Annotated in this window: 109 protein-coding genes, 1 tRNA gene, 5 pseudogenes and 2 riboswitches (1 of these 117 running past the window's edge); of the genes and pseudogenes, 54 read left to right on the forward strand and 61 right to left on the reverse strand. The window is 67.1% G+C overall.

The window, feature by feature from the left end; all coding sequences use genetic code 11:
• On the forward strand, window positions 1–179 hold the 3' end of the coding sequence (locus M9945_RS04920; protein ID WP_367943643.1) for a hemolysin family protein. Its footprint begins 922 nt before the window's first position; 179 of the gene's 1,101 nt are visible here — the last part of the coding sequence; its start codon lies off the left edge, out of view; it ends in the stop codon at window positions 177–179.
• Between the two features lie 112 nt (window positions 180–291).
• Complete coding sequence (locus M9945_RS04925; RefSeq protein ID WP_367929227.1) at window positions 292–738, forward strand: universal stress protein; 447 nt, start codon at window positions 292–294, stop codon at window positions 736–738.
• Between the two features lie 55 nt (window positions 739–793).
• Here M9945_RS04925 and M9945_RS04930 read toward each other — a convergent pair whose 3' ends face one another.
• Window positions 794–1,330 carry an SH3 domain-containing protein gene (locus M9945_RS04930; protein ID WP_367943644.1) on the reverse strand — a complete coding sequence of 179 codons (537 nt, stop codon included), beginning with the start codon at window positions 1,328–1,330 and terminating at the stop codon, window positions 794–796.
• A 183-nt stretch (window positions 1,331–1,513) separates the two neighbouring features.
• On the opposite strand from M9945_RS04930, the gene M9945_RS04935 reads away from it, so the two are divergent.
• The 10 genes and pseudogenes from M9945_RS04935 (at window position 1,514) to M9945_RS04980 (ending at window position 12,375) form a co-directional block, all read left to right on the forward strand.
• Complete coding sequence (locus tag M9945_RS04935) at window positions 1,514–2,515, forward strand: 2-hydroxyacid dehydrogenase (protein WP_367943645.1); 1,002 nt, start codon at window positions 1,514–1,516, stop codon at window positions 2,513–2,515.
• A 94-nt stretch (window positions 2,516–2,609) separates the two neighbouring features.
• Complete coding sequence (locus M9945_RS04940; RefSeq protein ID WP_367943646.1) at window positions 2,610–3,440, forward strand: universal stress protein; 831 nt, start codon at window positions 2,610–2,612, stop codon at window positions 3,438–3,440.
• Between the two features lie 164 nt (window positions 3,441–3,604).
• Window positions 3,605–4,285: a GntR family transcriptional regulator gene (locus M9945_RS04945; protein WP_367929224.1), complete on the forward strand. Its 681-nt coding sequence runs from the start codon at window positions 3,605–3,607 to the stop codon at window positions 4,283–4,285.
• 194 nt (window positions 4,286–4,479) lie between these two features.
• Window positions 4,480–5,220 carry an SDR family NAD(P)-dependent oxidoreductase gene (locus M9945_RS04950; RefSeq protein WP_367929223.1) on the forward strand — a complete coding sequence of 247 codons (741 nt, stop codon included), beginning with the start codon at window positions 4,480–4,482 and terminating at the stop codon, window positions 5,218–5,220.
• A gap of 30 nt (window positions 5,221–5,250) precedes the next feature.
• Window positions 5,251–6,465 (forward strand): L-2-hydroxyglutarate oxidase, encoded by a 1,215-nt coding sequence (gene lhgO, locus M9945_RS04955; RefSeq protein WP_367943647.1) that lies wholly within the window; start codon window positions 5,251–5,253, stop codon window positions 6,463–6,465.
• A 166-nt stretch (window positions 6,466–6,631) separates the two neighbouring features.
• Window positions 6,632–8,005: an aspartate aminotransferase family protein gene (locus M9945_RS04960; RefSeq protein WP_367943648.1), complete on the forward strand. Its 1,374-nt coding sequence runs from the start codon at window positions 6,632–6,634 to the stop codon at window positions 8,003–8,005.
• Window positions 8,006–8,145: 140 nt separating this feature from the next.
• Window positions 8,146–9,120: pseudogene (locus M9945_RS04965) on the forward strand (ABC transporter substrate-binding protein); the annotation flags it as partial.
• A gap of 219 nt (window positions 9,121–9,339) precedes the next feature.
• Window positions 9,340–10,407: an ABC transporter ATP-binding protein gene (locus M9945_RS04970; RefSeq protein ID WP_367943649.1), complete on the forward strand. Its 1,068-nt coding sequence runs from the start codon at window positions 9,340–9,342 to the stop codon at window positions 10,405–10,407.
• Entirely contained in the window at window positions 10,404–11,573 is a 1,170-nt protein-coding gene (locus M9945_RS04975) for an ABC transporter permease (RefSeq protein WP_367943650.1), read from the forward strand. Before M9945_RS04970 ends, M9945_RS04975 begins: the two co-directional genes overlap by 4 nt.
• Window positions 11,574–11,577: 4 nt before the next feature.
• A complete protein-coding gene (locus M9945_RS04980; protein ID WP_367943651.1) occupies window positions 11,578–12,375 on the forward strand; it encodes an ABC transporter permease in 798 nt (265 codons plus the stop codon).
• Between the two features lie 57 nt (window positions 12,376–12,432).
• Here the strand turns inward: M9945_RS04980 and M9945_RS04985 are convergent, their stop codons facing one another.
• Window positions 12,433–13,407, reverse strand: a complete 975-nt coding sequence (locus M9945_RS04985; RefSeq protein WP_367944765.1) for an ABC transporter substrate-binding protein — start codon at window positions 13,405–13,407, stop codon at window positions 12,433–12,435.
• A gap of 182 nt (window positions 13,408–13,589) precedes the next feature.
• Between M9945_RS04985 and M9945_RS04990 the strand changes: the two genes are divergently transcribed.
• The 6 genes from M9945_RS04990 (at window position 13,590) to M9945_RS05015 (ending at window position 19,016) form a co-directional block, all read left to right on the forward strand.
• Entirely contained in the window at window positions 13,590–14,273 is a 684-nt protein-coding gene (locus M9945_RS04990; RefSeq protein ID WP_367931520.1) for a TetR/AcrR family transcriptional regulator, read from the forward strand.
• A 257-nt stretch (window positions 14,274–14,530) separates the two neighbouring features.
• Entirely contained in the window at window positions 14,531–15,271 is a 741-nt protein-coding gene (locus M9945_RS04995) for an ABC transporter permease (protein ID WP_367944766.1), read from the forward strand.
• Window positions 15,268–16,335, forward strand: coding sequence for an NAD-dependent epimerase/dehydratase family protein (locus tag M9945_RS05000; protein WP_367943652.1), 1,068 nt, complete (start codon window positions 15,268–15,270; stop codon window positions 16,333–16,335). Before M9945_RS04995 ends, M9945_RS05000 begins: the two co-directional genes overlap by 4 nt.
• A complete protein-coding gene (locus M9945_RS05005) occupies window positions 16,322–17,137 on the forward strand; it encodes a GNAT family N-acetyltransferase (RefSeq protein ID WP_367943653.1) in 816 nt (271 codons plus the stop codon). Before M9945_RS05000 ends, M9945_RS05005 begins: the two co-directional genes overlap by 14 nt.
• Before the next feature lie 23 nt (window positions 17,138–17,160).
• Complete coding sequence (locus M9945_RS05010) at window positions 17,161–18,225, forward strand: dihydrodipicolinate synthase family protein (protein WP_367943654.1); 1,065 nt, start codon at window positions 17,161–17,163, stop codon at window positions 18,223–18,225.
• The gene (locus tag M9945_RS05015; RefSeq protein ID WP_367943655.1) at window positions 18,222–19,016 is read left to right on the forward strand and encodes an ABC transporter ATP-binding protein; all 795 of its coding nucleotides are present in this window, start codon (window positions 18,222–18,224) and stop codon (window positions 19,014–19,016) included. Before M9945_RS05010 ends, M9945_RS05015 begins: the two co-directional genes overlap by 4 nt.
• A gap of 151 nt (window positions 19,017–19,167) precedes the next feature.
• Here M9945_RS05015 and M9945_RS05020 read toward each other — a convergent pair whose 3' ends face one another.
• Window positions 19,168–20,325, reverse strand: a complete 1,158-nt coding sequence (locus M9945_RS05020) for an amidohydrolase (RefSeq protein ID WP_367943656.1) — start codon at window positions 20,323–20,325, stop codon at window positions 19,168–19,170.
• Between the two features lie 287 nt (window positions 20,326–20,612).
• Here M9945_RS05020 and M9945_RS05025 point away from each other — a divergent pair.
• Window positions 20,613–20,686 (forward strand) — tRNA-Gln (locus M9945_RS05025).
• 231 nt (window positions 20,687–20,917) lie between these two features.
• Here M9945_RS05025 and M9945_RS05030 read toward each other — a convergent pair.
• From M9945_RS05030 to M9945_RS05045, 4 genes are read right to left on the reverse strand one after another with little or no spacing between them, the layout of a single operon-like run.
• Complete coding sequence (locus M9945_RS05030; protein ID WP_367943657.1) at window positions 20,918–21,109, reverse strand: DUF551 domain-containing protein; 192 nt, start codon at window positions 21,107–21,109, stop codon at window positions 20,918–20,920.
• Window positions 21,106–21,252: a hypothetical protein gene (locus M9945_RS05035; RefSeq protein ID WP_367943658.1), complete on the reverse strand. Its 147-nt coding sequence runs from the start codon at window positions 21,250–21,252 to the stop codon at window positions 21,106–21,108. The genes M9945_RS05030 and M9945_RS05035 overlap by 4 nt, the downstream gene beginning before the upstream one ends.
• Window positions 21,249–21,476: a hypothetical protein gene (locus M9945_RS05040; RefSeq protein WP_367943659.1), complete on the reverse strand. Its 228-nt coding sequence runs from the start codon at window positions 21,474–21,476 to the stop codon at window positions 21,249–21,251. Before M9945_RS05040 ends, M9945_RS05035 begins: the two co-directional genes overlap by 4 nt.
• The gene (locus M9945_RS05045) at window positions 21,473–21,739 is read right to left on the reverse strand and encodes a hypothetical protein (RefSeq protein WP_367943660.1); all 267 of its coding nucleotides are present in this window, start codon (window positions 21,737–21,739) and stop codon (window positions 21,473–21,475) included. The genes M9945_RS05040 and M9945_RS05045 overlap by 4 nt, the downstream gene beginning before the upstream one ends.
• Window positions 21,740–21,905: 166 nt before the next feature.
• On the opposite strand from M9945_RS05045, the gene M9945_RS05050 reads away from it, so the two are divergent.
• The 3 genes from M9945_RS05050 (at window position 21,906) to M9945_RS05060 (ending at window position 22,809) form a co-directional block, all read left to right on the forward strand.
• Window positions 21,906–22,136, forward strand: coding sequence for a multiprotein-bridging factor 1 family protein (locus M9945_RS05050; RefSeq protein ID WP_367943661.1), 231 nt, complete (start codon window positions 21,906–21,908; stop codon window positions 22,134–22,136).
• Window positions 22,126–22,431, forward strand: coding sequence for a hypothetical protein (locus M9945_RS05055; RefSeq protein ID WP_367943662.1), 306 nt, complete (start codon window positions 22,126–22,128; stop codon window positions 22,429–22,431). Before M9945_RS05050 ends, M9945_RS05055 begins: the two co-directional genes overlap by 11 nt.
• A gap of 117 nt (window positions 22,432–22,548) precedes the next feature.
• Window positions 22,549–22,809 carry a hypothetical protein gene (locus tag M9945_RS05060; protein WP_367943663.1) on the forward strand — a complete coding sequence of 87 codons (261 nt, stop codon included), beginning with the start codon at window positions 22,549–22,551 and terminating at the stop codon, window positions 22,807–22,809.
• Here M9945_RS05060 and M9945_RS05065 read toward each other — a convergent pair.
• The 14 genes from M9945_RS05065 to M9945_RS05130 form a co-directional block, all read right to left on the reverse strand.
• The gene (locus M9945_RS05065) at window positions 22,802–24,841 is read right to left on the reverse strand and encodes a hypothetical protein (RefSeq protein ID WP_367943664.1); all 2,040 of its coding nucleotides are present in this window, start codon (window positions 24,839–24,841) and stop codon (window positions 22,802–22,804) included. The two genes, M9945_RS05060 and M9945_RS05065, sit on opposite strands and share 8 nt — an antisense overlap.
• 9 nt (window positions 24,842–24,850) lie before the next feature.
• On the reverse strand, window positions 24,851–26,449 hold the full coding sequence (locus tag M9945_RS05070) for a terminase large subunit (RefSeq protein WP_367943665.1): 1,599 nt from the start codon (window positions 26,447–26,449) through the stop codon (window positions 24,851–24,853).
• The gene (locus M9945_RS05075; RefSeq protein ID WP_367943666.1) at window positions 26,412–26,816 is read right to left on the reverse strand and encodes a phage terminase small subunit P27 family; all 405 of its coding nucleotides are present in this window, start codon (window positions 26,814–26,816) and stop codon (window positions 26,412–26,414) included. The genes M9945_RS05070 and M9945_RS05075 overlap by 38 nt, the downstream gene beginning before the upstream one ends.
• On the reverse strand, window positions 26,813–27,160 hold the full coding sequence (locus M9945_RS05080; protein ID WP_367943667.1) for a head-tail adaptor protein: 348 nt from the start codon (window positions 27,158–27,160) through the stop codon (window positions 26,813–26,815). The genes M9945_RS05075 and M9945_RS05080 overlap by 4 nt, the downstream gene beginning before the upstream one ends.
• On the reverse strand, window positions 27,157–27,525 hold the full coding sequence (locus M9945_RS05085; protein WP_367943668.1) for an HK97-gp10 family putative phage morphogenesis protein: 369 nt from the start codon (window positions 27,523–27,525) through the stop codon (window positions 27,157–27,159). The genes M9945_RS05080 and M9945_RS05085 overlap by 4 nt, the downstream gene beginning before the upstream one ends.
• Window positions 27,515–28,087, reverse strand: coding sequence for a phage head-tail connector protein (locus M9945_RS05090; RefSeq protein WP_367943669.1), 573 nt, complete (start codon window positions 28,085–28,087; stop codon window positions 27,515–27,517). Before M9945_RS05090 ends, M9945_RS05085 begins: the two co-directional genes overlap by 11 nt.
• Window positions 28,062–28,958, reverse strand: coding sequence for an AAA family ATPase (locus tag M9945_RS05095; protein ID WP_367943670.1), 897 nt, complete (start codon window positions 28,956–28,958; stop codon window positions 28,062–28,064). Before M9945_RS05095 ends, M9945_RS05090 begins: the two co-directional genes overlap by 26 nt.
• Window positions 28,945–29,373: a DUF3168 domain-containing protein gene (locus M9945_RS05100; protein ID WP_367943671.1), complete on the reverse strand. Its 429-nt coding sequence runs from the start codon at window positions 29,371–29,373 to the stop codon at window positions 28,945–28,947. The genes M9945_RS05095 and M9945_RS05100 overlap by 14 nt, the downstream gene beginning before the upstream one ends.
• A gap of 57 nt (window positions 29,374–29,430) precedes the next feature.
• Window positions 29,431–29,817 carry a hypothetical protein gene (locus M9945_RS05105; protein WP_367943672.1) on the reverse strand — a complete coding sequence of 129 codons (387 nt, stop codon included), beginning with the start codon at window positions 29,815–29,817 and terminating at the stop codon, window positions 29,431–29,433.
• A gap of 72 nt (window positions 29,818–29,889) precedes the next feature.
• Window positions 29,890–31,527 carry a phage major capsid protein gene (locus M9945_RS05110; protein WP_367943673.1) on the reverse strand — a complete coding sequence of 546 codons (1,638 nt, stop codon included), beginning with the start codon at window positions 31,525–31,527 and terminating at the stop codon, window positions 29,890–29,892.
• Window positions 31,527–31,691, reverse strand: coding sequence for a hypothetical protein (locus M9945_RS05115; RefSeq protein WP_367943674.1), 165 nt, complete (start codon window positions 31,689–31,691; stop codon window positions 31,527–31,529). Before M9945_RS05115 ends, M9945_RS05110 begins: the two co-directional genes overlap by 1 nt.
• Window positions 31,675–32,106 carry a hypothetical protein gene (locus M9945_RS05120; RefSeq protein WP_367943675.1) on the reverse strand — a complete coding sequence of 144 codons (432 nt, stop codon included), beginning with the start codon at window positions 32,104–32,106 and terminating at the stop codon, window positions 31,675–31,677. The genes M9945_RS05115 and M9945_RS05120 overlap by 17 nt, the downstream gene beginning before the upstream one ends.
• Window positions 32,087–33,268: a phage portal protein gene (locus tag M9945_RS05125; protein WP_367943676.1), complete on the reverse strand. Its 1,182-nt coding sequence runs from the start codon at window positions 33,266–33,268 to the stop codon at window positions 32,087–32,089. The genes M9945_RS05120 and M9945_RS05125 overlap by 20 nt, the downstream gene beginning before the upstream one ends.
• A 26-nt stretch (window positions 33,269–33,294) precedes the next feature.
• Window positions 33,295–33,840: a hypothetical protein gene (locus tag M9945_RS05130; RefSeq protein ID WP_367943677.1), complete on the reverse strand. Its 546-nt coding sequence runs from the start codon at window positions 33,838–33,840 to the stop codon at window positions 33,295–33,297.
• A gap of 314 nt (window positions 33,841–34,154) precedes the next feature.
• Between M9945_RS05130 and M9945_RS05135 the strand changes: the two genes are divergently transcribed.
• Window positions 34,155–34,571 (forward strand): hypothetical protein, encoded by a 417-nt coding sequence (locus M9945_RS05135; RefSeq protein ID WP_367943678.1) that lies wholly within the window; start codon window positions 34,155–34,157, stop codon window positions 34,569–34,571.
• A gap of 6 nt (window positions 34,572–34,577) precedes the next feature.
• Here M9945_RS05135 and M9945_RS05140 read toward each other — a convergent pair whose 3' ends face one another.
• The 5 genes from M9945_RS05140 to M9945_RS05160 form a co-directional block, all read right to left on the reverse strand.
• Window positions 34,578–35,222, reverse strand: coding sequence for a hypothetical protein (locus tag M9945_RS05140; protein WP_367943679.1), 645 nt, complete (start codon window positions 35,220–35,222; stop codon window positions 34,578–34,580).
• A gap of 98 nt (window positions 35,223–35,320) precedes the next feature.
• Complete coding sequence (locus M9945_RS05145) at window positions 35,321–36,712, reverse strand: hypothetical protein (RefSeq protein ID WP_367943680.1); 1,392 nt, start codon at window positions 36,710–36,712, stop codon at window positions 35,321–35,323.
• On the reverse strand, window positions 36,693–36,932 hold the full coding sequence (locus M9945_RS05150) for a hypothetical protein (RefSeq protein WP_367943681.1): 240 nt from the start codon (window positions 36,930–36,932) through the stop codon (window positions 36,693–36,695). The genes M9945_RS05145 and M9945_RS05150 overlap by 20 nt, the downstream gene beginning before the upstream one ends.
• Window positions 36,933–36,951: 19 nt before the next feature.
• Entirely contained in the window at window positions 36,952–37,920 is a 969-nt protein-coding gene (locus M9945_RS05155) for a hypothetical protein (protein WP_367943682.1), read from the reverse strand.
• Window positions 37,917–38,120 (reverse strand): helix-turn-helix transcriptional regulator, encoded by a 204-nt coding sequence (locus M9945_RS05160; RefSeq protein WP_367943683.1) that lies wholly within the window; start codon window positions 38,118–38,120, stop codon window positions 37,917–37,919. Before M9945_RS05160 ends, M9945_RS05155 begins: the two co-directional genes overlap by 4 nt.
• A 202-nt stretch (window positions 38,121–38,322) precedes the next feature.
• Here M9945_RS05160 and M9945_RS05165 point away from each other — a divergent pair, with 202 nt between their 5' ends.
• The 3 genes and pseudogenes from M9945_RS05165 to M9945_RS05175 all read left to right on the forward strand — a co-directional run.
• Window positions 38,323–39,510 carry a tyrosine-type recombinase/integrase gene (locus M9945_RS05165; protein WP_367943684.1) on the forward strand — a complete coding sequence of 396 codons (1,188 nt, stop codon included), beginning with the start codon at window positions 38,323–38,325 and terminating at the stop codon, window positions 39,508–39,510.
• Between the two features lie 251 nt (window positions 39,511–39,761).
• The gene (locus tag M9945_RS05170; protein ID WP_367943685.1) at window positions 39,762–41,615 is read left to right on the forward strand and encodes a hypothetical protein; all 1,854 of its coding nucleotides are present in this window, start codon (window positions 39,762–39,764) and stop codon (window positions 41,613–41,615) included.
• 89 nt (window positions 41,616–41,704) lie between these two features.
• Window positions 41,705–42,097 (forward strand): annotated as a pseudogene (locus M9945_RS05175) (transposase); the annotation flags it as partial.
• Between the two features lie 899 nt (window positions 42,098–42,996).
• Here M9945_RS05175 and M9945_RS05180 read toward each other — a convergent pair.
• From M9945_RS05180 to M9945_RS05220, 9 genes are all read right to left on the reverse strand, one after another.
• Window positions 42,997–43,320 (reverse strand): hypothetical protein, encoded by a 324-nt coding sequence (locus M9945_RS05180; RefSeq protein WP_367943686.1) that lies wholly within the window; start codon window positions 43,318–43,320, stop codon window positions 42,997–42,999.
• A 66-nt stretch (window positions 43,321–43,386) separates the two neighbouring features.
• Complete coding sequence (locus M9945_RS05185; protein ID WP_367943687.1) at window positions 43,387–43,776, reverse strand: CBS domain-containing protein; 390 nt, start codon at window positions 43,774–43,776, stop codon at window positions 43,387–43,389.
• Window positions 43,777–43,954: 178 nt separating this feature from the next.
• Window positions 43,955–44,938: an FAD:protein FMN transferase gene (locus M9945_RS05190; protein ID WP_367943688.1), complete on the reverse strand. Its 984-nt coding sequence runs from the start codon at window positions 44,936–44,938 to the stop codon at window positions 43,955–43,957.
• A gap of 5 nt (window positions 44,939–44,943) precedes the next feature.
• Window positions 44,944–46,164, reverse strand: a complete 1,221-nt coding sequence (gene nqrF / locus M9945_RS05195; RefSeq protein WP_367943689.1) for an NADH:ubiquinone reductase (Na(+)-transporting) subunit F — start codon at window positions 46,162–46,164, stop codon at window positions 44,944–44,946.
• A complete protein-coding gene (nqrE, locus tag M9945_RS05200; protein ID WP_367943690.1) occupies window positions 46,161–46,772 on the reverse strand; it encodes an NADH:ubiquinone reductase (Na(+)-transporting) subunit E in 612 nt (203 codons plus the stop codon). Before nqrE ends, nqrF begins: the two co-directional genes overlap by 4 nt.
• Complete coding sequence (locus M9945_RS05205) at window positions 46,769–47,422, reverse strand: NADH:ubiquinone reductase (Na(+)-transporting) subunit D (RefSeq protein ID WP_367943691.1); 654 nt, start codon at window positions 47,420–47,422, stop codon at window positions 46,769–46,771. Before M9945_RS05205 ends, nqrE begins: the two co-directional genes overlap by 4 nt.
• Window positions 47,422–48,225, reverse strand: a complete 804-nt coding sequence (gene nqrC, locus M9945_RS05210) for an NADH:ubiquinone reductase (Na(+)-transporting) subunit C (protein ID WP_367943692.1) — start codon at window positions 48,223–48,225, stop codon at window positions 47,422–47,424. Before nqrC ends, M9945_RS05205 begins: the two co-directional genes overlap by 1 nt.
• Window positions 48,218–48,982, reverse strand: coding sequence for an RnfABCDGE type electron transport complex subunit D (locus M9945_RS05215; protein ID WP_367943693.1), 765 nt, complete (start codon window positions 48,980–48,982; stop codon window positions 48,218–48,220). The genes nqrC and M9945_RS05215 overlap by 8 nt, the downstream gene beginning before the upstream one ends.
• Window positions 48,979–50,256 carry a Na(+)-translocating NADH-quinone reductase subunit A gene (locus M9945_RS05220; RefSeq protein ID WP_367944767.1) on the reverse strand — a complete coding sequence of 426 codons (1,278 nt, stop codon included), beginning with the start codon at window positions 50,254–50,256 and terminating at the stop codon, window positions 48,979–48,981. The genes M9945_RS05215 and M9945_RS05220 overlap by 4 nt, the downstream gene beginning before the upstream one ends.
• Before the next feature lie 108 nt (window positions 50,257–50,364).
• On the opposite strand from M9945_RS05220, the gene M9945_RS05225 reads away from it, so the two are divergent.
• Window positions 50,365–51,447 (forward strand): cytochrome C, encoded by a 1,083-nt coding sequence (locus M9945_RS05225; RefSeq protein WP_367943694.1) that lies wholly within the window; start codon window positions 50,365–50,367, stop codon window positions 51,445–51,447.
• Between the two features lie 42 nt (window positions 51,448–51,489).
• Here M9945_RS05225 and M9945_RS05230 read toward each other — a convergent pair whose 3' ends face one another.
• The 8 genes and pseudogenes from M9945_RS05230 to M9945_RS05265 form a co-directional block, all read right to left on the reverse strand.
• The gene (locus M9945_RS05230) at window positions 51,490–52,809 is read right to left on the reverse strand and encodes a heavy metal translocating P-type ATPase (protein ID WP_367944768.1); all 1,320 of its coding nucleotides are present in this window, start codon (window positions 52,807–52,809) and stop codon (window positions 51,490–51,492) included.
• A complete protein-coding gene (locus tag M9945_RS05235; protein WP_367943695.1) occupies window positions 52,701–52,982 on the reverse strand; it encodes a hypothetical protein in 282 nt (93 codons plus the stop codon). The genes M9945_RS05230 and M9945_RS05235 overlap by 109 nt, the downstream gene beginning before the upstream one ends.
• Before the next feature lie 307 nt (window positions 52,983–53,289).
• Window positions 53,290–54,638, reverse strand: a pseudogene (locus M9945_RS05240) (IS3 family transposase).
• Between the two features lie 68 nt (window positions 54,639–54,706).
• Window positions 54,707–55,615 carry a DNA cytosine methyltransferase gene (locus M9945_RS05245; RefSeq protein ID WP_367931654.1) on the reverse strand — a complete coding sequence of 303 codons (909 nt, stop codon included), beginning with the start codon at window positions 55,613–55,615 and terminating at the stop codon, window positions 54,707–54,709.
• 216 nt (window positions 55,616–55,831) lie between these two features.
• Window positions 55,832–56,026, reverse strand: coding sequence for an AAA family ATPase (locus tag M9945_RS05250; protein WP_367944769.1), 195 nt, complete (start codon window positions 56,024–56,026; stop codon window positions 55,832–55,834).
• A gap of 650 nt (window positions 56,027–56,676) precedes the next feature.
• A pseudogene (locus M9945_RS05255) lies at window positions 56,677–57,390 on the reverse strand (UvrD-helicase domain-containing protein); the annotation flags it as partial.
• Between the two features lie 16 nt (window positions 57,391–57,406).
• Window positions 57,407–58,567 (reverse strand): CaiB/BaiF CoA transferase family protein, encoded by a 1,161-nt coding sequence (locus M9945_RS05260; RefSeq protein WP_367943696.1) that lies wholly within the window; start codon window positions 58,565–58,567, stop codon window positions 57,407–57,409.
• 38 nt (window positions 58,568–58,605) lie between these two features.
• Window positions 58,606–59,697 carry a CoA transferase gene (locus M9945_RS05265; RefSeq protein ID WP_367931655.1) on the reverse strand — a complete coding sequence of 364 codons (1,092 nt, stop codon included), beginning with the start codon at window positions 59,695–59,697 and terminating at the stop codon, window positions 58,606–58,608.
• Between M9945_RS05265 and M9945_RS05270 the strand changes: the two are divergent.
• From M9945_RS05270 to M9945_RS05290, 5 genes and pseudogenes are all read left to right on the forward strand, one after another.
• Window positions 59,652–60,851: pseudogene (locus M9945_RS05270) on the forward strand (AMP-binding protein); the annotation flags it as partial. The gene M9945_RS05265 and the pseudogene M9945_RS05270 sit on opposite strands and share 46 nt — an antisense overlap.
• Window positions 60,848–61,243 (forward strand): rhodanese-like domain-containing protein, encoded by a 396-nt coding sequence (locus M9945_RS05275; protein ID WP_367943697.1) that lies wholly within the window; start codon window positions 60,848–60,850, stop codon window positions 61,241–61,243. The pseudogene M9945_RS05270 and the gene M9945_RS05275, both read left to right, overlap by 4 nt.
• A 25-nt stretch (window positions 61,244–61,268) precedes the next feature.
• A complete protein-coding gene (locus tag M9945_RS05280) occupies window positions 61,269–61,613 on the forward strand; it encodes a carboxymuconolactone decarboxylase family protein (RefSeq protein WP_367943698.1) in 345 nt (114 codons plus the stop codon).
• A 73-nt stretch (window positions 61,614–61,686) separates the two neighbouring features.
• Complete coding sequence (gene sseA, locus M9945_RS05285) at window positions 61,687–62,529, forward strand: 3-mercaptopyruvate sulfurtransferase (protein WP_367943699.1); 843 nt, start codon at window positions 61,687–61,689, stop codon at window positions 62,527–62,529.
• Window positions 62,530–62,695: 166 nt separating this feature from the next.
• Window positions 62,696–63,856 carry a GGDEF domain-containing protein gene (locus M9945_RS05290; protein WP_367943700.1) on the forward strand — a complete coding sequence of 387 codons (1,161 nt, stop codon included), beginning with the start codon at window positions 62,696–62,698 and terminating at the stop codon, window positions 63,854–63,856.
• Window positions 63,857–63,883: 27 nt separating this feature from the next.
• Here M9945_RS05290 and M9945_RS05295 read toward each other — a convergent pair whose 3' ends face one another.
• Together M9945_RS05295 and M9945_RS05300 are read right to left on the reverse strand one after the other, a co-directional pair.
• On the reverse strand, window positions 63,884–64,090 hold the full coding sequence (locus M9945_RS05295; RefSeq protein ID WP_367943701.1) for a molybdopterin-binding protein: 207 nt from the start codon (window positions 64,088–64,090) through the stop codon (window positions 63,884–63,886).
• Window positions 64,091–64,184: 94 nt separating this feature from the next.
• Window positions 64,185–65,498 (reverse strand): cobyrinate a,c-diamide synthase, encoded by a 1,314-nt coding sequence (locus M9945_RS05300; protein WP_367943702.1) that lies wholly within the window; start codon window positions 65,496–65,498, stop codon window positions 64,185–64,187.
• A 187-nt stretch (window positions 65,499–65,685) separates the two neighbouring features.
• Between M9945_RS05300 and cobO the strand changes: the two genes are divergently transcribed.
• On the forward strand, window positions 65,686–66,300 hold the full coding sequence (gene cobO / locus M9945_RS05305) for a cob(I)yrinic acid a,c-diamide adenosyltransferase (RefSeq protein ID WP_367943703.1): 615 nt from the start codon (window positions 65,686–65,688) through the stop codon (window positions 66,298–66,300).
• Entirely contained in the window at window positions 66,300–67,763 is a 1,464-nt protein-coding gene (locus M9945_RS05310) for a cobyric acid synthase (RefSeq protein ID WP_367943704.1), read from the forward strand. Before cobO ends, M9945_RS05310 begins: the two co-directional genes overlap by 1 nt.
• Here M9945_RS05310 and cbiB read toward each other — a convergent pair.
• The gene (gene cbiB / locus M9945_RS05315; protein WP_367943705.1) at window positions 67,747–68,715 is read right to left on the reverse strand and encodes an adenosylcobinamide-phosphate synthase CbiB; all 969 of its coding nucleotides are present in this window, start codon (window positions 68,713–68,715) and stop codon (window positions 67,747–67,749) included. The two genes, M9945_RS05310 and cbiB, sit on opposite strands and share 17 nt — an antisense overlap.
• A gap of 198 nt (window positions 68,716–68,913) precedes the next feature.
• A riboswitch (cobalamin riboswitch) is annotated at window positions 68,914–69,126 on the forward strand.
• Between the two features lie 182 nt (window positions 69,127–69,308).
• Here cbiB and M9945_RS05320 point away from each other — a divergent pair.
• The 6 genes from M9945_RS05320 (at window position 69,309) to M9945_RS05345 (ending at window position 76,465) form a co-directional block, all read left to right on the forward strand.
• Entirely contained in the window at window positions 69,309–71,204 is a 1,896-nt protein-coding gene (locus tag M9945_RS05320; RefSeq protein ID WP_367943706.1) for a TonB-dependent receptor plug domain-containing protein, read from the forward strand.
• Window positions 71,204–72,064, forward strand: a complete 861-nt coding sequence (locus tag M9945_RS05325; protein WP_367943707.1) for an ABC transporter substrate-binding protein — start codon at window positions 71,204–71,206, stop codon at window positions 72,062–72,064. Before M9945_RS05320 ends, M9945_RS05325 begins: the two co-directional genes overlap by 1 nt.
• Window positions 72,061–73,062 (forward strand): FecCD family ABC transporter permease, encoded by a 1,002-nt coding sequence (locus M9945_RS05330; RefSeq protein ID WP_367943708.1) that lies wholly within the window; start codon window positions 72,061–72,063, stop codon window positions 73,060–73,062. The genes M9945_RS05325 and M9945_RS05330 overlap by 4 nt, the downstream gene beginning before the upstream one ends.
• Window positions 73,059–73,841 (forward strand): ABC transporter ATP-binding protein, encoded by a 783-nt coding sequence (locus M9945_RS05335; protein WP_367930249.1) that lies wholly within the window; start codon window positions 73,059–73,061, stop codon window positions 73,839–73,841. The genes M9945_RS05330 and M9945_RS05335 overlap by 4 nt, the downstream gene beginning before the upstream one ends.
• A gap of 46 nt (window positions 73,842–73,887) precedes the next feature.
• Window positions 73,888–74,955: an Ldh family oxidoreductase gene (locus tag M9945_RS05340; RefSeq protein WP_367943709.1), complete on the forward strand. Its 1,068-nt coding sequence runs from the start codon at window positions 73,888–73,890 to the stop codon at window positions 74,953–74,955.
• Window positions 74,956–75,067: 112 nt separating this feature from the next.
• On the forward strand, window positions 75,068–76,465 hold the full coding sequence (locus M9945_RS05345; RefSeq protein ID WP_367943710.1) for an MATE family efflux transporter: 1,398 nt from the start codon (window positions 75,068–75,070) through the stop codon (window positions 76,463–76,465).
• Window positions 76,466–76,469: 4 nt separating this feature from the next.
• Here M9945_RS05345 and M9945_RS05350 read toward each other — a convergent pair whose 3' ends face one another.
• On the reverse strand, window positions 76,470–77,486 hold the full coding sequence (locus tag M9945_RS05350) for a GlxA family transcriptional regulator (RefSeq protein WP_367943711.1): 1,017 nt from the start codon (window positions 77,484–77,486) through the stop codon (window positions 76,470–76,472).
• Between the two features lie 193 nt (window positions 77,487–77,679).
• Here M9945_RS05350 and M9945_RS05355 point away from each other — a divergent pair, with 193 nt between their 5' ends.
• The 6 genes from M9945_RS05355 to M9945_RS05380 all read left to right on the forward strand — a co-directional run bounded on the left by M9945_RS05355 (window position 77,680) and on the right by M9945_RS05380 (window position 85,442).
• Window positions 77,680–78,933 (forward strand): sarcosine oxidase subunit beta family protein, encoded by a 1,254-nt coding sequence (locus M9945_RS05355; protein WP_367943712.1) that lies wholly within the window; start codon window positions 77,680–77,682, stop codon window positions 78,931–78,933.
• A gap of 12 nt (window positions 78,934–78,945) precedes the next feature.
• Complete coding sequence (locus M9945_RS05360) at window positions 78,946–79,248, forward strand: sarcosine oxidase subunit delta (protein WP_367930254.1); 303 nt, start codon at window positions 78,946–78,948, stop codon at window positions 79,246–79,248.
• The gene (locus M9945_RS05365; protein WP_367943713.1) at window positions 79,245–82,235 is read left to right on the forward strand and encodes a sarcosine oxidase subunit alpha; all 2,991 of its coding nucleotides are present in this window, start codon (window positions 79,245–79,247) and stop codon (window positions 82,233–82,235) included. Before M9945_RS05360 ends, M9945_RS05365 begins: the two co-directional genes overlap by 4 nt.
• Window positions 82,236–82,248: 13 nt before the next feature.
• Window positions 82,249–82,806, forward strand: a complete 558-nt coding sequence (gene soxG / locus M9945_RS05370; protein ID WP_367943714.1) for a sarcosine oxidase subunit gamma family protein — start codon at window positions 82,249–82,251, stop codon at window positions 82,804–82,806.
• Window positions 82,807–82,826: 20 nt separating this feature from the next.
• Complete coding sequence (gene glyA, locus M9945_RS05375; RefSeq protein ID WP_367943715.1) at window positions 82,827–84,095, forward strand: serine hydroxymethyltransferase; 1,269 nt, start codon at window positions 82,827–82,829, stop codon at window positions 84,093–84,095.
• Between the two features lie 93 nt (window positions 84,096–84,188).
• Window positions 84,189–85,442 carry a threonine ammonia-lyase gene (locus tag M9945_RS05380; protein ID WP_367943716.1) on the forward strand — a complete coding sequence of 418 codons (1,254 nt, stop codon included), beginning with the start codon at window positions 84,189–84,191 and terminating at the stop codon, window positions 85,440–85,442.
• On the opposite strand, the gene M9945_RS05385 is transcribed toward M9945_RS05380, so the two are convergent.
• A complete protein-coding gene (locus M9945_RS05385) occupies window positions 85,439–87,253 on the reverse strand; it encodes an AsmA-like C-terminal region-containing protein (RefSeq protein WP_367943717.1) in 1,815 nt (604 codons plus the stop codon). The genes M9945_RS05380 and M9945_RS05385 overlap by 4 nt on opposite strands.
• Window positions 87,254–87,460: 207 nt before the next feature.
• Between M9945_RS05385 and M9945_RS05390 the strand changes: the two genes are divergently transcribed.
• The 3 genes from M9945_RS05390 to M9945_RS05400 all read left to right on the forward strand — a co-directional run bounded on the left by M9945_RS05390 (window position 87,461) and on the right by M9945_RS05400 (window position 92,387).
• Window positions 87,461–89,419 (forward strand): acetoacetate--CoA ligase, encoded by a 1,959-nt coding sequence (locus M9945_RS05390; RefSeq protein WP_367943718.1) that lies wholly within the window; start codon window positions 87,461–87,463, stop codon window positions 89,417–89,419.
• 395 nt (window positions 89,420–89,814) lie between these two features.
• The gene (locus tag M9945_RS05395; RefSeq protein WP_367943719.1) at window positions 89,815–90,801 is read left to right on the forward strand and encodes an iron ABC transporter substrate-binding protein; all 987 of its coding nucleotides are present in this window, start codon (window positions 89,815–89,817) and stop codon (window positions 90,799–90,801) included.
• Between the two features lie 17 nt (window positions 90,802–90,818).
• Complete coding sequence (locus tag M9945_RS05400; protein ID WP_367943720.1) at window positions 90,819–92,387, forward strand: ABC transporter permease; 1,569 nt, start codon at window positions 90,819–90,821, stop codon at window positions 92,385–92,387.
• Window positions 92,388–92,393: 6 nt separating this feature from the next.
• On the opposite strand, the gene M9945_RS05405 is transcribed toward M9945_RS05400, so the two are convergent.
• Window positions 92,394–95,819 carry a histidine kinase dimerization/phospho-acceptor domain-containing protein gene (locus tag M9945_RS05405; RefSeq protein ID WP_367943721.1) on the reverse strand — a complete coding sequence of 1,142 codons (3,426 nt, stop codon included), beginning with the start codon at window positions 95,817–95,819 and terminating at the stop codon, window positions 92,394–92,396.
• 267 nt (window positions 95,820–96,086) lie between these two features.
• Between M9945_RS05405 and M9945_RS05410 the strand changes: the two genes are divergently transcribed.
• Window positions 96,087–96,530 (forward strand): phasin, encoded by a 444-nt coding sequence (locus M9945_RS05410; RefSeq protein WP_367930264.1) that lies wholly within the window; start codon window positions 96,087–96,089, stop codon window positions 96,528–96,530.
• A 155-nt stretch (window positions 96,531–96,685) separates the two neighbouring features.
• Here the strand turns inward: M9945_RS05410 and M9945_RS05415 are convergent, their stop codons facing one another.
• A complete protein-coding gene (locus M9945_RS05415; RefSeq protein ID WP_367943722.1) occupies window positions 96,686–97,153 on the reverse strand; it encodes an Lrp/AsnC family transcriptional regulator in 468 nt (155 codons plus the stop codon).
• Window positions 97,154–97,287: 134 nt separating this feature from the next.
• Here M9945_RS05415 and M9945_RS05420 point away from each other — a divergent pair, with 134 nt between their 5' ends.
• Both M9945_RS05420 and M9945_RS05425 read left to right on the forward strand, forming a co-directional pair.
• A complete protein-coding gene (locus tag M9945_RS05420) occupies window positions 97,288–99,690 on the forward strand; it encodes a transketolase (RefSeq protein WP_367943723.1) in 2,403 nt (800 codons plus the stop codon).
• A gap of 225 nt (window positions 99,691–99,915) precedes the next feature.
• Window positions 99,916–100,788: a D-alanyl-D-alanine carboxypeptidase family protein gene (locus M9945_RS05425; protein WP_367943724.1), complete on the forward strand. Its 873-nt coding sequence runs from the start codon at window positions 99,916–99,918 to the stop codon at window positions 100,786–100,788.
• A 10-nt stretch (window positions 100,789–100,798) separates the two neighbouring features.
• Here the strand turns inward: M9945_RS05425 and M9945_RS05430 are convergent, their stop codons facing one another.
• From M9945_RS05430 to M9945_RS05455, 6 genes are all read right to left on the reverse strand, one after another.
• On the reverse strand, window positions 100,799–101,179 hold the full coding sequence (locus M9945_RS05430; protein ID WP_367930268.1) for a cytochrome c family protein: 381 nt from the start codon (window positions 101,177–101,179) through the stop codon (window positions 100,799–100,801).
• A gap of 73 nt (window positions 101,180–101,252) precedes the next feature.
• Window positions 101,253–101,618 (reverse strand): hypothetical protein, encoded by a 366-nt coding sequence (locus M9945_RS05435; protein WP_367943725.1) that lies wholly within the window; start codon window positions 101,616–101,618, stop codon window positions 101,253–101,255.
• 104 nt (window positions 101,619–101,722) lie between these two features.
• Window positions 101,723–101,974 carry a hypothetical protein gene (locus tag M9945_RS05440; RefSeq protein WP_367943726.1) on the reverse strand — a complete coding sequence of 84 codons (252 nt, stop codon included), beginning with the start codon at window positions 101,972–101,974 and terminating at the stop codon, window positions 101,723–101,725.
• A gap of 165 nt (window positions 101,975–102,139) precedes the next feature.
• A riboswitch (cobalamin riboswitch) is annotated at window positions 102,140–102,340 on the reverse strand.
• 50 nt (window positions 102,341–102,390) lie between these two features.
• The gene (locus M9945_RS05445; protein ID WP_367943727.1) at window positions 102,391–102,945 is read right to left on the reverse strand and encodes a sugar transferase; all 555 of its coding nucleotides are present in this window, start codon (window positions 102,943–102,945) and stop codon (window positions 102,391–102,393) included.
• Between the two features lie 96 nt (window positions 102,946–103,041).
• On the reverse strand, window positions 103,042–104,973 hold the full coding sequence (locus tag M9945_RS05450; RefSeq protein WP_367943728.1) for a polysaccharide biosynthesis protein: 1,932 nt from the start codon (window positions 104,971–104,973) through the stop codon (window positions 103,042–103,044).
• 168 nt (window positions 104,974–105,141) lie between these two features.
• The gene (locus tag M9945_RS05455; protein WP_367943729.1) at window positions 105,142–106,464 is read right to left on the reverse strand and encodes an NAD(P)/FAD-dependent oxidoreductase; all 1,323 of its coding nucleotides are present in this window, start codon (window positions 106,462–106,464) and stop codon (window positions 105,142–105,144) included.
• A gap of 120 nt (window positions 106,465–106,584) precedes the next feature.
• On the opposite strand from M9945_RS05455, the gene M9945_RS05460 reads away from it, so the two are divergent.
• Complete coding sequence (locus tag M9945_RS05460; protein WP_367943730.1) at window positions 106,585–107,487, forward strand: LysR family transcriptional regulator; 903 nt, start codon at window positions 106,585–106,587, stop codon at window positions 107,485–107,487.
• Between the two features lie 9 nt (window positions 107,488–107,496).
• On the opposite strand, the gene M9945_RS05465 is transcribed toward M9945_RS05460, so the two are convergent.
• Genes M9945_RS05465 through M9945_RS05480 form a run of 4 tightly spaced genes read right to left on the reverse strand, consistent with a single transcriptional unit; the run spans window position 107,497 to window position 109,804 of the window.
• Complete coding sequence (locus M9945_RS05465) at window positions 107,497–108,249, reverse strand: SDR family NAD(P)-dependent oxidoreductase (RefSeq protein WP_367943731.1); 753 nt, start codon at window positions 108,247–108,249, stop codon at window positions 107,497–107,499.
• A 37-nt stretch (window positions 108,250–108,286) separates the two neighbouring features.
• A complete protein-coding gene (locus M9945_RS05470; protein ID WP_367943732.1) occupies window positions 108,287–109,120 on the reverse strand; it encodes a universal stress protein in 834 nt (277 codons plus the stop codon).
• A 31-nt stretch (window positions 109,121–109,151) separates the two neighbouring features.
• Complete coding sequence (locus M9945_RS05475; RefSeq protein WP_367943733.1) at window positions 109,152–109,493, reverse strand: cytochrome c; 342 nt, start codon at window positions 109,491–109,493, stop codon at window positions 109,152–109,154.
• 29 nt (window positions 109,494–109,522) lie between these two features.
• Window positions 109,523–109,804: a phasin family protein gene (locus tag M9945_RS05480; RefSeq protein WP_367943734.1), complete on the reverse strand. Its 282-nt coding sequence runs from the start codon at window positions 109,802–109,804 to the stop codon at window positions 109,523–109,525.
• Window positions 109,805–110,075: 271 nt separating this feature from the next.
• Here M9945_RS05480 and M9945_RS05485 point away from each other — a divergent pair, with 271 nt between their 5' ends.
• Entirely contained in the window at window positions 110,076–110,465 is a 390-nt protein-coding gene (locus tag M9945_RS05485) for a hypothetical protein (protein ID WP_367930279.1), read from the forward strand.
• A 6-nt stretch (window positions 110,466–110,471) separates the two neighbouring features.
• Here M9945_RS05485 and M9945_RS05490 read toward each other — a convergent pair whose 3' ends face one another.
• Window positions 110,472–110,825 (reverse strand): DUF423 domain-containing protein, encoded by a 354-nt coding sequence (locus M9945_RS05490; RefSeq protein ID WP_367943735.1) that lies wholly within the window; start codon window positions 110,823–110,825, stop codon window positions 110,472–110,474.
• Window positions 110,826–111,041: the final 216 nt, after the last annotated feature.

Here is a 111,041-nt window from a genome sequence, read left to right on the forward strand (position 1 = left end):
TGCGCGGCGAGGTGGTGCGCGCCATTCCCGGCTTCGAGTTCCATGTGCTCGACGCCGATCCGCGCCGGGTCAAGCGCGTGCGCATCGTCGAGGACAAGGGCCCCGAGCGCCGCCGCCGCCCGGTGCGTGAAGGGCAGGCCGAGGCCGTCGAGCGGTCCGCCGGCGACGAGGCGGCCTGATCGTCCGTCTCTCATCCCGCCCGCGAGGGTTTGTCCTAGCGCAAACCGCGGCGCTTGATTTCGTGCTGATATGCTGGATGAATGATGGTGCGCTAGCCGGGAGAGACCGCAAATGTACAAGCATATCCTGATTGCCACGGACGGCTCGGAGCTCGCCGCCAAGGGCGTCAAGCACGGCATGGCTCTTGCCGGTCCTCTCGGTGCCAAGGTGACGGTGCTGACCGTGACCGAGCCTCTTCAGGCCCGCGCCGCCCAGGCGGCCGTCGCCGCCGGCGTGCGCGACCCCGCCGCCCGCTACGACCAGGCCATCGACGAGACGATGAAGGAACGCTTCGCCGCCATCGAAAGCGAGGCGGCGGCCCACGGCGTCAAGGTCGAGCTGGTCCACGAGATCGACGAATACCCGGCCGAGGCCATCGTGCGCTCGGCCAAGCTGCTCGGCTGCGACCTCATCGTCATGTCCTCGCACGGCCGGCGCGGCGCACGGCGGCTCATCCTCGGCAGCCAGACCTCGGAAGTGGTGACGCACACGACCATCCCGGTCCTCGTCATCCGCTGAACAGACAAAGGGGCCGGCATGCCGGCCCCTTTGCTTTCTCCGCCGTGGTGGCGGATCAGTCCTTGTAGGTCTCGCCCGGATAGGCGCCCCAGATCTGCGTCTGGCTCAGCCAGCCCTTGTGGCCGGAGAACTCCATCTCGCACCACTGGCCGTTGCAGCTCCTGATCGTGCCGACGGCGCCCGGCTCCAGCCGCGCGACGATGCGCGAGGTGGTGTCCGGCCCGTCGCGCAGCAGGAGCTCGCTGTCCTTGTGGCGCTGCCATGGCGCGGCGATCGCGGTGCGCCGGCCCGACAGCAGCGACTGGTTGATCCAGCCTTCCGCGCCCTCGGCGTCGCGCACGCGCCGCCAGTTGTCGTATTCCTGGATGATCTCCATCGGCACGCCGGCCTTCATGTAAAGCCATTCGACGGGATAGTTGAGCCCGGGCCCGATGCGCAGGTTGACCTTGCTCGACTTCAGGCTGACGAAGCGCGGCAGCGGCAGGCCGCTCGGGCCGACCGCGGCCGACTGTGCGAGCGAAGGAGAAGCCGTCGGCGCGAGCATGGCCAGCGCGACCCCGAACACGGCGGCAATGGCTGTGCGAGATGACATCTTTCCCAATTCCGTGCGGTCCGTTCATCTGTCGTCCGGGGGCGTTTCCCACGGACCTTTTCCTTTGTCATCGGCAGGGCGGCTTGATACAGAAGGATCGAAGCCCGACCCGGCCGACGCGGTTTCCAAGTGTCGCCGTTCTTGGTTAAAGAGGTCTCAACAGGACCCGGATTCGAGGAAACAATGGCCGGCAGGAAGAAGCCGCTCGTCGTCATCACCCGCAAGCTGCCGGATGCGATCGAGACCCGCATGCGGGAGCTTTTCGATGCGCGGCTCAATGTCGAGGACCGGCCGCTGACCCAGCCCGAGCTGGTGGCGGCGATGCGCGAGGCCGACGTCCTCGTCCCCACCGTCACCGACCGCATCGACGAGGCGGTGATCGCTCAGGCCGGGCCGAACCTCAAGCTGATCGCCAATTTCGGCAACGGCGTCGACAAGATCGACATCGCCGCCGCCACGGCTAGGGGCATCGTCGTCACCAACACGCCGAACGTGCTGACCGAGGACACGGCCGACATGACCATGGCGCTGATGCTCGCCGTGCCGCGCCGGCTGACGGAAGGCGCGGCGCTTCTCAGCGGCGGCGAGAAATGGGCCGGCTGGTCGCCGACATGGATGCTCGGCCGCCGCATCTGGGGCAAGCGCCTCGGCATCGTCGGCATGGGCCGCATCGGCACGGCGGTGGCCCGCCGGGCCAAGGCGTTCGGCCTGTCGATCCACTATCACAACCGCCGCCGCGTCGCGCCCGCCACCGAGGACGAGCTGGAGGCGACCTGGTGGGAGAGCCTCGACCAGATGCTCGCCCGCATGGACATCATCTCGGTCAACTGCCCGTCGACGCCGGCCACCTTCCACCTTCTGTCGGCGCGCCGGCTGGCGCTGCTCCAGCCCACCGCCTATCTCGTCAACACCGCCCGGGGCGACATCATCGACGAGGACGCGCTGGTGAAGATGCTGGAGGGCGGCAAGCTCGCCGGGGCCGGCCTCGACGTGTTCGAGCACGAGCCGGCGGTGAGCCCGAAGCTGCTCAAGCTGGCGGCGAAGGGCAAGGTCGTCATCCTGCCGCATATGGGATCGGCCACCATCGAGGGCCGCATCGACATGGGCGAGAAGGTCATCATCAACATCCGCACCTTCTTCGACGGGCACCGTCCCCCCGACCGGGTCCTTCCGCTGCGCGCCTGAGAAAATCCCGTCCGTTTGATCGCGATCAGGGACCGGACACCCGCGCTTGTGCAAGGATCGCGGCCGGCACACCGATCATGAAGCGAGGCTGAGCATGTACAAGGATATCCTCCTGATCCTTCCGTCCCGGACCGACGAGGCCGGGCGGGAATTCCTCGTCCGCGGCATCGAGGTCGCGCGGCTGATGGAAGCGCATGTCAGCGGCCTCGTCGTCGAGCGCTCGGTACCGCTGCCGGTCTCCATCCGCCGCCCCTACACCACCGGGATGGAGGAGGAGCTGATGCGGCGGCAGCAGGAATCGCACGGCACGGCCAATGCCGAGCTCGCCGCCTTCGAGGCAGAGGCGAAGCGCGCCGGCCTGCCGCACGAGGGCCGCCTGATGACCGTCTCGGAAGGCAACTACGACGCCGTCGTCGAGCGTGCCCGGCTGCGCAGCCTGGTGGTCGCGCCGTTCATCGATGACGACGAGGGACATGCCGATCTGGTGCAGGCCCTGATCTTCGGCGCGGGGCGGCCGGCTCTGGTGCTGCCCGCCGGCGGGGAAAAGGCGTTCCGCCCGCAAAAGGTGGTCGTCGCCTGGGACAACGAGCGCGCCGCCACCCGCGCCGTCGGCGACGCGATGCCGCTCCTGCGCCACGCCAAGGAGGTGCGCATCGTCACCGTCCTTTCCGACAAGCAGGCGACGGCCGGCGCGACCGGGCCCGAGCTCGTCGCCCATCTGGCGCGTTGCGGCGCGCACGCGACGCTGTGCGAGGTCGAGCGCGGCCGGCGCTCCGTCGGCGAGGCGCTGGCCGAGGAGGCGGAAGGCGCCGATCTCCTCGTCATGGGCGCGTTCGGCCATTCGCGCATCCGCGACTTCTTCCTCGGCGGCGCCACCCGCCACATGCTCGCCGGCCTGAACGTGCCGACCCTGCTCTCGCACTGACCCGCCGCGGCCTTCGCGAAAGCTTCGTTGACGTCCGGATTGCGCGCGGCGCGGCCGGGCGCGATTTCCTGTTCTAATCGGCGTCGCCGCCGCCACGGCGGTGGACGCGGCGGAAGTTCAGGTTATAGGATGCATCAAATGCCGGTGAGCGAACAAAGCAGCCCTTGAAACACGATCTCGACCCCATCGACCATGAGAGCCTGAGCAACACGGTCTACGCCACCTTGTGCGACGCCCTGATCCAGGGCCGGTTCCAGCCGGGCGACCGGCTGAAGATCCGCGATCTCGCCGGGCAGCTCGGCACCAGCGTCACGCCGATCCGCGATGCGATCCTCAGGCTGGCGCATGACGAGGCGATCGTTTTCCGCTCGGCGCGCGACATCCGTATCCCCGACGTCAGCGAGGACCGCTATCTCGAGATCCGCTCGATCCGCATCCGGCTGGAGGCGCTGGCCGCCGAGACGGCGGCGCAACTCGCGACACGGGCCGACATCGACGCGCTCGAAACCATCCTGAGGGACAACGAGGAAGCCCTGAAGGACGGCGACCGGCTGGCCGGGACGCGGTTCAACCAGGCGTTCCACCTCGCTTTGCCCAAGATCGCGCGGCTGCCGGTCCTCGACGGCATCCTCCATCGCATTTGGCTGCAGATGGGCCCGCTGATCGCCGATTCCTATCTGCAGGGCGGGCGGGCGATGGTCGACTACCACTACCCGGTGATCGACGCGCTCCGGCGGCACGATTCCGCCGCCGCGGCCAAGGCCATCGTCGACGACATCGTCCTCGGCGGCAAGGCGATCATGGATCGTGTCGAGCAGGCAAGAGCAATTCCAAGAAAAGTGTGAAGCACTTTTCCGTCCGGAATTGCGCTGGGATGAGGAGTTGGACGCGCGATTCCGCCTGAGCGGGGAACCCGTTTCCGGCGCAGTCGCTTATCCAATCCGAGTAAAGGCGACGAGGCATAGGCAGGCGCAGAACCCGCTTGCCAAGCCGTGGCGATGCATTAATGATGCATCATGCATCAATTGAGAGCGCGATCATGTCCAGCGAACGGCCCTACATGCTTCTGACCGGCGCCAGCCGCGGCATCGGCCATGCCACCGTCAAGCTCTTCCAGGAGCACGGCTGGCGCATCCTCACCGTCTCGCGCCAGCCCTTCTCCGAGGAATGCCGGTGGCCCTCGGCGCGAGAGAGCCATATCCAGGCCGACCTTGCCGACCTGTCGCAGATCGACGGCCTCGCCGCCGAGGTGCGCGGCCGCCTGCCGGACGGCAAGCTGCACGCGCTGGTCAACAATGCCGGGATTTCCCCCAAGGGGGAGGGTGGCAGCCGCCTCGGCGTCGCTGCCACCGACGCCGCCGTGTGGACACAGGTGCTGAACGTCAACCTGATCTCGACGGCGCTGATCGCGCGGGCGCTCCTGCCGGAGCTGGAGGCGGCGCGCGGCTCGATCGTCAACGTCACCTCCATCGCCGGCTCGCGCGTCCACCCCTTTGCCGGGGTCGCCTATGCCGCCTCCAAGGCGGCGCTGGCCTCGCTGACGCGGGAGATGGCGCACGAGTTCGGCCGGCGCGGCATCCGCGCCAACGCCATCGCGCCCGGCGAGATCGAGACGTCGATCCTGTCGCCCGGCACCGACGAGCTGGTGACGGCGGAAGTGCCGATGCAGCGCCTCGGCGACCCGCGCGAGGTGGCCGAGACCATCCACTTCCTCTGCTCCTCCCGCTCCTCCTACATCAACGGCGCCGAGATCCACATCAATGGCGGCCAGCACGTCTAAGGCGCGGCCGGAAACGGGCGCGGGGCGATCATGACTGACAACCGCTACGATTATTGCGTCGTCGGCAGCGGCATCGTCGGGCTCGCCACGGCGGCCGAGCTGCTGCGGCGCGAGCCGGGCGCACGGCTCCTCGTCCTCGACAAGGAGGCGCGGCCCGCCGTCCACCAGACAGGCCACAACAGCGGCGTCATCCATGCCGGAATCTACTACCAGCCCGGGTCGCTGAAGGCGCGCCTGTGCCGCGAGGGCGCGGAGGCGACGAAGGCGTTCTGCACCCGCCATGGCATCGCCTTCGAGGAATGCGGCAAGCTCCTCGTCGCCACTGACGATCTCGAAATGGAGCGGATGGAGGCGCTGGCCGGGCGCGCGGCGCAGAACGGCATCGCCTTCGAGCGGCTCGATCGCACCCGGCTGGGCGAAGCCGAGCCCGCCGTCACCGGGCTCGGCGCGCTGCTCGTGCCGTCGACCGGCATCGTCGACTACCGCGCGATCTGCGCCGCCATGGCCGGGGAGATCGCGGAAGGCGGCGGCAGGATTGCCTTCGGCATGCCGGTCTCGGCGATCCGCGAGGACGAGGCCGACGTCACCGTCGTCGCCGGCGGCGAGACGTTCCGCGCCGGCCGCCTCGTCGTCTGCGCCGGCCTGCAATCCGACCGTCTGGCGCGGCTCGCCGGCCTCGACATCGACTTCCGCATCGTCCCGTTCCGCGGCGAGTACTACACGCTGCCGGCGGCCAAGGCGGACATCGTCCGTCACTTGATCTATCCGATCCCGGACCCCGACCTGCCTTTCCTCGGCGTCCACCTGACGCGGATGATCGCCGGCTCCGTCACCGTCGGGCCGAACGCGGTGCTCGGCTTCGCCCGCGAAGGCTATCCCAAGGGCAGCGTCGACTGGCGCGACGTCGCCGCGATGGCGGCGTTTCCCGGCTTCTGGCGGGTGATCGCGGGTAACCTACGCTCCGGCATCGACGAGTTCCGCGGCTCGCTCTTCAAGCGGCATTATCTGGAGAAATGCCGCAAATACTGCCCGTCGCTGACGCTGGCCGACCTGACGAAGCCCGGCGCGGGCATCCGCGCCCAGGCAGTGCGGCGCGACGGCGCGCTGATCCACGATTTCCTGTTCGTCTCGTCGGAGCGGATGCTGCATGTCTGCAACGCGCCGTCGCCGGCCGCGACCTCGGCCATCCCCATCGGCAGCATGATCGTCGACCGCCTGCACGGCGTCGAAGGCGCGGCCATATGAGCCGCCCGCCGCCGACTGTCGAACACCCGCCCGGGCCGGGAGGCCGGCGCCCGTAAGACGGCGCAAGGGATCGCGGCAAGTCGCGCGACCGTGCCGCCGAAAAGCATTGACGTTGCCCCGTCATGATGCATCATACAGCAAGGACGAAAGTCCGAAGGAGAAGTGAATGACCGTCGCCCCGAACTCAGTCGAAGCCAGAGACATCGCCTATCATTTTCACGCCTATACCAATGCGAAGAGGCATAGGGAGGTGGGGCCGCTGGTCATCGACCGGGGCGAGGGCATTCATGTCTACGACGTTGCCGGCAACCGCTATATCGAGGCCATGGCCGGCCTGTGGAGCGTCGCGGTCGGCTTCAACGAGAAGCGGCTGATGGACGCCGCCACCCGGCAGATGCAGCGGCTTCCCTTCTACCACAACTTCACCCACAAGTCGCACGGCCCGCTGATCGACCTCGCCGAGAAGCTGGTGACGATGATGCCCGTGCCGATGAGCAAGGCCTTCTTCACCAATTCGGGGTCGGAGGCCAACGACACCGCGATGAAGATGATCTGGTATCGCGCCAACGCGATGGGCGAGCCGCAGCGCAAGAAGATCATCTCGCGCGAGCGCGCCTATCACGGCGTCACCATCGCCTCGGGCAGCCTGACCGGGCTTCCCGCCAACCACCGCTCCTTCGACCTGCCGATCGCCGGCATCCTGCGCACGGGAAGCCCGCACCACTGGCGCGACGCGCTGCCGGGCGAGAGCGAGGAGGCGTTCGCGACGCGCCGGGCCGAGGAGCTGGAGGAGCTCATCCTCGCCGAGGGGCCGGAGACCATCGCCGCCTTCTTCGGCGAGCCGGTGATGGGCGCCGGCGGCGTCGTCGTGCCGCCCGCGACCTATTGGGAGAAAATCCAGGCGGTGCTGCGCAAATACGACATCCTCCTCGTCGCCGACGAGGTCATCTGCGGCTTCGGCCGCACGGGGGCGATGTTCGGCTGCGAGACCTACGGCATCCGGCCCGACATCATGGTCATGTCGAAGGCGCTGTCCTCGTCCTACCTGCCGATCTCGGCACTGGTCGCAAACGACAGGGTGCTCGACCCGATCGTTGAGGAGACCGACCGCATCGGCACCTTCGGCCACGGCTTCACCGCCGGCGGCCACCCGGTCGCCGCCGCCGTGGCGCTGGAATCGATCCGCGTCATCGAGGAGGACGGGCTGGTCGGGCGCGCCGCGCGTTCCGGCGCGCGCCTGCTCGCGGGGCTTCGGGCCATGTCCGGCCACCGTCTCGTCGGCGAGGTGCGCGGCGTCGGCCTGATCGCCGCTGTCGAGCTGGTGACGGACAAGGAAGCGAAGACCGGGCTCGGCCAGCCGGGCCAGCTCGGCGGGCTCGTCGCCGGTCATCTCCAGCAGCTCGGCGTCATCACCCGCAACATGGGGGACTCGATCGCGTTCTGCCCCCCGCTTGTCATCAGCGAGAATGAGGTGGATGAATTGCTGGGAGCCTTCGGCAAGGCGCTAGACCGGACGGAGGCCGATCTGTCCGCCGCCTGATCGCGTTCACCGGCCGGCCGGGCAGGACCCGGCCGGCCTTCAACCAAGAAAAGGGGAAGAAGATGAAAACATGGAAGAAACTCAGCCTGTCGTCCGCGCTGGCGCTTGCGCTCGGCGTCACCTTCGCCGCGCCCGGCATGGCGCGCGATCTCACCATCGTCTCGTGGGGCGGCAGCTATCAGGACGCGCAGCGCAAGATCTATTTCGAGCCCTTCGCCCAAAAGATCGGCAAGACGGTGCTCGACGAGGCGTGGGACGGCGGCATCGGTGTCCTCCAGTCCAAGGTCAAGGCCGGCCAGCCCAACTGGGACGCGGTGCAGGTCGAGGCCGAGGAACTGGCGCTCGGCTGCGCCGACGGCCTGTTCGAGAAGATCGACTGGGACAAGGTCGGCAACAAGGACGGCTTCCTGCCGGCCGCGGTCGATGATTGCGGCGTCGGCACCATCGTCTGGTCGACCGCCATCGCCTATGACGGCGACAAGATCGCCGACGGTCCGAAATCCTGGGCCGATTTCTGGGACGTCGAGAAGTTCCCCGGCAAGCGCGCCCTGCGCAAGGGGCCGAAATACACGCTCGAATTCGCCCTGATGGCCGACGGCGTCGACAAGGACGAGGTCTACGACGTGCTGTCGACGCCGGAAGGCCAGGAGCGGGCTTTCAACAAGCTGGCCGAGCTGCGGCCGCATGTGGTGTGGTGGGAATCGGGCGCGCAGCCGCTGCAGCTTCTCGCCTCCGGCGAGGTGGCGATGACCTCGGCCTATAACGGCCGCATCACCGGCATCAACCGCAGCGAGGGCAGGAACTTCCAAGTCGTCTGGCCGGGCAGCATCTATTCGATCGATAGCTGGGTCATTCTCAAGGACGCCGAGAACAAGGACGCCGCGCTCGATTTCATCGCCTTCGCCAGCCTGCCGGAGCATCAGTCGAAGCTGCCGGAATACGTCGCCTACGGCCTGCCGGTCCTCGCCGCTGCCGGCATGGTGCCGGCGGAATACGCCAAGGACCTGCCGACCAATCCGGACAACCTGCCCGAGGCGATCTCGCTCGATACGGATTTCTGGATCGACAACGCCGAAACGCTCACCCAGCGCTTCAACGCCTGGCTTGCCAACTAGGCTTGCCAATCAATCGGGGGCGGGCGACAATTCGCTGAACCCGTGGCGCGGCGCCGTCGCCCGACGACGCCGCGCCGGACGGGGCCTTTGGAGCGACAAGGCCGCGCGCATCGTTCCCGGCGGGAGGCGTCGAGGGACGGCCCGATCGGGCCGAGGGGGAACCCGCCGCGCGTCTTCACGCCTTGCTCGTGGCCATACTCAACAACGGTGGGGTGTGCCGTGACCGAGTTCATACGGTTTGACCGCATTACCAAATATTTCGGCCATCTGTGCGTGGTCGAGGATCTCGATCTCGGCATCGGCAAGGGCGAGTTCGTCAGCCTGCTCGGGCCGTCCGGCTCCGGCAAGACGACGCTGCTGATGATGCTGGCCGGCTTCGAGAAGCCGACCTCCGGCAGCCTGCTGCTCGACGGCGTCGAGATCAACGAGGTGCCGACCCACAGGCGCGACATGGGCGTGGTCTTCCAGAGCTATGCGCTGTTCCCGCACATGACCGTCGGCCAGAACGTCGCCTTTCCGCTCGAGATGCGCGGGACGCCCAGGGCCGAGATCGCGACGCGCGTCGCCCGCGCGCTCGACATGGTCCAGCTTTCGGCGTTGCGCGACCGCTGGCCGGCGCAGCTTTCCGGCGGCCAGCAGCAGCGCGTGGCGCTGGCGCGCGCCCTCGTGTTCGAGCCGCGCGTGGTGCTGATGGACGAGCCGCTCGGCGCGCTCGACAAGCAATTGCGCGAGCAGATGCAGCTCGACATCCGCGCCCTGCACCACCGGCTCGGCCTCACCATCGTCTTCGTCACCCACGACCAGTCGGAAGCCCTGACGATGTCGGACCGCATCGCGGTCTTCAACAAGGGCAGGATCGAGCAGATCGGCACCCCGCGCGAGGTCTATGACGAGCCGGCGACGCGCTTCGTCGCCGAGTTCATCGGCGAGACCAACCTGATGGAAGGAACGGTCGAGGCGGTCGACGGCGGCGAGGCGCGGATCAGGCTGCCCTCGGGCGGCCGCATCGTCTCCGCCGTCGGCGGCGGCGTTTCCGTCGGCGGCAACGTCCTCGTCTCGGTCCGGCCGGAGCGCATCGACCTGACGGAGGAGCGCAACGAGGCCGGCAACTGCCTCGAGGCCGAGGTCGCCGACTGCGTCTATCAGGGCGATCACCTGCGCGTGCAGTTGCAGGCCGGCAGCCAGACGCTGATCGCCAAGCTCGGCCGCCGCGCCGGCGAGCATCCGGCCGGCCGCCGGCTCCACGCCGCCTTCTCTCCCCGCGACTGCACGGTGATCGCGTCATGACGCTGTCGCGCCCGGGCCGTTCGCTGCTGCTGCTCGCACCGCTCTTCCTGTTCCTCGTCGTGTTCTTCGTCTGGCCGCTCTTCACCATGATGTCGCAGTCGGTGACGGACAGCGCCGTGCTGCGCCTCCTGCCGCGCAGCGCCGAGACCATCGGCGCGTGGGACCGGCAGTCTGCCCCGAGCGCCGCGATGGAGGAGGCGCTGGTCGCGGACCTCGCCGAAGTCGACGACGAGCAGGCGCTCGGCGACATGGTGCGCCGGCTGAACAGCGCCCAGCCGGGCTTCCGCACGCTGATGACGAAGACGATGAGCGCGGTTCGCGCCGGGGCGCTGCCGCCCGAAGGCCTCGCCGGGGTCGACGCGCGCTGGCAGCGGCCCGAATTCTGGGTCGCCATCGCCGGGGCGCTGTCGCCCTATACCGACCGCAACCTTCTCGCCGCGCTCGATCTCGGCCGCGACACCGGCGGCTCCATCGTGCAGCTTCCGGCGGACCAGTCGGTCAACCGCGTCATCATGCTGCGCACCTTCGCCATCTCCGGCCTCGTCACGCTCGCCTGCGTCGCCATCGGCTTTCCCTATGCGCTGGTCATGGCCTCGACCTCGGGCTGGCGGCGCGACCTCCTGCTCGCCGCCGTGCTGCTGCCGCTGTGGACGTCGCTGCTGGTGCGCACCGCCGCCTGGTTCATCCTGCTTCAGGAGCAGGGGCTCATCAACGACCTCCTGCAATCGCTCGGCCTGACCGCGGGACCGATCCAGCTCATCTTCAACCGCACCGGCGTCATCATCGCGATGACCCACGTGCTGCTCCCCTTCATGGTGCTGCCGATCTACAGCACGCTGATCACCATCCCGCGCAACCTGATGCCGGCCGCCGCCTCGCTCGGCGCGCACCCCCTGCGCGCCTTCGTGCGGGTGCTCCTGCCGCTCAGCCTGCGCGGCGTCGCCTCCGGCTGCCTGCTCGTCTTCATCTCGGCCATCGGCTACTACATCACGCCGGCGCTGATCGGCGGGCCGGGCGACCAGATGATCAGCTCGATCATCGCCTTCTATGCGCTGGGCTCGGCCAACTGGGGCATGGCCGGCGCGCTCGGCGTCGTCCTGCTCGTCGCCACGCTTCTCCTCTACAGCGTCTATGCCAGGCTTTCGGCCGAGCGGGCGGAGAGGTGAGGCGATGGCGCTGAAACTCTCAAGAACCCTGTTTGCATTGCTGACGGTGCTGTTCCTCGTCGCGCCGCTGCTCGCCATCCTGCCGCTGGCCTTCACCTCGAGCGTGATCCTGACCTATCCGGTGCCGTCCTGGTCGCTGCGCTGGTTCGAGGAGCTGTTCACCGCCGACGCCTGGCGGCGGGCGATCGTCAACAGCCTGATCGTCGGCACGGGAACGACGGTGCTGGCGACCGTTCTCGGCACGGCGGCGTCTCTCGGGCTGCGCGGCCGCGGCCTGCCGCTGCTCGGTGCGGTGCGGACGCTGTTCCTGCTGCCGATGGTGGTCCCGGCGGTCGTGCTCGGCGTCGGCATGCAGGTCTTCCTCGTCCGGGTCGGGCTCGCCAGCTCCTATGCCGGCGTCATCATCGCCCACACGGTCGTCGCCATCCCCTTCGTCGTCGTCAGCGTGTCGAGCGCGCTCGCCGGCATCGACACCCGCGTCGAGCTCGCCGCGCAGAGCCTCGGCGCCTCGCCGGCGACGGTGTTCCGCCGGGTGACGCTGCCGCTCGCCATGCCGGGCGTGCTCTCCGGCGCGGTGCTTGCCTTCGCCACCTCGCTCGACGAGGTGGTGCTGACGCTGTTCGTCGCCGGCCCCAACCAGCGCACGCTTGCGCGGCAGATGTTCTCGACCATCCGCGAGAACATCAGCCCCGCCATCGCCGCCGCCGCCTTCATCTTCATCGTCGCGACGATCGCCGTCGGCCTGCTCGTCGCCCTCTACCGCCTCTGGCGCGCCCGCAGGGTGAAGGCCGAAGCGGGATAGAAAAAGCCGGCCCTCGCGGAGAGGGCCGGCCCGTGGTGAAAGCGTGGTCGCCGGTCGTCAGCGCGCCGGCATCTTGATCGCTTCGTCGAGGAATTCGTTGGTGTAGACGGTCTTGACGTCGAAGGGCTGCTCCAGGTCGAAATAGGTCTCGACCGTCTTGTAGTCGGCGTCCATCCGCTCGGGATCGAACGCGCCGAGCGCCACCGTGGTCGTGGTTGGGTCGGTCATCAGCTCGATGATGCGGTTCCACTGGTCGACCTGGTTGTCGTGGTCGAGGCCCGACACCTCCGACATCAGCGCCTCGAGGCACGGCTCGACATCCGCGACGCAGGCGGCGAAAGCGCGCTGCGTGACCGAGGCGAACTGGGCGACCAGCTCCTTGTTGTCGTTCAGGAACGCGCCGTTGATGATGATCGAGTTGCCATAGGGGTTGATGCCGATGTCGCGCCAGGCGACGAAGCCGAGGTCGTCGCCGAACTCGCGCACCTTGAGGTCGTGCTCGTTGTAGAAGTCGCTGGTGATGTCGATCGCGCCGCTCTTCAGCGAGGTGAGCTTGGCCTGCGGCGAGACGTTGACGAAGTTGACCGAGTCCGGCGCGATGCCGACGGTCTCGGCGAATAGCGGCCACATCACGCGCGAGGCGTCGGCCGGCGGGTTGCCGATGGAGCGGCCCGGGAAGTCCTTCGGGCCCGTAATGCCGCTCTTCTTCAGCCAGTAGAAGCCCTGCGGCGAGTTGGCGTAGACCGTCATGATGGCGACGGCGTCGCCGCCCTGGCCCTTGGTGAGCAGCACCGTCGCCATGTCGGCGACGCCGATCTGCGAGAAGCCGGCGCCGACGCGCTGGGCGGCCGCGCCCGAGCCGCGCCCGGCCTCGATGGTCAGGTTGATGCCTGCCTCTTCGTACCAGCCTTGGCTTTTGGCGTAGAAATAGGGCGAGTGGTCGGCGGTCGGCACCCAGTTCAACACCATGTTGACGTCGGCGGCCTGCGCGCCGGACGAAAGAAACGCCGCTGCCAGCGCGGCGGACAGCATGAAGGATCTGCGAAGCGTCATCTTGGTTTCCCCGATTTTTTTGTCGAAAGGCGCGGTGTCGGTTGGGCGTGCCGCACTTTCCGAAGGCTCGCGGGTTGCCCTGTGGCAAACTATAGGCACGGATGCTAGAGTAGATCAATAACCAATCAACCAGTTGGTTACAAATAGGACGGAGGCGAAAGATGGACGAGACACAAGCCCCGACGCAGGAGCCCGCAGAGGCCTCCTCACGCGACGCCAGGCCCACCCCCCAGCGCCGCGATCCGGCCGCGACATGGAGGGCGCTGCTCGACGCGGCGGTGGCCGAGTTCGCCGAATTCGGCTTCGAGGGCGGCCGCGTCGACCGCATCGCCCGCCAGGCCGGCGTCAACAAGCAGCTCGTCTATCATTATTTCGGCAGCAAGGCCGACCTCTACCGCACCGCGCTCGAGGAGGTGTACCGCCATATCCGCGAGCGCGAGCAGGAGCTGCACCTTTCCGATGTCGACCCCGAGGAGGCGATGCGGCGGCTGGTCGGCTTTTCCTTCGACTACCTGTCCGAGCACCCCGAGTTCATCGCCCTCGTCAACGACGAGAACCGGATGGGCGCGCGCCACCTGAAGACATCCGAGAAGGTGACAGAGATGCACTCGCCGCTGGTGCGCCTCGTCGAGGAGACGCTGGCGCGCGGCGTCAAGGCCGGCGTGTTCAACGACCGCTTCGGTCCGGTGAACCTTTACCTGTCGGTCGCGGCGCTGTCCTTCTTTTATCTCTCCAACCACAGCACGCTGTCGGTGATCTTCGACCGGGACATGGTCTCGCCCGCACAGGCGGCGCGGCGGCGCGAGCACGTCATATCCTTCGTCCTGTCCGCGCTGCGGCCCTGAATGCAGTCATGAATAAGTAATCAACTAGTTGGTTGACTAATGCCGGAAGGCCGATTAGAGCATTTTGCAGGCGGACGGAATCGTCCGGCGTCGCATAAATGCGGCCAGGAAAAGAAGCTGGAGCAGCGGAAGCAGCGTTCGTCAGAACGCCCGCTGCTCCAGCGTCCCGGCATCGAGAGGGAACGGGCATGGTCGCAGCAACCGGGATTTCGACAGGCAGCGAGCTGGAGCGGCTGGAGCGCCGGCGCACGCGGCAGATGCGGTTCATCGCCGTCGCCGCCCACGTCGCGGCGTTCGTGCTGTGGGAGATCCTCGTGCGCTCGCTGGAGGTGCCGAAGTTCATCCTCCCCGCGCCGAGCGAGATCCTCGCCACCCTCGGCTCGCGGCGCTACGACTGGATCGGCAACAGCTGGGTGACGGGCGTCGAGATCGTCGGCGGCTATCTCCTCGCCACCGTCCTCGGCGTCGCCACCGCGCTCTTGTTCTCGTGGTCGCGCGTGCTGGTCATGGTGCTGTTCCCGCTTCTGGTGACGCTGAACATGATCCCCAAGGTGGCGCTCGGGCCGCTGGTGATCGTCTGGTTCAGCTACGGCATCTCGACCAACATCCTCATCACCTTCTCGCTGTGCTACTTCCCGATCCTGCTGACCACCGTGCGCGGCCTGCGCGAGGTCGAGCCGGACCTGCTCGATCTGGTGAAATCGCTGCGCGGCTCGCGCTGGCAGATGTTCCTCTACATCCAGCTTCCGGGCGCGCTGCCCTACATCTTCTCCGGCATGAAGGTCGCGGCGATCCTCGCCGTGGCCGGCGCGGTGGTCGGCGAGTTCATCGCCTCCGACCGCGGGCTCGGCTACCTGATGATCCAGGTGCAGGCCGCGCTCGACACGCCCGCCATGTTCATGGCCGTGATCCTGATCACGCTCATCGGCATCGCCCTCTACCTCGCGGTGCTGCTGCTCGAGCACATGATCGTTCCAAGAGATGCGAGGATGTCGTGAACGAAAGACCTGAATTCACCGGCGTCGACCTGCTCGACGGGGCGCGCCTGCCCGCAAGGTTCGATGGCCCCGAGGAACTGGACACCTTCATCGCCCGCCCGTCGCGCGCGCTGATCGACGACCTTGCCGAGGTCGACGGCGACATCATGATCCTCGGCGCCAGCGGCAAGATGGGGCCGACGCTGGCGCGGCTGGCGCGCAACGCCGCCCCCGGCCGGCGCGTGCTCGCGGTCGCCCGCTTCGGCGACCCGGCCTCGCGCGAGGAGCTCGACCGCCACGGCGTCGAGACGATCGCCTGCGACCTCCTCGACCGCGCCCAGCTCGAGGCGCTGCCGAAGGCGAAGAACGTCATCTTCATGGCCGGCCGCAAGTTCGGCTCGGGCGGCAGCCAGCCGCTGACATGGGCGACCAACACCTATATGCCGGCCGTCGTCGCCGAAGTGTTCCGCGCCTCGCGCATCGTCGCCTTCTCCACGGGCTGCGTCTATGCCTTCACCCCGGTCGACGGCATGGGCTCGGACGAGGGCGCGCCGCTCGACCCGCCCGGCGAGTACGCCCAGTCCTGCATCGGCCGCGAGCGACTGATCGAGCATTTCTCGCAGGTCCACGGCACGCCGGGCCGGCTGTTCAGGCTGAACTACGCCATCGACCTGCGCTACGGCGTCCTGCACGACGTCGCGGTCAAGGTGCGCGACGGTCTGCCGGTCGACGTCTCGATGGGCCATGTCAACGTCATCTGGCAGGGCGACGCCAACGCCATCGCCCTGCGCTGCCTGAAGCAGGCGACGGTGCCGACCAGCCCGATCAACGTCACCGGGCCGGAGGTCATCTCCGTGCGCTGGCTGGCCGAAACCTTCGGCGCGATGCTGGGCAAGGCGCCGGTCATCACCGGCAGCGAGGCGCCGAGTGCCTGGCTCTCCAACGCCAGGGCATCCAACGGCCTGTTCGGCTACCCGCTGGTGCCGCTCGACAAGATGATGACATGGACCGCCGACTGGGTGGCGCGCAGCCTGCCGTCGCACAACAAGCCGACGCATTTCGAGGCGCGCGATGGCACCTATTGACGGCCCCGTCATCCTGTCGCCGGCCGATGTCGCCCAGGCGATGGAGCTGTCGGCGGAAGCGGGCTGGAACCAGCTTCCCGCCGACTGGCGCCTCTTCATGGCCCACGGCAAGGTCTTCGGCCTGTTCGACGGCATGGTCCTCGTCGCCACCGCCGCGATCATGCCCTATGGCGACGACTTCGCCTGGATCGGCATGGTGCTGACCCGCAAGGACTGGCGCGGGCGTGGACACGGCACGGCGCTGCTGAAGACCTGCATCGCCGAACTCGAGGCTCTCGGCCGCACCGCGCTTCTCGACGCCACCCCGGCCGGCGAGCCGCTCTATCGCAGCCTCGGCTTCGAGGACGGCGAGCGGTTCACCCGCTGGCAGGGCGTGGGGGGAGGGGCCTCTGCCGCGTCCGCCACGCCCGATCCGGCGGCGCTCACGGCGGCGAACGCGGCCTTCGGCGCGGATCGCACGCCGCTTCTGATCGATTTCTCCGCCCGCTGCCCAGCTGCGCGGCGCAGCGCGCCGCAGGGCGCGGCCCATGCTTTCGGCCGGGACGGACGTATCGCGACGCAGATCGGCCCGGTCGTCGGCGCGGATGAGGCCGCGGTCGCCGAGCTGGTCGAGGGCGTCGTCGCCGCGCTGGACGGCCCGGTGTTCCTCGATGTCGCGGACAGCCGCCCGCTGCTGGTCGAGCGGCTGCGCGCCCTCGGCTTCGCCCGGCAGCGCCCGTTCCTGCGCATGAGGAAGGGGCCGCGTCCCGCGCCGGGGCGCGCGAACGAGACGGCGGTGATCGCAGGCCCGGAATTCGGGTAGGACGTATACAGGAAGCGAGAGACATGGGCCTTCATCACACCGACCTGCCACCCGAGATCCTCGCCACCCTGCGGCGCGGCGCGGTCATCCCCGCCCATCCGCTGGCGCTCGACGCGCAGCGCCGCTTCGACGCGCGCCGCCAGCGGGCGCTGACGCGCTATTATGTCGATTCAGGCTCCGGCGGCCTCGCGGTCGGCGTCCACACTACGCAGTTCGCCATCCGTGACACCGGCCTCTACGAACCCGTCCTGCGCGCCGCCGCGGAGGACGCCGCCGCATGGACGGCGCGGCCGCTCGTCCTTGTCGCCGGTGTCGCCGGCAGGACGGCGCAGGCGCTCGACGAGGCGCGCATCGCCCGCGGCCTCGGCTATCACGCCGTCCTCGTCAGCATGGGCGCGATGCGCGGTGCCTCCGGTGACGAGCTGATCGCGCATTGCGAGGCCGTGGCAAGGGAAATGCCGATCATCGGCTTCTACATGCAGACCGCCGTCGGCGGCATCGCCCTCGACGCCGCGTTCTGGGAGCGGTTCGCGTCCATCGACAACGCGGTGGCGATCAAGGTCGCGCCCTTCAACCGCTATCGCACGCTGGACGTGATGCGCGGCGTCGCCGCCGCCGGCGCGGAGGAGCGCATCACGCTCTACACCGGCAATGACGACCACATCGTCGCCGACCTCGTCACACCCTTCGACATCCCGCGCGGCGACGAGATCGTGCGCCTGCGCTTTCGCGGCGGCCTGCTCGGTCACTGGTCGGTGTGGACCTCGAAGGCGGTCGAGCTGCTCGGGCGCATCCACGCCGCGGTCGACGCCGGCGGCCCTGTCCCCGCCGATCTCCTCGGGCTCGACGCGCGCGTCACCGACTGCAACGCCGCCTTCTTCGACGTCGCCAACGATTTCCACGGCTGCATCGCCGGCTGCCACGAGGTGCTGCGCCGGCAGGGCCTGCTCGACGGCATCTGGTGCCTCGACCCGGCCGAGGGGCTTTCGACCGGCCAGGCGCGGGAGATCGACCGGGTCTGTGCGGCCCATCCCGACCTGTCGGACGACGGCTTCGTCGCCGCGAACCGCGAAAGGTGGCTGTCATGACGGCAAGCGCGCAGGAAATGCGGGACGACGCGTCTCCCCTGATCCGCATGCGCAACGTGCGCAAGGTCTACCGCACCGGCGGCGCCGAAGCGGTCGCGGTGTCCGATGTCACGCTCGACATCCACGAGGGCGACCTGCTTTCGATCGTCGGCCCCTCCGGCTGCGGCAAGACCACGGTCTTGAAGATACTCGCCGGACTGCACGGCGCCGACGGCGGCACGGTCAGCATCGGCGACGGCCATGGCTCGTTCGTCGAAGGGCGCGATGTCGGCATGGTGTTCCAGCAGCCGCTGCTGCTCAAATGGCGCACCATCGCCGAGAACGTCATCCTGCCGGCGCAGATCCTCGGCCTGCCGCTCAAGGCCGCGCGCGAGCGCGCCCGCGATCTGCTGGAAATGGTCGGTCTCGGCAAGGCGGGCGACAAGTATCCGTTCGAGCTGTCGGGCGGCATGCAGCAGCGCGCCGCCATCGCCCGCGCGCTGATCCACGATCCCAAGCTGGTGCTGATGGACGAGCCGTTCGGCGCGCTCGACGCCATCACGCGCGAGAAGATGAACCTCGAAATGCTGCGCATCTGGCAGGAGAGCCGCAAGACCTTCGTCTTCGTCACCCACGGCATCCAGGAGGCGGTGTTCCTCGGCTCGCATTGCGCGGTGCTGACCGCCGGCCCCGCGCGCATGGCCGACTATTTCAGCATCGACCTGCCGCACCCGCGCAGCCTCGACATCAAGACCGGCAACGCCTTCGGCGATTACGTCAAGCGCATCTATCGCCAGCTCGATATGGGCTAAGCACTGCCGGGAGCTTCCGCCGCGAGGTGGAAATGGCGCGGCCGGTTCTGTCTCCAGGGGTGGAGGCAGCGCCGGCCGCGCCGCATTCAGGACGCCTTGCTTTTACGCAATCCCGAACGGAAAAGCGCTTCACACTTTTCCGGGAATTGCTTCAGCCCCGCCCGATGGCCATGCCGATCGTCTCGTTCCATAGCCCGATCCCGCTGGCGAGGATCGCGTCGTTGAAGTCGAAGCGGGGCGAGTGCAGGCCGGGATTCTCGCCGTCCTTGCCCGCGCCGAGCCACAGATAGGCGCCCGGCCGCGCCTCCAGCATGAAGGCGAAATCCTCCGCCGCCATGCTCGGCTCGGCGTCGACCACCGCAAGGCCGGACCGCGCCGCCGCCGCGCGCAGGAAGCCGGCCGCCTGCGGCGCGTTGATCGTCGCCGGGTAGCGCCGCTCGTAGCGCACATGCGCCTTGCAGCCGAAGGCTTCGCACACGCGCGCCGCCGTCAGGCCGAGCCGCTCCTCGATCAGGTCGCCGACTTCCGGCTCGAACCAGCGCGTGGTGCCGCGCAGCGCGACGCTCTCGGGGATGACGTTGTAGGCGTCGCCGCCGTGGATCTGCGTCACGGACAGCACGGCCGCCTTCAGCGGCGAGACGTTGCGCGCCGCGACCGCCTGAAGGGCGCTGACGAGCTGGCCGGCGCACAGCACCGGGTCCGCTCCTTCATGCGGCATCGCGCCATGCGCCCCGCGGCCGACCACCTCGATCTCGAAGGTCGCGAAGGCCGCCATCATCGCGCCGTCGCGCGCCACCGCCTCGCCGGGACGGAGCCCCGGCCAGTTGTGCAGCCCGTAGACGGCCTCGGCCGGAAAGTCGCGGAACAGGCCGTCGGCCACCATCTCGCGCGCGCCGCCCTCGACCTCCTCCGCCGGCTGGAAGACGAAATGGACGGTGCCGTCGAGATCGTCGCGCCGGCTGGCGAGCCCTGCGGCGGCGAGCAGCATGGCGACGTGGCCGTCATGGCCGCAGGCATGCATGATTCCGGGATTGACCGAGGCGTGGGCCGCGCCGGTCTGTTCGTGGATCGGCAGCGCGTCCATGTCGGCGCGCAAAGCCAGCGACCGCGACGACGAGCCCCTGGCGAGCGTGCCGACCACGCCCGTCCTGCCATGGCCGCGCCGGACCTCAAGCCCCCATTCAGCGAGCATCCGCGCGACGAAATCGCCGGTGCGGTGCTCCTGAAACGCCATCTCGGGATGGCGGTGCAGGTCGAGGCGCCATTGCCGGGCCTGCTCGACGAGGTCGTGGGAAAGCGTTTCGTCCATGGTTTCCTGCCTGTGGGTCGTGCCGGGAGGGCCTCGCCCCGCAAGCGCCGGGCGAGGCGGGGGCGAGCCGCTCCCGATGAAGCAGATATGCACCCCTGCCGCAATCCCCGCCGGTCCCTGCGCCCGCCGCGCCACCCCGGCTAACCGGGCGCAAACGGCCGCTTTAAGCGAAACCAGCCTCTTGATCGACGGTCCAGATGTGTTACAAGGCAGCCCGAAATCGAGCGGCACCGCCTCGGCACCCGGAAGACGCCTTCCCGACGACGCGCCCGCCTCGATCCCGGTTTTGGGGAATAGGTTAACGGTAGACCCGCGGACTCTGACTCCGTTAGTCCTGGTTCGAATCCAGGTTCCCCAGCCAAACAAAATCAAGCACTTAGCTCCCAAAACCACGATAATCCTTGTCGCAAGTCGCGAAATTTGTCGCAACGCAAGCCATTGATTTGTAACGAATCGTAATCTGCGGAGGCAACGAAACGCGACAAGGATGCGACAAGAGGGCGGGCCGGTGGTGCTCAATCCGGACACGATGTCCAGAATGACGGCCCTACTCGCCGGGCGCGGATGGTGAAGCCGCGGTGCCCGGCGGATTTCAGGTGGTGGGCGCTTCCGGCAGCGGCATCCAGTGGGTCGGGTGAATGGATGGGAGGCAGTCGCTATCCAGCCAGCCGTCGATCTGGAACCCGCATAGCGGGTCTCTCTCTCCGATGCAGATGCCCCTCATGTCTTCATAGAGAAGAATACGCACCTCCCACGGCGCAGTCTCGATAGGCTGCCACTTCATGCCGCGTCCTCCTTCATCATCGCGACGATCAGGTCGTCATAGAGCGCGGCCAGCTTCTCGCGTATCTCGCGCACCCTCGGGCTGGCCGAGCGCATCCTGCGACGGTTCTCCGCGCGGGCGGCGTAGACTTCGCGGAGGGTCATGGCTCGGCCCTCCCAACACTCGACCTGCCATTGTCTTCCAGCCAGCGGACAAACTCGCCAACCTTATCGCACAGCATTTCCGATGTGTGGGCCAGCCGGGAAATGTCATCGGGGTCTTTCGGGTCATGCTCACACGCATGATGCAGGGCGAGGTTCTTAAAGCGCCGAAGCTCGATCGTCTGGTTTTCCAACTCCATCGGGTCAAAGGTCACGGTTCTGGTCATGCTGCGATCTCCCGCTTCAGAAATTCCTGCGCCTGATAGGCGTGGAAAATTTCATAGGCCCGCCGCATCGTCTCCCGCGCATGCCCGATGGCATAGCTGGCCGTGTTGGCGCTTTCGGCATCCGCGGCCCGATGCGTGAAGCTGTTGCAAAACTCCTCGATGAAGTCGTGCGCCAGTAGCATGGCGTTCATGGCGGTGTTGACGCGATCCTCGACGGCCAGGATCGAGATGTCGGTGGTCGGCGGTGGTGTATGCGCGTTCATGCTGGGCTACTCCTGTTGTCAGCTATTAAAATTCAACACAACGATATTCGTTGCACGATAAATGTCAACGAAAAAAGTTGTATTTAACGAAATAGTCTGCGAAAAGAATTCTGGGCCAACCACCCACACGGCTACCAACCGTGCACCTCACAGAGGAGATGACCCTATGACGCCAGCGCAATGCCGCGCCGCCCGCGGCCTTCTGGAATGGACTCAAAGTCAACTTGCTGCCGCCGCACGGGTTGGCCTCTCGACAGTCCGTTCCTTTGAGAAGGGCGTGCATACACCCGTCACACACAATCTCACCGCCATCCGCACCGCACTCGAATCTGCCGGCGTCGAATTCATCAACGACGAGCGCGGCGACGGCGTAGTGAGGTTGCGGGATGGCCGATGAGCCGAAAGCACTCCCCTTCCGCGCCCTCGACGCCCTGCCGCTGTTCGCCGGCGACAGGGAGATCGCGGTTGCGGTGGTGGGTAAGGCGCGCGCAGGCCATTGGGAGCGCCACACGCTACCGCTGCTTGAAACGAAGGGCTTCCCGATAGTCGATGCCCTTCATCGGGGGCGCGCTGTGCCGCTGGTCAGGCGGTTCTATGAGTCGTATTTTGGTTTGACTGCCGGCTTTGCGATGGCCGAGCCGGACGGGGAGGAAAAGCCATGGCAGCCAAAAAGAGCAAGGCGAGCGGGTTGAAGCACGTATCGGCTACCGCCCGCCACCCGTGACGGCAAGGCAACCGGCGTCCGTCTAAAGCCCATTGACTCCCCTCCCGCCCGCGCCATGATGCTGGCGGGGAATATGGGAGGGAAGATGATGAAGCTAGACGATATCCGAATTTTCGATATCACCTATATCTCTGAGGATGGTGTGTTCACCGGCACGGTCCGGCTAGACTTTTTCGGACCAGGTCTTCTTGAACATGACAGTATCGCCCCAGCGCACCGCGTGGATATCCAGATCCGGACGCGAATGGACAAGACGTCAACATTTGACGAGGTCGAAGCCGAACTACGAGCAAACGCGGTCCAACTTCTAAAGGCGTCGGCTGACGCCCTAGATACCCCTACCTGATATTCTTCTGGGGCATCTGCCGCACTGTAGAAATAACAGTAGCCGGAAGATCTCGCTGCAACTTCGTGACCTGCTGTTCCACGCGGGCCAACGCGGCGGAGTCGGCCCCCGGCGCGTTGATGTGGATCGGAACCGAGACCGTGACGTTGCCCCCACCGCCACCCACCGCGGACAGCTTCGGCATAACCGGCGCGCTGATCTGCGCGGGTGCCGCCAAGCCTTTCCGCATGGCCTCCACGGCAGCAACACCACCAGCCTTGCGCACGTCATCCTGCGACCAAACAACCTCGCCAGCATGGACAATACCCGCCGGCTTGTTCTTCGGGCCGGGGCCGGTGTAGCCGCCGGAGGAAAAGCCACTGGTGAAGAACGCACCCGCCGTAGTGTTCGGCACAAAGCCACCGCCGCCGAACAGGCCACCACCGAACAGCCCCGCCAGCGGCCCACTTCCCAGCAAGGCCGCTTGTGCAGCGGCAAGCGCGAGTTGCACCGCCAGTCGCTTGACGGCTTCCTCGGCCTTCATCGAGCCGTCCACGATGGACATGAGCGCATCGCCGCCCATCTGGAACATCCCCACGATAGCCTGTGTGCGGGCCTGCTGGGCGGCTTCGTTGGCCTTCAGAGATTCCGTCTCGCGCTCGATCTCGGCCACCAGGGCCTTGATCTGTTCGCGCTCCTCGGCCGTTGCCGCAGCACCAGCGCGGCGCAGGGTTTCATTCGTGCGCTTCTCAAGATCGGTAAGGCCGATCTGTTCGCGCTCGAACTGAAGGTCCGCAATCAATGCCTTGACGGCCTCGGCTTCGCGTAGGGCGGCCTCGGCCGCAGCATTGCGTCCGCCCGTCCGCCCGCCGCTGGTGTCGATAGCTTCGCCTTCCGGGATGGGAGCGAGTGCGGCGGGCTTGCGGCTCTCCAGAATCTTGAGGATGCGGGTTTCCTCGTCGGCGATCTGCCTAAGCCGATTATTCCATTCGCCAAGCTCGCGCTCCCATGTGTACCCGCCCGAGGCGTCGGGAACCATGTTGCGCTGCATTTCGCGGATGTCGGCAATCTGCCGCTCAACGTCCATCCGCTCCAGCCCCAGAGAACGCATCCGCCCGTCGAGCGACTGGCTGCCCTGATTTTCCAGATCGCGCATGGAGTCGATGACGCTGCGAATATCGCCAGCCAGGCGCGCGGCACGCTCGGCGACGCCAACCATGACGGGCGCAAGGTTGACCAGAGCTTGCTTGAATTGCAGGTCTATGATGCGCGTGGCCGTGTCGAACTCGGCAGACAATTCTTGCGCGCGCGCGATCATGTGGCGCTCGACCACGATGCCGAGACTGCGGGCCTTCGCTGAAAACTCGTCCAGTCCCTTGGAGCCGTTGGCCAGCACGTTGACCATGGCCGCGCCATCGGTATCGAACATCTTGAAGGCGAGCCGCAACTTGTCGGCAGGATCTTTCACCTTCGTCATGCGGTCGGCGACTTCGCCGAGCAGCTTGTCGCTGGCTTTCAGGTTGCCATCGGCATCGCGGACGGAAATGCCCAATTCCTTGAACGCGCCAACCGCAGCGCCCGTACCCTGCGCCGCCTCCGATGACCGACGGATGAACCTGCGCAGCGCAACATCGAAGTTGGTAACAGACATGCCGCCCTGTTCGGCGGCATACCGCAGTTCCTGCAATCGCTCGACATCAATGCCGAGTCGCTGGGCAACGTCGCCGGTCTGTGAAAATTCCCGCATCGCGGCCTTTGCGGTGCCCAACGCGCCGGCCACCGACAGGATCGGTGCCAGGGCCGCGGTAGCCGCAACGGCGAGCGGGCTGAAGAATTTCTTCCCGGCGGATTCAACGCCCTTGAACGCCGAACCCATGTTCTTCGTGGCGTTCGTCATGTCGCGCTGCATCTTCTGCGCAGCGCGAGCACTGGACCGCTGCATGTTGTTCGCGGAACCCTGGACGATCTTTTCGACCTTCGCCCAGTCCTTCCGAAGCCGGCCGACTTCGGTTTCCATCTGGATGACGACGCGCGCCATATCCTTGTTTGACATTATGAACTCCTAATGAAGCACCAGCGAACCGGGCTCGTAGTCATCAAAGATGGAACCGGCCTCTACGGCGGCGTCGGCACGTCCTGCGGCCATGACGGCAGCGATCGCTCCATCCACCTTTCGGGCGCGGTCGCGCCCCTTCTGGAAGCGCTGGTTGCCCATGTCGTCGGCGCGCAGATGGGCGTTGGCGAAGTGATTGCGAAGAACGGGGTGCCCGCCATGAATCAGGCGGCCCTCCAGCACAAGGCGCTCAACTGCCTTAATGGCCGGCCCCATGTGCCCGAACGACTGACCGTGCTCGAAGATCGGCAGGCCGTCCTCTTCAAGGCGCTTGCGGATGCCGAACGCGCCGAAACGGTCGATGGCAATCTCGCGCACGTCATGCGCCTCGCACAACTCGCGAATTTTCGCCTCGATGACGTCAAGGTCGATACTGCGCCCCGGCGTGGTCAGGAGGTGCCCGTCGTCGCGCCATTCTAGCCACGGCTGGCCATCCTGCTCCTGTCGCTGGGCAAGCGTGTCCTCGGCAGCGTAGATATAGGGCACCACGATCAGCCTGCCGTCCTGACGCGGGAAAGCCGCGACGATGGCTGACAGGTCTTCCGTGAAGCCGAGGTCGACGCCAAGAAAGCAGGGTGCTTCCCTCAATGCGGCAGAATCGAAGTCGCGCGCGCCCTCGTCGTAGACGGCCATGTCGAGCCACGGCGACTCGTTCTGCTCCAGCCAGACGCCGAGGTGCAGGCGGCGGAAGGCGTCCCGTTGGCTGGGGCGATGCGCTGCCTCGCGGGCATAGTTCCGCATCGACTCCAGATCGGGATAGCCGAACTCAAGGCCGGGATTAACTTCGTGCCAAATCGCCTCGTCCTGCCAATCGTCCTCCGGCGCGGCCTCGAAGATCACCGGCAGGAAGGTCGGGTCTATCGACGGATCGGCGGCAACGTCCTTGGCGTAGGCGTAGAAGTCATACGCCGGTGTGTCGCGCCCTGCGCCGGCCGTAGTGGCGATCAGCAAGAGCGTGTTGCGCAGCTTGTTCTGCCCCGACCGGATGGCGTCCATGAGGTCGGTGGTGCGGAATTCGTGATATTCGTCGACCACGGTCAGGAGCGGCGATAGCCCATGAGCATTGCTGGCGTCCGCCGACATCGCCTCATAGATCACGTCGTCGTCGCGAAAGTGGCAGCGCTTCAACGTGTTCTGAATCGTGATGCGCTTCTTCAGCCACGGCGTCGAGCGGATGATGCCCGCCATCTCGCGGTGAATCAGGGCCGATTGTTTCTGGCTGTTCGCGGCGCTGTAGATATTGCCGGAGGGAACGCGCTCCGGCCCGGCGAGGTGAAGCAGTTCCGCGCCAGCGCCCAGTGAAGTTTTGTGAGAGCCGCGACCAGCCTGGAGCCAGACAGTGCGATACTGTCGGGTGCCGTCCTCGCGGGTGGTGCCGTATATCTTGCGGATCAGCCGCTCTTTCCAACGATCCAGTTCAAACTTACCGCTCTGCGTTTTCGGGTGGTTCATCCATCGAAGGAAATCCACCGCGCGCTGGCCGTAGCCATGCGGGTCCGGCAATGGACTGTCATCGAACAGCCATTCCGGGCGGCGCGTCTTCGTCATCGACAAATCTTTCGTTCTTGTTGCGGCTGGCAGGCGTGATGCCGAACTCAGTCGCGAGGCGCGCCTGTAGGGCGATAGCCTCCTTCTGAATCGTGGTGGCCGGATTGCGCTTCAGTTCGCCGGAACCGGACACGACGAGCAGGCCGTGCCTGTCGATCTCCGCCTGCGCCTCGTCGATGCGGGCCGTGGCCGAGCAATAGGACTTGAACAGCGGCAGCTCGTGCGCGGCGATCTTCTCCGCGCGCACCAGCGGGGGCAGTTCCGATTTCCATACCTGCTGCGCCAGCGCCGTCAGGTCGGCGGGCGGCTTCGGTACACGCTTCAGCGCCCCGGCCGTGGCCTTCACGGCAGCCTTGCGCCCCTTCATGGCGTGCCCTCCACCACCATCAGGTTGAGCATGCTATGCCACTGGTCCGGGTTCGCGACTGCCTTGATGTTGAAGAGGCGTTTCGGGGTCTTGCCGTCCTCGCCCATGCCGGCCCGCACGTCATAGCAGCGCCATGCCGGCGTTATCTGCCGGGTGCGGGTGCTGCTGCGGATGACCATGGTGAACGGCTGCACGCCGGCGATGCGGCTGGCAATAACCGTCTCCGAGCCGATACCGGGGCGAAGCTCGGCCGGCTCCTCGAACTTCGTCACCCACGCCGACTCCGAACCGCCCCACCCGTCGTCCACCCATTCGGATTCCTGAAACCCGATGCGTTCTCTCATTTCCCGATCCCTGCTTCCTTGATGGCGGCTTTAGCGGCGCGTTTGACGCGCCCGTTGAACCGCTTCTTGTTGAGGCGGTAGGCTGGAAAGAAGAACGGCTGCGGGTCCATCTTGCGCGTGCCGAACTCGACGTATGGCGCGGCCTCGTCAGTGGCTTCGACCTTCCAGCCGTTCGTCACCTTCTCCTTGCCGATGGATTCCTTGAGCGCCCCGGTGTTCTCCGGAACCAGCGCCTTCGCCGTGCCGACCATTTCGGTGGCGTTCTTCTCGACGGCCTTGTCGATCTTTTCGGAGACCATGCCGGTGGCGTTGCGGAAGGCGCGGCCAAGGCCCTTCACGCCCTTGACGCGAATCCTAACCGACATAAGCCACCTGCCATGCGGAAATAGCATCATCGAAGCCGAAGGGAACTTCCGTGGCGGTGTTCCCGTCGGGAACTTTGCCGCGGGTGCTGTACCAGAAGAACACCAGGCCCAGGATGACCTGTTTCAGCGATGCCGGCACGGCATCGTAACCGGCCTCGAACACAATATCGACAGCGCCGGGGAAATCCCAAGTATCCGGCCAGTCTCCTGTCGACACGATGACGCCCGTGCCACCGACGCCGCTGGTCTTGTAATCGGCAGGATCGAGCGTCTGCTGATCGCCGTGGCGGTCGAAATACGTTATGCTCTCGACGCTGCGGAACGGCGGCAGTGGCAGTTTCACTGCGCCGGCCGGGAAGCAATCCAGCATCAAGCGCCACGTCTGCACGCCCAGCGCGCGCCCCAGAACGCCGCCTGCACCGTCCAGCTTGTCCGTCGCGGCGGCAATCAACTGTGTGATGAGCGCGTCGTCGTCGTCGTGCCAGACGTGCAAAAACGCCTTCGCGTCCGTGAGGCTGACCACCGGATCGGGCGCTTCAACCAAAGAAAGGTTTGTCAACATCTGAAATTCCCAATTCGGGTAAAAGTTTTGTCGGTAGGGGGGGCGCGGTCGGCCGTGGCGGCTCGAAAGCTCGCGACTCCCCCCTCGCTCTGCGGAACCACTCGCGGCAGCGCTCCACCATCCGCTCGCGGTGGCCGATGCGCCGGTGATCGGCGTTGATGCGCGCGATACAGGTCTCTTCGTCGGCGTCCATGACGTGAACCGTGCCGCCAAGCTGGCGTCGCCACCATTGCTGCTCGGCAGGCTCGGGCGCGGACACGATGAACCACGCGCGCGGTGCGTCGGACGTGGCCAGGCTGCGCAGGATGGTGTTGCGCTCCTCAAGCGCGGGGCCTGTTGTAGCCGCTGGGGCGCTGTATATGCGGGTGCCGGCAAGCCGGGCCTTTATCTCGTCGAGGTCGATCACCACGTCCTCGCTGCCCGCCTGCTGCCGCACCCAATAGGATTTCCCGCTGCCCGGTGCCCCGCATACGATGGTCAGCGGTATGGCGCTGGGGCGCAGGTCCGCGGGCCATGTGCGGGCGCGCGCTTCGGCGGACATGAATGACTGGTCGCGGGCCGTGCGCTGGCTGTGGTGTCGCTTGCAGAAGCCGCGCAGGTTCGACCAGCGCAGCCGCAGGTCGGGGCGATCTGCTATCGACTGGATATGGTCAACCTCTGTCGCCACGGCCTGACAGTCGGGATGCGAGCACATGGGATGCGCATCGAGGTACTGTCGGCGAACGGCGCGCCAGTCTGCGGCATAGCCACGCTCGCCCGCGTTGGGGCGGGTGGCGTCGATCTTGGCCTTGCGGACGCGCTCAGTGCATTGGCAGCGCTTACCGGCGGGGACGACGCGACGGCATCGGGCGCATAGCTTAGCCCGTGACATCGGCATCAGCCTCAAGCGTGATGGCCATATGATTGGTGCCGTCCGGATCGCGCAGGAAGCGCGTCTGGCGATGATAGATGTCAGCCGAGCCGCCGGTGAATTCGACATGGCGCATGTCGAGCACGCGCCGCACCGCCGAGGCGATATTGCCGGCTTCCTCGCGATGATAAGCGTCGCCAGTGCCCCATGACCAGACGTCGACCTGAAACGTGACGGACACAAGGTCGAGGCATTCGGCGCGCTCTTCCGTATTCGTGTCGTGCTGGCCAAGCGAGATGTATGGCGACGGCACGTCGGGCTCGCCGTCCCTATGGGGCGGGCGGTCGAATATCTTGGTGCCGACCATGCCGGCAAGCACGCTGTCGGCTTTCAGGGCGGCGACAACGGCCTTCAGAATGGAATTTGCGGGGTCCATGCGGCCTCCTGAAAAGGGGTCCGCCCAATGATGGGCAGACCCCGGATAAGGCTATGGTCAGGCCACCGGCGAAACGGCCGCATGGCCGAGGATGGCAACCGCGCCAAGCGCGATGCTGGTGCCGCCGGCCTTGGTCACCGCGACACGGACGTATCGCTTGCTGCCGACGTAGCCGAGCTTCACGACGCTGTTCGCATCAATGACTGCGGGCGCGGTGCCATGCTGGTCATCGGCAGCGACGTCGGTGAAGTCGCCCGATGTCGTGGTGTCCGACTCCTGCAACTTGATGGAGAACTCGCCGTCGCCAGCGACCGCACCGGCATTGACCACGATCAGCGCCGAATTGAAGCCCTGCATGTCGATAGCGTCGCCATCGGCGGCAGCGGTCTTCACGGCGGGCACAATGGCCTGCACGGCCTTGAAGTTAGAGAAAGTATCTTTCACGATATGTTCCTTCTGGAAAGAGAAGGGCGGTCCATCGGGCCGCCCTGAATTTCGTCACAAGTTGTGATGAAATTACGCCGCGGCGACCTTCATCCACTTGATGGCGCGGCTGTCGCCGAGACCGCCACCGACGCGGGCGTAGGTGTCCAGGAGGATGATGCCCTTCTGGGTCACGGCATCGCGCTCGATGCGGATGCCCTGCCGGTCGACCACGACGTACCCCTGACGGAAGTCGCCGAAGGCAATCGGGAACTTGTCGGAGCCGATATCGTCCATATTGTTGTCGATATGGACGGGGTAGCCGAGCAGGTAGCCGCTTTCCGCCGACTCGCCGAGGTTGCCGTGATCCGACCACATGAACCTTTTATTGCTGTCCTGGATCTCGCGGATGCGGATCAGTGTGGCGTTGTTCATGACGAACGCGGCATTGGCCCGGAAGCGCGGATGCAGCGTGAGCACCAGCTTGACCAGCGCCTTCGCCCAATTGTCGTCGGTCGGCGCGCTGGCATGGCCGGCGGGGATATACTGCATCTCGCCCCACGCGCGGGTGGCGTCGCCCGTAGCGACAATCGGATAGGTGGCGACGCCGCGAGGCTTGCCGCCGATACCGTCGCCGCGAAGGAAGGCTTCACCTTCCGACAGGGCGAAGTCGTTGGCCACCCAGGTATTGAACCAGCCGGCGACGTCGAACGACGCATCCTCGAACAGGTGGCGAGTGCCAGCCGGTGCGGCGTACATCTCCATCACGTTGTAGGAATGTTTGATGAGCTGCGGGCGAGCCGTGTCCTGCGGACGTTCGGTCGTTTCGCCAACCCATTGCGCGCCCCGGTTGCCGGTCGAATAGAACCGTTCATAGGCGTTGCTGTTGATCGTCACCACGTCGGCAAGACCGCGCAACGGCGAGACATCGGCAAGCAGGTTGCGGATGGTGGTGTCGACCGTGGGCAGGATGAAGTACCCGCCTTCGGGGTCGCTGGACGACGTGGCCGCGCGAACTTCGGAGAAGTCGCCGGTGCGGATCAGCGTCGAGAGGGCGCGCAGTTCGGTTTCCGCGTCGGCGGCCGATACCGGGCGGGGCGGCACGGTGCCGCGCTGGGCGATCACCTCGGCCTCGTCAAGAGCGGTGGTCAGGTTGCGCACCTCATCCTGAAGGGCGCGGAACTGCTCGGCGGTGATGGCCTCGACGGCCGGGGCGGGAGCAGGAGTCTGGATAGGTTCGGGCATGTTGGTTCCTTGCGAACGGACTTGCGTAATGCGGGCACGGGGTGCCGCTGGTGTCGGGGTGAGCGAGATTTCGTGAAGCTCTACGGATCTGACGATCCATGCCCCTCCGGGGCCGGGTTCGGCGTCGAGGTACTGGAAGCCGATGGAAAGCCCGGTGGTTGTACCGGCCTTGGCGTGCTCGTAAGCCTGCCTGCCGGTGGTGGTCGAAAGAGCGAACCTGCCGCGGACATAGAGTCCTTCGGATCGCTCCTCGATGATTTCCCATGCACCGCAAGGCTGGCCGTGAAGCCAGAGCATGGCGGGCATGGTGCCATTGGTGCGGTGCTGCACCAGCGACGCGGTGAACGCGCCGGGCTGGACCAGATCGCCATAAGCGTCCAGTTCGTTCCAGCGCGACGCGATGCCCTCGATGATGCCGGTTTCATCGGACGTGAATCGGCATTCAAGGTCGAGGTGTCTAACCTCGATCAGGTTTGGTTCTGGCATTAAGTGGCCTTCATTGCGTGGGGATTTGCTTCAAGGAAGCGGCGATCGATGGCGATGCGCCGCTCCTCCGTTGCGATGCGGGCGCGGAGCACGGCCGCGTCGTAACGGGCCTTGTCCTCGGAAAGCTGGTCCAGCAGCCTGTCCAGGTCACGCGGCTGCGTCATCCGCTTCCTCATCCTCATCGAAGTGAGCTGCCGACTCCGGCAAGCCGTGGAGGGCGGCGGCGAGGATGCCCTGTGCGAGCACCGCGTATTTCATCGGGCCGTTCTTAGCCATGGTTTCGGAGACGAACGTCTTCTTGGGCGGGCGCAGGGCCTCAAGTTGGAAGCGCATGCGCACCATCTCGGCAGCGCCGTGATCGACCGGGATTTCCCGCCCCAGACCTTTCGGCGCGGCATACTCCAGAACCTCACGGATTTCCGCGGTGGTGGCATATCCATGAATGATCTTGGAAAGGCGAACCTGCGCCGCCTCCTTAATCATCGACTCGAAGAACTGGAGCAGTTCCCGCGGAATCGCGAAGGTCAGGTCGCGCCCGCCGAACTTGGCGGTGACGCAATCAGTTTTCTTTTCGGTCATTGTCATCCTCTATGGGATTGATGGGCGGCGCTTCGGCCGCCGGGGTTTGTCCGGCCTGAAGGACCAGATCGTCGCCACCTTCATGCGGCGGGAGGTTGTCGAGCCGGCGAACTTCGTTGGGCGTCATCCACGACGAGCCGCACGCCTGCCGATAGGCATTGAACCGGGCGGCGAGGTTCGCCCGCACAAGAGCATCAACCTGAAACTCGATGAAGTGACTGCCCTGTTCTTCCGGCGTGAGCAGGCAGCGGGCGTATGCCGCCTGCCAGACGTCCAGCCACGGGGTCAGGGTCATTTCGAGGAAGACCGTGGTCAGCTCCTCGACATTCCTCCAGACGGCCCGGTCTGTCACGCCATTCAGAACCTCCGGGATCTTGAAGGCCCGGTTGATTTCAGCCGCGACATGCTTGCGCAGTTGCAGGAAATCGTTCTCGACCATCGTGCGCGTGATGGCCTGCCACGTCATCGTGTCGTCAAGAATGGCCGTGCGCCCCACTGCCCCGTCGCCGTGCGCAGCCTCCCATTCGGCGTGAATGACCTTGCGGCGCTCCGGCGGTGTCTTGCCCGGAACGGTCAAGATGCCGGACGGTCGCGCCCCGGAAGAGAAGGCGCGGCCTTCATATCGCTGCATCACCAGGTCCAGCGATATGGCCTCGCGGGCCAGGTCGATCAGCTTCAACGGATCGTCGATGGCCGAGCCGGGCGTCTGAAGATGCAGCACGTCCCGCCACTTCAGAACGATCGGTGCACCGGCCTTCTGGCTGACGTGGTATTCCGGCTCGGACTTGTCGTTGAGCCTTACCGTCACGCCGGACGGGTCGAGCCGGTGCAGTTCCTTCGGCCTGCCGCGCGCACGAATGACGCGGGCGAATGCCTGCCCATGCAACAAGGCGTCGACCATGAGGCGGGTGCGGAACTCCGTGCCACTGGTCCACGGGTTCGGAGCCTTCAGCAGCGCCGCAACCTCGTGGCCGGTATCCCGCTCGCGGGAACCCTCCGCGCCGCGCTTATATAGATGCGGCGGCAGGCTGCCGACGATCTCCGACAAGGTGCGAACGCAGCCCAGAACGGTCGGCGAGCGCAGGGCGGTGGACGGCGTGACCGCGATGCCGGCGGCCGTCTCCGGGGCGAACAGGCCGGCGGGCAGGTCGCTGGCCTTCATGGCCCGCTTCTGGAATGGCCACCACTTCATTTCGACACATGCCTGATTGCCCGGCCCAGCCTGAACAGAAGCGTGCCGGGGATCGATCTGGACTCGGTGATCTCCTCGACGTTCTCCGGCGCGTAGGGCACGCCATCGCGTGTGAACGCGACTTCCAGCGGGGTGTCGGTGCAAGTGTACCGAACAACCATCCGCGGCTCCGGCTGGGACGTGAAGGCGATAGTCGACTTAAAGGCGAGCAGCAGGTCTTCCGGGACGTCCGTCAGGTCGAGTTTGTCGACCTTGGCGACGGACTCCAGCATGCCGGTGACGTAGCCCAGCGCCTGCGCGCCGTCGTTCTCAAGCTCGCAGAACTCGACTGCAGCATGTGCGGCATGATGAACCGGCAGGCCGGACATGAGGGCGAACAGCGTCAGCACGACATGGCCAATGTCGCATTCAGGGGCATTCCGCCCGCCTTGGCCGACAGGTGCCAGCCCGATTTCCTGAAGGCGGCGCGCGTGCATATAGACACGCCCACGCGCCAGTCCCGTGGAAGCCGAGATGGCGTCCACCAGTTCCGATAGCGTCATCGCTTCGGCTCCTTTGATCTATGGTGCGAAGAGCAACAGGTGTTTAAAAAAAGCGGGGGCCTGCACCGCCCGGTGCCAGACGCGGCTGGACGGTGCAGGCTCGATCAACCGCCAAGCATCGCGCAGGGCGGGATGGGGTGCCTGCCCGTACATCCGGGGTCAGGCGTCCGCCGAAGCGGATAGGTGCGGGCGATGGTTCCCCATGCCCGCGGCTGATGCCGCCGCTACGCTGGACATCAGCAAATGGTGCCGGCTGCCGTGAGGGGCGGCGGCCGGCTGCGCCGCGAGGAGGTAACGGCGCAATATTTTCTTGGATGGCGGGGATTTTCGCGCGCTATTTCAGCACGAAAAACCGGACCCCCTGCCGATTGAAAATCGGCACCATTGATTTCATTGAGTTTTTCGGCTGTGGCGGAGGATATTTATTTCCTCCCCCTCCTACTATTACTCCACGCGAAAAGGCGGAAAGCGCACTAACGAGCAGCGCCTCCTACTTAAATAGGGTCACGGATATGAGGAATCTCCCGCATCTAGACGACGAGCAGTTTGGACGGTGGTTGGTGAAATCCAACTTGGATAACACCAACGGTAAATCTGTTCACCCCGGCGAGCAGCAAGCAGCCATGTGGGCAGCACCCGACCCCTTCACTGTACTGTATGCGAAAACTCGAAAAATTGACCTAAGCGGCAAATTTACCCTCTCAACCTCTAGAGAGTTGAATGCGCGTTAGCGACGGTCAAGCTACTTTCCTTTGCTCGATCAAATAGTTATCATTTGCTTGCTTGGTTTTCCTGCCTGCGCCGCTTCGAGCGCCGCCCCGCGCCTTCTTGACCATGGCCAGCAGGTCCGCCGATGCTGCGGTGGCGAGCGCGTAAACCTTCCCCTCCGATCTGGCCATGGCGGCATCGACGGCGCAGCGGAGCACGATCCTGCCGGCCTCCGCCAGCCGCTTCACGGCGATGTCGAGGTGGTCAGGCGCAAGTTCCTTCATCTCCGCGCCCGCCCGCGCCCGTTGCAGGACACCGTTCAGGTGCGCAGCGATCTGCGGCGGCGTCGACGAGCGAACCGCCACGCCCTTGCTGATGGCTTCCGCCTGCTCATCGGTGATGCGGCCAGCCTTGGCCTCCTCCATGTATGGCAGGCGCTGGGTTGCATTGACGTTCGCAACCGGGCCAAGCCCCTCGACGGGGCGCGGCTTCATCGGCACGGGCCGCCACGGCGTCACCTTCTGGTGGCGGAGCGGCCCGCCGTTCAGGCTGTTGGCAATGTCCTTCCGGCCCCGGATGCGACGCCCCAGAAATGGCTTCTCGTCGTCCGTGAAGTTCCATAGCGGCGTGCGACTGGTCAGGCGGTCTACGGGGTTCTTCGGTTTCCCGTTCATGCGCAGAAGCCGCAGGTCATACCACGGCCCGTCCGGCTTCTCGACGATGACCGGCTCGTCAAGCGGCGGGCCGCCATTATGGCCGATGGGCGGGACCGTCATGCCGCCTCCTCATCGTCATCGTCTTCGGTGGCGAGGGCGGCGGCAAAGCTTTGGGGGTGGAACTCAAGCGGATGTGCCGCGACGACTGCCTTGAAGAACCCACCGGGTGGGCGCTTCGGCTCCGAAGGCGCGGGCTGCCAATCGTCCACATACCGGATGCCGTCAGGGGTGTTGTCGTTATCGGCAACCGGCGCATATTCCCACGAGCCGAACTTGCTTCGTAGCGTGCGGGTGAATGTGAGTCCTACAATCTCGTCGGCATCTTCTGGCACATCCATCCCGAGGCGCTCAAAGAACGCCGCCAGGCTTTTTTGACCGTCTTCCTGCCGATCCGGGTCGGGCGACTCGACAACAAAACTTTCGCCCAGGTCTTCGTTCCCGTCCTCTTCGCGCCGGAAGATAAGGTCGAGCCACCGGACGCCTTCACGATCTTCGTCATCGCTAATGCTGGCACTGATGACGGTCAGTGTCTCGCGCCGCTCGACGAACGGCTCGCCGCCGGCAGGCTTCGGCTTCGCAGGCGGGGTGTCGGCATGGTCAGCCCGTTTTCCATCGCGCTTGCCCTTCGGATCCTCGTCGTACCGCTCTTCTTCGATCCATCGGCGAAGGCGCATCCGGTCGATACTCCCCGCAGCCTGCCGCCACGCCTGCGCCGCATCTACCATCCGGGCGTGCAGGTCGGCGTCGGGCGCTAGCTTGTCGTATGCCTGCCGTGCGGCGGCCTTGTCCTTCTTCACTCCATAGGCGGCGTAAAGTTCATCGAATCCCTCCTTTGCCGCCGCACCGCCCGCAAGGGCGGGTGCAGGCGGGGCAAAGTCATATTCCTCCCCCCCTGTCTTCGGCTCAGTGGCCGAGTCAGGTGGGAGGGTCTTTGGCCCGGTAGCGTGGGCCGGTTCGGCCTCAACTGGCCCATTGGCGCGGGCCACTAGTGGCCCATTGGCGTGGGCCGGTTCAACTGGCCCGGTAGCGTGGGCCGGTTCGGGGAATTTGCCTTGCGCGGCCAGTTCGAGAACGTTCATGACGGGCACATATCGGCTTGCGCCTTTGCCCTTACCGCGGCCCTGGAATGATCGAACTACCCAGCCCGTCTCCATCAGCGCGAGGATGGCGCGCTGCACCGCATTACGGGAAGGGACAACCGCCCCCGCCGGTGCGCGCTGCTTCATCACCTTCGCCACATGACGCTGCGACAGCAGGGCGTCGCCATAACCATCATGATACCAGCCCACCATGAACCTGTAGACGACGCGCGCCGTCTCATAGAGACGGTCGTCCATGTCTATCAGTTGGGCCATACGGAACTGCGCGACCGGGCTGGGGAAGGTCTCGACGCCATGCGTCCAGTAGCGGCGGCTCTCGCCGACTGTTTCAGGCTGCGCGACGGTCATAATGGTGCATCTCTCCCGTTGCGAGCGCCACCAGCGCCGCGGAGGTTTCAGGTGTAAAGGTGACGACGGCTCCGCCGAACGCGGACGGCGCGAAGACGCGGTAGCCGTTAGCGGTGCGCTTCAGCGCCAGGTTAAACAAACGCATCCCGTCCAGCTGGACATCGAAGCGTGCAAGGGTGTTCCCGCCGGATCGCTCCGGGCGGATTGAAATGATATGCAAGGTGTATCTCCCGTTAGTACTAAGCGGCGAGGCCCTTGGCGGGCTCCTGATTATTGGTGCCCGTTACGTGACCGCGCTCCGCCAAGGTTCGCGCGTGCGAGCGCCACTTGGGCTCTCTGACGCCCTGTTCCGGCAATCCGTTGTATGTGCATGATGAAGAGAAGTAGTCGTTGAGCCTGCCAAAAGCCTCGTGCTGAATCATCATCAGGATGTCGAGGAAACCGATATCCTCCGTCACAAAGGAATTGTGTGCCTCGATACGGTGCCGGTAGGCGGGATGATCCTCGTCTGTTCCCAGTCGCTGTAGCCACGTCTCGGCGACCCCGTAATATTCGCCCAGGAGCATCTCCTCTGCGCGCTCCAATCCTGATTGATATTCGTCGGCATTACGTAATGCCGCAAGCTCATCCGCCAGCCGCTCCTTGTCGGCCTCCGCGAACATGGCGCGGTTAGACTGATCGTGCGCGGCCCGCGACATTGATGCAGCCAGACCTTCTTGCGCCCTTCGTTGCGCTTCCTTCTCCGCAATCGTTTCTTCGGCCTTGGCGAGTTGACGCTTGAGCGCCTCGATCTCCTTGGCCTGTCGGGCAATGATTGCGCGCAGGTCTTCCTCCTGCCCCGCCCTGATTGGTGGAGGTAATTCGCTGACATTATTCTCGGCATTACGTAATGCCGGCGCGGCCCGCTTCCGTTCCCGATGTGCCGCCACGCGCTCCCGGTTCTTCTCTCTGTGCTCCGCAAGAGTGATGCGACCCTGGCCTATTGCGATAAGGTCATCAGCGCGCCGACGTCTGATCGCGCAATGCGCGTGGAGGAAAGCAGGCCACGCCATTTCCTTTGTCTGCTCCAGTCGCCTCTTGGCCTCGGCAAGCTGGATGCCTGCCGCGATGTAATGCTGCTCGGCTTTGTCGAGCGCCTTGTCACCAGCCTCGACGCGAGCTTTGATCTCCGCGCCCAGCGTCTCGATGGGGACAAGGGCGGTGCTCACGCCGCAGCCCTCTCCTGCTCGGCAATCCAGTTAGCCAGCGTCGATTTCCGAGCGCAGATGGTTTCCCCCAGCTTGAAATGGGGCAGCCCATTCTTTGACGCCAGATGGTAGATGGTCCGCCTCGGAAACCCGAGGAACCGCGCTATAGCATCAGCACCGCGCAGGATGTCCCCGGCGATATTGTCGTTGGCGTGCTGCAAAATTTTTCTCCACTCGCTTGACTTTTCGCTTGACACCGACTCGCGGCGCCTGTTAAAAGTTTGACATGCGCTTCATAATTTTCGCGAAGCGTGTGTCAAATGCATATAGTGCCATTTTGCGCTCTTTTGTCAAGCGATTTCTTTCGCTCGCGCACATTTCCACTTGTTGCATTGAATCCGTTAGTCCCTTATCGCTACCGTTATGGCGATCAGACAACGCAACTGGATTCACAACGGCAAGCCCGGCAGCGCCTGGGTGGTTGACTACCGCGACCAGCACGGCAAACGGCATATCAAGACATTCAAGCTGAAGAAGGATGCCCTCGCCTTCGACGCGCAAACGCATGTCGAGGTGTCGGGGCGCATCCATGTGGCCGATGCCGACACGATCACGGTTGCGGCCGCTGGCAAGCACTGGATCTCCGCCTGCGAAGATGACGGGCTGGAACGATCGACCATCGCTCAATACCAGCAGCACCTGCGCCTTCACATCGAACCATTCATCGGCACGAAGCGGCTGACAGAAATTTCGGTGCCGGCGGTGCGCGCGTTCCTCGACACGCTCAAGGCGAAGGGTCGTTCCCCTGCAATGATCCGCGCTGTCCGCGTCAGTCTGGGATCGCTCCTGTCCGACGCGCAGGAGCGCGGGCTGGTCGTGCGCAACGCAGTGAAGGACATCGGTCGCAGGAAGGCGTCGAAGCAAGTAGCGGCTCGCCATGTCGAGCAGGTCCAGGTCGGCGTCGATATCCCCACCCGCGATGAAGTAAAGGCAATCCTCGCCCATGCCACGGGCAAGCCGCGCATCTTCATTATGACCGCGGTTCTTACGGGCATGCGGGCATCGGAGCTTCGCGGGCTGCGCTGGACCGACCTCGATCTCGACAAGGGCGAAGTGACGATCCGCCAGCGGGCCGACGCCTATCAGGAGATAGGTTCGCCGAAGTCGGCCAAGGGTCGCCGCACGATTCCCCTGCCCGGCGATCTCGTCACCGCCCTCAAGGCATGGAAGGACGATTGCCCCAAAGGCGATCTCGACCTTGTCTTCCCGACCGGCACAGGCGGCATCGAATATCACGCTAACATCGTCAAGCGATGGTTCCATCCGCCACAGATCGCAGCAGGCGTGTCCACGAAGACGGATAAGGTCGATAAGCGCGGCGGGCCGATCTTGGCCCCGAAGTATCCGGGCCTTCATGCCCTCCGCCACTTCTATGCAAGCTGGTGCATCAACCGGCCGGAAGATGGCGGGCTCGGTCTGCCGCCCAAGGTGGTGCAGGATCGCATGGGACATAGCTCTATACAGGTCACGCTCGACGTGTATTCGCACCTGTTCCCCAAGGGCGATGACGGCAGCCAGATGGATCGGGCGGCGAGTGCTTTGCTTGGCTGACCGCGACAAGACGGCGACAAATCGGGAATAGCCAAGCGAAATCAAAGTGCAATCAAACACTCTGACTCCGTTAGTCCTGGTTCGAATCCAGGTTCCCCAGCCAATTGTTCTCCAGAATCGCCGGAAATGCTGGATTTTCAAGCCTTTCAAAGGCCAGCATATCGCTCCGAATCCGTCTCCCACAAGTGGTGCCCATAACTGATGCCCACAGGTGATGCCCATTCGCCTCGGGCCAAGCGGGAGCACGGCGAATGGGACTGCGTCGACACCAGGTCGAAAACCTCATCCGAAGAGGTCCGAACTTTTATTGGCGGGCGCGAATCCCCGTCGGTTTTGAGGCAGCTGGAAAGAACACCCGCCTTTCACTGAGCCTTAGGTTATCGGACCGCAAGATCGCCAGCGTCGTGGCACGGCGGCTTAACGCCCTGCTTGTGGAGATCGAACTGTTGCCGGGGGCGAGGATGGCGACGAGGGAACAGCTGGCAAAGATATTCGCGCTCGAAAGCGAGGCCGTACGCGCCGAGATAGACAACCTCGATCGCGGCGCCAAACGGCTTGGGTCGCTGCGCGATCCCGAACAACGAGATGCAGATCGACACGTCGGATATGCATATCGTCTGCTCGAAGCCTATGGTCCAACTGGCACGCTGAATTTTGAACCTGGGTCAGACGTCCGTGAGGCACTGATCGAGGCAGGGGCGAGCGAGGACGACATCCCTGCGATCGCCGAGACATTTCGATCCGAAAGCGAAGGCGTGCGCGCTGACCTGCGCGGACAATCGCGCGGCCGTTTTCTGAGAGACGTTCTTCACCGGATGGCACAGGTCGGGCTGGACGACACAGGTTTGAACCGCGATGCCGCGTCCGAGGAAATCTTCCGCGCACGCGCCGACGCCCTTCTCGCCTCTGCCGAAGATTCTAGAAAGCCGAACCTGAACAAGCTATCGCGCCCGCCAGCCCCCTCGCCCATCGAAGCACCTCCGGTCCCGCCCCCACCGAAGCCACAGATCTTGTGGACGGTCGACGCGCCTGTTCAACCTACCCCGTTCGCCGAACGGCCACCCGCGAACCCGGCGCCTCCCGCTCAAGCAAATGTAGATGCCTCCACTGCCGCTCACGACGCGGCGGTTCCAGGCAGAACTGACCTTCCTCTTTCGAGGTTTGACGAGGAAGTCGACAAGATGATCGCCAACAAGGGAAAGGAGTGGACCGCCGAAACCGCCGCTGACGCGCGTGTCCTTGTCAACCTATTCCGCGGCATCCTTGAAGAGCACGGCGTCATGCATTCCGGCCAGATAACACAGACGCACGTGGCCGCGCTAAGACAGCACTTCAATCAAGTGATCCCATCTTGGGGCAGAAGTCCACGCCTACGTACCCTGTCGACGCAAGCCATGCGCGAAGAATCAGCCCGGATCGTTGCGGAGGAAAAGGCGAAGGGTAAGCCCGGTAAAATTGGTTTGGCGGCTACAACCATCCGGCGCCATCTTGGGAACCTTACTCATTTCCAGACACATCTCAAAGCGTCCAACTACACGATTGCAGACTGGACGCTAAAAAGTCTGCGCCCGCGAAAACCAAAACGAGGCGACGTTCGCCACCAACAGGTCAAGCCAGGCCCTGACCAGGTTCGCCCGCTCTTCGATTTACCGATTTTCACCGGACAGTTGAGCGCGGACAAACCCGAGACACCGGGGGAGCTGGTGTTTCACTCGGCAAACTACTTCCTGCCGATGCTATTCACCTACCTTGGATCGCGACGAAACGAGTTCGCCAGTCTGATGGTAAACGATATCGTCTTGGAAGGCGGGCGGTGGGCGATCAACATCAAACCGAACAAGTACCGCACGGTCAAAAACACCCAGTCAGAGCGCATGCTGCCCGTCCCGACAGAACTACTGCGCCTGAACTTCCTCGACTACGTCACTCGCCTCAAGGAATTAGGCCACGAACTGCTGTTCCCGGAGCTATATTCGCCCTTCCGGAAAACACAGGACCTTGGCGATCGCTTCTACAAGGACTTCGTCCCCATTGCGAAGAAGTGCATGCCAGATGAGCTATGGCAGCGTCCCATCCACGCACTTAGAGGTGGTGCCGGTTTCTGAGACAGGGGCATAAGGTGGATCGCCCGATGGAAAGGACGATCCAGCATGAAGACACGCAGACGGTTTACGGCCGAGTTCAAGGCCAAGGTTGGCGGCTGTCGAACACGATGGATACCGACTTCTGCGTCGCCGCTCTGGAAGAGGCGATCGCCCGCCATGGCAGGCCCGACATCTTCAACACCGATCAGGGGAGCCAGTTCACCAGCTTCGCCTTCACCACGACGTTGAAGGATGCCGGCATCCGCATCTCCATGGACGGGCGCGGCCGGTGGATGGACAACGTCTTCATCGAGCGGCTGTGGCGCAGCCTCAAATACGAGTGCGTCTTCCTCAACGCCTTCGAGACAGGCGGTGAGGCCCGGGCTGGCATCGGTTCATGGATCGACTATTACAACCGGCGACGCCCCCACTCGACCTTCGACGGCAGGACACCCGACGAGGTCTATGCTACGGCAGAAATGATGGAGAAATTGGCGGCGTAAAAACCAACCCGATCCACCTTAGCCAAGCCGCCAAACTGTCTCACCAAGCGGGTCCACCTCACTTCGACACGGCTTCGCAGACACCCTGAAACAGGAAGGCGTATCCGAGGGTGTCATCGAGGACCTCTCCGGGCGCCTAGGCAACACCGAGACGGCAACGAGATACACCAATCCCGCAGGTCTTCCGCTCCTGCAGAATATACTCCTGAAATATCCGACGATCACCGATCATCTCGAGCCTCGTCCGATCCGTTTGCTGCCATGGGTTGAGCAGAAGTTGCCGCCACCGTGGGCTGGTCGCAAGAGCGGTGACCGCTTTGGTGACAAACGCGGGCGCCGCCCGAAGAAAGGCAAAAGGGTGACACTGCCAGGGGGAAACATGCCATGAAAAGTGACAGTTAGGGGGCCGAAAGAGAAACGCCGTAGAACACTACTGTTCAGGGGCCGTATCCGGATGGTCTGCTTTTGGCGAGCGTTGGTCAGTTAGCGGCCCTTCATGCGGCAGGTAAGCGGGCAAAATTCGCCTCGTCTGCTCACGACCTCATTGCCGCCATACGGCGTGCGTCCATCGCCGCCCGAAACCTGCCATTCTTCCGCCCTCCATCGAGGGCAGAGCCGGAGGCCATGTTCGGCCGGCACTGTGGGAGCCGTGGCGTAGGGCTCTGGTTCGCCCGCATTCGACAGAGCACCTAACTGCTGCCTGCCAGGAGCCGCTTTGCCCTAGTGCGCACTGCTGCCGAAGAGGATGAGCTGAGACGTTGAGCCTGGTCTCTTGCCCTCAGCATAAGATCAGGGTCGCCAGCAGACAGCTTGAACATCGCTGAAAGAGCATCCGCCACCACGATGCGGCTTTGATGGTGTAGACTATTATCCGCAATCTCGAACGCGCGCCGTCGTTCTCACGGTGTCAGCCGCAGACGGGGCAGCATCTGCAGAAGGTGCCATCTGATTTCTTGCTGTGGGTTCTCGGCTATCTCGCCGAGCAAGCAATGTTTGTGGCGCACCAGAATTTCCGGGTTCGCGCGGCTTGCCTTCTCGAGAGCGTCAGCCGCACGCATACCAACGAGCGGATCGATGTCTCGAATAAGGCGAAGTAACGGGTCGATCGATGAGGGTGAAACCTTGATCCTCGACAGGACCACATCGACCTTGCCGATGGAGCGCCGGTCTCCGCCCGTGAGAAGATCTCGCAATTCCCTCTCGTCCATGCTGGAAACCACCATGCCGACCTATCGCTCTGCTCCAAGGTGCCTGCAGCCGGTCTGGAGCCGACTGAGAATGTCGTCCCGTCATCCGAGTTCCAGGAGTCTCCCCAGCACATCCTCGCGCCGCAGCATCCCGACCAACTGCCCGCCTTCAAGCACCGGGAGAGCCCTGTGAGGCTCTGCGAGGAACATCTCGGCGGCGCTGACGATGTCGGCATCGGCCTCGATCGTCTTGACCGGGCTGCTCATCTGCTCGCCCACCGTCCCTCGCCATTGCTGATAGTAGCTTGCCTGAACGGCGGGCCGAAAGCAGTCCTTCTGTGTCAGGATTCCGACCAGAAGGCCTGCCTCGTCCAGCACCGGCGCGGCTTCTTGCCCATTCGCATGAAGCAGGCCGGCCGCGTGGCGGATCGGCATGGCCGCGTCCAGCGAGAGAAAGTCTGTCCGCATGATGCTGCCGATCACCCCGCTCATCGCGCGGCATCCTCTGCGTTCCGTCTCGGACAACCGACGCAACGGGCATCGTCAGGCAGGCAGGACATGCCGCTGCAGGAGTTCCGGAGCGGCTGCCCACGCAGCATTGCTCCAACTGCGAGGGCGGCGGTCACGAGCAGGACGAGAGCAGATGCGAAGATCAGTTCCATGTCGAACCTCAGGCCAGATGCTGGTCGAAACGCCCGACCGAGACCCGGCTCAGCCTTTCGCCCTCCCGCAGCAAAAACAATGCGTCGATCCCGTTACGTTCCGCGACGGCCGGACCGTCGGCTCCGGCCGCCATCAGCGCGGTCGCCCAGGCATCGGCCACCATCCCGCTAGCCGCGATCACCGAGACCGAAGCGGTGGCGGCATCGACGGGCGCGGCTTTCAGCGGATCGATGACGTGGCTGAAGCGTCGGTTGCCGATAGCATAGGCGTTGAGCCTGTCTCCGGACGTGGCGATCGACATATCTGCAAGTGCCACAATCTCGGCTGCGCCCGCCGTGAACGGCCGCGGATCCTCGACGGCAACCTGCCAGCCGCGACCATCGGGATGGAGACCACGTGTCGATATCTCGCCCCCAAGATCCAGGACGAAGTCCTTCTCGCCCAGGCGGGAGATGGCATGGACAATCTGGTCCAAGGCATAGCCCTTGGCGACTCCGCAGAGATCTGCGGTAAGGGAAGGATGTGACTTGGCAAGCGCGTCCTCCGAAACGGAGAATGCCGCCTCCGCCGGCGGCGGCGCGGCCTGGATCGGCCCGAAGCCATAGCGCGCGACCAGCGGGCCTACTGCCACGTCAAACGCGCCGCCGCTCTGATGATGCACGGCCTGCCCACTATTCATCACGCGGGCGATCTCGTCGCCGACCTGCATCCACCCGGTGTCCTGGTGTCGGTTGAAATCGCTGATCACGCTGTCGGCGCGCCAGGGAGACATCAGTCGGTCGACATGCTCGACGATGTCCGAGACGACCCCCGCGAGAAGTTCCGCGTCGGCTCCCAACCGGATTGTAAGATTCCAGCGCGTGCCGAAGGCGGGACCGCCGATCCTGGTCACTGGCCTGACCGATCTGGCAATCGTCGGCGTAGGAAACAGCACGGATGCGGCTGCCGCGCCGACGAGTAACTGGCGTCGAGTGGGACGGCGATGGCTCATGTCCTTCAGATCCCGAAATCGTCGTTGAAGATGGAGTGCGGCTCCACGCCGAGATCGTCAAGCGTCGACAGCACCGCTGAAATCATCACTGGTGGACCGCAGAGATAGTATTCGCAGTCCTCGGGCGCCGGATGGTCGCGCATCGTCCTGGCGAGAACCTCATGGACGAAGCCGGTCTCGCCTCGCCATCGGTCGCCGGGAGCAGGGTCCGAGAGTGCGACTGTCCAGCTAAAGTTCTCATGCCCGGACGCCAGCTTCTCGAATTCCTCGGCATAGAAGAGGTCGGCAAGGGAGCGCGCGCCGTAGAAATAGGAGATGCGCCGGCTGGTGCCGAGCGCCAGCTGCTCATGGATCATGGCGCGCAGCGGCGCCATGCCGACGCCGCCGCCGACGAAGACCATCTCCCGTTCAGTCGGCTGGACATGAAACTCGCCGAAGGGTCCGGAAACCTCGATCTCGTCACCAGGCTTCAGCCCGAAGAGATAGGACGACACGATCCCCGGGGGGATGTCTCCTTCGCGGCCGGCGGGAGGGACGGCCAGCCTGATATTGTGCACCAGCAGGCCGTGGTCTTCCGGACGATTGGCGATCGAGTAGGCGCGGCTGGTACGCTCCGTTACGAGCGAGCGAAGTTGCGACCAGCCGGAAATGCGCCAGGCCGTCTCGTGCGCGGGATCGATCTCCAGGCGCGAGAAATCGAGCTCGTAGGGCGGCGCCGTCAGCAGCATGAAGCCGCCGGCACGGAAGGAAAGGTCTCGCCCCTCCGGAAGCTTCAGCACCAGTTCACGGATGAGCGGCGCGAGCATGCGATTGCTGACGACCGAGGCGGTGAAGGTCTCGGCCGACATGATTTCGGGCGGCACGGCGACATCGACGGATCCGCGCAGTGCGATCTGGCAGGCGAGTCTCACATTGTTGCGGCGTTCCTGCGCTGAAAGCAGCCCCAGTTCGGTGGAACGCAACTGCCCTGCGCCCTCCCCGGTGGCCGTGACGCGGCACTGCCCGCACGTGCCGCTGCCTCCGCAGGCGGCCGGAATGGGGATGTCGGCACCGTGCAGGACCTCCAGCAGCTTCGCGCCTCGCTTGGCCTCGATCGTCTGGGTGTCGTTCACCCGCACGCGAAGCGCCGTGTCGGGGATCAGGCGAGACCGCGCTGCCAGCAGCCCCAGCGAAAGCCCCAGGATCAGTACGACGATTAGGCCGCTTCCGAGGAGAACCTCGATCATGGCTGCGCCATCTGCGCGAAAGTGGAAAAGCCAAGCGACAGCATGCCCGTGAGGATGAAGGCGATGCCCAGTCCCTGCAGCCCGTCCGGCATGTCGGCATAGGCTAGCCGCCGTCGGATGGCCGACAGCATGATAACCGCGATCGCGAACCCCGTGCCGCCGCCGAGGCCGAAGACGGTGCTTTCGGCCAGGCTGTAGTTCCTTTCGGCCATGAAAAGGCTGCCGCCGAGGATGGCGCAGTGAACCGCCAGCAGCGAAAGGAACACGCCGAAGGTGGCGAACAGCGCGGGGAAGCTGCGGTCGAGCACCATTTCCACGAGTTGCACCGCGGCTGCGACCACGCCGATGAAGGTGAGAAGCCGCAGATAGCGCAGATCGAGATCCGGCAGGCCAGCCCATGCCCAGGCGCCGGGTGCAAGCACATACTGGAAGATCAGGTGGTTGAGCGGCACGGTAACGCCCATCACCGCAACGACTGCCAATCCGAGCCCGATTGCGGTGCCGGGTCTGCGCGACAGCGCGAGGAAGGTGCAAAGGCCAAGAAACAGCGTCAGCGGCATGTTCTCGACAAAGGCCGAGCGAATGAAAAGAGCGCCCAGCTCGCTCATCCCGGCACCTCCTCGGCGGGCGCAAGTTCGTGCTCTGGCGTTTCCACCTGTTCGGGCATCATGCTGCGGATGAGCCAGACGAGACCGCCAAGCAGGAAGAAGGCGCTGGGCGCCAGAAGCATGAGGGGCAAGGGCTCGAACCAGCCGCCCCGGTCGACCGTCGGGAGGATGCTGTAGCCCAGCAAGGTCCCGTGGCCGAACAGTTCCCGGACGCTGCCGATGATCACCAGGATGAGGGAGTAGCCCAGCCCGTTGCCCAGCGCGTCGGTCATCGATGGCAGGACGCGGTTGTGGAGGGCGAAGGACTCGGTGCGGCCGAGCACGACGCAGTTGGTGGCGATGAGGCTCACATAGACCGACAGCCGCTGGCTCATCTCGAAGAAGAAGGCCTGAAGGACCTGGTCCACGACGATCACCAGCGAGGCCACGATGATGATCTGCACGATCAGCCGGATCGATGAGGGAAGGTGTCTGCGGATGGTGCTGATGATCCCGGAAGCAGCCACCACCACCGCGGTGAGGCAGAGGGACATGGTGACCGCAGCCGCGAGCGTTGTGGTGACCGCCAGGGCCGAACAAATGCCGAGGATCTGCAGCGTCACCGGGTTCTGGCGCAGGATCGGATCGGTGAAGGTGCTCCACAGCTTCATCAGAAGTCCCCCCGCCGTATCGCATCGAGAACCGGGCCGTAGCCCAGCGGACCGAGCCAGAACTGGAGCATTCTGGTGATCGCGTTGTTGGTGCGTGTCGCACCCGTGATGGCATCGACCTCGAACTCGGTAGTGGCCGCACCGCGTGCGACGGCCAGGCGCGGCGTTCCCGTCTCGTCGGCAATCGGCTTGCCCGCAAACTGCTGGCGCCAGGCGGGCTCATCGATGCGGGCGCCCAGGCCAGGCGTTTCGGCATGGGACATGATCGCCAGTGCGGCGACCGTGTTCATGTCGTCGCCTATGGCGATCATCGCCTCGATCGGCCCACCGTAGCCAGTGCCGCTGATCGGCAGGATGACGAGTTCCACTTCCTCCTCCGCACCCCGCAGCAAGTAGATCTGCTTGAGATCGGCACGGTTGCCGAGCCCGGCGATATCCTCCTGTGGCGAAAGTTCGGTCCAGTTCGCCGAGTCGCCCAAGGCATCCGCGAGGTTCTCCGGTGTCACCTCCGTGGCTGCCTCTCCACGGGGCAGATCGACGACGACGGTGGAGAGGGCGGCATCGTTTGAACCCGCGAGGATCTCCGCGAGGCCGGGGATCTCCGCGAGCAAGGCTTCGAGCCTTGCCTGCTGCTCCATCGCGCGGTTCTGCGCCTGGATCGGCCGCAGGATCACGGTGGCTCCCGTCACCATCGCCGCGCAGACGATCGAGGCCAGAAAGGCGACCGCGATCGTCTTCGTGCGGCTCTCGTTCGGCAGCGCCAGGATGTTCCGCCAAAGCCTGATCGGGTTCCAGTCAGCCATGGCGGAACCTCCTGCGGGCGCGCCAGAGGGCGACCGCCAACTCGTCGAGGAGAGGCATTGACAGCAAAACCAGCAACGCTGCGGAGACTCCCATCTGTGTCGTCGGTGCCGGCCAGACCGACGCGAACAGGGCAACGAGCAGACCGAAAAGGGCGCCAGCCAGCCAGCGTCCAAGAGGCGAGGAGGCGCAGGTGGCAGGATCACACAGGATGAAGACCAGGACGACGGCGACCGCACTTCCAAGAAGGTCCAGCGTGAACCCCCCGGCGGCCACAAGCACGATGACCGCGCCTGCGAGCGCCCGCCATGGCAGCACGCCGAATGCAAGCAGCAGGCCCGCAGCCGGGATCGTGGCCCATCCGATCTGCACCGGCAGATGCGGCCACGTGCCCGTGGGAAAGGCGAAGCCGAAGAAGGTGATGGCGACGACCGCCGGGCTGAGAACGCTCCGCCCCCAGCCGCCGAAGACGAGTTCGCCGAACACGAAGCCGAAGGCGATACCGATAACGAACTGCAGCGGCCCGACCTGCGGAGCGAGCATCGCGATCAGGAGCGCGGAGACGAGACCTGCCAGGCTCGGCGGCTGCGCACGAATGACGGTGAACAGGGCCTGGCACAGTCCCCCCACGATAAGCACGAAGATCAGCCTGAGCGCGCCTGCGTTTACCTCTGCCAGCAACCAGGTGACGGCAAGCGGCAGCGCTGCCGCGACCCAGACCATTGCCACCGTCTCGCGGTTCCATATGCCGCGGATCATGTCATCGCCTCGATCCTGTCGAGACAGGCACGCAGGAGATCGGTGAAACGCGGCGAGGCGGCGGTGACATAATCGACCAGGGCCAGATCCTCCTCCAGCATTGCCAGCGCCCCCAGTTCCGCGGCGGCCTCGTCATCGCCTATCGCCAGGGCCCGCAGAAGCGCCATGCCCGGCATCGGCCCGCCAAGCGCGTGTTCCACCGCGGATGTTGGGATGATCGGCTCCGGACGTGAAGCCCGGCGCAGGGCGCCTTCCAGCCAGTGTGGTTGCGGATGGGCATCGTGGCGTTCGAGGACGGTCACCTGTCGGTCACGCCAGCCGAGCCAGCGCGCCTCCCGTCCCTCCAGCACCGAACCGGACAGGATGGAGCGGGGACCGGGTGACATATACGCGTAGCATAGTTCCCGAAGGTCCGCCCCCGGCTGACAGCGCACGAGCCGCGTCTCGCGCAATCCCGGGCCGGCAACCGACACGAGCCGGGTCGGCGCCAAGGAGCCCTCCGAAAGCAGGTAGCCAATGTCGGCGACATCCTCTGCCGTTATCTCCCAGATATTCAGGTCTTGTCCGGAACGGACTTCTCGACGGATAAAGGAGCCTGCGAGTCCGGCAGGATGCAGCGGCCCGGCCCTCGCGATCGTGACCCGATCGCTCTCTTCCACGATGGCTGGGCCCTCGTCCTGGTAGAACCGTATCGGGCCGTCGAACAGGGCTGCCAGCGCCTGCAGGCCGAGCTTCAGGTGATCCAATGCCTCGCCTTCGACTGCGAGGCGTGGGTCCGGCGCGAGCGGCCTCGTGTCCACCGCAATCACCATGATCATGGCAGGAATGGCATCCCCGGCCGGAACCCTGCCGAACGGACGTGACCGGAGTCGCATCCACAGGCCGGAGGACTGAAGCAGCTCGCGCAAGGCGTTGCTGCCGCTCTTGCTGTCGCATTCCGCGCGCGCTGCATGGATGTCGAACTGGTGCGGCTTCACCTTCTCGTCATGATGGATCAGCAGGTTGGCCTGCCGCCGCCCGCTGCCCAGCTCGAGTTGCGCGACGCGGCCGCTCATGGGTGCGGTGACGACCCATTCCGGGTGCCTTCGATCCTTCAGGATCGGCGATCCGAGCCCGACACTGTCGCCCGGCTGCACCAACGCCTCCATGCGCATGTCGATGAGCGGGTCGAGGTTCAGGCCCGCTTCGGCGGTGATTACCGTCTCCACAGCCTGCGGCCAGGGCTGCGGTGTCGGCACAGGCAGTTTGAGCCCTCTATCCAGCAGACGCAGAATGGAACGCCTCCCTCAACTGATTGCGGTGGCTAATCGGACACTGCTCAGCTTGACAATGCGGTTTGCATTAAAGAGCATTCCACCGTTCAAGCCAAGCGGGGATAGCCGATGCGGATACGACATGTTCTGCTGCTAACAGCTCTGCCGCTGGGGTTCCTCATCGCGGCCTCTGCGATCGGCCAGACGCCGGAGCGAATGCCGAACATAGAGGAAATCACGCAGTGGGCGCGTTCGGGGCACGCCAACGCCCATTCCGAATCCTTCGCGCATTGGAACGACGCAGGAGAGATCCCTCCAGTGTGCGCAACCTGCCATTCGGGCGCTGGGTTCCGTTCGCTCTACGGCTTCGACGGGAGTGAACCGGGTCTGCCGCAGACCCCGGTTCCCGTCGGCGGCGTCGTCGATTGCGATACGTGCCATCATACGGGGCTGCGCAGCCTGACTGAGATCCAGCTGCCTTCCGGAGGACTTCACCCGGTGACGGGTTACGAAGGCGCCTGCATGACGTGCCATCAGGGACGCGCTTCCACGGCGACCATCGAGAGGGCGGTCGGAGCCTCTCCGGACGACGAGGTCAATCCTGAACTCGGCTTCGTCAATCCGCATTATGCAATTGCCGCAGCAACGCTGCTCGGCGGCGACGGCGTGCTCGGCTATCACTACCCCGGCAAACAGTACGAGCCGCGCTTCTTCCATGCGCGGCCCGTGGCGACCTGCATCTCCTGCCATGAGCCGCATAATCTCACCGTCGCGGAGCAAACCTGCCTCGGCTGCCATGAGACCGGTGACCCCAAGGCAATCCGCATCTCCCGGCAAAGCTTCGACGGCAGCGGCGATCTTTCGAAAGGAATTCACGCAGACATCGTGGCAAACAGGCAGCGGCTGTTCAGGCTCATCCAGGACTACGCCCGCGAGATGGCCGGAACTCCTTTGGTCTATGACGGCGGACGGCACCCGTACTTCTTCGCCGATCACAATGCCGACGGCCGGGCCGACCAGCGTGAGGGCGCGCCGGTCGCCTATGCGAGCTGGACACCCAGACTGCTGAAGGCGGCGTACAACTGGAAGTTCGTCGGGGCGGATGCGGGAATCCATGTCCACAACCCGCACTATGCGCTACAACTCCTCTACGATTCCGCAGAAGACATCTCGAAGGCGCTGGGCAACGACCTGACGGGCATGGCACGCTGAACAGGACCTTGGGACACGGACAACGGTTCGAGGACCCGTCTGCTACCGCCCTTGGCGCGGTACTTGTCTGCGGTACGCTTGCCGCGGGAGAGGCATCCCTGTGCTGGCCGGGGCGGGCCGTTTTTCCGACGGCAGCTTCCTTTCTCCGCGGCGGATCGGGTCCCTGAGCAGGCGCAGCCCATTGAGCACCACCAAGACGGTTCCCCCTTCGTGACCGATCACGGCAAGGGGGAGAGGAAGCTCGAAGAACAGGCCACCTGTCACGAGGATCACCATGGCCCCCATGGCGAAAGCGAGGTTCTGACGGATGACCCGCGAGGTGCGCCGCGCCAGACGATGCGCCTCCGCAAGCCGCCCCATGTCCTCTGACAAAAGAGCCACGTCCGCGGCCTGGAGTGCAACGTCCGATCCCGCCGCTCCCATGGCGATCCCGACATCGGCGCGCGCCAAGGCTGCGGCGTCGTTGACGCCGTCGCCGACGAAGGCGACCTTGCCCATGGAAGCCAGTTCGCCTGTCACCCGGACCTTGTCCTGCGGCAGCATGTCGGCATGGATCTCCTCGGGCTTCAGGCCGAGTTCCTTTCCTATGCGCAAGGCTACCGGACGTCGGTCGCCCGTCATCATGACGATCTGCCTGACGCCTCCGTCACGCAGGGCTGCCAGCGCCGGACCGGACGTTGTGCGGGCCTGGTCCGCGATGGTCACAGCTCCCATGACCTGTGAATCCCGCCCGACATAGATGACCGTCTGCGTGTCGGCGGCGAGCGCTTTTAGCATCGGATCGTCGATGGATGCGCCCATCTGTGCGGCGAGGCGCGGATTGCCTGCCCACACCTGGCTCTCCCCATCCCTGCCGACCACGCCGGCGCTCGGGCGGGTAGTTGCCTCCTTCACATGGACAGGCTTGATGCCGCGGCCGGCGGCCTCCTCGCGGATAGCCGCCGCGCTGTGATGTTCCGACTGCGCTTCGATTCCCGCGAGCAGGGACAGGAAACTCCATTCGTCACCGTCAAGCGCGACAACCCCGGTGACCGATGCCCTCCCGGACGTCAACGTTCCTGTCTTGTCGAAGGCGAATGTGTCGACTGCAGCGAGGGTTTCGAGAGCGGCCCCGCCCTTGAACAGCACTCCGCCGCGAGCGGCCGCCGACAGCGCCGACAGGATTGCGGCCGGCACCGAAATGACGATTGCGCACGGGCTTGCCGCAACCAGCAAGGTCGCAGAGCGGTATAGGGCCTCCTCCCAGTCGCGCCCTAGCCAGTAGGGCGGTCTTCTGTTCGGCAGAAAGGCGGTCTCGGCGCATTGCGATGCAAACGAGATGGCGGTGCTCGACTGGCAGCGACATAGGTTCTCTTCATGAATGTCGCGCGATTCGATGCGGCGGTTTTCGGGTGCTCTGGATCGAACACTGGTTGCAGATCAAGATCGACCAGAAAGGGAACCATCTGTTCGCTATCGAACAGCGTGGGGAACTTGGTTTCGAGGATCAGCGTTGCGTCGCGGGCTTCGCCCTTGATCGCATGAATCGTGGACAACCTCTAGCGAACTGCCATTTGGACTGACAAAGACATTTCCCTGTTGATTTCCACCAGGAACTGACCCGGGATTAGCGGATATTTCCATCGAGAAGTGACCCATGTTTGAACCTTACCCCGCGTGTTTTCAGCGGGGGCTATGGAGTGATCGACATGGCGTTATTGAGCGTGATCCGACGCTGGCATTTTCGAGAACATTTATCGATCCGGGAGATTTGCCGCAGGAGCGGATTTGTCCGTCGTCAGGGTTTTTGGGACAACAGGCGGCGTGAGCTAACGGAGGCTCTGGTCCATCAGGTTTGTCACATTAGGCCGCTGCATCTCGATGAAGCAAGCGGCGCTGTTTGATGGTTTTGCGTTTGATCCTTTCCCTTTCCAGCGTGATGATATCGCCGCGCCCGAAGTAGACGTCGGCAGGGGTGAGATTGTCGAGGCTCTCGTGGTAGCGGCGGTGGTTGTAGTGATCGACGAACGCCGCGACCTGCTGCTCGAGATCACCCGGCAGGAAGTAGTTTTCGAGCAGGATGCGGTTCTTCAACGTCTGGTGCCATCGCTCGATCTTGCCTTGGGTCTGAGGATGGCAGGGCGCTCCCGCGCGTATGTTCCATGCCCTTGTCGGATAGCCATGCGGCCAGGTCGGAAGAGACGTAAGAGGGGCCGTTGTCGGACAACAGCCGCGGCCGCTGCACCACCCGGCGCTGTCGCAGCCAGAAGCCTGCAGCGCGATGGTCAGCGTGTCGGTGACGTCCTCGGCCTTCATCGTGGTGCAGCCCAGGCGATGATGGGGCGAGAGAAGTCGTCGAGCACGGTCGACAGGTAGAACCACCCCCCAGCCGATCACCTTCAAGTAGGTAAAGTCGGTCTGCCAGAGCTGGTTGGGCGCCGTCGTCTTGTCGTGGAACTCATCGGCGGCCTTGATGACGATGAAGGCGGGGCTGGTGATCAGGTCGTGGGCCTTGAGCAGGCGATAGACTGGAGGATCCTGAGACGAAGTAGCCCCTCGTGTCGGTGAAGGTGACCGCCAGTTCCCGTGGCGACAGCTCCGGCTCGTTCAACGCCAGCTCAATGATCTGATCGCGTTTCTCCTCGGGGATGCGGTTCCAGACCCGTTCGCCGGGGCCTGCGATCCTCCAGCGCATCGACACCGCCGGCCAGAAACGGTCATACCAGCGATTGAAGGTCGAGCGCGGAATACCGAGTTTTTGCAGCGTGCGCCGCGCCGACAGATGCGACTGCTCGACGGAGCCGAATGATCTCCAGCTTCTCGGATGCGGGGTATCTCATTCGCTAATGTCGCCTCCATCCGCAATCATGCTTTTTTTAAGAATCCGCAGTTCCAGCGCCTGCTCGGCGACGACCTCCTTGAGATCGCGCGCCTCCTTGCGCAGAACCTTCACCTCGTCGCTGGCGGCGGCGCGCGCCGTATCCCCGGCAAGCCGCCGCTTGCCGGCTTCCAGGAATTCCTTCGACCAGGTGTAATAAAGGCTTCCGCGATCCCCTGCGCCGGCACAGCGCCGCGATCGACTCTTCGCCGCGCAAGCCCTCCAGCACGATGCGGATCTTCTCCTCGGCCGAATATTGCTTGCGGGTTGCGCGGCGGATGTCTTTGATGACCTGCTCTGCCGGCGCTTTCCCGGTTCCGGATTTCTGTCTCATCTTCGCTCCTTTGAAAGGCTACGATGAACCAGAAATCCTCCGTTCTCAGTTAAGCCGATTTGGTCCCATCAGTGCTGACGCCGGACAGCCTCATGAAGGCGACCATAAAGCGTGGCGTAATCGGTTAGGCGCACGCGTCGGAACCGATCCGGCAGAAGTTCCGGTGGGATATCCTTCCAGCAGCCGCCCTGCGGGACATTCGCGACGCGTCTCCGATTGATCTCGGAGAGATTACTCGCGTGATGGTTAGGCGCCAACCCCGATCCGTCGCGGACGAAGGTCTGGAAAGGTGTCGGGTCGCCGGCGATTGAAAGCCTCGCTACGGCATTGGTGTCCACATCTTCCGTAAGGTCACCAATCGCCTCCCGCACCGTCACATATTCCCGCAGATCCTCCGTGGCGATGGGTGCGTGGGTGTGCCTGGGAAACGTGGCGGGAATTTCATCAACTGTCGCGACCAGGATAAAGCGATTGCGGAGCTGCGGTAGGCCATAGTCAGCCATGTTCACGACATCCGCGAAGACGTGATATCCTCGATCCTCGAAAAGCTTAAACAGCTCCTTGACGATGACGAGGTTGCGACCGTAGACAACGCCTGGAACGTTCTCCATCACGACACGACGCGGCTTTCGTCCGGCTGCCGTGAAGCCGTCCAGCAACCTGATGAAATGGACAAACAGGGCGTTGCGCGCATCTTCCAGGTGGAAAACGCCCATCGTGCTCACAGCCTGACATGTCGGTCCCGCGAAGAACCAGTCGATCTTTTCGATGCTAGCTCGCTCAACGACATTGGCGGCGGTAACGAGGGAGACGTCGCAGCAATCGACCACGGCTTTCGGATGAGCTTTCCTGAAGGTGCGTGCGGCATTCGCGTCGATATCGAGCGCCCACCTGATCTCAAGATCGGGGATAGCTGCTGCGGCCCCGGCCGACATTCCGCCACATCCGGAATAAAGGTCAATTGCTGTAGGTCGCATGATTCCCCCACTTTCACCGTAGGTAGTCTAAAGTAGTAACTCGCGTGGGTCGAGAAGTGCACTGTGGCATGTCCTACTGGTGCTCGCCTTCTTCGGCACGTGACAGACAGCTGAGTAAGCGCTAGCGCGCCGGATACGTTATGATCACCGGCCTCGACCTTCGCTTCAGGCGAACGCTGATCTTGGGGCGCATAGCCGCGTTTGGCGTGCACCAGCTCAAATGTCAGCTATTGGGTGAAGGCCAAGTTTGCCTGGATTGTTGGCGGCGCCGACGACGATGACGCCCGTCGAATTCGACGTGCCGTCCAGAAGCTCCAGCAGTCGATTGACGACACTGTTCCAATAATCCTCGTGGGATCGGTTATCCGAGGAACGTTTCGAGATGCCGTCAAATTCGTCGATGAAGAGAATAGACGGCGCATTAGCGGCAGCCTCAACTCGACAGGGGGGCGGGTCTGGCCTAGGCGCTTTCTCAGCCTCTGCATATCAACAGCGCCGTCCTTGCGGCCGGCAACGCGCATGAGGTGTTGCCAGGCTTCAGCTGGACCATAATGCGGCGCAGCCTTGTTCTCGATGCGCGCCGCCCAGAGATCCAGAAAGCGTCGTTCGGCACTAAACGGGTCAACAAAATCCGCGAAACAGATCGCCAGCCATGCTGGCAGCGTTACCCCATATCCTGACAGGCGCAGCCGATGTGGAAGGTCACAGAATTGCGATGCCATCAGGACTTCAGCACGAGTTCGGAAGAGCAAGAGGTCATCGCTCGTGAAGTCCGCAACTTTCATTTGCGTCCACTTCAGCCCTTGCTGGTCCGCCAGCGCCCGGATTCTCTCCGCTGTCTGGCCGTGCAACCCGTCGCGGTGTTTTTGCTTGTCGAGCACATCACTCCGTAACTCGGAGAAGATCTTGCGAAGCCCGGGGGAGGACGTGCGATAAATCTCCTTGAGGACAAAATTGGTGAAGCCGAGTGCCTTAACGCCTCGCAAGCGGTCGAGGAGCGGCTTGCCAGGTTTTGAGGCTCCCCCCTTGCGGCGTCCGATGCTGTCGTCGGAGAAGCCATAGATCGCCTGGGCCTCGTCGGCGAACACCGTGACTCCGCAGTCCGAAGGCAGCCGATTCACCAGAGCTTCGATCAAATCCGCTCGCTGCCCAACGAGGTCCTGCGCCTCGTCAATGACGACGTGCTCGATCTGCGCCAGTTCGTCTGCCACGTCCTCATCAGACTTCAACAGCTCGATGACGCGGGTAATGTTCTCTTCGTAGGAACCGGTCAGCCTCGCATTCGGGTCGTGCCCGGAGTGGATGGACCACGCATGCGAGTCGATGGTCGCTATCCGGATGGCAAAGGCTGCATCGCCAACGTAGGAATGCAGCCGTGCACGGATTTCCGCCACCGCTGTCCGCGTGAAGCTGATCATCCAGGTATTGCTGGCCTCGATATCCTCTTCGTTGATCAGGTGCGCGAGGCGCGCGCAGGCGACGGCTGTCTTTCCGGTTCCGGGCCCCGCCTCAACGACCAGCCGGGCATCCGTGAGCGCGGGATGCGCGGCATGGCGCACGATCGTGTAGGTGAAGACCGTGCCCGTGCCCGATACGGGCCGCCAGTCGAACCGGGAGCTGCGGCAATGGGGGCAGTTCGGCATCGGCGGGTGGCGGAAGCGGGCGCATTCGGCGCAGCGCTGGATGCGCAGTTCGCGCCCGTCGATGAAATCCCAGTACGCCTGATCGTCCGGCGTGGGCGTGGGCAGGGGCGTACCTTCGGGCAGATAGCTCATCGCCGGGATCCGTCCGTCACGAGCCTGCCGGTGCCGGCCAGGAGCCGTCGGCGAAGTCGGCGGTGTGCGCGCCGGGCTGCGCGCCGGGGCGCAGCTCTCCGGGCGTCCGCTCGAAACGCCACGGCACGCCGGCAACGTCGATCGCGCCCCAGTCCTTCGTCTGGAAGGTCGTGAGCATCTCGTTCTCGAGATAGTGCACGTTGTGGCGGAACTCGTCGTAGCCGGTGAACAGCGCCGCCGGCACGCCGGAGCGGCGCAGGAGGTCGAGCCAGTACTGCGCGGGGTGGGTGATGAACGCGGCATCGAGGATCTCGATCAGCGCGGCCCGGTTGCGGATGCGGTCCGGATTGCGGGCGAAGCGGGCATCGTCGGCGAGTTCGGGCCGGCCGATCGCGTTGCAGAGCGCTCGCCATTCGCGCCGCGAGCTGGCGGTGACCGCAAGCGGAATGTCCTGGGTCCGGAACGCCTGGTCGGGCACGAGATAGGTCACGGCGCTGCCCATCGGGGTCGGGGTCGAGCCCGACAGGTGCTCGGCGATCCGCACGCGCTGCAACGTCAGCGAGGCTTCGATCATCGTCACCTCGACCAGCTTGCCCTTGCCGGTCTTGCTGCGCTGGAGCAGGGCGGCGAGCACGCCTTCGACGATGCACATCGCCGTCGTGCAGTCGAAATGCCCGTACCAGCGCCAGCGCTGCAGCTTGCCTCCCGGCACGCCGTTGACGGAGCAGGAGCCGGTGAACGGCTGAAGGTGGGGATCGGTCGCGCCGACGCCGACCATCGGTCCCTCCCGGCCGAAGCCGGAGGCGGAGGCATAGACGAGCCGGGGGTTGAGGGCCGAGAGCTCGGCATAGCCGACACCGATCCGGTCGGCGACACCCGGCCGGAAGTTTTCGATGAAGACGTCCGCCTGCCCGGCAAGGCGCTGGGCGGTCGCGCGTTCCTCGGGCTGCTTCAGGTCGAGGACGATCGCGCGCTTGTTGAAGTTCATCGACACGTAGGTCGTGCTGAGGCCTTTCTTGCGCGGCGTGATGTTGCGGATGAAGTCTCCCTGCGGAGATTCGAGTTTCACCACGTCGGCGCCGAGCTGCCCGAGCAGGGTGCCGGCCCAGGGTCCGACGGCGCCCATGCTCGCGTCGAGCACGCGCAGTCCGGCCAACGGTCCTTTCAACTTGCTCATCTGTCGGGGCTCCAGATCGAAAGAGATCGACGCGTCGTTCATGGCCGGTCCAGTTCGGCGAGAATTGCCGATCGGTGCTCGTCGAGGCGGGGCGCGCGGATATACGCGTCGCGCCGGGTTTCGCCTTCGAAGCGGAACGGAATGCCGATCTGGCGCGAGACGGCGTCGGGGCCGTCCTCGACATCGACGAGCGGCTGCAGCAGCCTGACCTGCTCGTTGTCGAGGACCTCGGCGTAGTTCTGGAACTTGACCGATATGCCGCCGAGATCGTTGATCAGCTTGCTGATCTCGGCGCAGGTCATGCGGGCGAAGACCTCGCGGTACGGCCCGCCATGGGTGAAACGCCGATCGCCGAGATAGATGGTCGAACGCCAGTCCTCGTATTCGGGGTCGTCCACCAGATGGCCGAGGCCGATCGCCTCGCAGAACCTGGCCCAGGCGGCGCGCTGCCCGTGCCGGAAGTCGAAGGTGACCTGGCCATCGCTGGCGTCCCAGCCGGTGTCCGCCGGCCAGCGCGGGCCGTTCAGATGAAACCCCGTCCAGTCGTCGGTGCCGCCACTCTGGGCCGCGAAAAGGATCGTCTTCATCGACAGGATGCTGCCGAGGGCGCTCACCTCGAAATACTGGCCCTTGCCGCTGGCTTCCCGCTCGATCAGCGCGGCGACGACGCCCTGGAAGGCGTGCATCGCCGTCGCCTGGCCGACGATCTCGAAGCCGACGCGGCAGGGCGTGCCGCCACGGTCGCCGACATAGCGGGTAAAGCCCGACATGGCCTGCACGGTGAGCTCGGAGCCCGGCAGGCCGGCGAAACGTCCGCGGCTCCCCATGTCGTTGATCTCGCACACGACAAGCCGCGGGTGTTCCTGTGCCGTCCGCTGCCAGTCGATGGCGCTCGGAGCGGCCGGGTCCTCGTGGACGAACAGCACGTCCGCGCCCGCCAGAAGCCGGTCGAGCGTCGCGCGATCGCCGCCGCTCGTCAGGTCGAGCGCTATGCTGCGCTTGCCGCGATTCATGTGGTGGAATATCGCGGCGTCGTCGCTGCCCGGGATCGGCAGTCCCCATTCGCGCGCGCGGTCGCCATCGGACGTCGGGAACGACCGGACAGCCGAAAGGCGTGGTGCGCGACACAGGCGGCCATGTCGTCGCCCTCAACTGGTCGATGAAGGCGGTCTACGGGATCGGGCCGGGCGAGGTCTTCTGGGCCGCGTCCGACATCGGCTGGGTGGTCGGCCATTCCTACATCGTCTACGCGCCGCTGTTCGCCGGCTGCGCCACGGTCCTCTACGAGGGCAAGCCGGTGGGAACGCCGGATGCCGGCGCGTTCTGGCGGGTGATCGACAGCCACGACGTCAGGGTGCTGTTCGCCGCGCCGACGGCCCTGCGCGCGATCATCCGCGACGATCCGGACGGCCTGCATCTGCAGCGCCACGATCTCAGCCGTTTCCGCTTCCTGTTCCTGGCCGGCGAGCGTTCGGACCCGCACTCGGTCGCCTGGGCGGAGGACAAGCTCCAGGTGCCGGTCATCGACCATTGGTGGCAGACCGAGACGGGATGGGCGATCACCGCCAACCCGGCCGGGCTCGGGCTGCTGCCCGTCAAGCGCGGCTCGCCCGGCGTTCCCATGCCGGGATATGCGATCGACATCCTGTCGGACGAGGGCGAGGTCCTGCCCGCCGGCACGCTCGGCAACGTCGCGATCCGCATGCCGCTGCCGCCGAGCTGCCTGCCGACGCTCTGGAACGCCGAGGCCCGCATGCGCTCGGCCTATCTGGATCGCTTCCCCGGCTACTACAACACGGCGGACGCCGGCATCCTCGACGAGGACGGCTACGTCTACATCATGGCCCGCACGGACGATGTCATCAACGTCGCCGGCCACCGCCTGTCCACCGGCGCGCTGGAGGAGGTCATCGCCAGCCACCCCGCCGTCGCTGAATGCGCAGTGGTGGGGGTCGAGGACCCGCTGAAGGGCCAGGTGCCGTGGGGCTTCGTCGTGCGCAAGGCGAACGCCGGGGCCTCCGATGCCATCGAGGGCGAGATCGTTGCGCTGGTGCGCGAGCGCATCGGCCCCGTGGCGGCGTTGAAGACGGTTCTCGTCGTCGACCGGCTGCCCAAGACCCGGTCCGGCAAGATCCTGCGCGGCACCATGCAGAAGATCGCGGACGGCGCGGAATGGAAGATGCCCGCCGCGATCGAGGACCCGGCCGCGCTGGACGCTGTCACCGACACGATCGCCGCCCACAGGGCGCGCGTCACCCGAACGAATGGGAAGGAGCAGGCATGAAGAAGGGTTACAAGCAGATGCTGGAAGAGGCGCGCGCCAGGATTCGCACGCTGCCGGTCGACGAGGCGCTCGGGTTGCAGGGCAGGGACGATGTCGTCTTCGTCGATCTGCGCGATCCGCGCGAGGTCGAGCGGGAAGGGCGCATTCCCGGCGCCTTCCATTGCACCCGCGGCATGCTCGAATTCTGGATCGACCCCGAGAGCCCCTATCACAAGCCCGTCTTCGCCGAGGATAAGCAGTTCGTCTTCTACTGCGCGTCGGGATGGCGTTCCGCGCTTGCGACGCAGACCGCGCTCGAGATGGGGCTGGAACGCGCCGCGCATATCGAAGGCGGCTTCACGGCCTGGCGCGACACCGGCGGCCCGACCGAAACCCCGCAACGCAAGAAATGAACGACCAACCCGAAAGGACTTGAAAATGCTGAAATGGAAGGAATACCGCGCCAACGTCAAGAAGCGCGTCGGCGATCTCGGCAAGGCCGCGCCGGAGGTCGTCAAGGGCTACAGCGCGCTGGCCACCTCCGGCGACAAGGCCGTGCATCTCGACGGCAAGACCCGCGAGCTGATCGCCCTCGCGGTCGCCGTGACGACACGCTGCGACGGCTGCATCGCCAGCCATGTCGAGGCCGCCGTCAAGTTCGGTGCCACCAAGGAAGAGATATCGGAGGCTCTCGGCGTCGCGATCGCCCTCAATGCCGGGGCGGCGCTCGTCTATTCCGCCCGTGTCATCGACTGCTTCGACGAGATGAGCGCGGGGGCCTGACCGGCCTCAGGCAACGCATGGCTCCGGCCGCTCCCGTGGCCGGAGCCTTCCCGCCTTCCATGAGGAACGCTCGATGATGAATCCCCTGATCGCGTCGGAAGAACTGGCCGCGCTGCTGCGGCGGGGCGGGGTCGTCGTGCTGGATGCGACCTTCACCATGCCCGGCGCCGCGCCGGATGCCGCCGCCCTCTATGCGCAGCGCCACATCCCGGGCGCCATCCGTTTCGACGTTGACGCGGTCGCGGACCGTTCGTCGGACCTGCCGCACATGTTGCCCTCCGCGGAGGAGTTCGCCGAAGCGGTCGGCGCGATGGGCATCTCGAACGACAGCCATGTCGTCATCTACGACACGCCCGGCCTCATGTCGGCCGGCCGCGCCTGGTGGATGTTCCGCACCATGGGGCACGAGAAGGTTCAGGTCCTCGACGGCGGCCTGCGCCACTGGCAGGCGCAGGGGCGCGAGGTGACGAGCGTGGTCCCTGATCCCGAGCCGGCGCGGTACCGCGCGCGCCTCGACGCAGCCGCGGTCCGCAACAAGGCGCAACTGCTGGCCAACCTTGCCAGCGCCGCCGAGCAGGTTATCGATGCCCGTTCGGCCGACCGCTTCCATGCGCGCGTGCCCGAGCCGCGCCCCGAATTGCGGGCCGGGCACATTCCCGGCAGCCTCAACCTGCCGTTCGACCGGCTCACCGATCCCGCCACCGGGCGCCTGCGGCCGGCCGACGAGATCCGCGCGCTCTTCGCCGGGGCGGGCCTGCGCGATGATCGCCCTGTCGTCACCTCCTGCGGATCGGGCGTCACCGCCGGCGTTCTGTTCCTCGCGCTCGCTTTGATCGGCCGCACCGACGTCGCGCTCTATGACGGTTCGTGGACCGAATGGGGCCGGCCGGGCGATACGCCGGTGGAGACCGCCTGACCGTGCCGGCCGCCGATTCCGCGGCGCCGGCCTCTCCACGGAAAGAAGCCTTGGACAACAAGGCCTGAAGCCGGGACGGTTAAAATTGTCGCGGTTTCGGCAACACATCGGCAATACCCGATATCTACCTACATGGGGCAACTGCTTGCCTTCATGCGGGGACGAGATGAACAGCAAACTATTCATCAGTTTGGTGAACCCGATCATGGTGGGCGTGTTCACCTGCATGTTCGCCTGCATATGGCTGAGGATACGCAAGCCGTATCTCGGCTACGTCACCGCGGCTTGCGGCATCGCCACGGTGATGTTCCTCGTCCAGAGCTTCTGGCCCTTCGAGGACGCGCAGACCAACGTCGTCGTTATCAACGTCTCCCTGCTGGCAGTGATCGTCCTGCTGTCCGGCGCCGCGCTTGTGCGTGCGGGGCAGGCGTTGCCGATCGCCGCTTTTCTCGCGATCTCGGTCTGCTTCCTGACGGCCGTGGCCTGGTTCGTTTACGTCCAGCCTTCGCTGCCGGCGCGGCTTCATATCGCGAACATGGCGATGGTGGCGATCATGGCGCTCACCCTTCGCGGCCAGCTCCGTGCGCGGACATCGCACGCCGACACCATCCTCATCGGGGTTTCCTCGATGTGCGCGTTCTATTTCGTCTGGCGTTCGGTGTCGTTCTTCCTCTTCGAGGCCGAGAGCCTTCAGTTCGGCACGTTCACGATCGACCTTTTCTGGACGATGAACCTCCTGATGACCCTGGTCATGGCGGTCGTTCTGGCTATCGGCTACATCGTCGTGCTTGCCCACGACCTTTACGACCAGATCAGGAAGGAAGCCCACACCGACCAGCTGTCCGGCATCCTGAACCGGCGCGGCTTCGAGAGCGCCGCGCTGTCGTGGCTCGAGGAGAACCGGGAGGCGCCGGCAACCCTCGTCATCGCCGACATCGACCATTTCAAGACGATCAACGACACCTGGGGCCACGCCGCCGGAGACCAGGCGATTTCGCGGTTCGGGCAGCTTCTGGCGCAGCATGCCGGCGAGGGATATGTCGTCGGCCGGATCGGGGGCGAGGAATTTGCCGTGCTCATACCGCGCGGATCGGCGCAGGAAGCCCGCGTCTACGTGGAGACGATCCGCCGGGTTCTGTGCAGGCAGCCCATCCCCGGAATGCCGGAGGACTTCCGTTTCACGGTGAGCTTCGGCCTTCGCTCACGATCGTCGGTGGAAAGCCTTTCTGACATGCTGCGCGGGGCGGACCGGGCCCTGTATTCCGCCAAGGCGGACGGGCGGGATACGGTTTCGGTCGAGCTGGGCGCGGTGAAGGCGGCGGGCTAGGCCGGCGGTCCGGCCCCGTAACCGGCTTCAGTCGATGGCGACCATGACGTCGGAGGCCTTGACGACGGCGTAGGCCTGCTTGCTGACGGCAAGGCCCAGCTCCTCGACCGTCGCGTTGGTGATCGACGCGGTGACGACCGATCCGCCGATGTCGATCTTCACATGCGCGGTGGTCGCGCCTTTCGTCACCTCGACGATGGTGCCCTTCAGCATGTTCCTGGCGCTGAGCTTCATCTTCGCGTGCTCCCGATTGCCGCTCGCGATACCGTAGAGCGGCGCGGCAGGCGGTACAGCTCGGGGCCGGATGACGTGCTGGCTCTCGCCGTCCTCAGCCCCGCGCGATGGCGTGGAAGAAGGCGCCCGTGACATGGCCGCGCCTCGCGCCGGCAGGGCCGAGGGGCCGGCCTTCGCCGTCGAAGAGGTCGGCGAGGGGCGCGTCGCCGCTGCTTTCGACCAGCCGGGAATAATGGAACTCGTGGCCGTTTATCGTCGCGCCGGCGCGGCCGAGCGGGCAGTCCGCGGCGAGCCGCGCCTGCCGGTAGCCGAGATTGATGCGCCGCGCGGCGAAGCTCGTCGTGTGGCCGAGCAGGCCCGCCATGCGGTGGGCGACGCCGGCGCCGTCGACCAGCGCCTCACCCAGCGCCATGAAGCCGCCGCACTCGCCATGGACCGGGCTGGTGCGCGCGAAGGCGGCGAGCCGGTCGCGGAAATTGGCTGCCGCGGCCAGCCGGCCGGCGTGAAGCTCGGGATAGCCGCCCGGCAGCCAGCATATGTCGCAGGACGGGTCCGGCCCCTCGTCGGCGAGCGGCGAGAACGGCACGATCTCGGCCCCTTCGTCGCGCCAGTGCTCCAGCATGTGCGGGTAGACGAAGGAGAAGGCCGCGTCGCGGGCGAGCGCGATGCGCCGGCCGGGCGGCGGCAGGGCGCTCGCGGCGCTGCCGGCGGCGGGGGCGAGCGGCGCGGCCATCGCCTTGACGGCCGCGAGGTCGAGCGCGTTTTCGACCGCGTCGGCCAGCCGCTCGATGAAGGCGTCGAGGGCAGCGTGCTCGCCGGCCTGCACCAGCCCCAGATGCCGCTCCGGCAGGGTGAGCCCGGGGTCGCGCCGCAGCGCGCCGAGGACGGGAATGCCGATCCGCTCGATGGCATCGCGCGCCAGCGCCTCGTGGCGCGCGCTGCCCGCCTTGTTGAGCACCACGCCGCCGATCCTGACGCCGGCGTCGTGGGCGGCGAGGCCGCGCACGATGGCCGCCGCGGTCTGCGAATGGCCGGAGACGTCGTGGACGAGCAGCACCGGCAGGCGAAGGCGGCGGGCAAGGTCGGCCGCCGCGCCGGTCCTTCCCTTCGCCGCCGGTATGCCGTCGAACAGGCCCATGGCGCTTTCGACGATCACGAGGTCGGCCTCTGCCGCCTGCCGGCCGGCGAGCCTGTCGATGAAAGCAGGGTCCATCGCCCAGCTGTCGAGGTTGACGCCGGCATGCCCCGTCGCGGCCCGGTGATAGCCGGGGTCGATATAGTCCGGCCCCGATTTCGCGCCGCGCACGGCGAGCCCGGTGCGGGCGAAGGCGCGCATCAGGCCGATGGCGATCGAGGTCTTTCCCGCGCCCGAACGGTCCGCCGCGACGATGAAGCCGCGCGCGGTCATCGCCGGGTGCTCGCAGGGCAGGGGAAAAGGCGCGGTGGCAAGCGTGTCTTTCCGGCTGGGGCGTTTCCGGGCATTTAGGTGGGCGGTTCCGGCGCTGTCAACGTGACGCTGCGGCGCTTGCGAGCGCATCGCTTTGGTCTATTGTCGGCGCGTTTTTGGCCCCGGCAACAAGCGAGGATGGCTCGACATGAAGGACGTCACGCCCGAAGCGGCCGGGCGCCACAAGGCGAAGATGGTGCGGCGCAAGCAAGTCCAGGACGCCGAGGTGGCGCAGAAGACCATCGAGAAGGGGCTGCTGATCGTCAACACCGGGCCAGGCAAGGGCAAGTCGACGGCGGCCTTCGGGCTGGCGCTGCGCATGCTCGGCCACGGAAGGCGCGTCGGAATCGTCCAGTTCATCAAGGGCGCGCGCCACACCGGCGAGAAGGCCGCGCTCGAAGCCTTCGGCGACCTTGTCGAGTGGCATTCGATGGGCGAGGGCTTCACCTGGGAGACGCAGGATCTGGCGCGCGACATCGCCGCCGCCGGCCGTGCCTGGGACAAGGCGCTCGCCATGATGGCCGATCCCGCCTTCGGGCTGGTCGTCCTCGACGAGCTGAACATCGCCCTCCGCTACGACTATCTCGACCTCGACGCCGTGGTGGCGGCGCTGGCGGCGCGGCGCGAGGACCTGCACGTGGTGGTGACGGGCCGCAACGCGAAGCCGGCCTTGGTCGAGGCCGCCGACCTCGTCACCGAGATGGGGCTGGTCAAGCACCATTTCGCCGCCGGGGTGAAGGCGCAGGCCGGCGTCGAGTTCTGATGGCCGCCCGGGCGCTGATGTTCCAGGGCACCGGCTCGGACGTGGGCAAGTCGCTCATCGTCGCCGGGCTCGCCCGCGCGCTCACCCTGCGCGGGCTCAAGGTGCTGCCCTTCAAGCCGCAGAACATGTCGAACAACGCCGCCGTGACCGCCGAGGGCGGCGAGATCGGCCGCGCCCAGGCGCTTCAGGCGCTGGCCGCGCGCGTGCCGCCCAGCGTCCACATGAACCCCGTGCTGCTCAAGCCGCAGAGCGACGTCGGCGCGCAGATCGTGGTGCAGGGCAGGGTGTTCGCCAACGCCGACGCCGCCCGCTACCAGCACGTCAAGCAGCAGCTCATGGCCCATGTGCTCGACGGCTTCGGCAGGCTGCGCGCCGAGGCCGACATCGTGCTGGTCGAGGGCGCCGGCAGCCCGGCCGAGATCAACCTGCGCGCCGGCGACATCGCCAATATGGGCTTCGCCCGCGCCGCCGGCGTGCCGGTGGTGCTGATCGGCGACATCGACCGCGGCGGCGTCATCGCCAGCCTCGTCGGCACCCGCGCCGTCATCGACCCCGCCGACGCGGCGATGATCGTCGGCTTCGTCGTCAACCGCTTCCGCGGCGATCCGGCGCTGTTCGAGGGCGGCATGGTGGAGATCGCCCGCCGCACCGGCTGGCCGGCCTTCGGCCTCGTGCCGCACTTCCCCGACGCGCGCAAGCTGCCGGCAGAGGACGCGCTCGGCCTCACGCGCAAGGACGGCGCGCGCGCGTCCGGCGGGCGCGTGCGCATCGCGGTTCCCATCCTGCCGCACGTGTCGAATTTCGACGACCTCGACCCGCTGGACGCGGAGCCGGATGTCGAGCTGGTGCGCGTCTGGCCGGGCTCCGCCCTCCCGGGCGACGCGGATCTGGTACTGCTGCTCGGCTCGAAGGCGACGCTGTCCGATCTCGCCGTCCTGCGCGCGGCCGGGTTCGACATCGACATCGCCGCCCATCTGCGGCGCGGCGGCCATGTGCTCGGCCTGTGCGGCGGCTACCAGATGCTCGGCCGCACGGTCGCCGATCCTAACGGCATCGAGGGCGAGGCGAGCGCCGCCGACGGCCTCGGCCTGCTCGACGTGACAACCGTGCTGTCTGGCGAGAAGACGTTGCGCGCGGTGGGCGGCCACAGCGCCGATGGCGTGCCGCTCTGCGGCTACGAGATGCATATGGGCGTGACGGAGGGGCCGGACAGCGCCCGGCCTTTCGCGGTCCTCGACGGCGGCAGGCCGGAAGGCGCGACCGCGCCGGACGGCAGGGTGGCGGGAACCTATCTCCATGGCCTGTTCACCGACGACGCCCAGCGCGCGGCGTGGCTGGCGCGGCTGGGCGGGCAGGCGGCCGGCCTCGACTACGAGCGGCAGGTCGAGGACACGCTCGACGCGTTCGCCGCCCATCTGGAAGCGCATCTGGCGCTCGACGAGATGCTCAGCCTCGCCAGATGAGAAGCAGCGCCGCGCCGCCGAGAAGCGCGATCAGCAGCGCGTCGGCCGCGCGGTAGAGCGCGAGCGCGCGGCGGATGTCGGCCGGCGTCGCCTCGCGCCGCCCGCCTTCGCCCATGTAGCCGTCCTCGACCATGACGCCGCCATAGGCGCGCGGCCCGGCGAGGGCCAAGCCCAGCGCCCCGGCCATCGCCGCTTCCGGCCAGCCGGCATTGGGCGAGCGGTGGCGGCGCGCGTCGCGCCGCACGGCGCGCCACGCGTCCCCGGCCGAGGCGCCGCGCACCAGCGGGCAGGCGGCGACCACGAGCAGCGCGGTCAGCCGCGAGGCCGGCAAGTTGACGAGGTCGTCGAGCCGGGCGGCGGCCCAGCCGAACGCCTCGTGACGCGGCGTGCGATGGCCGATCATGCTGTCGGCGGTGTTGATCGCCTTGTAGGCGGCGCAACCCGGCAGGCCGCCGGCCGCTAGCCAGAAGGCCGGGGCGACGACGCCGTCGGAAAAATTCTCCGCCAGGCTCTCGATCGCCGCGCGGCACACCGCCGCCTCGTCGAGTGCCTGCGGGTCGCGGCCGACGATCCGCGACACGGCGACGCGCCCCGCGTCCAGCCCGTGCGCTTCGAGCGCCGACGCCACTGCGCCGACATGCGCGCCGAGGCTTCGCTGGGCGAACAGCGACGAGGCGATGAGTGCCGTGGCGGCAAGCCCGACGCCGCCGCCGAGCGCGGTCTGGACGCCCCATGCCGGAATGCCTGCGGCAAGGACGAGGACTGCCACCGTGAGGACGCCGCCGGCCCTGCGTCGCGCGGCGGGGAAGGCGGGATCGTTCAGCCTGCCGTCGAGGAAGGCGATCAGCCGGCCGATCCAGGTGACGGGATGGCCGATGGCGCGGAACAGGCGGTCGGGATAGCCGATCGCGGCTTCGGCAAGGAGCGCGAGGCAGGCGAGCAGGACGAACATCGGCGCGAACTCTTCTGCGAATCGGTGGTCGGTCGGGCGGCGGCGGCGAAGTCTACGCGCTTTCCTGCCGCGCCGATGCGGGGGCAGGGGAGCGTGCCGGCTCCGGCATCCGCCTGGGTGCACGGTTTCGCCCGCCGCTTTCCACAGGAACGGGCTTGCGGCGGAAAGAACCCGCCCGCCGGAGAGCAGGCGGAATTGACATTTTATGTGGTAAATGGTTTCCGTGTTTTCGGAAACGGTTCCGTTCACGGATGAAAAGGGAACACGGTTGGCCGCAAGGCCGAAGCCGGACTGCCCCCGCAACTGTAACCGCCGAGCTTTCTTCCATGACGCCACTGGCCCGAGGCCGGGAAGGCGGAGGAAAGCGACGACGCGGAAGTCAGGAGACCTGCCTTTTCCAGTCACCCATGCCGGGCCACGGGGTGTTGGCCAGGCGCGGTCGTCCGTCGCGGTGACACGGAAAGTCGTGTTGCCGCGCGCCGGAACGGCCTGAGGGTGGAGCCTTTCTCTCCAGCCTGTCGTCCTACCAGCCAGCGGCTGATGTCGAATTGCGGCGTGCCCTGATCGGGCCCGCCCGATGCAGGGGGATCAGGATGATCAGAACCATAGTCGCAGCGGGCGCATGCGCGCTCGTCCTGCCTGTCGTGGCGCAGGCCCAGGGTCTGCCCGACGCCGGCGGCGTCACCGTTCTCGACACGATCACGGTGACGACGCCGCTGCGCCGTGCCTCGTCGCTCGAGCGCACCACCTCGTCGGTGACGGTCATCGCGCGCGAGGAGATCGAGCGTTCCGCCGCCGTCGATCTCGCCTCGCTGCTGAAGACCCATGTCGGCGTGTCGGTCAGCCTGAACGGCGGCATCGGCGCGTCGGGCGGCACCGGCATGCGCGGCGCCAAGCCCTCGCAGACCCTCATCCTGGTGAACGGCGTGCGCATCAGCTCGGCCACCAACGGCTCGGTGTCGCTGTTCAACATCCCGCTCGAATCGATCGAGCGCGTCGAGATCGCGCGGGGGCCGCATTCGGCGCAGTACGGCGCCGACGCCATCGGCGGCATCATCAACATCATCACCGACCGCGGCGGGGCCTGCGCCAACGGCGCGGAGGCGTGCACCACGGTAACGGCCGGGGTCATGCATCCGTGGGGCGGCAGGCTGGCGCTCGACACGGCCGGGCGCAGCGCGGGCGGCTGGGACTATTCGTTCGGCGGCAGTCTGTTCGGCACGCGCGGCTACGAGTTCACCACGCCCCTGCTGCGAAGCCACGAGCCCGACGACGACGGCTTCGCGCGGGGTTCTTTCCACTATTCGCTGTCGAAGGACTACGACTGGGGCCGCATCTATTCCAGCGGCCTCGTCGCGCGCGCCCGCACCCAATACGACCACAACAGCCTCGCCCAGCCCAACGAGACCGAGACCGACACGCTGACCGGCAAGATCGGCGTCAGGCTGGATCACACGGACGACTGGAAGACGACGCTGGAGGTGACGGGCGGCGTCGACAACACTACCAACTTCCGCAAGGGTACGAATGTCGAGGCCGTGTTCGATTCCGCCCGCTTCGGCGTGCTGGCGCTCACGGAAGCCTCCTTCGCGACCGACATGGTCGACCATGTGCTCAATGTCGGCGTCGAGGCCTATCGCGAGCAGATCGACCCGACGGGCAACTACGCGCTGAAGCGGCGCGACCTCGTCGCCGCCTTCGGCCAGTACTCGCTCGAATATGGCGACCTCGTCGTCGATTCGGGGCTGCGCTTCGACTACAACGAGCAGTTCGGCGAGGCGACGACCTGGAATGTCGGCGCAAGCTACGCGCTGCTGCCGGAGCTGACCGTGCGCGCCTCCTACGCCACGGGCTTCCGCGCGCCGAGCTTCAACGACCTCTATTATTCCACCCCCGGCATCGGCGAGGGCAATCCCGATCTCCGGCCCGAGCGCTCCCGGTCGCTGGAGGCCGGCCTGAACTGGCGCCCGACCGCGCAAACCAGCCTCGACGTCAGCGTCTACCGCAACCGGATCAAGGACCAGATCGAGTGGAACCGGGAGAACTACCCGGCCTTGCCGATGTTCCCGGACAACATCGCCCGCGTCACGGTCACGGGCCTCGAGGCATCGCTCGACCATCGTTTCGGCGCGCGCTGGGGCGCGCGGGCGACGCTCGACCTGCGCCGGCCCATCAACGAGGAGACGGGCCGCTATGTCGACTATCAGGACCGCTTTCGCGCGTCCCTCGAGGTCGATTTCCAGGCGACGGAAAAGCTCTGGCTGAAGGCCGGCGTCTTCCATGTCGGCAAGCGGTCCGCAACGGTCAGCAACGCGCCGATGACCATGCCGGCCTACACCACGGTCGACGTCACCGGCATCTATCGCCTCGACGCGCAGTCCGAGCTCAAGCTGTCGGTCGAAAACCTGTTCGACAAGCGATATGAGCGCATCTACTACTACAACGCCATGGGCAGGACCATCAATCTGAGCTTCTCGCGGACCTTCTAATGAAGCGCACTCATCCGATACGCGCGGGACGGCTGCCCGCCCTCTTCGCGGCGTGCCTGTGGCTCGCCATGCCCGTGCCGGCGCAAGCCGCGCCGGCACGCGTCGTCTCGATCAACGTCTGCACCGACCAGCTCGCCATGCTGATCGCCGGCGAGGGCCAGCTCCACGCCGTCTCGGCGCTGGCGCGCGATCCCAACTCCTCGACGATGACGACGCAAGCGCAAGCCTACGCGGTCAACCACGCGCTGGCCGAGGAGATATTCCTGATGAAGCCGGACCTCGTCCTCGCCGGCACCTTCTCCTCGCGCGCCACCGTCGGCCTGCTGCGCACGCTCGGGATAACGGTCGAGGAATTCGCGCCGGCCCGCTCGTTCGACGACGTGCGCGAGAACATCCTGCGGGTGGGCGCGCTGCTCGACCGGCAGGGGCGCGCGGCCGCGCTGGTGGCCGAGCTCGATGCCGGCCTCGCCGCGCTCGCCGCCGAGCCGCCCTCCGGCCGCAAGATCGCGCTCTACGACGCCAACAGCTACACCACCGGAAAGGGCACGCTCGCCAATGAGATCTTCCACGCGGCCGGCCTCGTCAACGTCGCCGAGGAGATGGGCATCACCGGCAGCGGCCGGGTGCCGCTGGAGATGCTGATCGTGGCGCGGCCGGACATGGTGGCGACGAGCTTCCGCGACTACGGCGCGCCGGCGCTGGCGCAGGAGAACTTCGTCCACCCTGCCTTCGCCGCGCTGGAGGCGCAGAGCCAGCCGGTCGCGGTGCCGGTGCCCAACATGATCTGCGGCGCGCCGTTCACGCTCGAAGCCGCCTTCGTGCTGCAACGGGCAGCGGCGCAAGGTGGGGAGCGGCCATGAGCGAGACGGCGCGCTACCGCCTGCTGATCGTGGCGCTCGCCGCGCTCACGTTTCTCCTGTTCCTCCTGTCGCTGACCGTCGGCCCGGCGGCGATCGCCTTCGGCGACAGCATCGCGGCGCTGTTTGGAGGAGAGGCGGGCGAGATCGGCCTCATCATGCGCGAGATCAGGCTGCCGCGCGCCCTGCTCGGGCTGATGATCGGCGCGACGCTCGGCCTGTCGGGCGCGGTGCTGCAGGGCTATCTGCGCAACCCGCTGGCCGAGCCGGGCCTGCTCGGCATCAGCGCCATGGCCTCGCTCGGCGCGGTGCTGGCCATCTATACCGGCCTCGCCGCCGCCTTCATGCTGGCGCTGCCCCTGTCGGCGCTGGCGGGGGCCGTGCTCGCGGTCGTCGTCATCCAGGCGCTGGCGGGCGGGCGCGGCAATTCGCTGATCATCATCCTCGCCGGCATCGCGGTGTCGAGCTTCGCCGGGGCGATGACCTCGCTGGCGTTGAACCTCTCGCCCAACCCGTTCGCGGCGCTGGAGATCATGTTCTGGATGCTCGGCTCGCTCACCGACCGCTCGATGACGCATGTGTGGCTGGCCGGCCCGTTCATCCTCGTCGGCTGGGCCATGCTCGCCTCGCTCGGCCGTGCGCTCGACGCGCTGACGCTCGGCCCCGAAACCGCGGCCAGCATGGGGGTGGACATGCGCCGGGTGCAGTTCCTCGCCGTGTTCGGCACGGCCGCCTGCGTCGGCGCGGGAACGGCGGTGTCGGGGGCCATCGGCTTCGTCGGGCTGGTCGTGCCGCACATCCTGCGCCCTCTGGTCGGGGCGCGCCCGTCGCGGCTGCTGCTCGCCAGCGCGCTCGGCGGCGCCTGCGTCGTGCTCGCGGCCGACATTCTGGTGCGCCTCATCGCGCCGTCGCGCGACCTGAAGCTCGGCGTGCTGACGGCCATCGTCGGCGCGCCGTTCTTCCTGTGGCTGGTGTTCCGCGCCCGACGGAGGCTGGCATGACCCTGCTTTCGATCTCCGGCCTTTCGGTCCGGCTCGGCGGCAAGCCGGTGCTGGACGGCCTCGACGTGTCGGTGGCGGCCGGCGAGTTCGTCGGCCTGATCGGCCCGAACGGCGCGGGCAAGTCGACGCTGCTGCGCACGGTGCTCGGATTCCTGCCCCATGCCGGCACGGTGCTGGTCGGCGGGACGGACACCACGGCGCTGCGGGCGCGCGAGCGGGCGAGGCGCGTCGCCTACCTCGCGCAGGAGCGCGAGATCGCCTGGGCGGTGCCGGTGGAGACGGTGGTGGCGCTCGGGCGCGCCCCGCACCGGCCGGGCTTCGCCGCGCCCGGCGCGCGCGACCGCGAGATCGTCGAGGAGGCGATGCGGCGCATGGACGTCGCCGCCTTCCGCGGCCGCATCGCCACCGAGCTTTCCGGCGGCGAGAAGGCGCGGGTGCTGACGGCGCGGGCGCTGGCGCAGGACACGCCGCTGCTGCTCGCCGACGAGCCGACCGCCGGCCTCGACCCCGCGCACCAGATCGGGCTGATGCGGCTGTTCGGCGAGCTGGCCGCCTCGGGGCGCGGCGTCGTCGCCTCGCTGCACGATCTCGGCCTTGCCGCGCGCTGGTGCTCGCGCCTCGTGCTCATCGCGCAGGGGCGCATCGTCGCCGACGGGCCACCCGCCGCCGTGCTGACCCCGCAGCGCCTGCGCGACGTCTACGGCGTCAGCGCCTTCTTCACCGAGGTCGACGGCGCGCCGGTCGTCCATCCGCTCGACCTTGCCGGAGGGCAGGGGTAGCGCCAAGGGGTAGCGGACGTCGCGCGGGAGGGCTATCACCCGCGCGATGAAGACACGACGAGGCATGACGATGACGGCGCGCGACGACCGGGACGAGATCATCCTGTCCTGGCAGGAGCTGTTCGACCTCGCCTGCGGCTTCCTGACCGCGCACGGGCTTTCGCAGGCTCAGGCGCATGCGCTTGCCGGCGCGCTGTGCAAGGCCGAGCGCGATGGCTGCCGCTCGCACGGGCTCCAGCGCCTGCCGGGAACGGTGGAGACGATGGCGCATCCCGCCTTCAACCGCGATGCCGATCCTGTTCCGCAGGCGTTGACGCCGGCCGTCACCCGGCTCGATGCCGACTACGGCTTCTCCATCCTCGCGGCGGAGCGCGGATTGCCGCTGCTGGTCACCGGCGCGCGCCGGCTCGGCGTCGCCGTGCTCGCGGTCAACAACGGCTTTCATTCGACGGCGCTGTGGCCGCTGGTCGAGGAGATCGCCGCCCACGGCCTCGCCGGCCTCTCCATGAATCCGACCCATGACTGGGTGGCCCCGGCCGGAGGAACCGCCGGCGCGCTCGGCACCAATCCCATCGCCTTCTCGTGGCCGCGCCGGGGCCGTCCGCCCTATGTCTTCGACTTCGCCACCAGCGCCGCCGCGCGCGCCGACATCGCGCTCCATCGTCAGGAAGGGCGCGCGCTGCCGCCGGGCTGGGGCCTCGACGCGGAGGGCCGCCCGAGCACCGACCCCGCCGCGGTGCTCGCCGGTGCGATGCTGCCCTTCGGCGGCCACAAGGGCTCGGCGCTGGCGACGATGATCGAGCTGCTCGCCGGCCCCTTCATCGCCGACCGCACCAGCCGGCAATCGGCGACGTTCGACGGCGGGGCGAAGGCCGCGCCCTGTCATGGCGAGCTGATCATCGCCTTCGATCCCGCCCTCGTCGGCACGGCCCTCGGCAAGGACGAGGCCGCGCAGGACGCCGCCGAGGACCTCTTTTCCCGCATCGAGCGGCAGGGCGCGCGGCTGCCCGGCGCGCGCCGCCACGCCGCGCGGGCCCTCTCCGAAAGCCGGGGCATCGCCATCCCGAGGCCGCTCCACGAGAAAATCCTGTCGATGATGCCACCGGCCGGGTAGCGATGCGGCACCGGGCCGGAAGGCTCGCCTTCGGCGGCGATCCGTGGCAGAGCCTTCCCGCGGCGGGTCCCGCTGAACCCATCCACCCGGATCAATCCAGTCTGGTGAGAACGTGAACGGATCGAATCGATCTTCCGAGGTCATGGCGGCGAGCGAGGTCGCCTCGCCCTGGACGACCCATTTCAGGGAGACGGTCCTTCTCGGCCTGCCGCTGATCGCCGCGCAGCTGGCACAGATGGCGCTCAACGTCACCAACACGGTGGTCCTCGGCCGTGTCGGGCCGGAGGAACTGGCCGCGTCCGTGCTCGGCTGGCAGTTCTTCTTCGTCCTGTGGATGTTCGGCTCGGGCTTCGGCTTCGCGGTCATGCCGCTGGTCGCCAACGCCATCGGCTCGAACGACCCGCGCGGCGGGCGGCGCTTCGTGCGCATGGGCCTGTGGATCAGCTTCGCCTACGGGCTCCTGATGATGGTGCCGCTGTGGAACGCCGAGGCGATCTTTCGCGCCCTCGGGCAGGACCCGCGCATTTCGGCGCTGGCCGCCGCCTATATCGGCACGCTGAAATGGTCGCTGTTCCCGCAGCTCGCCATCATCGTCCTGCGCTCCTTCCTCGGCGCGCTCGGCCGGCCGGGCATCGTGGTGATCGCCCTGGTCGTCGGCGTCGCGATCAATGCCGGGCTCAACGTCGTGCTGGTGTTCGGCGGCGCGGGTCTGCCGGCGCTGGGCATGCAAGGCTCGGGGCTGGCGACCCTCATCGCAACCTGCTGCGTCGCGCTGTTCCTCGTCGTCCATATCTCGCGCCATCGCGTGCTGCGCCGGCAGGAAATCTTCGTCCGCTTCTTCAGGCCCGACATGCCGGCCATCGCCGAGGTCTTCCGGCTGGGCTGGCCGATGGGCACGACGGTCGTCGCCGAGGTCGCGCTGTTCACCGCAACCTCCTTCATGATGGGCGTGATCGGCCCGATGGAGCTCGCCGCCCACGGCATCGCCCTGCAACTGAGCGGCGTCGCCTTCATGATCCCGCTCGGCCTTTCGGCCGCGACCACGATCCGGGTCGGCCATGCCTACGGCGCCGGCAACCATTCCGACGTGTCGCGGGCGGCGATGACCTCGCTCGGCCTCGGCCTCGCCATCGCCTGCCTCTCCGCTGCGGTGTTCCTCACCGTGCCGCGCGCGCTGATCGCGCTTTATCTCGACATGGAGGCCGGGGCCTCGGCCCCGGTGATCCCGATCGCCGTGTCGTTCCTCGCCGTCGCCGGCATCTTCCAGATCGTCGATGGCGTGCAGGCCCTGTCGAGCGGCGCGCTGCGCGGGCTGAAGGAGGCGCGCGCGCCGATGGTGATCGCGCTCCTGAGCTACTGGGCCATCGGCGTCCCGGTCGGCTACGGGCTCGCCTTCCCCGCCGGCTGGGGCGGCATCGGCATCTGGTGGGGTCTGGCGATCGGCCTCGCCGCCGCCGCTGTCCTGATGACGGCACGGCTGCTGCGGAAAATCCGCCGGCCGGCGCCCTGACCGATCAGGCGCCATCATCCGCCGCAAGGCCGGTCTGGCCACGCTGCGCGTTGCGGTATCGGGCCGGCGTCACGCCCCGTTCGGCCCGCATGGTGCGCACGAGATGGGAGGCGTCGCAGAAGCCGCAGGCGAGCGCGATGGCGCTGATCGAATCCCCCGTCGCGCGCAGCCTCGACATCGCGGTGTCCAGCCTGATCTCGAGATAGGTCTTCTGCGGCGACCGGGCGAGGTCCGCCTGGAAGCGGCGCTCGAGCGTCCTGCGCCCCACCGTCAGCTCGGCCGCCAGCTCGTCCACGGTCTTCGGTATCTCGATGTTCTGCTGCATGCGCAGCACCGCGCGCTTCACCAGCGGATCGTCGATATGCCGGGCGAAACGCTGGCCGGGCTGCGGGCGCTCGCCGCTCAGCGCGTTCTCGATCATCATGATGTTGAGGCTCTTGATCGCCGCGGCCTGGCCGATATGGCGCTGGACGAGAAAGGCCGCCAGATGCGCCGCGCCGTGGCCGCCGGAGCAGGTCATCCGGTCGCGGTCGACGACGAATATCTGGTCCGAGATCGGCGTCTCGGTCTCGAAGCGGTCGACGAAGTCCTGATGGTGGAACCAGCTGACGCAGCAGCGGTAGCCTTGCAGCAGCCCCGCCTCCTGGAGGATGAAGACGCCGGTGCACAGCGCGATCAGCGGGACGTTCTTGGCCGCGGCCGACCGCAGATAGGCGACCGCCTCGGCGCTGATCGCGCTGCGGTCGCCGATCAGCCCGCCGACGACCACCAGATAATCGTACGTCCCCGCGTCGCGCAGCCACGTGTCCGGCTGCACCCGCACGCCGCAGCTCGAGCGGATCGCCGCGTGGTCGTGCGACAGCACCGACCACTCGCAGCGGATCGGCCGCGACTTGTCGGCCTCGTCGGCGGCGAGGCGCAGGACGTCGACGAAGCTGGCGAAGGCCGACAGGGTGAAGCGGTCGGCGAGCAGGAAGCCGATGCGCAGGCGTTTGTGCGAAGGCGACCCCGGTGCGGGCATGGCGCATTCCTTCAAGGCGGGTGTCGTGGATTTTCCAGCGGCAGCCGGCCGATGTCCAGCCCCCGCTGGTTGCATGGCTTCCGGCCGCGTGACGCAATCCTGCATTTCCTTTGACGCAAACCTTCCAGATGACGGCGCGTCATCGCGGCTAGTGTCCCCGGCCAGTCCATCACACCAGCCGGCGGTCCGTGACATGACGCGATTCAACGCCTTCTCCCTCCTGAGGAACGCCCTGACAGGGCACAAGCACTGGACGGAGCAGTGGCCCGACAGCGAGCCGAAGGCCGAATACGATGTGGTCGTCGTCGGCGCCGGCGGCCACGGCCTCGGCGCGGCCTATTATCTGGCCAAGGAGCACGGCATCACCAATGTCGCCGTCATCGACAAGGGCTGGCTCGGCGGCGGCAACACCGGGCGCAACACCACCATCATCCGCTCCAACTACCTCTATGACGAGAGCGCGCGGCTCTACGACCACGCGGTCGATCTGTGGGAGAACCTCTCGCAGGAGCTGAACTACAACGTCATGTATTCACGGCGCGGCGTCATGATGCTGGCCCACACCGTCCACGACGTGCAGAGCTTCAAGCGCCACATCCACGCCAACCGGCTGAACGGCGTCGACAACCGCTGGCTGACCAGGGAAGAGGCCAAGGCATACTGCCCGCCGCTCGATATCTCATCCACTGCGCGCTACCCGGTGGTGGGCGCGGCCTTGCAGGAGCGCGCCGGCACCGCGCGCCACGACGCCGTCGCCTGGGGCTATGCACGGGCCGCTGCCGCGCGCGGCGTCGACATCATCCAGAACTGCCCGGTGACGGCGATCCGCCGCAACGCCGACGGTTCGGTCGCCGGCGTCGAGACGGCGCGGGGCTTCATCAGGGCGAAGAAGGTCGCGGTCTCCGCCGCCGGCCACACCTCGGTCGTCATGGAAAGCGCCGGCGTCAGGCTGCCGCTGGAGAGCTATCCGCTTCAGGCGCTGGTCTCGGAGCCGGTCAAGCCGATCTTCCCGTGTGTGGTGATGTCGAACGCGGTCCATGCCTATATCAGCCAGTCCGACAAGGGCGAGCTGGTGATCGGCTCGGGCACCGACCAGTACACGTCCTATTCGCAGCGCGGCGGGCTGCCGCTGATCGAACACACCATCGCCGCCATCGTCGAGATCTTCCCGATCTTCAACCGCATGCGCATGCTGCGCAAATGGGGCGGCATCGTCGACGTGACGCCGGACCGCTCGGCGATCCTCGGCAAGACGCCGGTCGCCGGCCTCTACGTCAATTGCGGCTGGGGCACCGGCGGCTTCAAGGCGACGCCCGGCGCGGCCCACACCTTCGCCCATACCATCGCAAGGGACGAGCCTCACCCGATCAACGCGCCCTTCACGCTGGAGCGCTTCCGCACCGGCCGTCTGATCGACGAGGCCGCCGCCGCCGCCGTGGCGCACTGAGGACACCCCGCCATGCTCCTGATCCGCTGCCCCTATTGCGACGAGACCCTGCCCGAGGCGGAATTCACCTATGCCGGACAGGCGCATGTCGCGCGCGCCACCGATCCCTCGTCCCAGACCGACGAGGAATGGGAGGCGTTCCTGTTCATCCGCGACAACGTCAAGGGCCCGCATTACGAGCGCTGGCGGCACTTCCACGGCTGCGGCCGCTACTTCAACGCCGTGCGCGACACGGTCAGCGACCGCTTCCTGACCACCTACAAGGCCGGCGAGGCGCGGCCCGACCTCGCGACCCTGACGGAGACACCGAAATGAGCCGCTATCGCGTTCCCGGCCGCGGCCGGGTCGACACCGCGCGCCCCGTCTCCTTCGCCTTCGACGGCGTGACCTGGCGCGGCGCGGCGGGCGACACGGTCGCCTCGGCGCTCCTCGCCAACGGCGTCCACCTGATGGGCCGCTCGTTCAAGTATCACCGGCCGCGCGGCCCCGTCTCGGCCGGCTCGGAGGAGCCCAACGCGCTGATCGGCACCCGCCGGGGGCCCGGCCGGTTCGAGCCCAACACCCGCGCGACGATGCAGGAAATCTGGAACGGGCTCGAGGCCACCTCGCAGAACCGCTATCCGAGCCTGAAATTCGACGTCGGCGCGATCAACGACGCCGCCTACATGCTGTTCTCGGCCGGCTTCTACTACAAGACCTTCATGTGGCCGAAGAGTTTTTGGAACAAGGTCTACGAGCCCTTCATCCGCGCCGCCGCCGGCCTCGGCGTCTCGCCCCGCGAGAAGGATCCCGACACCTACGCCTCGCGCTATCTCCATTGCGACGTGCTGGTGGTGGGAGCGGGTCCCGCCGGCCTCGCCGCGGCGCGCGCGGCAGCCGTCGACGGGCTGAAGGTCGTTGTCGTCGACGAGAACGCCGAGGCCGGCGGCACGCTCCTCTCCGAGCCGCAGCTTCATATCGACGGCCGCCCGGCATGGGACTGGCTGGCGGACGAGCTCGCGGCGCTGAAGGCCCTCGGCGTCACGATCATGACCCGCACCACGGCCATCGCCTACTACCACCAGAACATGATCGGCCTTGCCGAGCGGCTGACCGATCATCTGGAAACCCTTCCCGCCGACACGCCGCGCGAGCGGCTGTGGCGGGTGCGGGCGCGCCGGGTGGTGCTGGCGCAGGGCGCGCTGGAAAAGCCGCTGGTGTTCCACGGCAACGACCGGCCGGGCGTCATGCTGGCCGGCGCGGCGCAGACCTACCTGAATCGCTACGGCGTCCGCGTCGGCGACCGGCCGGTGATCGTCACCAGCCACGACAGCGCCTGGTACGCGGCCTTCGACCTCCACAAGGCCGGCGCGCAGGTTCAGGCGATCGTCGACACCCGCGCGACTATCCGCGAGGTGCTGGCGGGTGAGGCCCGCGCGCTCGGCATCCCGGTCCTCTTGTCGCACACCGTGACGGCGACCTCCGGGCGGCTGCGCGTCGCCTCGGTCCGGGTCAACCCGGTCAACCATGGCTCCGTCGGCGCGGGGCGGTCGATTCGCTGTGACGCGGTGCTGATGTCGGGCGGCTGGACGCCGTCGCTGCATCTGTTCTCGCACACGCAAGGCAAGCTCGCATGGGACGACGAGCGCACCACCTTCCTTCCGGCGCGGACGAACGAGGATTGCGTGATCGCCGGGGCGGGGCGCGGCCTGTGGGGCGTCGAGGCGGCGCTCAAGGACGGGGTGGAGCGCGGCGCGGAAGTCGCCGCCGCGCTCGGCCAGGCCAGTGCGCCGGCAAGCCATGCGGTGGAGCACGATCGCGCCGGCAGCGGCGTCTCGCACACCGAGCTGCCCACCGATCGAAACCCCGGCAGGGCCAAGGCCTTCGTCGACTACCAGAACGACGTCACCGCCAAGGATCTGCGCCTCGCCGTGCGCGAGGGCATGCGCTCCATCGAGCATGTCAAGCGCTACACCACCAACGGCATGGCGACCGACCAGGGCAAGATGTCGAACGTCAACGGTTTGAACATCGCCGCCGACGCGCTCGGCAAGCCGGCGCCGCAGGTCGGCCTCACCACCTTCCGCCCGCCCTACACCCCGACCACCTTCGGCACCTTCGCCGGCTATCATCGCGGCGGCCATTTCGAAGTCACGCGCAAGACGCGGATCGACGAATGGGCTGCAGCCCATGGCGCGGCGTTCGAGCCGGTCGGGCAATGGCGCAGGGCATGGTATTTCCCGAGGCCGGGCGAGGACATGGACGCCGCCGTCTCGCGCGAGTGCCGGGCGGTGCGGGAAAGCCTCGGCATCTTCGACGCCTCGACGCTCGGCAAGATCGAGGTCGTCGGCCCCGACGCGGTCGAGTTCATGAATCGCATGTACACCAATCCGTGGACCAAGCTTGGCATCGGGCGCTGCCGCTACGGCCTGCTGCTCGGCGACGACGGCTACATCTGCGACGACGGCGTCATCGGCCGCATGGGCGAAGACCGCTTCCACGTCACCACCACCACCGGCGGCGCGGCGCGCGTCCTCAACATGATGGAGGACTACCTCCAGACCGAATGGCCGGACCTCGACGTATGGCTGGCCTCGACCACCGAGCAGTGGTCCACGATAGCGCTCAACGGCCCGAACGCGGCGAAGCTGCTCGCGCCGCTGGTCGAGGGCGTCGAGCTTGCCGAGGAGGCCTTCCCGCACATGTCGTGCGTCGAATGCACGGTCGCCGGCATGCCGGCGCGCCTGTTCCGCGTCAGCTTCACCGGCGAGATCGGTTTCGAGGTCAACGTGCCGGCGCCGCTCGGCCGCAGGCTGTGGGAGATTCTGTGGGAGGCGGGCCGGGAATACGGCATCACCGCCTACGGGACCGAGACCATGCACGTCCTGCGCGCCGAGAAGGGCTATATCATCGTCAGCCAGGACACCGACGGCACGGTGACGCCCTACGATGCGGGCATGGGTTGGGCCGTGGGCAAGAACAAGCCCGACTTCGTCGGCAAGCGCGGCCTCGCGCGCCCCGATCTCGCGGCCGAGGGACGCCGGCATCTCGTCGGGCTTCTGACCGAGGACGGCTCGAAGCTGGAGGAGGGGGCGCAGATCGTCTTCGACCCGAAGCAGCCGGTGCCGATGACGATGGTCGGGCATGTCACCTCCTCCTATCGCTCTGACGCGCTTGGCCGGCCGATCGCGCTGGCGCTGGTCGAGGGCGGCCACGGGCGGATGGGCGAGACCGTCCATATCCCGATGCCCGGCCGCACCATTGTCGCCACGATCACCGGGACCGTCTTCGTCGATCCCGAAAACGCCCGCCTGAAGATCTGACCCGGAGGCGACGATGAGCACACGGATTTCCTCCCTGACGCCCGGCCTCGTCATCGAGACGCGCGCCGCCCGCGTCAGCGTCCTTCCAGGCGAGGGGCGGCTGTCGCTGCGCGCCCGCGCCGCCGGCATCGCCGCGCTCGGCAAGGCGCTCGGCCTGACGCTGCCCGACCGGATCGGCCTGCGCGCCGCGTCCGGCACGGTCGAGGCCATCCGCCTCGGTCCCGACGAGTGGACGATCCTTGCCCCGGCCGGCGCGGTGGCCGGGCTGGCCAGCGCCTGCGCCGCAATCTATGGCGAGAACCCGCACAGCCTCGTCGACATTTCCGGGCGCGAGGTCACGCTCCTGATCGAGGGGCCGCGGGCGGCGGAGCTGCTCACCCTCGGCTGCCCGCGCGACATCGCCACCATCCCGGCCGGCGAAGGCCGCCGCACGCTGTTCGACGGGGCGACCGTGGTCCTGTGGCGCGACGCCGGGGACCGCTTCCGCATGGATGTGTGGAACAGCTTCGCCGACCACGTCGCCCATCTGCTCGAGACCGGCTGCAAGGAACTTGCCGCCAAACCGGCCTGATTTCCGAGAGGACACCCCCCATGCTCGACCGCCTGCCCTCCGCCTCTGTTTCCGACGCCGCCGTCGCCTCCGCCATCGCAGAGGAGCTCGACCGCCAGAAGACCCAGATCGAACTGATCGCCTCGGAGAACATCGTCTCCGCCGACGTGCTCGCCGCGCAGGGCTCGGTGCTGACCAACAAATATGCCGAAGGCTATCCCGGCAAGCGCTACTATGGCGGCTGCGAGTTCGTCGACAAGGTCGAGGCGCTGGCCATCGAGCGGCTGAAGACGCTGTTCGGGGCGGAGTTCGCCAATGTGCAGCCGCATTCGGGCGCGCAGGCCAACCAGGCGGTGTTCCTGGCGCTGCTCCAGCCGGGCGACCGGATCATGGGCCTGTCGCTGGCCCATGGCGGCCACCTGACCCACGGCTCGCCGGTGACGATGTCCGGCAAGTGGTTCGACGTCGTTTCCTACGAGGTCGACGCCGAGACCCACCTGATCGACATGGAGAAGGTGCGCGAGAAGGCGCTGGAGACCAGGCCGAAGCTGATCGTCGCCGGCGCCTCGGCCTATCCGCGCAGGATCGACTTCGCCGGCTTCCGCCGGATCGCCGACGAGGTCGGCGCGTATCTGATGGTCGACATGGCCCATTATGCCGGGCTGGTCGCCGGCGGGCATTATCCCAACCCGGTGCCGCACGCCCATGTCACCACCTCGACCACGCACAAGACCCTGCGCGGCCCGCGCGGCGGCTTCATCCTCACCAATGACGAGGCGCTGGCGAAGAAGCTCAACTCAGCCGTGTTCCCGGGCAACCAGGGCGGGCCGCTGATGCATGTCGTCGCCGCCAAGGCCGTGGCCTTCGGCGAGGCGCTGCGGCCCGAGTTCAGGGATTATGCCGGCCGGGTCGTCGCCAACGCGCAGGCGCTGGCAAAGGTGCTGAAGGCGGGCGGGCTCGGGATCGTCTCGGGCGGCACCGACAGCCACATGGTCCTCGTCGATTTGCGCCCCAAGGGCGTCACCGGCAAGGTCGCCGAGATCGCGCTCGAGCGCGCGGGCCTGACCTGCAACAAGAACGCCATCCCCAACGACCCGGAAAAGCCGTTCGTCACCTCCGGCGTCCGGCTCGGCAGCTCGGCCGGCACGACCCGCGGCTTCGGCACCGCCGAGTTCGAGACGGTCGGGGTGATGATCCTGCGGGTCCTCGACGCCCTGGCGCAAAATCCCGAGGGCGACGCGGCGGTCGAGGCGCAGGTGCGGGCCGAAGTTCGCGCGCTGTGCGAGGCCTTCCCGATCTACGGCTCGTGAGCCGCCGCCCCGCCGAGGCTGGAAGCGGGCGGCGGACTCGACTAGGCTGAGGGCGAGCAGGCGCGGAATCCGGGCCGCGCAGAGGGAGGCATCATGAGCGAGCCGGCCGCGATCACGCCGCACGACGTCGAGGCGGCCGCCGGACGCATCGTCGGGCACGTGCTGCGCACGCCGCTGGTTCCCGCGCCGCGCCTGTCCGAGCTGACCGGCGCCGAGATCCTCGTCAAGCACGAGAACATGCAGGCTACCGCCTCGTTCAAGGAGCGCGGCGCGGTCAACAAGCTCAAGTCGCTCGGCGAGGGCGAGCGCCGGTCCGGCGTGATCGCCATGTCGGCCGGCAACCACGCGCAGGCCGTCGCCTATCACGCGCGGCGCTTCGGCATCCCCGCCACCATCGTCATGCCCGAGACCACCCCGCTGGTGAAGGTCGAGAACACAAGGGCGCAGGGCGCGCGCGTGGTGCTGCACGGCGAGACGCTCTACGAATCCGCCGAGGAGGCGCGCGCCATCGCCGCCGCCGAGCGACTGGCGCTCATCCATCCCTATGACGATCCGGCGATCATGGCCGGGCAGGGCACGGTGGCGCTGGAGATGCTGGCCGACGCGCCCGACCTCGATGTGCTGGTCATCCCCGTCGGCGGCGGCGGGCTGATGGCCGGCAACGCGGTCGCTGCACGGGCGATGCGGCCCGATATCGAGCTGGTCGGCGTCGAGGCCGCGCTCTACCCCTCCTTCCTCAACGCGCTGGACGGAAAGGACAGGCCGGTCGGCGGCCCGACGCTGGCCGAAGGCATCGCCGTCAAGACGGTCGGCGCGCTCACCTTGCCGATCATCCGCCGCCTCGTCGGTGACATCGTCGCGGTCGACGAGGCGCTGATCGAGCGGGCCGTCAACGCCTATGCGAGCCTCCACCACACGCTGGCCGAGGGCGCCGGGGCCGCCGGGCTGGCGGCGCTTCTGAAGGAGCCCGGCCGCTATGCCGGGCGCAAGGTCGGGCTGGTGGCGTCCGGCGGCAACATCGACACGCGCCTGCTCGCCGCCATCATGCTGCGCGAACTGGAGCGCGACGGCCGCATCGTCTCCTTCCGGCTGACCACCAGCGACCGGCCGGGGCTGCTCGGCAAGGTGGCGGGCCTGCTCGGCGCCGAGGGCGCGAACATTCTCGAGGTGAGCCACAGCCGGCTGTTCCTCGACGTGCCGGCCAAGGGCGTGACCATCGATGTCACCGTCGAGACGCGCGGCGAGAGCCATTCGCGCGCCATCGAGGAGGCGCTGGCGCGCAGCGGCCTCGCCCCGCGCCGCATCCAGCCGCATGACGCCGCCGAACCGGGCTCCGCTGCGCTTTAATCGGCCGGGGCGGGGGAGACGAAAGGCGCGTCCCACGATCCGCCGAGGAAGAAAGGCGTCTCGGCCTCGCCCCGGACGCCGTCCGGCTGCACGGGCGCGAAATAGCCCGACAGCGCGAGCCCCCGGCCGATATAATGGACGATCCCCGCCATCGACAGGACGGTCTGCTGGTCGATCGCCGCGTCCGCCTTCTCGATCCGCGCGATGCCGTTGACGATCCGCGCCTTGAAGTCGAAGCCGCGCAGCGGCAGCGTCCCGCCGGCCACCTCCGACAGCGGGAAGAAGCCGCCGGCCTGCCACAGCGTCCTGAATTTGGCGACGTCGAAGCCGCCGAGCGTGCCTTGCCCGAGCGTGGCCGTCACCGAGCCCTCGGCCTGCCCCAGCGCCGCGTTCCAGTCGCGGCCGGTGCCCCGGAGCGTGACCGAGATCGCGGCGCGGCCCTGCGGCAGGAGGCGTTCCGCGCCCGCCGCCTTGGCCAGCGCCAGCGCGTCGACATTGTCGGCGACGAGCCGCACCTCGACGGTCTTCTCCTCGCCCGCGCCCTCGACGCGCAGGCCCGCCTGCACCTCGCCGCCGAAGGCGGTGGCGTCGGAAATGTCGAAGGCGGCCAGCGGGCCGCGGATCTGCGTCGATGCGGCGACATCGGTCAGGGCCAGCCCGCCGAACGTCGCGGCCGCCGAGGATAGCCTGAGGTCGAGCGAGAGCTGTTCGGAAAAGGTGGTGTCGATCCGGTCGTGGATGCTGCCCGCGCCCGGCGCCGACGGCGTGAAAGCCATGAGGAAGGAGCGCAGGTCGAGCTTGTCGAAGGCGAGCGTGCCGGCGATGGCCGGCACCGCCTCGGCGAAGGAGAGGTCGAGCATGCCGCGCCCGGTGTTGCCGCCGAGCGTCAGCGTCGTCTCGTCGAGCTGCAGCCGCTTGGCGTTGCCCTGGATGCGGCTGGCGAGCGACATCGCGCCGATGGCCGCGCCGGCCGAAATCTGGGTGCGCGACCATTCGAGCATGCGGCGGATCGAGGGCGAGGCGAGCTTGGCCGGCCCGTCGAAATGGCCGTCGCCGGAAAGGTTGGCGCTGCCCTCGAAGCCGGCTTCGACCAGCGCGGATTTGAGCGACAGGTTGACGTTGCTGCTGCCGCCGGCCATCAGCAGCAGCGGCGCGGCGGCGGACGCCTCGACGGCGACGTTCTCGCCGCGCCAGATGCCGGTCGCCACCACCCGCGCGCTGCGGTTGAGCGAGGGCCAGACGACGCGGCCGCGCAGGCTGGTGACGAGGTCGCCATTGGCGTCGGCCACGCGTCCGTCGAAGAACTCGACCGTGCCGAACGGCGTGTCGGGAAGCGCGTTGGTATCGGGCCTGGCGGGGTTCTCCGCCACCACCGCGCGCGCGGCCTCGACCGCGCGCAGCATCCTGCCGCCGCCGGGCGAGGCCGGCAGGTCGACCACCGAGCCCGGCACGGAAAGGCGCAGCAGCGGCCGGTGGACCGACATGCCGGAAAAGACGATGTTGCCGCGCAGGGCCGCGAGCGGGGAGAGCGCGACCTCGACCCGCTCCGCCTCCAGCACGGCCGGCCGGCTGCTGTCGTTCCAGTCGTCGGCCCAGTCGTGGAAGGCGACGTTCTCCAGCGTCGCCTTGAAGCCCGGCCACACGTCGAGCACCGGGGCTGCGCCGAGCGAGACGCGATAGCCGCTCCACAGTCCCAATTCATAGGCGATGCGGTCGCGCACGATCTGGGTCGAGGCGATCCATGGCAGCGCGGCGAGCGCGAAAAGGCCGAGCAGGACGAGCGCCGCCACTGCCGCCAGGCCTTTCTTCACCGATACGATTCGCATGCAGCCTCGCCATCTCGCGGCTGCCGAAGCACCGCACCCGTTTGCTAACCAATACGCGCGCTATCGCCATTTCAAGCTTTTATGGCCCGGCCATGGCGGTTTCCAACAAAGGGATCGTATTTTCGCTGGCTTGCCTTGTCCGCGCGCGCGATGTTTAAGCCGGTTGCGCATGAGTTTTGCCGGAGAAGTCGCATGACCGAGAACACGCCGCTGTGGACGCCGTCCGCCGAGAGGATCGCGGCAGCGCCGCTCACCGCCTTCATCGAGGCCGCGGCCCGCCAGTCGGGCAGGCCGATCGCGGATTTCGACGCGCTCCACGCCTGGTCGGTCGGGGACCGCGAGGCGTTCTGGTCGCTGGTCTGGGACTGGGGCGGCGTCGTCGGCGAGCGCGGTGCGCATGTGCTGGAAAATGGCGACAGGATGCCCGGCGCGCGCTTCTTCCCCGACGCGCGGCTGAACTTCGCCGAGAACCTCCTGAAGAAGTCCGGCCCGGGCGAGGCCATCGTCTTCCGCGGCGAGGACAAGGTGGAACGCCGGCTGTCATGGGACGAGTTGCGCGCCCTCGTCTCGCGCATGCAGCAGCTCTTCCGCGCCCACGGCGTCAAGGCGGGCGACCGCATCGCGGCGATGATGCCGAACATGCCGGAAACGACGGCGGCGATGCTGGCGGCGGCCTCGCTCGGCGCGATCTGGTCGTCGTGCTCGCCCGATTTCGGCGAGCAGGGCGTGCTCGACCGCTTCGGCCAGATCGAACCGGTGCTGTTCATCGCCCCCGACGGCTACTGGTATGCCGGCAAGCGCATCGACGTCGCCGGCAAGATCGCGGCGGTGATGGCGAAGATGCCCTCGGTCCGCGCCGCGTTGATCGTCGACTATCTTGGCAACGCCGAGGCGGCGGCGGCCGGGATCGACAGGGCCGAGGCGTTGTCCGTCGCGCTTGCGTCGTTCGAGGCCGCGCCGCTCGCCTTCGAGCGCCTGCCCTTCGATCACCCGCTCTATATCCTCTACTCCTCGGGCACGACCGGCATTCCCAAATGCATCGTCCATTCGGCGGGCGGCACGCTTCTCCAGCACATCAAGGAGCACCGCCTCCACGCCGGCATCGAGGACGGCGACCGGTTCTTCTACTTCACCACCTGCGGCTGGATGATGTGGAACTGGCTGATGACCGGGCTGGCCTCCGGCGCGACCCTGCTGCTCTACGACGGCTCGCCCTTCCACCCGGATGGCAACGTCATCTTCGACTACGCCCGCGACGAGAAGATGACCTATTTCGGCACCTCGGCGAAGTTCATCGACGCCGTGCGCAAGTCTGGCCTGAGGCCGGTCGACACCCACGACCTCTCGGCGGTCAGGGTCATCTCCTCGACCGGCTCGCCGCTCGCGCCGGAAAACTTCCGCTTCGTCTATGACGGCCTCAAGGAGGACGTGCACCTCGCCTCGATCTCGGGCGGCACCGACATCGTCTCCTGCTTCGTGCTCGGCGTGCCGACGAAGCCGGTCTATGTCGGCGAGATACAGGGGGCCGGCCTCGGCATGGCGGTCGACGTCTTCGACGACGAGGGCCGGCCGGTGAAGGGCGAGAAGGGCGAGCTGGTCTGCACCCGCGCCTTCCCGTCGATGCCGCTGATGTTCTGGAACGATGCCGACGGCGCCAAGTACCGCGCCGCCTATTTCGAGCGCTTCGACAACATCTGGTGCCATGGCGACTTCGCCGAATGGACCGAACATGGCGGCATGGTCATCCACGGCCGTTCCGACGCCACGCTCAACCCCGGCGGCGTGCGCATCGGCACGGCCGAGATCTACAATCAGGTCGAGCAGATGGAGGAGATCCTCGAGGCGATCTGCATCGGCCAGGAATGGGACGGCGACGTGCGCGTCGTCCTGTTCGTCCGCCTCGCGGAGGGCGTCGCGCTCGACGAGGCGCTGGAGAAGAAGATCAGGACGAAGATCAGGACGGGCGCCAGCCCGCGCCATGTCCCGGCGAGGATCGTCGCCGTCGCCGACATCCCGCGCACCAAGTCCGGCAAGATCACCGAGCTGGCCGTGCGCGACGTGATCCACGGCCGCGCGATCAAGAACAAGGAGGCGCTGGTCAATCCCGAGGCGCTCGACCTCTACCGCGACCTCGCGGCGCTGCGCGACTGACGGGAAGGACAGGGGCAGGGTTAATGGATCGTAACCGCGAAATTTACCTCGATCGGACGGAGCCTTCGAAAGCGTAAATTTCTAACGAGCGCGGTAAGGCTTCGTTAAGGTCCGGCCGCGATAGTCGTGCGTAACTTGAGCGCAGACTTCGTTCCGCACGCCCCCGAGGAGACAGATTCGCTCAAGCCCCTGTGTAGCAGCCGTTTCTTTATTTTTTCAGCGCCCTTCGGGGCGCTTTTTCTTTGGCCGCGTCGGAAAACGCCCGGCCCACGTTCCGTAATAACTTGAATTTAAAATTCAGGTATCGTAGCGATGCCTAATGGGGGATACGTGCTGCGCCCGCCGGTGCAGCGCGCGTTTTCCTTTAACCTCGTTGCAGACAGGGAGCATCGACGATGAAGAAGTTTCTGGCAGGATGCGTCGCACTCGCCATGGCCTTGCCCGTGATGGCGCACGCCAATGAATTGACCGTCTATTCCGGGCGGGGCGAGTCGCTGGTCGGCCCGGTGATCGCCCAGTTCGAGAAGGAATCCGGCATCAAGGTCAATGTCCGCTACGCCGGCACGTCCGAGCTCGCCACGCTGCTCACGGAAGAGGGCGCGCAGTCGCCGGCCGACGTGTTCTGGGCGCAGGACGGCGGCGCGCTCGGCGCGATCGCGCCTCTCTTCGCCGTCCTTCCGGCCGAGGTGAACGATGGCGTCTCCACCGAGTTCCGCAACGTCAACAACAAGTGGGCGCCGACCAGCGGCCGCTCCCGCACGCTGGTCTATTCGACCGAGCGCGTCCAGGAGGCCGACCTGCCGGCCTCGATCAACGACCTGACCGGCGAGAAGTACAAGGGTCGCGTCGCCTGGGCCCCGACCAACGGCTCGTTCCAGGCTTTCGTCACCGCCTTCCGCGTCACCCATGGCGAGGATGCGGCCAAGGCGTGGCTCGAGGGCATGATCGCCAACGACGCCAAGGCTTACCGCAACAACGGCTCCCAGATCGAGGCCATCGCCAATGGCGAGGTCGATTTCGGCCTGGTCAACAACTACTATCTCGGCCGCTACATCGCCCGCGACGACAAGTATCCGGTGGCGCAGACGCATTTCGGCGCCGGTGACATCGGCAACCTGCTCAACGTGGCCGGCGCCGGCATCGTCGCCGCGAGCGACAATCAGGACAACGCCCGCAAGTTCATCGACTACCTGCTGTCGCCGGCGGCCCAGCAGTACATCACCACGCAGGGCAACGAGTATCCGGTGATCCCGGGCCTGATCGCCAACCCGACGCTCGAGCCGTTCGAGGAACTGCAGGAGATCAGCCCCAATGTCGACATCGACCAGATCTCCGACCTTGAAGGCACGCTCGAGCTGCTGCGCCAGGTCGGCCTGCTCTGATCGCTGCTGCTTCCGCCATGGGGGCGTCGCCGGCGCGGCGACCCTCGCTTTTCCTCATCGCCCCGGCGCTCGTCGTCGGGGCGGGCATGCTTTTGCCGCTCGCCTATCTGGTGGCGCGCGCCTTCGACGCCGACGCCGCGACGCTGGCCGAGGTGGTCTTCCGCTGGCGCAACCTGACGCTGCTCCTCAACACGCTGGCGCTGACCGCCTGCGTCCTCGTCATCGTCACCGCGATCGCGCTGCCGCTCGCCTGGCTGGTGACGCGCTCGGACCTGCGCTTCAAGGCGCTGCATTCGGTTCTCGGCGTGCTGCCGCTGGCGGTGCCGGGCTACGTCATGGCCTATGCGCTGATCGGGCTGTCCGGCTATTACGGCTTCGCCAACCAGCTTTTCGGCATCCGCCTGCCGCGGCCGGAGGGGCTTTGGGGGTCGGCGCTGGCCCTGTCGCTCTACACCTTCCCCTATCTCTTCCTCAACCTGCGCGCCTCGCTCCTCGGCCTCGACCCCAGCCTCGAGGAAAGCGCGCGCTGCCTCGGCCGCTCGCCTTGGAACACCTTCCGCACCGTGACGCTGCCGCATCTGGCGCCGGCGCTGCTCGCCGGCTGGCTGGTGATCGGCCTTTACGTGCTGGGCGATTTCGGCGTCATCGCCCTGATGCGCTACGAGGTCTTCTCCTACGCCATCTACACGCAGTACGCCGCCGCGTTCGACCGCGTCTACGCCGCCTGGCTGTCGCTGATGCTGATCGCGGTGACGCTCTCGTTCATCCTGATCGAGGCGCGGCTGCGGCGCGGGCGCTACGCCCGCATCGGCAAGGGAACGGCGCGGCCGCCGGCGCTCGCGCCGCTCGGCCGGTTCCGGCCGCTGGCCTTCGCGTTCCTCGCGCTCGTCTATGCCGCGTCCCTCGGCCTGCCGCTGGTGGTGCTGGCCTACTGGATGGCGCAGAGCCTCGCCGTCGTCGACATGGCCGAGGTGCTGCGCGCCTTCGAGCGCACCGCGCTGACCGCGATTCCCGCCGCGCTGCTGGCGACGGGGCTGGCGCTGCCCGTGGTCTATCTCACCGTGCGCTTTCCCTCGCCGCTCGCCTCGCTCGTCGACCGGCTGGTCTATGTCGGCTACGCCGTGCCGCCGCTCGCCTTCGCGCTTTCGATGGTGTTCTTCGCCCTCAACGCCGCGCCCTTTCTCTACCAGACGCTGGCGCTGCTGGTCTTCGCCTATGCGATGACGTTCCTCGCGCTCGCCATGGGGCCGCTGCGCAGCCGGCTCTACCAGATCGGTCCCCGGCTGGAGGAGGTCTCGCGCTCGCTCGGCTGCGGGCCGGGCCGCGCCTTCATGCGCGCGACCTTCCCGCTGATGCGCCGGCCGATGGTGGCGGCGGGGCTCCTGGTGTTCATCAGCGTGGTCAAGGAGCTGCCGATCACCTTCCTGCTCTCGCCCACCGGCCACACGACGCTGTCGATGGCCGTGTTCAGCCGCACCTCGGAAGGGATGATGGCGGAAGCCGCGCCCTACGCGCTGATGATCGTCGTCTTCTCCAGCTTCTTCGTAGGCCTGATCCTGCGCTACGAGGGGCGTGGCCGGAGCTGACCCGGCCTATTCCGCCAGCACCCGCGTCGAGGGGAAGACGATCTCGACCAGCGTTCCCTCGCCCGGCGTCGAGTTGATGGCGAAGCGCGCCCGGTTGGCCTCGACCATCGCCTTGGTCAGCGGCAGGCCGAGGCCGGTGCCGTCGTTGCGGCCGCGCTTCAGCGCGTTGATCTGCTTGAACGGCTTCAGCGCCTGGTCGATCTCGGCCAGCGTCATGCCGATGCCGGTGTCGCGCACCCGGACCGTGACGTCGCCGGACGGCTCGTAGGCGGTGGAGACGATGACCTGCCCGCCCGCCTGCGTGTAGCGGATGGCGTTCGACAGAAGGTTCAGCGCGATCTGGCGCACGCTGCGCAGGTCGGCCACCACGTCGGGCAGGCGCGAGGCGAGCGAGGAGCGGATGATGACGCGCTCGCGGTTGGCCTGCGGCTGCATCATCGCGATCGCCTCCGACAGCGCCTCGTTCAGCGACACCGCCTCGTAGTTCATCTCCTGCTCGCCGGCCTCGATCTTCGAGATGTCGAGCAGGTCGTTGACGAGGTCGAGCACGTGGTTGCCCGAGCGGTTGATGTCGCGCAAGTAGTCGCGGTAGCGGTCCGGGCCGATCGGGCCGAACTTCTCGTCGATCATCAGCTCGGAAAAGCCGATGATGGCGTTGAGCGGCGTGCGGATCTCGTGGCTGACGCGGGCGAGGAACTCCGTCTTCTGCGAGGAGGCGCGCTCGGCCTGCGCCCGCGCCTGCGTCAGCTCCTCCTCGGCCCGCTTGAACTGGGTGATGTCGCGCACCACCGCGCAATAGCCGCTGTCCTCCGGCAGGCGGCCGATGGTCATGAACAGCGGGATGAAGCGGCCTTCCGCCTCGCGGCCGATCACCTCGCGCCCGTCGTTGAGCACGCTGGCGACGCCGTTGTCGGCGAGCCCGGCGAGATAGTCGCGCGCCGATTTCTGGCTCTCGATGGCGAACAGCGTGGCGAAGGGCTTGCCCTCGACCCTCGCGCTGTCGAAGCCGAACAGCGCCTCGGCCGGCCGGCTGATGTTGCGGATCGTCCCGTCCGGCGCGATCAGCACCACGCCGTCGGTGGCGGTGTCGATGATGGTGCGCAGCTCGGCGAGGTGCCGCTCCAGCACCCTGACCTCGTCGTCGGCCGCCGCCGGGGCGGCGCTCGGCGCCTGCGGCGCGGCGAGGTCGGCGCGGTTGAGGGCCAGGAGCAGCGCCGTCCCGTCCTCCCAGCCGATCGATTGCAGGTGCGCGTCGACGGGGAACGTCTCGCCGCCCAGCGTGCGCAGGCGCAGCTTGCGCCCGCCCGCTTCGGCCGGCGTCTCGTCCTCGACGAACAGCCGGTCGAGGCCGCCTTCCTTGCGGATCTGGTCGAGGCTCGAATAGCCGGTCAGCGCGAGGAATTCGCGGTTGGCGAAATAGAGCTCGTCCCCGGCATGGACAAGCAGCGGCAGCGGCAAGCCGGCGATCAGCTCGGGATCGACGCTCGGGCGGCGCTCCGCCCCGAAGGTGGACGGCAGGCCGGCGTCGTCCTCGTCGTCCGCATCCTGCCCCGTCCATGCATCCGGCTCCGCGGCGACGGTCTCGTCGTCTTCCTCGCTTTCTGCCGTCGCCTCGGTGTCGAGGTTGTCGTCGTCCTCGGCAACGGGCTCAGGGAGCGCATCGTCCTGCGATGCATCTGCCGTGATGGGCGGGGCGAAATCGTCGGCGGCGGGGGAGGCGTCCTCTTCGACCTGCGGGGGCTGCGGGGCCTCGTCGCCCGCCTGCGGAGTATGCGCCTCAGCAGTCTCGTCGCCGGCCTGCGTTTCCTTCGTCTGTTCGGCTTCTTCCGCCGCGGCCGCCGTCTCGCGGCGCAGGCGCTCGCGGATTTCCTCGAAGGCGTTGCGCTCGCCGGGCGAAAGCTGGCGCGCCGCCGGCTGCGGCTCGGGTTGCGGCGGGCGGTGCTCGGCGAGGCGGATGATCTTGTCGCTGACGCGCCGGTTCAGCCTTTCGCTGATCGAGATCACCGGCACTTCGCTGCGGAAGGGATCGACCTCGTGCGGGGTGTCGTCCGGCTCCTCCTCCGTGTCGGCGGGCGTCTCGGCCGGCGCGGCGGCAGGCGTTTCTTCGGCCTCGTCGTCCGCGAGATGGAGGCCGCGCGCCTGCGGGTCGGGCCGGGCGTCGTCCATGCGGGTGACGCCGAAGCCGCGGAACCCCTCGAACACGCGGTCGCGGTTGTAGACGGGCAGGGCGGCGAGATCGACCGGGGCGACGAGGTCGGTGCCGGCGACCGGCCACAGGACGGTGCGCCCCGACCACGTATCGCGCCGGTCGAGCAGGCTGGCGATCTCGTCGTCGGGATCGAGGCCGAAGCGCGCCGCGACCTCGCGGAACGGGCGGCCGATGATGTCGGCGGCCTGCGATCCGACCGCGGCGGCGAACTCCGGCGAGACAGCGCTGAACGCACCCCTGGCGTCGGTGCGCCAGGCGAACCGCACGGGACCGGCGGCGAGGTTGGGCCGGGTGAGCGGCAGGGAAGGCCGCGCCTCCTCCCGCGCTTCCGGGGAGGGCGACGACGCGCCGGAATTGTCGAAATACCAGTCGTCGGAATCGCCGGCTGCGGGGCGCGAAGGCGCCTTCGCCTCCCCGTCCGGCGCACCGGCGGAAGACGGACCGCCATTCTCGCCTACGCGCTCCGGCAGGTCGGCGTCGGACGGTGCCGGCCGCATGGCGGGCGCGTCGATCTGCGCCGCCTCGTTTTCCGGTCGGGCGGCATCCGGGGACGTTTCGGCCAGCGACGTCTCGACCGGCTCGTCGACGCCGATCAGGAGGTGCAGCGCCGGCGAGTCGGTCAGCCGGGCAATGCCGGCCGGAATGACCCTGTCGCCCGCCGGCACCAGCCGCTTGACCAGCCGGTCGCTTTCGCGCGCCACCTCGGCGACCAGCGCGGCGAGCGTCTCCGGCGCGATCCCGAGGTCGGGGAAGCTGTCCGATCCGGCGAGCACGGCGCCGTCGCCGTCGATCAGCGCGGCAAAATAGCCGGCTTCCTCGAACCCGGCGACGATGTCGCCGGCCGGCCGGCCCGTCCCGGCCGCGGGCAGGGCGACGAGCACCGCGGGAACGCCGTCCGGCAGGGTCGCGGCCCCGACGTCGAACGCCATCGCGCGGCTGGTCGCGCCGCGGGCCAGCCGCACCGTTACCGCGCGGTCGCGCTCCATGCGCGGAAAGCCCGGCACGGCCGCGATCTGCCGCCGGGCGACGAAGCCGAGCCCGGGCGAGGCGCCCATCACCGATTCGACGTCCGCATGGCCGAACAATGCCGCGCCCGGGCCGTTGGCCCAGATGATCTCGTTAAGGTCGATGGAAAGCAGCGCCAGCGCGTCGCCGGCCGCAAAGCGCTCGCGCACCTTGTCCAGAACGGCGATGTCGATGAACGAATAACGGCCGGAAGCCATGAGTGGACCTGAAACCTGCTTTGGGCGCCTGCTTGAATTAACCCATTATTAATAAAGCCGGGGCGGGTCCGCGTCCACAATGGCGGCCAGTGTGCCCCGGCGAATCTTGCGCCTTGGTTAATCGCGGGGTTAATCACAGGCACAAAATGACGCGCCGCAACAATTTTGTTGCAATGCACAAAAAGACGCGCTATATAGGCTTCACACACTGCAAGCTGCGACCGTAGTCGAGGACGCGGTTGAACCCCCAGCCTAAGGAAACGCACCATGACCAAGACCGCCAAGACCGCCGAATTCCCGACCTTCGACGCCGAGAAGGCGACCGACCAGCTCCGCGCCTTCGCCGAGAAGGGCGTCGAGCAGTCGAAGGAAGCCTATGCCAAGATCAAGACCGGCGCCGAGAACGCCCAGAAGGCGCTCGAGTCGACCTTCGAGACCGTCAAGTCCGCTGGCGACGAGATTTCGCTGAAGTCGATCGCTGCCGCCCGCGCCAACGCCGAGGCCGGCTTCGCCCATCTCGAGGCCCTGGTCGGCGCCAAGTCGCTGTCCGAGGTTATCGAGCTGCAGACCGCTTTCGTGCGCAAGGCCTTCGAGACCGCCGTCGAGCAGGCGAAGGACCTTCAGGCCGCCTCCACCAAGGCCGCCGAAGAGGTTTCGAAGCCCCTGAAGGACGTGTTCGAGAAGAGCGTCAAGGAACTCAAGGTCGCCTGAATCGACCTGAAGAGATAGTCTCGGGGCGGTATCCTCCTCCCACCAAACCGAGGCTTGAAAAGACCGGCATCCTCCTCCCGCCGGTCTCCAAATGGAAAAGGCCGGGATATCCTCCCCCCGGCCTTTTTCTTTTTTTTGGGCCGCGTTTCCGGCCTTCAGCCGATGATCGGCAGCACCTCGGCCCGCTTGACCTGATCGAGCGCGAAGGAGGTCTCGATCGAGGCGATCCCTTCCAGCCGCGTCAGCTTCGACTTGATGAACGCCTCGTAGGCGTGAAGGTCCCTGACGACGATGCGCATCAGGTAATCGCGCTGCCCGGTCATCAGGTAGCAGTCGACCACTTCCGGCCAGCCGGCCACGGCCTTCGCGAAGCGGTCGAGGTCTTCCTCGCGCTGGCGCTCCAGCTTGATCGAGGCGAAGGCGCTGACCGGCAGGCCGACCTTCGTCTGGTCGATCATCGCCGTATAGCCCTTGATCACGCCCTTCTCCTCGAGGATGCGCAGCCGCCGCGCGCAGGGTGACGGCGACAGGCCGACCTTGTCCGCCAGATCGTTGATCGAGATGCGCCCGTCGTTCTGGACAGTGGCGATGATCCTGAGGTCGATGGCGTCGAAATTGTCCATGGATGGCGATTTCCACTCTCATACGGTCTATGATTGGCGTTTATCGCCATTGGCTGGCCGAAAGGCAATCGAATTTGGTGAGTTTCGCGGCTCCCGCCGCGCTAGACTGGGGGGATTATGGAGATCCGCCTGACATGAGCGACGCACGCATTCCCGCCCTGACGCAGCTCGAGCGCAAGGTGCGCTGGCTCTCGACATGGATGATCCACAACGCCAACCACATCCGCCCCAACGAGGACGGCCTGAAGGTGGGCGGCCATCAGGCTTCGTCGGCCTCGCTCTCCACCATCATGACCGCGCTCTATTTCGCGGCGCTGCGGCCCGAGGACCGCGTCGCGGTCAAGCCGCATGCCAGCCCGATCTTCCATGCCATCCAGTATCTGTTCGGCAACCAGACGCGCGAGAAGCTGGAGAATTTCCGCGGCTACAAGGGCGCCCAGTCCTATCCTTCGCGCACCAAGGACGGCGACGACGTCGATTTCTCGACCGGCTCGGTCGGCCTCGGTGTCGCCCAGACGCTGTTCTCTTCGCTGACGCAGGACTACCTGCGCGCCAAGGACCTCGCCAAGGGGCCGGGCGGCAAGGAGCCGGAGGGCAAGATGGTTGCGCTGCTCGGCGACGCCGAGATGGACGAGGGCAACATCTTCGAGGCGCTGCTCGAAGGCTGGAAGCACGGCCTGCGCAACACCTGGTGGGTCGTCGACTACAACCGCCAGAGCCTCGACGCCGTGGTGCGCGAGGGGCTGTGGGAACGCTTCGAGGCGATCTTCCGCAATTTCGGCTGGGACGTGGTGATCCTGAAGCACGGCGCGCTGCAGCAAGCCGCCTTCGCCGAGCCCGGCGGCGAGGCGCTGCGCCGCTGGATCGACGAGTGCCCGAACCAGCTCTATTCGGCCCTGACCTTTCAGGGCGGCGCCGCCTGGCGCAAGCGGCTGATGGACGACATCGGCGACCAGGGCGACGTCAGCCGGCTGATCGAGGCGCGCAGCGACGCCGAGCTCGCCGAACTGATGGCCAACCTCGCGGGCCACGACCTGCCCTCGCTCATCGAAGCCTTCGAGGCCGCGCGCCGGCACGACCGCCCCGTCTGCTTCATCGCCTACACGATCAAGGGCTACGGCCTGCCGCTCGCCGGCCACAAGGACAACCATGCCGGGCTGATGACCCCGGCGCAGGTCGAGGCGCTGCGCGAGGCGCTCGGCGTCCGCGCCGGGCACGAGTGGGAGCCCTATGAGGGGCTGAAGGACGCCGAGGCGCTGCGCCGCTTCGTGGCGGCCGCGCCGTTCAACGCGCGGGGCCGTCGCCGCAAGCACGCGCCCGCCGTCGCTGTTCCGGATCGGCTCGACATCGAGATCGGTCCGGAGATGTCGACCCAGCAGGGATTCGGCCTCCTGATGCACGGCATCGCCAAGCAGGACGGCCCGTTTGCTGCCCGCGTCGTCACCACCTCGCCCGACGTCACCGTGTCGACCAATCTCGGCGCGTGGGTCAACCGGCGCGGCCTGTTCGCGCGAGAGAAGATGGCCGACCTCTTCAAGGCCGAGCGCATTCCCTCGACCTTCACCTGGAATTTCTCGCCCGAGGGCCAGCACATGGAGCTCGGCATCGCCGAGATGAACCTGTTCCTCATGCTGTCGGCGCTCGGCCTGTCGCACACCACTTTCGGCGAGCGGCTGCTTCCCGTCGGCACGCTCTACGACCCGTTCATCGAGCGCGGCCTCGATGCGCTCAACTATGCCTGCTACCAGGACGCGCGCTTCATCCTCGCCGCCACGCCCTCCGGCGTGACGCTGGCGCCCGAGGGCGGCGCGCACCAGTCGATCGCCACGCCGCTGATCGGCATCGCGCAGGACGGGCTGGCCAGCTTCGAGCCGGCCTATGTCGACGAGCTGGCCACTATCCTGCGCTTCGGCTTCGACTACATGCAGCGCGACGGCGACGCCGAGCCGGACGAGACAACATGGCTGCGCGACGCGGTCGGCGGCTCGGTCTATCTGCGGCTGTCGACGCGCTCCCTCGAGCAGCCGCGCCGCACGATCGACGAGCGGCTGGCCGAGGACATCGTCAATGGCGGTTACTGGATGCGCCGGCCCGGCCCCAACGCGCAGATCGTCGTCGCCTATACCGGCGCGGTCGCGCCGGAGGCGATCAGGGCGGTCGGCCTGCTCGGCGAGGACCGGCGCGACATCGGCCTCCTCGCCATCACCTCGGCCGACCGGCTCAATGCCGGCTGGAGCGCCGCGCAGCGCGCCCGCGAGCAGGGCCTCGTCCACGCCCGCAGCCATGTCGAGCGCCTGCTCGCCGCGGTGCCGCCGCATTGCGCCCTCGTCACCGTCATCGACGGCCATCCGGCGACGCTCGCCTGGCTCGGGGCGGTTCACGGCCACCGCACCCGCTCGCTCGGCGTCGAGCATTTCGGCCAGACCGGCACCATCGCCGATCTCTACCGCCATTACGGCATCGACGCCGAGGGCATCATGCGCGCCGCCGAGGCCCTCGTGCCCGGCCGGCCGGTGCGTCACCTCTCGGCCTGCTGAGATCGGGCCGGCTCCGGCCGGCTCTCCCTCGCCATATTCGGCACGGCCGGCGATTCCGCCCGGCCGCGAAATGCTCTAAGGACGGAGGCGAGGCAGGTCGATTCTCCCCGCCGCTCCCCGTCCGTCCGTCCGCGCCCTTGCGCGGCAGGGTTGCAGGCGGGACAAGGCTCGGGCATCATCGCGCCTGCTTCGGGACTTGTCGTTCGCTACAGCCGGGTGGGAAAGTTGCACGCATTCCGGGCCGCACCGGCTCTTCTTCTTCGCCGCCTCGCGGCGTTCCTCCTTCTTGTCGGCCTGCTGTCGGCCTGCACCACGCAGGCGGTGATGGAGCCGGCGGTCGCGCCGCTCATCTCGGACAAATACGCGGCCATCGTCGTCGACGCCCGTTCGGGCAGGGTGCTCTACGAGCGCGCCTCGAACGCGCCGCGCTATCCCGCCTCCTTGACCAAGATGATGACGCTCTACCTCCTGTTCGAGGCGCTGGACGAGGGCCGGGTGCGGCTCGACGAGGAGATTCCCGTCTCCGCCTTCGCCGCCTCGCGGCCGCCCTCGAAGATGGGCATCAAGCGCGGCGGCAGCATCGACGCCCGCTCGGCTGTCCTCGCCCTTGCCGTGCGCTCCGCCAATGACGTCGCGGTGGCGGTCGCCGAACGCCTCGCAGGCTCCGAGGAAGCTTTCGCGCGCAGCATGACGCTGAAGGCGCGCCAGCTCGGCATGACGGGCACGGTGTTCCGCAACGCGTCCGGCCTGCCGGACGACGGCCAGCGCACCACCGCGCGCGACATGGCGGTGCTGGCGATGGCGCTGCGCAACCGCTTTCCCCACCACTATCATTATTTCGCCAACCGCGAGTTCGCCTTCGGCGGCAAGATCGTGCGCGGCCACAACAGCCTGCTCGGCCGCATACCCGGCGTCGACGGGCTGAAGACAGGCTATATCCGCGCCTCGGGTTTCAACCTCGCCACCTCGGCCGGGCGCGGCGGGCGGCGCGTCGTCGCCGTGGTCATGGGCGGCGAGAGCGCCAGGGCCCGCGACGAGCACATGGTATCGCTGATCGAGACCTACCTGCCCCGCGCCGCGGCCGGCGCGGGACAGTGACGGGCTGCCGTCACGGCGCCGACGCGGGATCCTTCAGATAGGCGATCAGGTCGGCGATCTCCTCGCCCTTCCTGATCCCGGCAAAGGCCATGCTGGTTCCCTTGACCATGGTCTTCGGCGCGGCGAGGTATTGCGCGAGCAGCGCCTCGTCCCAGACCTTCCCGTCGGCCGCGAAGTCCTTCATCGCCGGCGAGTAGCGGAAGCCGTCGACCGAGGCCACCGGGCGGCCGCCGATGCCGGCGAGGTTGGGGCCGACGCGGTTGCCGGTCTCCACCGTGTGACAGGCGGCGCATTTCCTGAATGCCTTCTTGCCGGCGACGGCATCGCCTTCCGCATGGGCCGGCAGCGCGACGACGGCGAGCGCAAGGAGGGTGAGAAATTTCCTGGGCATGAAGTTCCTGGGCATATCCTGGGGTCCTTCCGTAAATGACCGATGAGCGGCCCCGGAGCGCGGGGCCGGCGTGTCAGCCGGTTACGGGAGGCGCGCGGGGATAGCCGGGCCGGTATCGCGAGGCCGCCGTCCGCGCGTCCGCGCGCGACGGATCATGGAATGCCGCCGCGAGGATCGGCCGCGGGCGGAAAGCCGCCGCTTCCGGGGGAGGGGCGGGCGGCGTCTGGCCCTGCAGGCAGCCGAGCGCGCAACAGTCCGGCAAGCCGGCATGGCCGGTGGAATGGGCGGGATCGGTGAGGCAGAGCGGATTGCCGAACCGATCGAGCGCCGGGCCGGAAGGCAAGGCCGCCGCCCATTGGGGCAGGAACGATTGCAGCGCGAACACCAGCGCGACGGACAGCGCCAGCAGAAAAGCCCGACCTCTGCGCCTTCGAAACACGCGTCACCTCTCTCCGCGTCTTCATACCAGAGCGGGAGGCGCGGAAAAACCGGCCGGGGCTGCGGCAAAGCGCTCGCCGCAATCGCTTCGGCAGGGCAGGCGGCTCAGGCCGGCGCGCCGCCGGTCCGCGCGAGCGCGCCGAACAGCGCGCGCAGGCGGTGCAGCCTGCCGTCCGCCAGCCCGGCGGCGTCGATCCGGGCGATCTCGATCCGCGCCGCCTCGGCGGGATCGGTTCCTTCGGGCAGGCCGAGCAGCCAGACGAGGAACACGTCCTCGGGCTGTGTGCGCGGCGACGGCCACTGGCCCGCTGGTCGTTCCGTTGCGCCGGCCGCTTGCGTCGAGGTCGCCATCGTCACGCCTCCGCTTCCGGTGCGCGCGGGCGGTGCTGCATTTCGTCGTCGAGGCGCATGGGCGGCCCTTTCCCGAAAGGGCTGGCGTGACGGGGGCGCGGGGGAAATGCGCAAGACGAGGGCCGTGCCCCGTCGCAACGCCTTCATCCCGTGACCGCCCACCGCGACCAGCCGGTTGAAACAGTTCGAGGCTGGTTTCCGGACTTCGACGCCGTTCTCTCGAGAACCGCCCCGGCGCCTTCCCGGGACGATCCCAGTGGCGCATGCCGGGGCTTTGCTTCGCTACCGTTGCGGGGGCAGTGCCGGCTTTCGACCGGCTTCCCAATTATCCATCCGCGGTTGGCGGACGGCACCTTGAACGTGGCGACGATAGCACGAAAGCGGCGATGGCGAGCAGGATAATTCGTCGCGGCGCGGCAGGATCAGGCTCGAGTGCGGTCGCCGCGCCCCGCGCCCCACACCGTTGCCAGAATCAGCCTCAGGTCGGTCGCCGCCGACATCGAGGCGAGATAGGTGGCGTCGAGCGCCGCCAGTCTCTTGGGGTCGGACATGTCGACCCCGGCCACCTGCGCGACGCCGGTGATGCCGGGACGAAGGGCGTAGAGCCCGCGCGCGCGGCGCTCGGCGACGAGCTCGGCCTGCGAGGGCAGGCAGGGGCGCGGGCCGACGAGGCTCATGTCTCCGCGCAGCACGTTCCACAATTGCGGCAGCTCGTCGAGCTTCAGGCGGCGGAGCCACCGCCCGAGCGGCGTCACCGCGCGCGACGGCGTCTCGTGGGTGGGCGCGTCGGGCGTGTCGGCATGCATGGTGCGCAGCTTGTAGCAGGTGAACGGCGTCTCATGCCTGCCGACCCGCGTCTGCGACAGGATCGCCGGCCCCGGCGAGGTCAGCCGGATCGCCGCCATGCACAGCAGCGCGACCGGCACCGCCGCCGGCAGGGCGGCGAGGACGAGCGCGAGGTCGAGGATGCGTTTCATCGGCGGGCGTCATCGGTTCAGGGAACGGGAAGCAATATTGGAAAGCGCGGGGGCGGGATAGCCCATGGCCGCGCCTCCGGCCTGGCCGCCGCCGCGTCACGAGCCGCGCGGCGTTTCCGCTTTCTTGGCCGGAAGGGAGGCGGGGGCCGCCGGCGTCGTCGCGCCGTTGCGGGTCTCGGGGATGGCGTGGGACAGGAGCGCGATGGCCCGCGCCCTGTCCTCCCTGGCGGCGCAGGCCGCGATCTCGTCGAAGGTCCGGTTGAGGAGGTGCCATTCGATGACGCGCGGCGAGGCGACGACGTAGCCTTCCTCGGTGTGCCCCTCCCTCACCTCGTGCGCGTGGAACAGCTCCTCGTGCAGCTTCTCGCCGGGGCGGAGCCGGGTGAAGACGATGTCGATGTCGACATAGGGCTTCAGCCCCGCGAGCTGGATCATGCGCTCGGCGAGGTCGACGATGCGCACCGGCTCGCCCATGTCGAGCACGATGACCTTGCCGCGCCCGGTCTTGTGCAGGTCCGAATGGGCGGACGCGTAGAGGATCAGGCTGATCGCCTCCGGAATGGTCATGAAGTAGCGCACGATGTCGGGATGCGTGACCGTGACCGGGCCGCCCGCGGCGATCTGGTTCTGGAACAGCAGCGTCACCGATCCGCTCGAGCCCAGGACGTTGCCGAAGCGCACGGTCTTGAACCGCGTCTTGTCGCAGATCATGTCGAGCGCCTGGCAATAGGCCTCGGCCGCCCGCTTGGTCGCCCCCATGATGCTGCTCGGATTGACCGCCTTGTCGGTCGAGATCAGGACGAAGGACGAGACGCCGCTCGCCCGCGCCGCGTCGGCGACGTTGCGGGTTCCCAGCACGTTGGTCTTGATCGCCTCGAGCGGGTTGTCCTCCGTCAGCGGCACGTGCTTCAGCGCCGCGGCGTGGAACACGATGTCGGGCTCGATCCGCGAGAATATCCGCGCCACGCGCTCCGCATCGCGCACGTCGACGATGCGGGTGACGATGTCGAGGTCCGGGTATTTGTCGCGAAGCTCGGTGTCGATGGTGTAGAGCAGGAATTCCGAGCTGTCGGTGATGATGAGGCGGCGCGGGGCGAAGGCCGCGATCTGCCGGCACAGCTCCGAGCCGATCGAGCCGCCGGCGCCCGTCGTCAGCACCACCCTGTCCCGGATCAGCGATATCGCCTCGTCCGGCTTGATGTTGACTTCCGAGCGCAGGAGGAGGTCGCTCAGCTCGATCGGCCTCGGCTCGAGGATGTTCTTGCTGGTGACGGCCTCCATGTCGGTGACGCCGGGAATCTGCAGCACCTTCATGCCGTAGCTGCTCGCCTGCGTCAGGATGTGCATCAGGCGCTTGCGCGACGGCGACGGCTCCGTCACGATCAGCTCCTTGACGTCGATGCCCTGGCCGTGGAGCTTTTCGAGCACCGCCTTCAGGTCCTTGAGGGACCCCAGCACCGTCACGCCCTGGACGGTCCTGCCGAGATTGATGCGCGAATCGTCGATGATGCCGGCGACCCAGAACGTGCTGCCCGGCCTGCGCCGGCTGGCGCGGATGAAGCTCTCCGCCTTGTCGGATAGCCCGCACAGCAGGATGGGATGGCCGGCCGCCCGCCTGGCGCCGGAGGTCTTGGGCAGCCGCCGGGAATATTCGAGCGCGAGGCGGTAGCTGATCCGCATGCCGACCATCGCCACGGTCATGTAGATCAGGGTCAGCACCGGCACAGAGCGGGGCACGTTGTCCCCGCGTGTCAGCAGGAAGGCGCCGATCGTATAGACCGCCACCGCCAGCAGCGCCGATTTGAGGATCGTCACCAGGTCGGGCGTGGAGACGTAGCGCCACGACACGCGATAGGGCGAGAACACGGCGAAGGCGAACGCGGCGGCCAGCGCGAAGCCGGCAAGCTTTTCTTCCAGCGCCGGCACGTTGAGCGCCCACGGATAGCCGTGGCTCGTCAGATACGCCGCCATGAACGCGCAGGCCGCGGCGGTGAGATCGATGAGGAAGATCAGGACGTAGCGCAGCATCGGTTCAACGCGAAAAAAGGGCCGAAAGCCTGTGTCTGCAAGGCGTTGACGTCCACTCCGATCTTGTTCGTCTTCGATACCATGCTTGAAAGCGTAGTACCGGATCACGCTGCCTCAAGCAACGGGAATGAGGATCGCCTCGAACAAGAAATAAAACCGTCGCGGTGTTTAGTTGCGCGACGATCCGCGGCGGCTCGGAACCCGAGCCTCTGCCAGGTGCACCAGTTGCGCGCCGGCCTCGTAGAAGGCCGAGCGCAACCCGCGCAGAGGTACGGCGCGCGGCTCGGTCAGCGGCAGCGGCAGGGCGTCCTGCGCCGTCTCGCCGGCGAGGAACTCTGCCATGGCGCGGCCGAACACCGTGCCGGGTGCGATGCCGCGGCCGTTGTAGCCGCAGAAGGTATAGTCGCCGTCCTCCAGTCGGTGGAAGCGCGGCAGGTTGTCGGCGGTCATGCCGATCGTGCCGTACCACTCGTCCTCGAACCCGACCGTGCCGAGCCATGGGCCGAGCTGCGGAAAGAACCGGCGCAGCGCCCGTTTCGCCCAGGCGCGGTGGATGGCGGCGCCGGTGTTGCGCAACGCGCCGACCGAGCCGAACACCAGCCGGTCGCGCGCGTCGTAGCGGAAGGACAGCAGCACTTCCTTGGTGTCCCATACGCCCTGGCGGCCGGGCAGGATCGTGCGCACGAGATTGCCGGGCAGCGGCGGGGTCGCCATGTTGAAATAGGGCAGGAACACCTGCTCGCGGGTGATCTCCTCCTTCAGGAGCCTGGTATAGGCGTCGGTCGCGAACACCACCTTGCGCGCGGCGAGCGCGCCTTTCCGCGTCCGCACGCGCCATCCCGCCCCGGTGCGCTCCAGCGCCGTCGCCGGGGATCGAGTGTGGATCGTCACGCCCAGCGCCACGGCCGCGCGGGCAAGGCCGCGGGCGTAGGCCAGCGGCTGGATGGTGCCGGCGCGGCGGTCGAGAAGCGCGCCCTCGTAGAAATCCGTGCCGAGCATCATGGCCGCGTCGGCCTTGCCGATGAGCTCGACCGGCGCGCCGCGCATCTTCCACTGGCGCTCGCGCTCGGCGAGCTCCTCGAAGCCGGCGCGGCCGACCCCCGCATGCAGCGTGCCGACCGGGTTGGCCTCGCACTCGATCCCGTGCCGGGCCACCATGTCCCAGACATAGGCGGGGCCGGCGCCGAGGAAGTCGAGCAGCCGGTTGCCGTAGTCGTCGCCCAGCGTGGCGACGAGGTCGCGCGGCATCACCCACATGCCGGCGTTGACGAGGCCGACATTGCGCCCCGCCCCGCCGAAGCCGATCTCCGCCGCCTCGACGACGGCCGCCTCTATGCCCTTCTCGGCGAGATGGAGCGCGGTGGAAAGCCCCGTATAGCCCGCGCCGATCACCGCGACTTCGACGGCGCGCTCGCCCTCCAGCACCGATGTCGCGGGCGCGGCCGGCGCGGTCTTTTCCCACAGTCCATGCGAGCGCGGATCGTTCTGCATCGTCGAGACCTCGTGTCGGTCGGGCCGCGGACGTGCCGGCCCTTTCTTCCCGCCCCTTTCTTCCCGCAAGGCCGTGAGCTAGGCTAACGAGCCTTTTTCAAGACATCATGCCAGACGGTAATGCCCATTCGCGCGCCACGACGGTTCCTTCCCTCGCTTCCGCTCCTTGCCGCCTTCGAGGCGGCCGCGCGAACCGGCTCGATCACCCAGGCCGCGAGCGAATTGTCGCTGACGCAGTCGGCGGTGTCGCGCCAGATCAAGGCGCTGGAGGGCCAGCTCGGCGTCGAGCTCTTCGTCCGCGAGAAGCAGAAGATACGCCTTACCCTCGGCGGGCAGGTCTATGCGCGCGAGATCCGCGACGCGCTCGGCAAGATCTCCAACGCCTCGCTGAACCTCCTGGCCAACCCGGCCGGCGGGACGCTGACGCTGGCCGTGCCGCCGACCTTCGGCGCGCGCTGGCTGGTGCCGCGCGTTCCGCGCTTTCTTGCGCGCCACCCGCAGGTCAGCCTCAACATATTGAGCCGGCTCACGCAGTTCGATTTCAGGCAGGACGTGATCGACGCCGCGATCTATTTCGGCGCCCCGCAATGGACGGGCGTCGATATGGAGCTCTTGCGTGGGGAGACGGTGATCCCGGTCTGCGCGCCGGAGCTTGCCGCGCGCCACGACTTCCGCGCGCCGGCCGACATCCGCAGGGCGCCGCTCCTGCACCTGACCACCCGGCCCGACGCCTGGGAGCACTGGATGCGCCGCTACGGCGTCGACGACCGGGCCGTCCAGGGCATGCTGTTCGACCAGTTCTCGACCCTGTTCGAGGCCGCCGCCGCCGGGCTCGGCGTCGCGCTGCTTCCCGATTTCCTGTTCGAGGAGGAGCTGCGCGAGGGCCGGATCGTCGAGGCGCTGCCCCTGCCGCACAGCGGCGACGAAGCCTACTATCTGTGCTGGCCGGGGGATCGCGACGCCCACCGGCCGCTCGCCCTGTTCCGCGACTGGCTGCTGGAGGAAACTGCCGCCAGCCGCTGACGACACATTTCAGCGCGCGGTGTAGCCGCCGTCGACCAGATGGTAGCTGCCGGTGATGAAGCCGGCCCTGTCGGACAGGAGGAAGCAGGTCAGCGCCGATACCTCCTCCGACGTGCCGAGCCGACCGACGGGATGCAGCCCGGCGAGTTGGCCCAGCGTCTCCTCGTCGAGGTTCTTCGACAGGAGCGGCGTGTCGATGAAGGCGGGGCCGACCGCGTTGATCCGCACGCCGGCCTGCGCATATTCGATGGCGGCGGTCTTGGTCAGGCCGATCAGCCCGTGCTTGGCCGTGACATAGGCCGACGCGCCGGCCCAGCCGACCGAGCCGAGGATCGACGAGACGTTGACGATTGCGCCGCCGCCGGCCTTCAGCATCGCCGCGATCTGGTACTTCATGCCGTAGAACACGCCGTTGAGGTTGACGTCGATCACCTTTCTCCAGCCGTCGAGCGGGTAGTCGGCAACCTGCTCGTTGGGGCCGCCGATGCCGGCATTGTTGACGGCCAGGTGCAGGCCGCCGCCGGTCTCGACGGCGAACTCGACCAGCCGTTCCGCCGCCGCCGGATCGGCGACGTCGACCTCGATGGCATGCGCCCGGCCGCCGTCGCCGCGAATCTCGCTTGCCACGTCCTGCGCGGCGGTCAAGTCGAGATCGGCGGCGATGACCACCGCGCCGCGCTCGGCCAGTTCCCTGGCGATCGCCGCGCCGATTCCCGAGCCGGCTCCGGTGACGATCGCGACCTTGTTCTGGAAGTCGTTCATTTCGCTCACTCCTTGATCGGCTCCGCGTAGCCGACGATTAATGCGAGAGCATGACAGGCATCGACAGCGATTTGAGGACGCCTTCGGTCGCTCCGCCCATCACGAAGTCGCGCACGCGCGAATGGCCGTAGCCGCCCATGACGAGCAGGCCGCAGCCGCGCTCCTTCGCGCCGTCCTGCAAGGTCCTGGCGACGGCCGCGCCCTTGCCGTGCAGCACCGCCGCCTCGGCCTCGATGCCGCCGCGGCGCAGGCTCTCGGCCAGCCGCGCGCCGTCCTCGACCACGAGCTTCTTCTCGTCGGCCACGGTCAGCACGCTGACTTTCTTCGCGCGGGCGAGGAAGGGGCGGGCGTCGGCCGCGGCGCGCGCCGCGACCCGGCTGCCGTCCCAGGCGATGGCGACATGGTCGAACGCGCCGGCGTCGACCGTCTCCGGCAGGAGCACCACCGGGCGACCGGAGCCGAACACCACCGATTCGGCCGTCGTGCGCGAGGTCGGGTTGTCGGTTTCGAGGCCGATGAGGACGATGTCGTGGTAGCGGGCTTGCAGCGCCGCGGTCGCCGACAGGAGCGGCTGGCTCTCGGCGATCGTCTCGGCGCTCACCGCGACGCCGGCCGCCTTGCCCGCTTCCTCGACCGCCGCGATCAGCCGCTCGCCGTGCTTGCGGCTCGTGGTCTCGGCCTGCCGGATCATGTCCGGCACGTCGATGAGGAAGCGCGACAGCGCGTTCGACACCTGCGGGATGGTGACGTTGACCGCGAGCACGCCGAGATCCGCGCCGAGCAGCGCCGCCACCGCCGTCGCGTTCGCCGCGACCGCGTCGCTGTTGGGGTCGGTGTAGGTGACGAGGGGAAGAAAGGCCTGAAGCTTCACGGGAGATTCTCCTTGGATGAAAGCAGCCGCCTCAGGGCTGGAGGCTGGCGATATAGTCGAGAATGGCTGCGATCTGTTCGGGCGTGGCTGTGAATTGCGGCATGTCCGGATGGCCGGTGGCGATGCCTTCGACGAAGGATTCCTCTAGCGCGTCGATCGGGTAGCGTTCCCAGAGCGTGCGGAAGGGCGGCGCGTCGGGATGGCGGCTCTCGTCGGCCGTGTCGATGCCGTGGCAGGCGGCGCAGTTGGCCTCCACCAGCGCCCTGCCATAGGCGATGTTGGCGTCCTCCTCCTGCGCCGCGGACTCCTGCGCAAGAGAGGGCAGGACGGCGACCATGAAGCTCGCGAACAGGAAAGGGCGCAAACCCGGCATCGCGCTCCCCGATGCGTCGTTCGGTCGGCTCACGCCGCCACCGTGGCGGCGGCGATGTCCTCGGCCACGGCGTCGGCCTGTTCCTTCATCGCCGTCGCCGCCTCGGACGCGATCTGCGGAACCAGCGTGGCAAGCCGCCCGGTTTCGCCGACCCAGTCCATCGCGGCGTTCTGCATATAGGTGGCGGTGATGTCGAACGCATCCTTGAACTCCTCGTCGGCGACGAGATCGTCGAGGAACTGCGCCGCCGCCTCGCTGCGGCGGGCGAGGAAGGACAGGGATTCGCCCTGCCAGCGCAGAAGGGTCTGCATCGACTGCGCCTGCATCCTCGCAGTGACCGCGAACGCCTTTCTGCTTTCGCCGAGGGCAAGCGCCTCCGGCCAGGATGGGACCATGGGAAGAACATAGGGGGCGGGATCGGTTCGGCGTGGCATCGCGACCTCCTCGACGACGATGAAAATCAGGGCTTATCGTGCAGTATAGGTCGCCATCGTGGCCCGACATTGATTTTTATCAAGGTTTGCGCGCATGACTCGGCTAGCCAGAAAAGGCCGATACGCGCAACGAAGAGGAAAGACCGACATGACCGAACTGAAAGACCTGACGCCGCGATTCCGTCATGTCCGCCTGCTTCTGGCGCGCGAGAAGGGGCATCCGTCGGGCGACCGGGACGAGGGCTACGACCTTCTCGTGCCGCTCGACGAGGCCGGCCGCCTCGACGCGGCGGAATGGAAGACGCACCAGCAGCATTGCCGCGTGCGCCATTTCCGGCCCGGCGAGGACGACCGCATCGGCCGGCTGCGCCGCAAGCCCGGCGGCCAGTGGTATTTCGACTATGTCGAGGGCGACGACGGCGACGACGAGGTCGGCTTCCGCTTCGGCGAGGAACGCTTCGTCACCGGCGAATACGTCTCGGTCGGCCGCGGCGAGGGCTCGCGCACCTATCAGGTCGCCCGCGTCGAGAAGCCCTGATCGGCCCTATCGCTCGGGCCGGATGAGGGCCGAAGCGGCGATGCCGAGCCAGCCGAGGATCGTCAGCGTGCCGCCGGTCGGCGCGGCCATCGGGAACAGCCGTTCGCCTGCGAGGTCGCGCAGCGTCAGGTCTCCCGCGAACAGCGCCACCCCGGCGAGGACGACGAGCGCGGCCGGCGCGAGGATGCGCCCGCCCGACTGGCGGCCCGCGAGCCCGACGGCGAGCAGTGCCGGCGCATGGGCCAGCATGAAGCCTGCGGCCGTGCCGAGGTTGTCGCCGCCGGCATGGGCGGCCGAGGCGAGGAGGGCGACGCCGCCCGCGCCGAGAAGGCCCGCGGCGAGGATGAGGAAACGGTGCATCGGAAATCGGCTCCGGTCGGGTTTGATGGAAGCGCCGATAGCACGGGACGCCGCCGGGCGCAGCAGGCGAAACGCCGCGCGCCGGCGGTGCGCCCGGATGACGCTCTTTGTGGCAAATCGCGGCCCGCTCCGGCTTGCGCCGCAAAAGCACGGTTCTTATATACGCGCCGAAGTCGCGGCATTGCCGGCAACGGCCATGGACGCGACCCAATCGAG

The organism is Aquamicrobium sp., from assembly GCF_023954335.1.
GTDB lineage: Bacteria > Pseudomonadota > Alphaproteobacteria > Rhizobiales > Rhizobiaceae > Aerobium.

Bases quoted from the DNA above. Each gene is read 5' to 3' on its own strand.
- M9945_RS04925 (WP_367929227.1), top strand. From the start codon at position 292: ATGTACAAGCATATCCTGATTGCCACGGACGGCTCGGAGCTCGCCGCC.
- M9945_RS04930 (WP_367943644.1), bottom strand. From the start codon at position 1,330: ATGTCATCTCGCACAGCCATTGCCGCCGTGTTCGGGGTCGCGCTGGCC.
- M9945_RS04935 (WP_367943645.1), top strand. From the start codon at position 1,514: ATGGCCGGCAGGAAGAAGCCGCTCGTCGTCATCACCCGCAAGCTGCCG.
- M9945_RS04940 (WP_367943646.1), top strand. From the start codon at position 2,610: ATGTACAAGGATATCCTCCTGATCCTTCCGTCCCGGACCGACGAGGCC.
- M9945_RS04950 (WP_367929223.1), top strand. From the start codon at position 4,480: ATGTCCAGCGAACGGCCCTACATGCTTCTGACCGGCGCCAGCCGCGGC.
- lhgO (WP_367943647.1), top strand. From the start codon at position 5,251: ATGACTGACAACCGCTACGATTATTGCGTCGTCGGCAGCGGCATCGTC.
- M9945_RS04960 (WP_367943648.1), top strand. From the start codon at position 6,632: ATGACCGTCGCCCCGAACTCAGTCGAAGCCAGAGACATCGCCTATCAT.
- M9945_RS04975 (WP_367943650.1), top strand. From the start codon at position 10,404: ATGACGCTGTCGCGCCCGGGCCGTTCGCTGCTGCTGCTCGCACCGCTC.
- M9945_RS04980 (WP_367943651.1), top strand. From the start codon at position 11,578: ATGGCGCTGAAACTCTCAAGAACCCTGTTTGCATTGCTGACGGTGCTG.
- M9945_RS04985 (WP_367944765.1), bottom strand. From the start codon at position 13,407: ATGCTGTCCGCCGCGCTGGCAGCGGCGTTTCTTTCGTCCGGCGCGCAG.
- M9945_RS04990 (WP_367931520.1), top strand. From the start codon at position 13,590: ATGGACGAGACACAAGCCCCGACGCAGGAGCCCGCAGAGGCCTCCTCA.
- M9945_RS04995 (WP_367944766.1), top strand. From the start codon at position 14,531: ATGCGGTTCATCGCCGTCGCCGCCCACGTCGCGGCGTTCGTGCTGTGG.
- M9945_RS05005 (WP_367943653.1), top strand. From the start codon at position 16,322: ATGGCACCTATTGACGGCCCCGTCATCCTGTCGCCGGCCGATGTCGCC.
- M9945_RS05010 (WP_367943654.1), top strand. From the start codon at position 17,161: ATGGGCCTTCATCACACCGACCTGCCACCCGAGATCCTCGCCACCCTG.
- M9945_RS05015 (WP_367943655.1), top strand. From the start codon at position 18,222: ATGACGGCAAGCGCGCAGGAAATGCGGGACGACGCGTCTCCCCTGATC.
- M9945_RS05020 (WP_367943656.1), bottom strand. From the start codon at position 20,325: ATGGACGAAACGCTTTCCCACGACCTCGTCGAGCAGGCCCGGCAATGG.
- M9945_RS05030 (WP_367943657.1), bottom strand. From the start codon at position 21,109: ATGAAGTGGCAGCCTATCGAGACTGCGCCGTGGGAGGTGCGTATTCTT.
- M9945_RS05035 (WP_367943658.1), bottom strand. From the start codon at position 21,252: ATGACCCTCCGCGAAGTCTACGCCGCCCGCGCGGAGAACCGTCGCAGG.
- M9945_RS05040 (WP_367943659.1), bottom strand. From the start codon at position 21,476: ATGACCAGAACCGTGACCTTTGACCCGATGGAGTTGGAAAACCAGACG.
- M9945_RS05045 (WP_367943660.1), bottom strand. From the start codon at position 21,739: ATGAACGCGCATACACCACCGCCGACCACCGACATCTCGATCCTGGCC.
- M9945_RS05050 (WP_367943661.1), top strand. From the start codon at position 21,906: ATGACGCCAGCGCAATGCCGCGCCGCCCGCGGCCTTCTGGAATGGACT.
- M9945_RS05055 (WP_367943662.1), top strand. From the start codon at position 22,126: ATGGCCGATGAGCCGAAAGCACTCCCCTTCCGCGCCCTCGACGCCCTG.
- M9945_RS05060 (WP_367943663.1), top strand. From the start codon at position 22,549: ATGATGAAGCTAGACGATATCCGAATTTTCGATATCACCTATATCTCT.
- M9945_RS05065 (WP_367943664.1), bottom strand. From the start codon at position 24,841: ATGTCAAACAAGGATATGGCGCGCGTCGTCATCCAGATGGAAACCGAA.
- M9945_RS05070 (WP_367943665.1), bottom strand. From the start codon at position 26,449: ATGACGAAGACGCGCCGCCCGGAATGGCTGTTCGATGACAGTCCATTG.
- M9945_RS05075 (WP_367943666.1), bottom strand. From the start codon at position 26,816: ATGAAGGGGCGCAAGGCTGCCGTGAAGGCCACGGCCGGGGCGCTGAAG.
- M9945_RS05080 (WP_367943667.1), bottom strand. From the start codon at position 27,160: ATGAGAGAACGCATCGGGTTTCAGGAATCCGAATGGGTGGACGACGGG.
- M9945_RS05085 (WP_367943668.1), bottom strand. From the start codon at position 27,525: ATGTCGGTTAGGATTCGCGTCAAGGGCGTGAAGGGCCTTGGCCGCGCC.
- M9945_RS05090 (WP_367943669.1), bottom strand. From the start codon at position 28,087: ATGTTGACAAACCTTTCTTTGGTTGAAGCGCCCGATCCGGTGGTCAGC.
- M9945_RS05095 (WP_367943670.1), bottom strand. From the start codon at position 28,958: ATGTCACGGGCTAAGCTATGCGCCCGATGCCGTCGCGTCGTCCCCGCC.
- M9945_RS05100 (WP_367943671.1), bottom strand. From the start codon at position 29,373: ATGGACCCCGCAAATTCCATTCTGAAGGCCGTTGTCGCCGCCCTGAAA.
- M9945_RS05110 (WP_367943673.1), bottom strand. From the start codon at position 31,527: ATGCCAGAACCAAACCTGATCGAGGTTAGACACCTCGACCTTGAATGC.
- M9945_RS05115 (WP_367943674.1), bottom strand. From the start codon at position 31,691: ATGACGCAGCCGCGTGACCTGGACAGGCTGCTGGACCAGCTTTCCGAG.
- M9945_RS05120 (WP_367943675.1), bottom strand. From the start codon at position 32,106: ATGACCGAAAAGAAAACTGATTGCGTCACCGCCAAGTTCGGCGGGCGC.
- M9945_RS05125 (WP_367943676.1), bottom strand. From the start codon at position 33,268: ATGAAGGCCAGCGACCTGCCCGCCGGCCTGTTCGCCCCGGAGACGGCC.
- M9945_RS05130 (WP_367943677.1), bottom strand. From the start codon at position 33,840: ATGACGCTATCGGAACTGGTGGACGCCATCTCGGCTTCCACGGGACTG.
- M9945_RS05135 (WP_367943678.1), top strand. From the start codon at position 34,155: ATGGCGGGGATTTTCGCGCGCTATTTCAGCACGAAAAACCGGACCCCC.
- M9945_RS05140 (WP_367943679.1), bottom strand. From the start codon at position 35,222: ATGAACGGGAAACCGAAGAACCCCGTAGACCGCCTGACCAGTCGCACG.
- M9945_RS05145 (WP_367943680.1), bottom strand. From the start codon at position 36,712: ATGACCGTCGCGCAGCCTGAAACAGTCGGCGAGAGCCGCCGCTACTGG.
- M9945_RS05165 (WP_367943684.1), top strand. From the start codon at position 38,323: ATGGCGATCAGACAACGCAACTGGATTCACAACGGCAAGCCCGGCAGC.
- M9945_RS05170 (WP_367943685.1), top strand. From the start codon at position 39,762: ATGGGACTGCGTCGACACCAGGTCGAAAACCTCATCCGAAGAGGTCCG.
- M9945_RS05180 (WP_367943686.1), bottom strand. From the start codon at position 43,320: ATGGTGGTTTCCAGCATGGACGAGAGGGAATTGCGAGATCTTCTCACG.
- M9945_RS05185 (WP_367943687.1), bottom strand. From the start codon at position 43,776: ATGAGCGGGGTGATCGGCAGCATCATGCGGACAGACTTTCTCTCGCTG.
- M9945_RS05190 (WP_367943688.1), bottom strand. From the start codon at position 44,938: ATGAGCCATCGCCGTCCCACTCGACGCCAGTTACTCGTCGGCGCGGCA.
- nqrF (WP_367943689.1), bottom strand. From the start codon at position 46,164: ATGATCGAGGTTCTCCTCGGAAGCGGCCTAATCGTCGTACTGATCCTG.
- nqrE (WP_367943690.1), bottom strand. From the start codon at position 46,772: ATGAGCGAGCTGGGCGCTCTTTTCATTCGCTCGGCCTTTGTCGAGAAC.
- M9945_RS05205 (WP_367943691.1), bottom strand. From the start codon at position 47,422: ATGAAGCTGTGGAGCACCTTCACCGATCCGATCCTGCGCCAGAACCCG.
- nqrC (WP_367943692.1), bottom strand. From the start codon at position 48,225: ATGGCTGACTGGAACCCGATCAGGCTTTGGCGGAACATCCTGGCGCTG.
- M9945_RS05215 (WP_367943693.1), bottom strand. From the start codon at position 48,982: ATGATCCGCGGCATATGGAACCGCGAGACGGTGGCAATGGTCTGGGTC.
- M9945_RS05225 (WP_367943694.1), top strand. From the start codon at position 50,365: ATGCGGATACGACATGTTCTGCTGCTAACAGCTCTGCCGCTGGGGTTC.
- M9945_RS05245 (WP_367931654.1), bottom strand. From the start codon at position 55,615: ATGCGACCTACAGCAATTGACCTTTATTCCGGATGTGGCGGAATGTCG.
- M9945_RS05260 (WP_367943696.1), bottom strand. From the start codon at position 58,567: ATGAGCAAGTTGAAAGGACCGTTGGCCGGACTGCGCGTGCTCGACGCG.
- M9945_RS05275 (WP_367943697.1), top strand. From the start codon at position 60,848: ATGAAGAAGGGTTACAAGCAGATGCTGGAAGAGGCGCGCGCCAGGATT.
- M9945_RS05280 (WP_367943698.1), top strand. From the start codon at position 61,269: ATGCTGAAATGGAAGGAATACCGCGCCAACGTCAAGAAGCGCGTCGGC.
- sseA (WP_367943699.1), top strand. From the start codon at position 61,687: ATGATGAATCCCCTGATCGCGTCGGAAGAACTGGCCGCGCTGCTGCGG.
- M9945_RS05290 (WP_367943700.1), top strand. From the start codon at position 62,696: ATGAACAGCAAACTATTCATCAGTTTGGTGAACCCGATCATGGTGGGC.
- M9945_RS05295 (WP_367943701.1), bottom strand. From the start codon at position 64,090: ATGAAGCTCAGCGCCAGGAACATGCTGAAGGGCACCATCGTCGAGGTG.
- M9945_RS05300 (WP_367943702.1), bottom strand. From the start codon at position 65,498: ATGACCGCGCGCGGCTTCATCGTCGCGGCGGACCGTTCGGGCGCGGGA.
- cobO (WP_367943703.1), top strand. From the start codon at position 65,686: ATGAAGGACGTCACGCCCGAAGCGGCCGGGCGCCACAAGGCGAAGATG.
- M9945_RS05310 (WP_367943704.1), top strand. From the start codon at position 66,300: ATGGCCGCCCGGGCGCTGATGTTCCAGGGCACCGGCTCGGACGTGGGC.
- cbiB (WP_367943705.1), bottom strand. From the start codon at position 68,715: ATGTTCGTCCTGCTCGCCTGCCTCGCGCTCCTTGCCGAAGCCGCGATC.
- M9945_RS05320 (WP_367943706.1), top strand. From the start codon at position 69,309: ATGATCAGAACCATAGTCGCAGCGGGCGCATGCGCGCTCGTCCTGCCT.
- M9945_RS05325 (WP_367943707.1), top strand. From the start codon at position 71,204: ATGAAGCGCACTCATCCGATACGCGCGGGACGGCTGCCCGCCCTCTTC.
- M9945_RS05330 (WP_367943708.1), top strand. From the start codon at position 72,061: ATGAGCGAGACGGCGCGCTACCGCCTGCTGATCGTGGCGCTCGCCGCG.
- M9945_RS05335 (WP_367930249.1), top strand. From the start codon at position 73,059: ATGACCCTGCTTTCGATCTCCGGCCTTTCGGTCCGGCTCGGCGGCAAG.
- M9945_RS05340 (WP_367943709.1), top strand. From the start codon at position 73,888: ATGAAGACACGACGAGGCATGACGATGACGGCGCGCGACGACCGGGAC.
- M9945_RS05350 (WP_367943711.1), bottom strand. From the start codon at position 77,486: ATGCCCGCACCGGGGTCGCCTTCGCACAAACGCCTGCGCATCGGCTTC.
- M9945_RS05355 (WP_367943712.1), top strand. From the start codon at position 77,680: ATGACGCGATTCAACGCCTTCTCCCTCCTGAGGAACGCCCTGACAGGG.
- M9945_RS05360 (WP_367930254.1), top strand. From the start codon at position 78,946: ATGCTCCTGATCCGCTGCCCCTATTGCGACGAGACCCTGCCCGAGGCG.
- M9945_RS05365 (WP_367943713.1), top strand. From the start codon at position 79,245: ATGAGCCGCTATCGCGTTCCCGGCCGCGGCCGGGTCGACACCGCGCGC.
- soxG (WP_367943714.1), top strand. From the start codon at position 82,249: ATGAGCACACGGATTTCCTCCCTGACGCCCGGCCTCGTCATCGAGACG.
- glyA (WP_367943715.1), top strand. From the start codon at position 82,827: ATGCTCGACCGCCTGCCCTCCGCCTCTGTTTCCGACGCCGCCGTCGCC.
- M9945_RS05380 (WP_367943716.1), top strand. From the start codon at position 84,189: ATGAGCGAGCCGGCCGCGATCACGCCGCACGACGTCGAGGCGGCCGCC.
- M9945_RS05390 (WP_367943718.1), top strand. From the start codon at position 87,461: ATGACCGAGAACACGCCGCTGTGGACGCCGTCCGCCGAGAGGATCGCG.
- M9945_RS05395 (WP_367943719.1), top strand. From the start codon at position 89,815: ATGAAGAAGTTTCTGGCAGGATGCGTCGCACTCGCCATGGCCTTGCCC.
- M9945_RS05400 (WP_367943720.1), top strand. From the start codon at position 90,819: ATGGGGGCGTCGCCGGCGCGGCGACCCTCGCTTTTCCTCATCGCCCCG.
- M9945_RS05405 (WP_367943721.1), bottom strand. From the start codon at position 95,819: ATGGCTTCCGGCCGTTATTCGTTCATCGACATCGCCGTTCTGGACAAG.
- M9945_RS05410 (WP_367930264.1), top strand. From the start codon at position 96,087: ATGACCAAGACCGCCAAGACCGCCGAATTCCCGACCTTCGACGCCGAG.
- M9945_RS05415 (WP_367943722.1), bottom strand. From the start codon at position 97,153: ATGGACAATTTCGACGCCATCGACCTCAGGATCATCGCCACTGTCCAG.
- M9945_RS05420 (WP_367943723.1), top strand. From the start codon at position 97,288: ATGAGCGACGCACGCATTCCCGCCCTGACGCAGCTCGAGCGCAAGGTG.
- M9945_RS05430 (WP_367930268.1), bottom strand. From the start codon at position 101,179: ATGCCCAGGAAATTTCTCACCCTCCTTGCGCTCGCCGTCGTCGCGCTG.
- M9945_RS05445 (WP_367943727.1), bottom strand. From the start codon at position 102,945: ATGAAACGCATCCTCGACCTCGCGCTCGTCCTCGCCGCCCTGCCGGCG.
- M9945_RS05450 (WP_367943728.1), bottom strand. From the start codon at position 104,973: ATGCTGCGCTACGTCCTGATCTTCCTCATCGATCTCACCGCCGCGGCC.
- M9945_RS05455 (WP_367943729.1), bottom strand. From the start codon at position 106,464: ATGCAGAACGATCCGCGCTCGCATGGACTGTGGGAAAAGACCGCGCCG.
- M9945_RS05460 (WP_367943730.1), top strand. From the start codon at position 106,585: ATGCCCATTCGCGCGCCACGACGGTTCCTTCCCTCGCTTCCGCTCCTT.
- M9945_RS05465 (WP_367943731.1), bottom strand. From the start codon at position 108,249: ATGAACGACTTCCAGAACAAGGTCGCGATCGTCACCGGAGCCGGCTCG.
- M9945_RS05475 (WP_367943733.1), bottom strand. From the start codon at position 109,493: ATGCCGGGTTTGCGCCCTTTCCTGTTCGCGAGCTTCATGGTCGCCGTC.
- M9945_RS05480 (WP_367943734.1), bottom strand. From the start codon at position 109,804: ATGCAGACCCTTCTGCGCTGGCAGGGCGAATCCCTGTCCTTCCTCGCC.
- M9945_RS05485 (WP_367930279.1), top strand. From the start codon at position 110,076: ATGACCGAACTGAAAGACCTGACGCCGCGATTCCGTCATGTCCGCCTG.
- M9945_RS05490 (WP_367943735.1), bottom strand. From the start codon at position 110,825: ATGCACCGTTTCCTCATCCTCGCCGCGGGCCTTCTCGGCGCGGGCGGC.